This window comes from Hydrosulfovibrio ferrireducens, from assembly GCF_046883345.1.
Taxonomy (GTDB): domain Bacteria; phylum Desulfobacterota; class Desulfobulbia; order Desulfobulbales; family Desulfurivibrionaceae; genus Thiovibrio; species Thiovibrio ferrireducens.
The window spans coordinates 1-108,240 of the sequence record NZ_JALKCW010000015.1; the positions used below are offsets into that span (position 1 = coordinate 1).

76 protein-coding genes and 1 pseudogene are annotated in these 108,240 nt (G+C 58.3%); 45 read left to right on the forward strand and 32 right to left on the reverse strand.

The features are described from left to right. The 3 genes and pseudogenes from MWR57_RS07185 to MWR57_RS07195 form a co-directional block, all read right to left on the reverse strand. Positions 1–116 (reverse strand): annotated as a pseudogene (locus MWR57_RS07185) (IS5/IS1182 family transposase); the annotation flags it as partial. A gap of 371 nt (positions 117–487) precedes the next feature. Then, complete coding sequence (locus MWR57_RS07190; RefSeq protein WP_423124122.1) at positions 488–1,399, reverse strand: restriction endonuclease; 912 nt, start codon at positions 1,397–1,399, stop codon at positions 488–490. Positions 1,400–1,467: 68 nt separating this feature from the next. Then, the gene (locus tag MWR57_RS07195) at positions 1,468–1,812 is read right to left on the reverse strand and encodes a helix-turn-helix transcriptional regulator (protein WP_423124123.1); all 345 of its coding nucleotides are present in this window, start codon (positions 1,810–1,812) and stop codon (positions 1,468–1,470) included. A 598-nt stretch (positions 1,813–2,410) separates the two neighbouring features. Between MWR57_RS07195 and uvrC the strand changes: the two genes are divergently transcribed. From uvrC to MWR57_RS07280, 17 genes are all read left to right on the forward strand, one after another. Continuing rightward, entirely contained in the window at positions 2,411–4,234 is a 1,824-nt protein-coding gene (uvrC, locus tag MWR57_RS07200) for an excinuclease ABC subunit UvrC (RefSeq protein WP_423124124.1), read from the forward strand. Between the two features lie 340 nt (positions 4,235–4,574). Then, on the forward strand, positions 4,575–5,408 hold the full coding sequence (gene nifU / locus MWR57_RS07205) for a Fe-S cluster assembly protein NifU (protein WP_423124125.1): 834 nt from the start codon (positions 4,575–4,577) through the stop codon (positions 5,406–5,408). Further along, a complete protein-coding gene (nifS, locus tag MWR57_RS07210; protein WP_423124126.1) occupies positions 5,408–6,622 on the forward strand; it encodes a cysteine desulfurase NifS in 1,215 nt (404 codons plus the stop codon). Before nifU ends, nifS begins: the two co-directional genes overlap by 1 nt. 24 nt (positions 6,623–6,646) lie before the next feature. After that, entirely contained in the window at positions 6,647–7,603 is a 957-nt protein-coding gene (locus MWR57_RS07215) for an FAD-dependent thymidylate synthase (RefSeq protein WP_423124127.1), read from the forward strand. Positions 7,604–7,694: 91 nt separating this feature from the next. Further along, a complete protein-coding gene (locus MWR57_RS07220) occupies positions 7,695–9,458 on the forward strand; it encodes a formate--tetrahydrofolate ligase (protein ID WP_423124128.1) in 1,764 nt (587 codons plus the stop codon). Between the two features lie 256 nt (positions 9,459–9,714). After that, on the forward strand, positions 9,715–11,928 hold the full coding sequence (gene pilB, locus MWR57_RS07225; protein WP_423124129.1) for a type IV-A pilus assembly ATPase PilB: 2,214 nt from the start codon (positions 9,715–9,717) through the stop codon (positions 11,926–11,928). Positions 11,929–12,220: 292 nt separating this feature from the next. After that, on the forward strand, positions 12,221–13,108 hold the full coding sequence (folD, locus tag MWR57_RS07230) for a bifunctional methylenetetrahydrofolate dehydrogenase/methenyltetrahydrofolate cyclohydrolase FolD (protein ID WP_423124130.1): 888 nt from the start codon (positions 12,221–12,223) through the stop codon (positions 13,106–13,108). 178 nt (positions 13,109–13,286) lie between these two features. Continuing rightward, complete coding sequence (gene cooS / locus MWR57_RS07235; RefSeq protein ID WP_423124131.1) at positions 13,287–15,281, forward strand: anaerobic carbon-monoxide dehydrogenase catalytic subunit; 1,995 nt, start codon at positions 13,287–13,289, stop codon at positions 15,279–15,281. Between the two features lie 62 nt (positions 15,282–15,343). Beyond that, positions 15,344–17,986 carry an acetyl-CoA decarbonylase/synthase complex subunit delta gene (locus MWR57_RS07240; protein ID WP_423124132.1) on the forward strand — a complete coding sequence of 881 codons (2,643 nt, stop codon included), beginning with the start codon at positions 15,344–15,346 and terminating at the stop codon, positions 17,984–17,986. A 70-nt stretch (positions 17,987–18,056) separates the two neighbouring features. Further along, the gene (gene acsB, locus MWR57_RS07245; RefSeq protein WP_423124133.1) at positions 18,057–20,261 is read left to right on the forward strand and encodes an acetyl-CoA decarbonylase/synthase complex subunit alpha/beta; all 2,205 of its coding nucleotides are present in this window, start codon (positions 18,057–18,059) and stop codon (positions 20,259–20,261) included. A 130-nt stretch (positions 20,262–20,391) separates the two neighbouring features. Then, positions 20,392–21,747, forward strand: a complete 1,356-nt coding sequence (gene acsC, locus MWR57_RS07250; protein ID WP_423124134.1) for an acetyl-CoA decarbonylase/synthase complex subunit gamma — start codon at positions 20,392–20,394, stop codon at positions 21,745–21,747. A 100-nt stretch (positions 21,748–21,847) separates the two neighbouring features. Further along, entirely contained in the window at positions 21,848–25,963 is a 4,116-nt protein-coding gene (gene fdhF, locus MWR57_RS07255; RefSeq protein ID WP_423124135.1) for a formate dehydrogenase subunit alpha, read from the forward strand. Between the two features lie 216 nt (positions 25,964–26,179). Next, positions 26,180–29,230 carry an FAD-dependent oxidoreductase gene (locus tag MWR57_RS07260; protein ID WP_423124136.1) on the forward strand — a complete coding sequence of 1,017 codons (3,051 nt, stop codon included), beginning with the start codon at positions 26,180–26,182 and terminating at the stop codon, positions 29,228–29,230. Between the two features lie 10 nt (positions 29,231–29,240). Continuing rightward, positions 29,241–29,876, forward strand: a complete 636-nt coding sequence (locus MWR57_RS14450; RefSeq protein ID WP_479723953.1) for a hydrogenase iron-sulfur subunit — start codon at positions 29,241–29,243, stop codon at positions 29,874–29,876. 328 nt (positions 29,877–30,204) lie between these two features. Next, complete coding sequence (locus tag MWR57_RS07270; RefSeq protein ID WP_423124137.1) at positions 30,205–30,474, forward strand: hypothetical protein; 270 nt, start codon at positions 30,205–30,207, stop codon at positions 30,472–30,474. 10 nt (positions 30,475–30,484) lie between these two features. Continuing rightward, a complete protein-coding gene (locus MWR57_RS07275) occupies positions 30,485–39,694 on the forward strand; it encodes a glycoside hydrolase family 94 protein (protein WP_423124138.1) in 9,210 nt (3,069 codons plus the stop codon). Positions 39,695–39,731: 37 nt separating this feature from the next. Further along, positions 39,732–40,181 (forward strand): hypothetical protein, encoded by a 450-nt coding sequence (locus tag MWR57_RS07280; RefSeq protein WP_423124139.1) that lies wholly within the window; start codon positions 39,732–39,734, stop codon positions 40,179–40,181. A gap of 86 nt (positions 40,182–40,267) precedes the next feature. Here the strand turns inward: MWR57_RS07280 and MWR57_RS07285 are convergent, their stop codons facing one another. The 15 genes from MWR57_RS07285 to serC form a co-directional block, all read right to left on the reverse strand. Next, positions 40,268–40,948, reverse strand: coding sequence for a TetR/AcrR family transcriptional regulator (locus tag MWR57_RS07285; protein ID WP_423124140.1), 681 nt, complete (start codon positions 40,946–40,948; stop codon positions 40,268–40,270). Between the two features lie 54 nt (positions 40,949–41,002). Next, the gene (locus MWR57_RS07290; protein WP_423124141.1) at positions 41,003–42,361 is read right to left on the reverse strand and encodes a B12-binding domain-containing radical SAM protein; all 1,359 of its coding nucleotides are present in this window, start codon (positions 42,359–42,361) and stop codon (positions 41,003–41,005) included. 117 nt (positions 42,362–42,478) lie between these two features. Beyond that, on the reverse strand, positions 42,479–43,324 hold the full coding sequence (locus MWR57_RS07295; RefSeq protein WP_423124142.1) for an FAD/NAD(P)-binding protein: 846 nt from the start codon (positions 43,322–43,324) through the stop codon (positions 42,479–42,481). Positions 43,325–43,350: 26 nt separating this feature from the next. Then, on the reverse strand, positions 43,351–44,409 hold the full coding sequence (locus tag MWR57_RS07300) for a 4Fe-4S dicluster domain-containing protein (protein ID WP_423124143.1): 1,059 nt from the start codon (positions 44,407–44,409) through the stop codon (positions 43,351–43,353). A gap of 356 nt (positions 44,410–44,765) precedes the next feature. Next, the gene (gene fdhF, locus MWR57_RS07305; protein ID WP_423124144.1) at positions 44,766–46,805 is read right to left on the reverse strand and encodes a formate dehydrogenase subunit alpha; all 2,040 of its coding nucleotides are present in this window, start codon (positions 46,803–46,805) and stop codon (positions 44,766–44,768) included. A 123-nt stretch (positions 46,806–46,928) separates the two neighbouring features. After that, a complete protein-coding gene (locus MWR57_RS07310; protein WP_423124145.1) occupies positions 46,929–47,441 on the reverse strand; it encodes an MgtC/SapB family protein in 513 nt (170 codons plus the stop codon). 73 nt (positions 47,442–47,514) lie between these two features. Beyond that, positions 47,515–47,862, reverse strand: coding sequence for a hypothetical protein (locus tag MWR57_RS07315; RefSeq protein ID WP_423124146.1), 348 nt, complete (start codon positions 47,860–47,862; stop codon positions 47,515–47,517). A gap of 74 nt (positions 47,863–47,936) precedes the next feature. Next, complete coding sequence (locus tag MWR57_RS07320) at positions 47,937–48,374, reverse strand: hypothetical protein (RefSeq protein ID WP_423124147.1); 438 nt, start codon at positions 48,372–48,374, stop codon at positions 47,937–47,939. Between the two features lie 25 nt (positions 48,375–48,399). Beyond that, a complete protein-coding gene (locus MWR57_RS07325) occupies positions 48,400–49,287 on the reverse strand; it encodes an SAM-dependent methyltransferase (RefSeq protein WP_423124148.1) in 888 nt (295 codons plus the stop codon). A 166-nt stretch (positions 49,288–49,453) separates the two neighbouring features. Continuing rightward, complete coding sequence (locus MWR57_RS07330) at positions 49,454–51,007, reverse strand: transposase (RefSeq protein WP_423124149.1); 1,554 nt, start codon at positions 51,005–51,007, stop codon at positions 49,454–49,456. Positions 51,008–51,177: 170 nt separating this feature from the next. After that, on the reverse strand, positions 51,178–51,801 hold the full coding sequence (locus tag MWR57_RS07335; RefSeq protein WP_423124150.1) for a hypothetical protein: 624 nt from the start codon (positions 51,799–51,801) through the stop codon (positions 51,178–51,180). Between the two features lie 265 nt (positions 51,802–52,066). Next, positions 52,067–52,678, reverse strand: coding sequence for a hypothetical protein (locus MWR57_RS07340; RefSeq protein ID WP_423124151.1), 612 nt, complete (start codon positions 52,676–52,678; stop codon positions 52,067–52,069). 492 nt (positions 52,679–53,170) lie between these two features. Further along, a complete protein-coding gene (gene rlmN, locus MWR57_RS07345; protein WP_423124152.1) occupies positions 53,171–54,217 on the reverse strand; it encodes a dual-specificity RNA methyltransferase RlmN in 1,047 nt (348 codons plus the stop codon). Next, a complete protein-coding gene (locus tag MWR57_RS07350) occupies positions 54,217–55,089 on the reverse strand; it encodes a radical SAM protein (protein ID WP_423124153.1) in 873 nt (290 codons plus the stop codon). Before MWR57_RS07350 ends, rlmN begins: the two co-directional genes overlap by 1 nt. A gap of 366 nt (positions 55,090–55,455) precedes the next feature. Continuing rightward, entirely contained in the window at positions 55,456–56,538 is a 1,083-nt protein-coding gene (gene serC / locus MWR57_RS07355; protein WP_423124154.1) for a 3-phosphoserine/phosphohydroxythreonine transaminase, read from the reverse strand. Between the two features lie 310 nt (positions 56,539–56,848). On the opposite strand from serC, the gene miaA reads away from it, so the two are divergent. From miaA to MWR57_RS07410, 11 genes are all read left to right on the forward strand, one after another. Further along, the gene (gene miaA / locus MWR57_RS07360; protein WP_423124155.1) at positions 56,849–57,823 is read left to right on the forward strand and encodes a tRNA (adenosine(37)-N6)-dimethylallyltransferase MiaA; all 975 of its coding nucleotides are present in this window, start codon (positions 56,849–56,851) and stop codon (positions 57,821–57,823) included. A gap of 117 nt (positions 57,824–57,940) precedes the next feature. After that, the gene (pgsA, locus tag MWR57_RS07365; RefSeq protein WP_423124156.1) at positions 57,941–58,501 is read left to right on the forward strand and encodes a CDP-diacylglycerol--glycerol-3-phosphate 3-phosphatidyltransferase; all 561 of its coding nucleotides are present in this window, start codon (positions 57,941–57,943) and stop codon (positions 58,499–58,501) included. A 183-nt stretch (positions 58,502–58,684) separates the two neighbouring features. Beyond that, positions 58,685–60,424, forward strand: a complete 1,740-nt coding sequence (gene recJ / locus MWR57_RS07370; protein ID WP_423124157.1) for a single-stranded-DNA-specific exonuclease RecJ — start codon at positions 58,685–58,687, stop codon at positions 60,422–60,424. A 278-nt stretch (positions 60,425–60,702) separates the two neighbouring features. Beyond that, the gene (gene purB / locus MWR57_RS07375) at positions 60,703–62,148 is read left to right on the forward strand and encodes an adenylosuccinate lyase (protein WP_423124158.1); all 1,446 of its coding nucleotides are present in this window, start codon (positions 60,703–60,705) and stop codon (positions 62,146–62,148) included. A gap of 8 nt (positions 62,149–62,156) precedes the next feature. Then, on the forward strand, positions 62,157–62,372 hold the full coding sequence (locus MWR57_RS07380; RefSeq protein ID WP_423124159.1) for a DUF4911 domain-containing protein: 216 nt from the start codon (positions 62,157–62,159) through the stop codon (positions 62,370–62,372). Between the two features lie 182 nt (positions 62,373–62,554). Continuing rightward, a complete protein-coding gene (gene miaB / locus MWR57_RS07385; RefSeq protein WP_423124160.1) occupies positions 62,555–63,883 on the forward strand; it encodes a tRNA (N6-isopentenyl adenosine(37)-C2)-methylthiotransferase MiaB in 1,329 nt (442 codons plus the stop codon). Between the two features lie 201 nt (positions 63,884–64,084). Then, entirely contained in the window at positions 64,085–64,627 is a 543-nt protein-coding gene (locus MWR57_RS07390; RefSeq protein ID WP_423124161.1) for an REP-associated tyrosine transposase, read from the forward strand. Between the two features lie 92 nt (positions 64,628–64,719). Next, on the forward strand, positions 64,720–65,370 hold the full coding sequence (locus tag MWR57_RS07395) for a histidinol phosphate phosphatase domain-containing protein (protein ID WP_423124162.1): 651 nt from the start codon (positions 64,720–64,722) through the stop codon (positions 65,368–65,370). A gap of 43 nt (positions 65,371–65,413) precedes the next feature. After that, on the forward strand, positions 65,414–66,157 hold the full coding sequence (locus MWR57_RS07400) for a cysteine peptidase family C39 domain-containing protein (RefSeq protein WP_423124163.1): 744 nt from the start codon (positions 65,414–65,416) through the stop codon (positions 66,155–66,157). Next, positions 66,154–67,635: a RimK family protein gene (locus tag MWR57_RS07405; RefSeq protein ID WP_423124164.1), complete on the forward strand. Its 1,482-nt coding sequence runs from the start codon at positions 66,154–66,156 to the stop codon at positions 67,633–67,635. The genes MWR57_RS07400 and MWR57_RS07405 overlap by 4 nt, the downstream gene beginning before the upstream one ends. Next, positions 67,632–68,867 (forward strand): carboxylate-amine ligase, encoded by a 1,236-nt coding sequence (locus MWR57_RS07410; RefSeq protein ID WP_423124165.1) that lies wholly within the window; start codon positions 67,632–67,634, stop codon positions 68,865–68,867. The genes MWR57_RS07405 and MWR57_RS07410 overlap by 4 nt, the downstream gene beginning before the upstream one ends. Before the next feature lie 119 nt (positions 68,868–68,986). Here MWR57_RS07410 and MWR57_RS07415 read toward each other — a convergent pair whose 3' ends face one another. The 3 genes from MWR57_RS07415 to MWR57_RS07425 are packed head-to-tail and all read right to left on the reverse strand — an operon-like array spanning position 68,987 to position 72,386. Further along, positions 68,987–69,487 carry a ComEA family DNA-binding protein gene (locus MWR57_RS07415; RefSeq protein WP_423124166.1) on the reverse strand — a complete coding sequence of 167 codons (501 nt, stop codon included), beginning with the start codon at positions 69,485–69,487 and terminating at the stop codon, positions 68,987–68,989. Next, entirely contained in the window at positions 69,468–71,060 is a 1,593-nt protein-coding gene (cimA, locus tag MWR57_RS07420) for a citramalate synthase (protein ID WP_423124167.1), read from the reverse strand. The genes MWR57_RS07415 and cimA overlap by 20 nt, the downstream gene beginning before the upstream one ends. A gap of 9 nt (positions 71,061–71,069) precedes the next feature. Continuing rightward, entirely contained in the window at positions 71,070–72,386 is a 1,317-nt protein-coding gene (locus tag MWR57_RS07425) for an aspartate kinase (RefSeq protein ID WP_423124168.1), read from the reverse strand. A gap of 306 nt (positions 72,387–72,692) precedes the next feature. On the opposite strand from MWR57_RS07425, the gene MWR57_RS07430 reads away from it, so the two are divergent. Both MWR57_RS07430 and MWR57_RS07435 read left to right on the forward strand, forming a co-directional pair. Continuing rightward, positions 72,693–74,117, forward strand: a complete 1,425-nt coding sequence (locus MWR57_RS07430) for a M23 family metallopeptidase (RefSeq protein ID WP_423124169.1) — start codon at positions 72,693–72,695, stop codon at positions 74,115–74,117. Between the two features lie 71 nt (positions 74,118–74,188). Continuing rightward, on the forward strand, positions 74,189–74,656 hold the full coding sequence (locus tag MWR57_RS07435) for a tRNA (cytidine(34)-2'-O)-methyltransferase (RefSeq protein WP_423124170.1): 468 nt from the start codon (positions 74,189–74,191) through the stop codon (positions 74,654–74,656). Positions 74,657–74,776: 120 nt separating this feature from the next. On the opposite strand, the gene gptM is transcribed toward MWR57_RS07435, so the two are convergent. Next, positions 74,777–76,084, reverse strand: coding sequence for a geopeptide radical SAM maturase (gene gptM / locus MWR57_RS07440; RefSeq protein WP_423124171.1), 1,308 nt, complete (start codon positions 76,082–76,084; stop codon positions 74,777–74,779). 221 nt (positions 76,085–76,305) lie between these two features. Further along, positions 76,306–78,258 carry a TonB-dependent receptor plug domain-containing protein gene (locus tag MWR57_RS07445; protein ID WP_423124172.1) on the reverse strand — a complete coding sequence of 651 codons (1,953 nt, stop codon included), beginning with the start codon at positions 78,256–78,258 and terminating at the stop codon, positions 76,306–76,308. 226 nt (positions 78,259–78,484) lie between these two features. Between MWR57_RS07445 and MWR57_RS07450 the strand changes: the two genes are divergently transcribed. Genes MWR57_RS07450 through MWR57_RS07465 form a run of 4 tightly spaced genes read left to right on the forward strand, consistent with a single transcriptional unit; the run spans position 78,485 to position 82,222 of the window. Continuing rightward, on the forward strand, positions 78,485–79,381 hold the full coding sequence (locus tag MWR57_RS07450) for an ABC transporter substrate-binding protein (RefSeq protein WP_423124173.1): 897 nt from the start codon (positions 78,485–78,487) through the stop codon (positions 79,379–79,381). After that, the gene (locus MWR57_RS07455; protein ID WP_423124174.1) at positions 79,378–81,102 is read left to right on the forward strand and encodes a sensor histidine kinase; all 1,725 of its coding nucleotides are present in this window, start codon (positions 79,378–79,380) and stop codon (positions 81,100–81,102) included. The genes MWR57_RS07450 and MWR57_RS07455 overlap by 4 nt, the downstream gene beginning before the upstream one ends. Further along, positions 81,099–81,563, forward strand: coding sequence for a response regulator (locus MWR57_RS07460; RefSeq protein ID WP_423124175.1), 465 nt, complete (start codon positions 81,099–81,101; stop codon positions 81,561–81,563). The genes MWR57_RS07455 and MWR57_RS07460 overlap by 4 nt, the downstream gene beginning before the upstream one ends. Beyond that, the gene (locus MWR57_RS07465) at positions 81,560–82,222 is read left to right on the forward strand and encodes a response regulator (RefSeq protein ID WP_423124176.1); all 663 of its coding nucleotides are present in this window, start codon (positions 81,560–81,562) and stop codon (positions 82,220–82,222) included. Before MWR57_RS07460 ends, MWR57_RS07465 begins: the two co-directional genes overlap by 4 nt. Positions 82,223–82,224: 2 nt before the next feature. On the opposite strand, the gene lpxB is transcribed toward MWR57_RS07465, so the two are convergent. Both lpxB and MWR57_RS07475 read right to left on the reverse strand, forming a co-directional pair. Continuing rightward, on the reverse strand, positions 82,225–83,385 hold the full coding sequence (gene lpxB / locus MWR57_RS07470; protein WP_423124177.1) for a lipid-A-disaccharide synthase: 1,161 nt from the start codon (positions 83,383–83,385) through the stop codon (positions 82,225–82,227). A gap of 13 nt (positions 83,386–83,398) precedes the next feature. Then, positions 83,399–84,367 (reverse strand): Gfo/Idh/MocA family protein, encoded by a 969-nt coding sequence (locus tag MWR57_RS07475; protein WP_423124178.1) that lies wholly within the window; start codon positions 84,365–84,367, stop codon positions 83,399–83,401. Positions 84,368–84,628: 261 nt separating this feature from the next. Between MWR57_RS07475 and MWR57_RS07480 the strand changes: the two genes are divergently transcribed. Continuing rightward, positions 84,629–88,360, forward strand: coding sequence for an AsmA-like C-terminal domain-containing protein (locus MWR57_RS07480; protein WP_423124179.1), 3,732 nt, complete (start codon positions 84,629–84,631; stop codon positions 88,358–88,360). A 21-nt stretch (positions 88,361–88,381) separates the two neighbouring features. Then, on the forward strand, positions 88,382–88,723 hold the full coding sequence (locus MWR57_RS07485) for an ArsR/SmtB family transcription factor (protein ID WP_423124180.1): 342 nt from the start codon (positions 88,382–88,384) through the stop codon (positions 88,721–88,723). Positions 88,724–88,744: 21 nt separating this feature from the next. On the opposite strand, the gene MWR57_RS07490 is transcribed toward MWR57_RS07485, so the two are convergent. From MWR57_RS07490 to MWR57_RS07505, 4 genes are all read right to left on the reverse strand, one after another. Then, a complete protein-coding gene (locus tag MWR57_RS07490; RefSeq protein ID WP_423124181.1) occupies positions 88,745–89,182 on the reverse strand; it encodes a PilZ domain-containing protein in 438 nt (145 codons plus the stop codon). Between the two features lie 137 nt (positions 89,183–89,319). Further along, the gene (locus MWR57_RS07495) at positions 89,320–89,943 is read right to left on the reverse strand and encodes a tetratricopeptide repeat protein (protein ID WP_423124182.1); all 624 of its coding nucleotides are present in this window, start codon (positions 89,941–89,943) and stop codon (positions 89,320–89,322) included. Between the two features lie 147 nt (positions 89,944–90,090). After that, complete coding sequence (locus MWR57_RS07500) at positions 90,091–93,591, reverse strand: AAA family ATPase (protein WP_423124183.1); 3,501 nt, start codon at positions 93,589–93,591, stop codon at positions 90,091–90,093. Then, positions 93,588–94,844, reverse strand: coding sequence for a metallophosphoesterase family protein (locus tag MWR57_RS07505; protein WP_423124184.1), 1,257 nt, complete (start codon positions 94,842–94,844; stop codon positions 93,588–93,590). Before MWR57_RS07505 ends, MWR57_RS07500 begins: the two co-directional genes overlap by 4 nt. 387 nt (positions 94,845–95,231) lie before the next feature. On the opposite strand from MWR57_RS07505, the gene nadC reads away from it, so the two are divergent. After that, complete coding sequence (nadC, locus tag MWR57_RS07510; RefSeq protein ID WP_423124185.1) at positions 95,232–96,065, forward strand: carboxylating nicotinate-nucleotide diphosphorylase; 834 nt, start codon at positions 95,232–95,234, stop codon at positions 96,063–96,065. Between the two features lie 4 nt (positions 96,066–96,069). Here the strand turns inward: nadC and MWR57_RS07515 are convergent, their stop codons facing one another. Together MWR57_RS07515 and MWR57_RS07520 are read right to left on the reverse strand one after the other, a co-directional pair. Further along, positions 96,070–98,694 carry a hybrid sensor histidine kinase/response regulator gene (locus MWR57_RS07515; RefSeq protein ID WP_423124186.1) on the reverse strand — a complete coding sequence of 875 codons (2,625 nt, stop codon included), beginning with the start codon at positions 98,692–98,694 and terminating at the stop codon, positions 96,070–96,072. Next, positions 98,694–99,500 carry a phosphate/phosphite/phosphonate ABC transporter substrate-binding protein gene (locus MWR57_RS07520; protein ID WP_423124187.1) on the reverse strand — a complete coding sequence of 269 codons (807 nt, stop codon included), beginning with the start codon at positions 99,498–99,500 and terminating at the stop codon, positions 98,694–98,696. Before MWR57_RS07520 ends, MWR57_RS07515 begins: the two co-directional genes overlap by 1 nt. On the opposite strand from MWR57_RS07520, the gene MWR57_RS07525 reads away from it, so the two are divergent. The 6 genes from MWR57_RS07525 to cobA all read left to right on the forward strand — a co-directional run bounded on the left by MWR57_RS07525 (position 99,499) and on the right by cobA (position 104,539). Continuing rightward, positions 99,499–99,861, forward strand: a complete 363-nt coding sequence (locus MWR57_RS07525; protein WP_423124188.1) for a hypothetical protein — start codon at positions 99,499–99,501, stop codon at positions 99,859–99,861. The genes MWR57_RS07520 and MWR57_RS07525 overlap by 2 nt on opposite strands. After that, complete coding sequence (locus tag MWR57_RS07530; RefSeq protein WP_423124189.1) at positions 99,834–100,418, forward strand: D-sedoheptulose-7-phosphate isomerase; 585 nt, start codon at positions 99,834–99,836, stop codon at positions 100,416–100,418. The genes MWR57_RS07525 and MWR57_RS07530 overlap by 28 nt, the downstream gene beginning before the upstream one ends. Positions 100,419–100,434: 16 nt before the next feature. Beyond that, entirely contained in the window at positions 100,435–101,403 is a 969-nt protein-coding gene (locus MWR57_RS07535; RefSeq protein WP_423124190.1) for a GSU2086 family protein, read from the forward strand. Positions 101,404–101,600: 197 nt separating this feature from the next. After that, positions 101,601–101,816: an FmdB family zinc ribbon protein gene (locus tag MWR57_RS07540; RefSeq protein WP_423124191.1), complete on the forward strand. Its 216-nt coding sequence runs from the start codon at positions 101,601–101,603 to the stop codon at positions 101,814–101,816. A gap of 53 nt (positions 101,817–101,869) precedes the next feature. After that, the gene (gene hemC, locus MWR57_RS07545) at positions 101,870–102,808 is read left to right on the forward strand and encodes a hydroxymethylbilane synthase (protein WP_479723954.1); all 939 of its coding nucleotides are present in this window, start codon (positions 101,870–101,872) and stop codon (positions 102,806–102,808) included. Between the two features lie 183 nt (positions 102,809–102,991). After that, positions 102,992–104,539, forward strand: coding sequence for a uroporphyrinogen-III C-methyltransferase (cobA, locus tag MWR57_RS07550; protein WP_423124193.1), 1,548 nt, complete (start codon positions 102,992–102,994; stop codon positions 104,537–104,539). A gap of 175 nt (positions 104,540–104,714) precedes the next feature. On the opposite strand, the gene MWR57_RS07555 is transcribed toward cobA, so the two are convergent. Continuing rightward, positions 104,715–105,209 (reverse strand): rubrerythrin family protein, encoded by a 495-nt coding sequence (locus MWR57_RS07555; protein WP_423124194.1) that lies wholly within the window; start codon positions 105,207–105,209, stop codon positions 104,715–104,717. Between the two features lie 208 nt (positions 105,210–105,417). Here MWR57_RS07555 and MWR57_RS07560 point away from each other — a divergent pair, with 208 nt between their 5' ends. Further along, the gene (locus MWR57_RS07560; protein WP_423124195.1) at positions 105,418–106,761 is read left to right on the forward strand and encodes a TrpB-like pyridoxal phosphate-dependent enzyme; all 1,344 of its coding nucleotides are present in this window, start codon (positions 105,418–105,420) and stop codon (positions 106,759–106,761) included. Positions 106,762–106,820: 59 nt separating this feature from the next. Beyond that, positions 106,821–108,026 carry a D-alanyl-D-alanine carboxypeptidase/D-alanyl-D-alanine-endopeptidase gene (locus tag MWR57_RS07565; protein WP_423124196.1) on the forward strand — a complete coding sequence of 402 codons (1,206 nt, stop codon included), beginning with the start codon at positions 106,821–106,823 and terminating at the stop codon, positions 108,024–108,026. Positions 108,027–108,240 lie beyond the last annotated feature (214 nt).

The window sequence follows — 108,240 nt, forward strand, 5'->3', positions numbered from 1 at the left end:
TTGAGTGCCTTGTCGGCCATCTTGCGGATAGGACGCAAGGGATGATCTTGAGGAACTCTGGCTTCCGGGGATACATAGCTGAACAACATCTGTTGGTGGGTGTCGGTTCCGCGCATGTTTTCCTCAATGTTTATGAGTTATTCTAACTGGTTACAGAATACATTGAGCGGATTAAAAAGTCTCGATATTTGATGAGTTTTTCAACAGCCTGCTAATTATCTATCATGCAGCCACTCTCGTCTTGATCTCGTCCAGGGTGGGCTTGAGGTCCTGCTGGATGAGGTCAAGATCATAGGTGTGCTGGAGGTTCAACCAGATATGCGGACCTGTGCCAAACCATTTCCCGAGCCTCAGTGCGGTCTCGGCGGCGAATATTCGGGGTCAGACCACGTTTGCAAATACTTCTTTTCTGTATTGTTCTCATCGCTGGATTATTGCTTGTCCGAATAAACGTGGTCTGTCCCTGATTTCTCGCTGATTTCTCGTTCTATTCCTCTAGAAAGAAATCCGAATCTATTTTCTTTATTTCATAGATGTCCAGAGCAGAAACGCCCAAATTGTAGTCGATCATCAAATCAACCAATCGACCGCCATCGATGAGCACCACTTTGGGGTCGATGGTGGAAACATACTGCTCGGCATCCTTGGTGAATGTGCCGGTGGTGATGAACACACCTTTCTTGGCCCGTTGACCGTGCAAGGCGCCGACAAATTTCTGGATCTCCGGGCGCCCGACAGAACCTTGACACCGTTTGGCCTGAATATAGATCACGTCAAGACCAAGCTTGTCCTCCTTGATAATGCCGTCGATCCCTTCATCCCCGCACCGGCCCAAGGCCTGCCCTGCATCTTTGATGGAACCACCATAGCCCATCCTGACCAGAAGCTTAACAACCAAGTTCTCAAAAAATTCCGGTGAATTCATTTTGATCTGCGCAAGAAGTTCATCCGCCAGACTGCCGCGCAATTCCTGATAGGCCTTTTCAAAAATTTCCTCCGGAGTGGCTGTTCTTTCTTCTTCACGCGAGGTATCGGCTTGTTCCCCTTGTTTATTGCCCGCCTGATGGAATGATGCAAACTCAGGAAACTGTTTCAGTTCTTTAACCCGCAGGCTTTGGGGCTTACCGGCCAACACTTCTTTTCCTCTATCAGAGATACGAAAAATCCCACGCTTCGGGCTTTCGAGAAGCAATGCTTTGGAAAGATATGCCTTAGCCCATGCTACTCGGTTTTTGAAGGTAGTCTGCTTGCCGCTGGGGAGCATCTCCCTTAGGTCGTCATCGGCCAGTTGGAAATGCTTTGCCATGGCGTCATATGCTTCATTTGAACTATGAATTTTTTCATCCCCGGCAAACTGTAGCAATGGCAGGAAAAAGGCTTGGAAGTCAGGAATGGGCATTTTTATTGCTCGCTGTCTGAAGGATTGGAATTCCGGGGAACTTATCTCCCGAAAAGATTGGGGAAATTTCAAAGAAAGGCGCGATAGTCGCAGCCAAGGGCACGGGCCATCTTCCTGGCGTTTTCCTTGCCGATGGTTCGCTTGCCGTTCTCCATTTCGGAAATATGCCGCCTTGGTATCCCTGCCAGTTTGGCAAGCTGCTCCTGGCTGAGGCTGTTTCGGTGGCGAAGACCTTTGAGATAGACCCCGCCAGGATTGCTATCAAGCTCCGGGTTGAGCATGGAAGCGGGGATGCTTTCCGCTTCTTCCGTTACGCCCGTTTCACGGGCCAGTTCGCGCAGGCGCTTGATTGCCGCCGGTGGCCCGACAAAGCGGACGCTTTCAGTATGGTGCTTTTTCGTGCGTACCAACATAAATGAACTCCACGAGTCGAATTTCGCCGTCTTTTTCTTACCAGACCGCAACATAAGTAGGGTGGCCCTTTTTCAGGTGACAGTGGTGGACCCCATCCCCCAATCTGGAATAGTTGGGCCAGTCGCCGCGCACTGGTCCGGATCGGCGGATGTCCAAGGTCAGCGCGTCCAGAATCGCTTGGATTCGCACCGGCAGCCGACTTCGCTGCTTTACCGCTTTTCGATTATAGACAACTGTCCATTGCATGTTAGTGTACTCTTTTTTAGTACATCGTCAAGGGGCGACAGGTGATTTTTGCAGGTTTTTTGGGGGGTATGGGCTTGGCATACTGCTATTCCCGAGATTATTAGGGTCTTGGCCGATAACGGCTGGAGCAAGACAAGTGATTTTGGCATCTTTCCCCCAGCATGGAGCATGCAAAAGGTGTAAAGAGATAGCCCGCGTTTGTCAAAGTATTTTTTATGTTAGGCCATACAGGAGCAGGGGGGATACAGAGGAAACGGCCCGTCTTGTTTGACAAAATCGCCTGCGAAGTGTAGTCATATCGCAAAGTCCTTGGCCTATCCGCCACAAGAACAACGCCGGATGACGGTGATCATGCCCCCATTTGATTTCAAAGAATTTCTCCCAACCGTCCCCTTGCAGCCCGGCGTCTATCTGATGAAGAGCCGGGCGGATGAGGTGCTCTATGTTGGCAAGGCCAGGGAGCTGCGCAAGCGGCTCTCTTCCTACGCTCGCATTGATCAGGCACAGCACGGCAAAACCGCGATGCTGCTCTCCCAGGTGCGCGTAATCGAGACCATTGTCACCAATACGGAAAAGGACGCCCTGATCCTGGAATCCGCGCTGATCAAGCAGTACCGGCCCAAGTACAATGTTATTCTCCGCGACGACAAGAGTTACCCGCTGCTCAAGGTGACGGTGCAGGAACAATGGCCCAGGCTGGTGATGACCCGGCGGCGCGTTAAGGACGGAGCCCGCTATTTCGGCCCCTTTTCCTCTCCCTCGGCCATGTGGGAGACTATCCGCTACCTCAATTCGCTCTTCCCCCTGCGCCGCTGCAAGGAAAAAAGCCTCAAGCCCAAGTCCCGGCCCTGCCTCAATCACCAGATGGGCCGCTGCCTTGCCCCCTGTGCGGACAAGGTCAGTGGTGAGGAATACCTGGAGCTGGTCAATAATATCCTGCTGGTGTTGGAGGGAAAGAATCAGCAACTGGTCAAGGAGCTGTCCCGGAAGATGGCGCAGGCTGCGGCGGAATTGCGCTTTGAGGAGGCGGCTCAGTTGCGGGACCGGATCAATTCCCTGAACAAGACCCTGGAAAAGCAGCAGGTGGTGGCAACCCACACCAGGGATCAGGATGTGCTGGGCTTTGCCCGCCAGGAGGCTTCCGTGGCCGTGGCCCTGCTTTTTATCCGTAAGGGGGTGATCACCGGCCAGCAGGCTTTTTTTCTCGCCGAACCGGTGGGCACGGACCCCGAGGTGCTGAACGAGGTGCTCTCCCGGTTTTATGGCGAGGAGGGGCGCTACCTTCCCCAGGAGATTCTGCTGCCCTTTGCCGGCACCGATGATCCTTTGCTGGCGGAATGGCTGAGCGAACAGCGGGGCGGCTCGGTGACCATTGCCTGCCCGCAGCGGGGGGACAGGGTGCGCTTGCTGGAGATGGCCGAGGCAAATGCCCGGCAGGTCTTGGTTGCGAGGAAAACACGGCAGACCTCCTGGCAGGCCCTGGCCGGGGGGCTGCAAAAGGGTCTCGGCCTGGCGAGGCTGCCGGAGCGGATTGAGTGTCTGGATATCTCCAATCTGGGTGGCAAGCAGGCAGTGGGTTCTCTGGTTTGTTTTGTCGGGGGCGAGATGGCCAAGAATCGCTATCGCCATTATGGAATCCATACCGTGGAGGGACCGGACGATTACGCCATGATGGCCGAGGTGTTGGCCCGGCGTTTTGCCAAGGGGCTGGCGGAAGGGGATATGCCCGATCTTCTCCTGGTGGACGGCGGCAAGGGCCAGCTCGGCGTGGCCATGCAGGCCTTGGCCGATCTCGGCATTCCAGGCACGGTCGAGCTGGCCGGCATTGCTAAGGAAAAGGCAGAGGAGGGGGAGAAACTGTACCGGCCAGGGCGGAAAAACCCGATCATTCTGGACCGCCATTCCCCGGTGCTCCTCTATCTCATGCGGATCAGGGACGAGGCGCACCGGTACGGCATAACCATCCACCGGAGATTGCGGGGCAAAGAGAGCCTGACCTCAGCCTTGGAACAGATCCCCAGGGTGGGCAAGGCGCGGAAGGAATTGCTGCTGCGGGAAATCGGCAGCATGCATCGGTTGGCCCAAGCAAGCGAGGCGGAACTTGGGGCGGTGGCTGGCATTGGCCCGGCCCTGGCTGCTCAGATCTGGGCGCATCTGCATGGTGGGAAAAAATAAGGGGAAAGGTGCAAGGAGAAAGGCGCAAGGCGGAAGCCCAAGGATTATTGTTGCTTTTTGACCCCTGAAAAACTAAATTGCTGAGTTCTGTAATGGATCAGCATTTTTCGGTTGAAAAATTGCAGAATGCAAAAAAGTCCCCTCTCCCCCTGCGGGAGAGGGCTAGGGTGAGGGGGAAGGTGCAGGCTGTGAGGCTGTTGGCAAGTTCACCCACCCCCCAGCCCCCTCCCGTCGAGGGAGGGGAGTTTAAAGAACGATGAACTGGAATGGCGTGTGCGGGCGGGATGTTCGGCTGCCGCACGATCCGCCTCTTTTGCTTTGATTGCCGGGAGAAAATACTATGTGGGAATATACGGATAAGGTTCGGGATCATTTCATGAATCCCCGGAATGTGGGCGAGATCGAGAATGCGGACGGGATCGGCGAGGTCGGCTCCCTTGCCTGCGGCGATGCCCTGACCCTCTATTTTAAGCTGGACGAGACCGGCAAGATCGCCGACGCCAAGTTCAAGACCTTTGGCTGCGCCAGCGCCATTGCCTCTTCCTCTGCGCTTACCGAGATGATCAAGGGGATTCCCCTTGAGGAGGCGGAGAAGATTACCAACCAGGACATTGCCGAGTATTTGGGCGGCCTGCCCAAGGAGAAGATGCACTGTTCGGTCATGGGCCGCGAGGCTCTGGAAGCCGCCATTGCCTACTATCGCGGCATTCCCCTGCCCATGGCGGAAGGGGAGGTGGTCTGCGAATGCTTCGGGGTCACCGACCTTGAGGTGAAGCGGGCCATCGAGGAAAACAAGCTCCAGACCGTGGAGGAAATCACCAACTTCACCAAGGCGGGCGGCGGCTGCGGCAAATGCATCCCCCGCCTGGAAGAGATCCTGCGGGAGGTTCGGCATGAGGCGAAGCCGCTGATTCTTGACCAGCGGCCAGGGAGGCTTACCACCCTCCAGAAGATCAAGCGGATCGAAGAGGTGCTCGAACGCGAGGTCCGTCCCGCCCTGCGCAAGGATGGCGGCGATATCGAGTTGATCGACGTGGATGGGGATTTCGTCATCGTCTCCCTGCGCGGGGCCTGCGGCACCTGCAAGAAATCGCAGACCACCCTCAAGGAATACGTGGAAAAGAAATTGCGCGAACAGGTGCTGGACACCCTGATCGTCGAGGAGGGGAAATAATGAACACGGTGTATATGGACAACAACGCCACCACCCGGGTTGCTCCGGAGGTGGTCGAGGTCATGCTCCCCTATTATTCCGACCTGTACGGCAATCCTTCCAGCATGCACACCTTTGGCGGCCAGGTGGGCAGGGCGGTTGAAGAGGCCCGGGGCAGGATCGCCTCGCTGCTTGGCGCCCGTCCCGATGAGTTGATCTTTACCAGTTGCGGCACTGAAAGTGACTCCACCGCCATTCTCTCCGCCCTGCAATCCTTCCCGGAAAAGCGGCACATCGTCACCACCCGGGTCGAGCATCCGGCCGTGAAAAATCTCTGCGAGAGCCTGGATAAACTCACCGGCCACAAGCACCGGATCACCCAGTTGCCGGTGAACAGCGACGGCACTTTGGATCTGGCGCTCTACGAAGAGAGCCTCAGCGACGAAACCGCCATTGTCAGCGCCATGTGGGCCAACAACGAGACCGGGGTCATCTTTCCCATCAAGGAAATGGCTGAGATCGCCAAGAGCCGAGGCATCCTGTTTCACACCGACGCGGTGCAGGCGGTGGGGAAAATTCCCATAAACCTGTCACAAGTACCGATTGATTTCCTTTCGCTTTCCGGGCATAAACTACATGCCCCCAAGGGAATCGGCGTTCTCTATGTCCGCAAGGGCACGCCTTTTGTCCCCTTTATCATCGGCGGGCACCAGGAGCACGGCCGCCGGGGCGGCACGGAAAACGTCGCCTCCATCGTCGGTCTGGGCAAGGCGTGCGACATGGCGGCCAAGCAGATGCAGGATGAAAATACCCGGGTGAAGGCGCTGCGGGACAAACTGGAGGATGGGCTGCTGGCCAGTATCCCCCATGCCCTGCTCAATGGGCACAAGACCTTGCGTTTGCCCAATACGACCAATATCAGCTTTGAGTATGTGGAAGGCGAGGCGATTTTGCTCCATCTCGATCGCTTCGGGATCTGTGCTTCCTCCGGGTCCGCCTGCACCTCCGGGTCGCTGGAGCCTTCGCATGTGATGCGGGCCATGGGCGTGCCCTTTACCGCGGCGCACGGCTCGATCCGTTTGAGCCTCAGCGTGTACAACACCGAGGCCGAGGTGGATTTTGTCTTGGAGAAATTGCCCCCGGTCATTGCCCAGCTCCGCGAGATGTCGCCGTTTTGGAAAAGCGAACATAAGGGCAAGATCGGCTCCAGTCAGTGCAAATGCAGTTGTTCCTAATAGAAACGTGATAAGGATAACACCATGAAGGTTATACCGGCTTCGTTTCAGATACTTGAGGAACTGGACCGCCAGTCCCTGGCTGTGCGCATCGAGGCGTGCGGGCGTTTGTGCTACAAATCCGAGGACAAGATCACCGAGGATTCGGCTGAACCTTTTATAAAGGGAATTGTCAAGCATGGCCATAATTCGGTCATGGAGATGGCGGCTCTGACTCTGCGGGTTGAGGTTGACAGCGAATCCCTGGTTGCCCAGTTTTTGAGCGTGATCCCGAAATACATTCAGTTTGATCGGCTGGAAAAAAAGGTGCTGCTCATCTCCGGGACCATCCGCGCTTTCCGCGAGCTGGCCCGCGATCACGGCAAGATCAAGTTGATCAAGGGGATGGCCGGGTATCTTGCCGAAATGTATCCGCTCTTCTTTTTTGACCTGGCCCCGAAACGCGGCTGGCTCCCCCAAGACGGGGTGGTAGTCACCGGGCTTTCGCTTACCGAGGTTGATGGGCTGTCCGCGGATCTTTTGGCCAAGCACCGCCATGTGGCGGTACGGATCATCACCAACCGGGCCGTGACCCATGAGATTGTCCGGCACCGGCCCTGTTCCTATTTGCAGGAAAGCCAGCGCTATTGCCGCTATGCCGATGACAAGTTCGGCAACGAGGTCACCTTTATAGCCCCGATGTTTTTCAGCGAGGGGAGCAAGGAATACAAGCTCTGGGAAAAGGCCATGCTGGACACGGAGAAGATCTATCTCAAGCTCCTGGCCACCTCGTCGCCCCAGGCCGCCCGCACTGTGCTGCCCAACTCCTGCAAGACCGAGATCATCGTCTTTGCCAATCTGCTGGAGTGGCTGCATATCTTCAGGCTGCGGACCCCCAAGAATGCCGAGCCGTCCATGCGCGAGGTGATGATCCCCCTTGCCAAGGCTTTTCAGGAGCGATTCCCGGCTGTTTTCGCGGATGCCTCCTTTGCCACGGAATAGAAAATCCGGGGTGCACGGCTGAAGTCTGCGCCCCATGTTTTTGTTGATACAGAAGAAATCGAGAACAACTTACTTCAAGAAGGAGAAAGAGATGGCTTTTGATGCTGTGAACATGGCGGATTGGCAGATTTCCGAGGCTGCCGAAAAGAACATGCCCACCCCTGAGGAGTGGCGAGACAAATTAGGGCTCGAGAAAGACGAAATTCTCCCCATGGGCAGGTTGGCAAAGCTCGATTTTCTTAAAATTATCAATCGCCTCAAAAACAAGCCGGACGGCAAGTACATCGAGGTAACGGCGATTACCCCGACGCCCCTGGGTGAAGGCAAATCCACCACCTCCTGCGGCTTGATGGAAGGGTTGGGCAAGCGTGGCAAGAATGTCGGCGGCGCCCTGCGCCAGCCTTCCGGCGGCCCGACCATGAACGTCAAGGGGACCGCGGCAGGTGGCGGCAACTCCCTCTTGATCCCGATGACCGAGTTCTCTCTGGGCCTCACCGGCGACATCAACGACATCATGAACGCCCACAACCTGGGCATGGTGGCCATGACCGCCCGCATGCAGCATGAGCGCAACTACAACGATGAGCAGTTGGCCAGGTTGACCGGCATGCGGCGGCTGGATATCGACCCCACCCGGGTGGAATTCGGCTGGATCATCGACTTCTGCGCCCAGGCGCTCAGAAACATCGTCATCGGCCTCGGCGGCCGGACGGACGGCTACACCATGCAGTCCAAATTCGGCATCGCCGTGGGCTCGGAACTCATGGCCATCCTCTCCATCGCCACCGACCTGGCGGATTTGAAGGAACGGATCAACAACATCACCGTGGCCTTTGACAAGAGCGGCAAGCCGGTAACTTGCCGCGACCTGGAAGTGGGCAATGCCATGGCCGCGTTCATGCGCAACACCATCAACCCGACCCTGATGTGCACTGCTGAGTACAACCCCTGCCTGGTCCACGCTGGACCGTTTGCCAACATCGCCGTCGGCCAGTCTTCCATCATTGCCGACCGGGTTGCCCTGAAACTCTTTGATTACAACATCACCGAGTCCGGCTTTGCCGCTGATATCGGCTTTGAGAAATTCTGGAACGTGAAATGCCGTTACTCCGGCCTCAAGCCGCATGTTTCGGTCCTCACCGCCACGATCCGCGCCCTGAAGATGCACGGCGGCGGCCCCAAGGTTGTTCCGGGCAAGCCCCTTGATGACGCCTATACCAAGGAGAACGTCGGGCTGGTCGAAAAGGGCTGCGAGAACATGGTCCACCTGATCAATGTCATCCGCAAGGCCGGCATCAACCCGGTGGTCTGCATCAACCGCTTCTATTCCGACACCGACGAAGAGTGCAGGGTTGTGCGTCGGATCGCCGAGGCAGCCGGGGCCCGTTGCGCCGAATCCAAGCATTGGGAGCTGGGCGGCGACGGAGCGCTTGAGTTCGCCGATGCGGTCATCGACGCCTGCAACGAAGAGAACGACTTCAAGTTTCTCTACCCGCTGGAGATGAAGCTGCGCGACCGGGTTGAGATGATCACCAAGGAAGTATACGGCGGCGACGGGGTTGATTGGTCTCCCGAGGCTTTGACCAAGGCCAAGATGCTGGAGAGCGATCCCCAGTATGCCGACTATGCCACCATGATGGTCAAGAGCCACCTGAGCCTGAGCCATGATCCGACCCTCAAGGGCGTGCCCAAGGGATGGCGTCTGCCGGTTCGGGACATCCTGATCTATTCCGGCGCCAAGTTCCTCTGCCCATGCGCGGGAACGATCAGCCTGATGCCCGGCACCAGCTCGAATCCGGCCTTCCGCCGTATTGACGTCGATCCGGAATCAGGGAAGGTTTCAGGGTTGTTCTAGTAACCGTTTACACATCGTTTCATCCGACACCGGTCACAGGACGCACGTCTTTTGACCGGTGTTTTTTTTGCAATGTATGCAGAAAAAATGTAATTGCTTACAAATGGCCTTCATCTGACAAAGGCACCGTCTTGATCCCGTTACCCTTTTTTGTTTGTTCGGGACAGATATGCTTGTCAGTAGTAGCCAGGATATAGTATCTAAATATTAGGTGATTTTTTCCGTGTATAACACCATTCCAGGGTAGCTCGCATCCATGGCAGAAGCAGACAAATCAAATTTGCGTTCCACGGTAAAGGATCAATCCGGAGCCGGGAAGATCAAGATCGGCGAACTGCTGCGCAAGGCCGGGCAGATCAGCAGCTACCAGCTTGATGAAGCCCTGGCCGCCCAGAAAAAATCCGGCGGCCGGTTGAGCAGCATCCTGTTGCGCCTCGGTCATATTGAAGAATCCACCATCGTCAGTTTTCTGAGCCGGCTGCACAACTATCAGTCCGTTGTCATCAGCCGTGAGCCCCCCAAGCCGGAAGTCCTGAAGATTCTGCCCTACGAGATTGCCAAGAAATATCTGGCTTTTCCCCTGCGGCAGATCGGCAAATCCCTCCAGGTCGCCATGGCCGAGCCCACGGATACCGGGGCGGTGGAAAGTTTGCAGGCGGCGGTCAAAATGCCGCTGACCGTCTGTGTCTCCACCGAAAAGGACATCGTTGACGCCTACAAGGCCTATTACAAAATCAGCGACGAGGAGCATCAGTCTTTCTTTACTTCGGTGGGCGCCGAAGACAAGGACGAGGAGCCGGTCACCCAGATCGACGACTTCGGCACCCTGGCCTCCGAGGCGGCCGACGGCATGGAGATTGCCTCGCTGGAAGACGAGACGGGCGGCGATCAATATTCCGCCTCGGACGCCCCCATTATTAAGCTGGTCAACGGCATCCTGCTCAAAGCGGTCAACGACGGCGTGAGCGATATCCACATCGAGCCCTACGAGAAAACGCTCCAGGTGCGCTACCGCATGGACGGCTCCCTGTACAAGTCCATGAACCTGCCTCTGTCGATCAAGAACGCCCTGAATTCCCGGATAAAGATCATGTCTCAGCTCGATATCACCGAGCGGCGGGTGCCCCAGGACGGTCGGATTCGGATTAAACTGGGACGCAACCGGGCTGTTGACTTCCGGGTTTCCTCGCTGCCCACCCTGTTTGGCGAGTCCATCGTTCTGCGTATTCTCGACAAGGGCAGCCTCAATGTCGATCTCACCAAGCTCGGCTTTGAGAAGGAAACCTTTGCCACCCTCCAGCGCTGTATCGAGCGGCCCCAGGGCCTGCTGCTCGTTACCGGCCCCACGGGTAGCGGCAAGACCGTAACCCTCTATTCGGTGCTCAATTCGCTCAACAGCGAGGACACCAAGATCCTCACCGCCGAGGATCCCGTGGAATTCAATTTCAAGGGGATCAACCAGGTCAACGTCAAAAAAGAAGTGGGCATGACCTTCCCCGCGGCGCTCAAGGCCTTTCTCCGGCAGGACCCAGACATCATCATGGTCGGCGAGATCCGGGACATGGAAACCGCCGAGATTGCCATCAAGGCGGCCATGACCGGCCATCTTGTTTTCAGTACCCTCCACACCAATGACTGTCCCGCCACCATCGGCCGTCTGGTCGATATCGGCATTCCTCCCTTCATGCTGGCCTCCGCGGTCACCATGGTTCTTTCCCAGCGGCTGGCGAGAAAGCTCTGCGTCCATTGCAAGGAGGAGGTGCCCAAGCCGCCCAAGGAAGAGCTTATTGCCTTGGGGTTCAAAGAGAAGGATTTTGAAAAGGATTTTGTCATCTATGGCCCCAAGGGATGTGCGAAATGCAACGGCGGCGGCTATAAGGGCAGGGTCGGTCTTTTTGAGCTGATGGAGATCACCGATGAGGTGGCCAAGGCGATCAGCGCCGAGGTGCCCGAGGATCAGCTTCGCAAGATCGCCGTGCAGGAAGGAATGACCCCCCTGCGCCGGGCCGGGGTGAAAAAGGTCATCGAAGGGGCCACCAGCATCGAAGAGATCCTGCGGCGCACCGTCATCACCGAAGAGAGTCTGCCCGCCTATCTGGTGCATCCGGATATCGAGGAGTACGATGACGGGGATTTCATCATCCGGCAGAACAACAACGACATCGATTTCTTTAAACTGGTCACCGGCGCGGTATCCGTAATAAAGGATGGCAAAAAGATCGCCGAGATCACCGAGCCGGGTGAGTATTTCGGCGAGATGAGCGCCATTTCCGGGGAGCCCCGGTCCGCCTCCATCACCTCCAAGGGACGCTCCAAGATAAAGCGTTTTCCCGGCGATAAGCTCCATGAGGTTATTCAAAAATATCCGGAGGTGGCCAACCATCTTTTTAAGACCGTTGTCAACCGCTTGAGCCAGGCGAACAATATCATTGTCAAACTGGCCAGCGATCGGGCAAAAAAGCCGGAATGATAGGGCGATAACTTCCTGTATCGCCTTTCCCCCTGCAATTATTCCTTTCCCCTCGCTTTTTTCTTCTATTTTCCGCCGGAAAATGTATAGTACAGGGCTTTTTACAAGTATATCTACCTATTGAAATATCGTGTCAAGTTGGGTAGTTTTGTCAGCTCTGATCGCTATTTTTGCCTTGCCCGCGCCGTCCTTTTTTGATGGTGTTTGTCCGGGAGGCGGGGCAGCGGGTCTTTTCCGGCGCTATACGCATTAAAAATGATATCCATAACTTTTTGATATAAGGAGATAATGAATGAGTGCCAAGATTATCAGCGGGACCGAAGTTGCCAAAGCCATTCGCGAAGAGTTGAAGATCGAGGTCGCCGAGCTTAAGGAAAAGCATGCGATTGTTCCCGGTCTTGTGACGATCCTGGTGGGGGAAGACCCGGCCTCTCAGTCTTACGTGAGCGCCAAAAACAAAACCGCCCACGCCCTTGGCATTCATTCCGAGCAGGTAACCCTGCCCGCCGACACCAGCGAGCAGGATCTGCTGGCCACGGTGGAAAAATACAACAAAGACAAGAACATCCACGGCATCCTTGTGCAGTTGCCCCTGCCCAAGCATATCAACGAAACCAATGTGCTGTATGCCATTGATCCGGCCAAGGACGTGGATGGCTTCCATCCGGTGAACGTGGGCAAGATGGTGCTGGGCGAGGAGTGTTTTCTGCCCTGTACGCCCCATGGCATCCTTGAGCTGCTGACCCGCAGCGGCGTTGAGACCAGCGGCGCCGAGGTGGTGGTCATCGGCCGCAGCAACATCGTCGGCAAACCCATCGCCAACCTGATGCTTCAGAAGCGCAAGGCAGGCAACGCCACGATCACCCTCTGCCACACCCGCACCAAGGACATGGCCGCCCATTGCAAGCGGGCCGACATCATCATCGCCGCGGTCGGCGTGCCCAAGATGGTGACCGCTGACATGGTGAAGGACGGGGTGGTGGTAATCGATGTCGGCGTCAACCGGATCGGCAAAACCGCGGACGGCAAGGCCATTCTCGCCGGCGATGTGGATTTTGATGCGGTAAAGGAAAAAGCCTCGTATATTACCCCTGTTCCGGGCGGGGTCGGACCCATGACCATCACCATGCTGATGAAGAATACCGTACAGGCGGCCAGGCAGATTGCAGGCGTAAAATAAACTACAACATCCAACGGTAACTGTTCAGCAGTGCCGCAGATGCGCGTGTCAATCGTCGGCAGCAGTGCCGACCAAGAGGTCTGCGAAGTGTGCTGGTGCACATGAGCAGGCCGATGACAAAGCAGATGTGGTGCTGCTGAACAGTTACATAGCGAACCCAAGATGCTGAGGACACACGATGGCGATCAAACGAAATGGATGTGAAGGATGCGCGGACATCACCTGCGTTTCCACGCAACAGATTCTCTCCCAGGATATAGCCAAGAACGTCAAGACCGGCTATGACCGCGTCAAAGCGCGGGGGATGTCGGCCTGCCTTTTCGGCTCCGGCGGAACCTGTTGCCGCAACTGCAATATGGGCCCGTGCCAGATCATCGACGGCGTGGAAGACATGCTCGGCATCTGCGGCGCCAATGCCGATACCGTGGCGGCCAGGAATTTCGCCCGTACCGTGGCGGCCGGTTCCGCAACGCACACCGACCATGCCCGGGAGATGGTGAAAGGCTTCATCGAGGCGGCCAAGGGTGAAGGTTTGCACCAGATCAAGGATGTGGCCAAGCTGAAAAATCTGGCCGAGATCTTCGGTATCGTCACCGAAGGGCGCGAGGTAAAGGATATCGCCATTGAGCTTGGCGAGAAGGCCCTGGCCGAATTCGGCAAGCAGGATGACGCGCCGCTTTCCATGTTGAAACGGGCCACGCCGAAACGGCAGGCCCTCTGGCAGAAGCTCGGCATCGCACCCCGCGGCATCGACCGCGAGGTGGTGGAGATGATGCACCGCACCCACATGGGCGTTGACCAGGAATACGAAAACATCATGCTCCAGGCCTCCCGCACCGCCTTGTCCGACGGTTGGGGCGCTTCCATGCTTTCCACCGAGTTGACCGACATCATGTTCGGCACCCCGGTGCCCCGCCGCGCCATCGTTGATCTTGGCGTATTGAAGACCGATCAGGTCAACATCACCGTGCACGGGCATGAGCCCTTGCTGGCCGAGGCTTTGTGCATCGCGGCCCAGGATCCGGAGATGCTGGAGCTGGCCAAGAAGCAGGGGGCCAAGGGCATCAACCTCGCAGGCGTCTGCTGCTCCGGCAACGAAATCCTCATGCGCCGCGGGATTCCGGTGGCCGGAGGTTTTGTTCAGCAGGAGATGGTCATCGCCACCGGCGCCGTGGAGGCGATGGTGGTCGATGTCCAGTGTGTCATGCAATCCGTGGCTGAGGTGGCCAAGAGTTTTCATACCGACATCATCACCACCAACTACCGGGCCAAGATGACCGGCGGAATTCACATCCAGTTCGAGGAGCATGAGGCCCTCGATTCCGCCAAGAAGATCCTGACCCACGCCATCAAGAACTTCAAGAAGCGCGGCAAGTGCTTCATCCCCCAGGAAACCAAGATGGACGTGGTGGTGGGTTTCAGCCATGAAACCATCAATACCATGTTGGGCGGCCGTTTCCGCGCCAGCTACCGGCCCTTGAACGACAACATCATCAATGGCCGCATCCGCGGGGTGGCCATCATTGTCGGCTGCGACAACTTCAAGCTGGCGGACGACACCCATGAAACCATCGTCAGGGAGTTGCTGAAAAACAACATCCTCGTCCTGGCCACGGGCTGCGCCGCAACCTCTCTGGGCAAGGCCGGGCTGCTCAATCCCGAGGCCGCTCGTTTCTGCGGCGACAGCCTGAAAGAGGTCTGCGAGACCGTGGGTATGCCGCCGGTATTGCATATGGGTTCTTGTGTCGATAACTCCCGGATCCTCATCGCCGCCACCGAGATGGTGCGACAGGGCGGTTTGGGCGATGATATCTCCGATTTGCCCGCCATCGGCACCGCTCCTCTGTGGATGAGCGAAAAGGCCGTGGCCATCGGTCAGTACTTCGTGGCCAGCGGCGCCCAGGTTGTCTTCCAGAATCTGCCTGTGACCGGGGCCAAGAATTTCAACAAGTATCTCACCGAAGGGCTGATGGGCCAGGTGGGGGCGCATTGGAATATCGCTTCGGAACCCTTGGAGATCGCCCGGATCATGATCGAAAAGATCGAGGCAAAGCGCGACGCCCTGGGCATCAACAAGAAGAAAGAGCGTGTCCTCTTCGACATGGATATGCGTCGTGATCTTGGCGGCGGCGGGTTGAAGGACGTTGGTTGCCACGGCCCGAGCGCGTCTTGATCTTTTTTTGATAGAGTGTGCTTTTTTTTAGAAGCAAGAATTAAGGATAAGGATCGTAACCGATGAAATCGGGAAGCCGTTTAGAACGGATTTTAACATCAGGAGAGTTCGCCGTAACCGGCGAGCTGGGGCCGCCCAAGAACGGCAATGCCGAACATGTTCGGGAAAAGGCCCGGCTGCTGAAGGGAAGTGTTGACGCCGTCAACATCACCGACTGCCAGACCGCCATTGTCCGCATGTCCAGCATCAGCGCCGGTCTGCTGACCCTGGCCGAAGGGGTTGAGCCGGTCATCCAGATGACCTGCCGCGACCGCAACCGGATCGGGATGCAGAGCGATATCCTCGGCGCCGCCGCCCTGGGGCTCAAGAACCTGCTCTGCCTAACGGGCGACCACCAGAAGTTCGGCAACCATCCCGGCTCCAAGGGCGTCTTTGATATGGACTCCATCCAGCTCTTGGGCATGGTCAAGACCATGCGGGATGAGAAGAAATTCCAGTGCGGCGAGGTGATCAAGTCGCACGAGCCCAAGCTGTTTCTCGGCGCGGCGGCAAACCCTTTTGCCGGGCCGTCCGAGCAGTTCCGGGCCGCGCGGCTGGCAAAAAAAGTCGCCAATGGCGCTGATTTTGTCCAGACCCAGATCATCTACAATGTGGAACGCTTTGCCAGATTTATGCAGGCGGTCCGTGATCTCGGCCTCCATAAAAAAGTCCACATCCTGGCCGGGGTTACCCCGCCCAAATCCGTGGGCATGGCCCGTTACATGAAGAGCTCCGTGCCGGGCATGGATGTCACCGATGAGGTGATCAAGCGGATGCAGGGGGCCAAGGACAAGGAAGACGAGGGCATCAACATCTGTGTTGATATCATCCGCCAGGTCCGGGAGATAGAAGGGGTGGCCGGGGTGCATATCATGGCCATCGAATGGGAAAGCGCCGTGCCGGAGATCGTCAGCCGGGCAGGGCTTGCCACCCGGCCGGTCTTTGTCGACGAGCCGGTTGCCCTTGCGGCGCCGGTTTCGGCCATCGAGGTTCGGACCACGGTGGCCGGGGGTGAGGAAGGTGATGCTGTCCTGGCGGCAGCCAAGGTTGAGGCAGAAAAAATTATCGCCGCGGCCAAGGCGGAAGCCGCCCAGTACCGTGCGTCAGCCACGGCCGGGACCAGCGGTGCCGGTACGGTTGATCAGGCAAGGATTGAAATAGAAGAAGCAGGAGAGGATGCGATGAACGAAAAAGAACGGCAGATGGCGCTTGACTCGGTACGTCTCGGTCTCGATGCGCTGAAAAAGGCCTACGGCTTGTCGGACGATCAATTTGATGCGCTGGTGAAATTTGCCGGGGCAGAGGCTATTCTCAAGCGCGAGCCGTTGCTCGCCGTTCCTGCTTCTCCGGCCCCAGCCCCAGTTGCGCAGGCAGCTCCGGCTGCACCTGCGCCGGTACCGGACGAGAGCGCGGCCAAGAAAGCTGCCGAGGCTGCGGCCGCGGATGAGGCCAAAAAAGCGGAAGCCGCCAAGAAGGCAGCCGCCGACAAGGCTGCGGCAGAGGCGAAGACAGCCGAAGCGGCGAAAAAGGCAGCCGAGGCTGCGGCCGCCGACGAGGCGAAAAAGGCGGAAGCCGCCAAGAAAGCCGCCGCTGACAAGGCTGCGGAAGCGGCCAAGAAACCCGCCGCGCCCGAGGCGAAGAAGGCTGCCCCGGCAGCTTCCGCTGCTGCGGTTGGCGCGGCGGAACTCGCCTGCGAAAAAACGCCCCTGAGCGAACGGGCTGCCAAGGTTCCCGAAGCCTCCTACAAGCAGGCATACACTGGCGCCATCCGCGAGACGGCTCTGGGCGAAGGGCCAAGCGGCATTAAGGTGGGCGGTTCAAACACCCTGTCGTTCCATCTCTTTGAAGGAACCATGGGCAACAGCCCCAAGATCGCCTTTGACGTGCTTGACGTGAAACCCGATGAATGGCCGGACTCCCTGGCCCGTCATTATCAGGACGTTTTGGACAATCCCGTGGCCTGGGCCCAGAAATGCGTCAAGGAATACGGCGCCGACGCCATCTGCATCTCCATGGTCAGCACCGACCCCAACGGCCTGAACCGGCCCGCGGGCGAAGCGGCAAAAGCCGCGGCCGAGGTGGTGAAAAGCATCGAGGTGCCGGTTATTGTCTGGGGTTGCGGCAACGGCGAAAAGGACACGGAAACCCTGCGGGAGATCACTTCACTGATCGGCGACAAGAAGGTGTGTCTGGCTCCGCTTTCCGACAGCAACTACCGGGCCATCGGCGCCACGGCCATGGCCTTCCAGTATCCCATGGTCGCTGCCTCGCCCATCGACGTGAACCTGGCCAAGCAGCTCAACATTCTCCTTGAGAACCTCGGGGTCTCCCTGGATTCCGTGTTGATCGACCCCTCCATCGGCGCGCTGGGCTACGGCATCGAGTACACCTACTCGGTCATGGAGCGGATTCGTCTTGCCGCCCTGACCCAGAAGGACGAGAAGCTGCAGGTGCCCTTTATCTGCAACCTGGGCCGTGAGGTCTGGAAGGCCAAGGAATGCCGGTTGCCCTCCGACGAGATGATCGGCGACCAGGAGACCCGGGGTATTCTCATGGAGGCCATCACCGCTTCCTGCATGCTGATGGCGGGCGGCGAATTGATGATCATGCGGCATCCGAGGGCGGTTGCTCTGACCAAGTCGCTGATCAATGGACTCATGGGATAAATATCTGAAATTGTGCATTTATCGACTGTAATGCTGAAAAGCCTCACAGGGTTAAAGAGGAGATTACAAAATGTCTAAGATCATCTATTCAGCCGCCATCCGCGGGGCTCACAAGATTGTTGATATGGCGGAAGCGAAGTTCGAGGAGGTCCTCAAGAAGTACGGGCCAGAGCAGGAGGTGCATTTCCCGAACACCGCCTATTTCCTGCCGATTATTTACAGTATGCTGGGCGCCAAGGTGCAGAATCTGGGCGACATGAAGGATATCTTCAAGGAATGCCGCACTCTGCTGCCCGAACAGGTGAGCGAGAACATCTGGCTGCCGTACCTTGCCCCGGCCCTTGATGCGGGCATGGCCACCTTTTTTGCCGAGGAGATGTACGAGGCCATCCGGTATCTTGAGACCCCGGATTTCTACACCAAGACCGAGGATCCGCTGGAGAACAATATCTGGCTGGGCGCTGCCGACGACGTTATCTTCCGCAAGCGCGGCGTTGAGTTTGTAGACGGCACCGCGCCCGGTTTTGCCGTGATCATGGGCACTCCGGACAACAACGAGATTGCCTCGAAGATCGCCCTTGAGCTCCAGGAGAAGAATCTTTATATCTTCATGCACGACCAGTCCAACGGCAAGAACATGGCCGAGCGCCTGATTGAAAACAAGGTGCAGGTCGGCTGGAACACCCGTCTGGTGCCCTTTGGCAAGAGCTACACCTCGGCGGTATTTGCCATCGGCTTTGCCTGCCGCGTGGCCATGGCCTTCGGCGGCATCAAGCCCGGCGACTACAAGGGCAACCTGATCTACAACAAGGACCGGACCTTTGCTTTTGTCATGGCCTTTGGCCCGGTTTCCGACGAGTGGTACGCCAACGCGGCCGGCGCCATCAACTGGGGCTTTCCCACCATCTCCGACTACGATATCCCCGAGATACTGCCCACCGGGATTTGTACCTACGAGCACGTGGTCAGCCAGGTGCCCCACGAGGAGATCGTCCAGAAGGCCATCGAGGTGCGGGGGCTGAAGGTCAACGTCACCAAGATCGATATCCCCTTGTCCTTCGGCCCGGCCTTTGAGGGCGAGCGTATCCGCAAGGACGATCTGTTCATGGAATGCGGCGGCGGCAGAACCTCGGGGGTTGAGGTTCTGGTTTCCAAGGATATGTCCGAGGTGGAGGACGGCAAGGTCACCGTCGAAGGGCCGGACATCAAGGATCTCCAGGTGGGCCAGAATGTGCCCCTCGGCATCCTGGTCGAGGTTGCCGGGCGCGGCATGCAGTCGGACTTCGAGCCCATCCTCGAGCGTCAGTTCCATCACCTGATCAACTACATCCAGGGCATCATGCACATGGGCCAGCGGAACATCATGTGGCTCCGGATCGGCAAGGCCGCGGTGGAAAAGGGCTTTTCCTTCTCCCACATCGGCAAGGTGCTGCACGGCAAACTGCATCAGGAGTTCGGCGCCATTGTCGATAAGATCCAGGTCAAGATCTACACCGAACTCGACAAGGTGGAAGAGGTTCAGGAGCTGGCCCGCAAGGTCTATGCCGAGCGCGATGAGCGTTTGGGCTCCATGACCGACGAGACCGAGGAGATCTTCTATTCCTGCACCCTGTGCCAATCCTTTGCTCCGAGCCATGTCTGCGTTATCACCCCGGAGCGGATCGGCATGTGCGGCGCCTACAACTGGCTGGACGGCAAGGCCTCCTACCAGATCAACCCCACCGGCCCCAACCAGCCGATCCAGAAAGGCGACTGCCTGGATGAGAAGCTCGGCCGCTTCAAGGGGATCAACGATTTCGTCGATCAGACCTCCCGCGGGGCTGTAACCGATCTTGCCTTGTACTCCCTGATGAACAGCCCGATGACCGCGTGCGGCTGTTTCGAAGCCATTGCCGCCATGCTGCCCCAGTGCAACGGGATCATGGTGGTCAACCGCGATTACAGCGGCATGACGCCTTCCGGGATGAAGTTTACTTCCTTGGCCGGCATGGCTGGCGGCGGTGCGCAGACCCCTGGTTTTATAGGGGTTTCCAAGCATTTCATGACCAGCCCCAAGCTCTTTGTCGCCGAGGGCGGCCTCAAGCGCATGGTCTGGCTGCCCAAGATGATGAAGGAAGAGATCAAGGACAAACTCATCGAGCGTTGCAAGGAAATCGGCATGCCGGAGTTTTACGACATGATCGCCACCGAGGAGAACGGCACCACGGAAGAGGAAATCCTCGCCTTCATGAAGAAGGTCGGTCATCCGGCTCTTGAGATGGAAGCGATTGTTTAAAAAAAGATAGGTTTAAGGAGAAAGGTGCAAGGTTAAAGGCGAAAGCGCAACATCATGTTCACGCTTCTATCTCCTCGACCTTGTGCCTTTAACCTTTAACCTTTAACCTATTTTCTGGAGGAACAGACAGATGGCTTTAACAGGTATTCAAATCCTCAAGATGCTTCCCAAGAAGAACTGCGGGGAGTGCGGCATCCCGACCTGTCTTGCTTTTGCCATGAAGGTGGCGGCCGGGCAGACGGAAATCGGCGAATGCCCGTATGTGAGCGATGAGGTCAAGGAGCAGATCGGCGAAGCATCCGCCCCTCCGATCCGGACTGTTAAAATCGGCGCAGGCGACAGCGCCTATGCCACCGGCGGCGAGACCTGCCTGTTCCGCCATGAAAAACGTTTCGAGAACCCCACCGGTATCGCGGTGCTGGTCACCACCGAGATGAACGAGGCCGATGTCGATGGCCGCATCGCTCGGTTCAAGAACCTCCGCTACGAGCGGGTAGGGGTTCTGCTCAAGGCCGACCTCATTGCCATCAAGGACACCAAGGGCGACAGTGCTGCCTTTACCGCCCTGACCAAGAAGGTGCTGGACACCGCCCTTGATGCCGGGATCATCCTGATGAGCGACAAGGGTGACAATCTCAAGGCTGCCGCTGCGGCCTGCGGGGAGCGCAAGCCTCTGCTCTACGCAGCCACCGCCGACAATGCCGAGGCCATGGCCGCTGTGGCCAAGGAGACCGGGTGCCCGCTGGTTGCCAAGGGCACAAACCTCGACGACACCGTGGCTGTTTCCGAAAAACTGCTGGCCGCGGGCCTCAAGGATCTCATGCTCGACTCCGGCGCCCGCACGATCCGCGCCGCCTTGGAAGACAGCGTGGTGGGGCGGCGTTCCGCCATCCGTGCCAAATTCAAGCCCCTGGGTTTCCCCACCATCACCTTCCCCTGCGAGATCTCCGCGGATCCGTTGATGGAGGCCATGGTCGCCTCGGTGCTCATCGCCAAATACGCCGGTATCGTGGTGCTTTCCGACCTGCAGGGCGATATCCTTTTTCCGCTCCTGCTGGAGAGGCTGAACATCTTCACCGATCCGCAGCGGCCCATGGTGGTGCAGGAAGATGTGTACAACATCAACGGCCCCACCGAGGATTCGCCGGTGCTGATCACCTGCAACTTCTCGCTCACCTACTTCATCGTTTCCGGCGAGATCGAGGGGAGCAAGGTGCCTTCCTGGCTGCTGATCAAGGACACGGAAGGGCTTTCGGTCCTCACCGCCTGGGCGGCCGGCAAGTTCGGCGCGGATATGATCGCGGCCTTCATGAAGAAATCCGGGATCGAGTCCAAGGTCAAGCATCGGGAGCTCATTATCCCCGGCTACCTTGCCTCCATGAAGGGCGAGCTTGAGGAAGAGCTGGCCGGTTGGACCATTACCATCGGCCCCCGTGAAGCCGGGCATCTGCCCGCCTTCCTCAAGGAATGGAAACCCGCGGCTTAAAAAATAGGCGCAAGGGGCAAGATTAAAGGACCAAGGATAAAATCTTGTGTCCGGCGCCTTAGCCTTTGGCCTTGAACCTTTAGCCTTGAACCTATCTTCTATGAATATCACAATCAACGGGTATGAAATTGTTGCCGAGGAAGGGATTTCCATCCTGGAAGCGGCAAAACGGGCGGATATCCATATCCCGACCCTCTGCCACGTGAACAAGGCGACCTCGGACATTCCGTGCGGGATCTGCGTGGTCAGCGTGGAAGGGGTGGAGGAGCCGGTGCGGTCCTGTGTAACACCGGTAAGCGAAGGGATGCGGATCACCACCGATTCCAAAGAGCTGCAGGCCAAGCGCAACGAGCGCATGACCCTCCTGATGGAGACCCATTTCGGCGACTGCAAGGCGCCCTGCAACCTCACCTGTCCCGGGCAAATCAACGTGCAGGGCTATATCGCCCATGTGGCTAAGGGCCAGTACGAAGAGGCCCTGCGTTTGGTCATGGAGCGCAACCCCTTTCCCTTTTCCGTGGGCAGGGTGTGCCCCAGGTTCTGCGAAACCCGCTGCCGCCGGATTCTCGTGGATGAGCCGGTGTCCATCAACCATCTCAAGCGTTTTGTCGCCGACTGGTGCATGGCGCATAAGATCGACCTGCGCATCCCCCGCGACCCTGCTACCGGCAAGAAGATCGCCGTTATCGGCGGCGGGCCTTCCGGCCTGACCGGTGCGTATTATCTGGCGCGCAAGGGCCACGATGTCACGGTGTTCGAATCCGCCCCCAAGCTCGGCGGCATGCTGCGCTACGGCATCCCCGACTACAAGATTCCCCAGGATGTGCTGGATTACGAGATCAGCACCATTCTGCGCATGGGGATCAATGTTCGCCTGAGCCAGAAATGGGGCGAAGATTTCACCCTGCAATCTCTCAAGGACCAAGGCTACGAGGCCATTCTCATCGCCACCGGCACCCCGGTGGACGAGCGTCTCGATGTTCCGGGCTGCGCCCTGCCCAAGGTGATCCCGGCCACGAAATTCCTGCGGGATATGTCCGAGGGTAAGGGAACCAACTATGGCCGCTCCGCCGTGGTGTTCGGCGGCAACAACGTGGCCATGGAGGTTGCCCGCTCTTTGCTGCGCAAGGAAGTCGGTCAGGTCACCATCATCTATCCCCGGGCCCAGACCGAGATGCCGGCCAACCAGCGCAATATCCGGGTGGCGGAAAAAGAGGGCGTGCAGTTTCTGCTCATGGCCGCGCCGGTGAATTTCAGCGATACCGACAACGGCATCAGCGTGCAGTTGATCCGGACCAAGCTCGGTGAGCCCGACGATAAAGGCATCCGCTACCCAGAGGCGATCCCCAATTCCACGGTGAATATCAAGGCCGACACCGTTATTGTCGCCCAGGGCTTGAGCGCCTGCCACGAGAGATTCGACGGCGGCGAACTGGAAGCCTCTCTGGAACTGACCCCGAAATACAACGTCAAGGCTAATCCCCGAACCTCGCTGACCAACCATCCCGGCATCTACGCGGCCGGCGATGTGACCAGCGGCCCGCGTTCGGTGATTCAGGCCGTGGTCGCGGCCCGGCGGGCAGCGGAGAACATCCACGCCCAGGTCATGGGCATCACCAAGACCGTGGCCGAGAGCCGCTTCAACTTCAGCCGGGGCAAGGGCTTCGACGATGTGGACCTCCGCAATTTCGAGGGGATCAACATCAAGCTGCGCGAGAAGATGCCCACCCGGCCGCCTCAGATCGCTACCCAGGATTTCAGCGAGATCAAACTCGGCTTTTCCGAACAGATGGCGATCACCGAGGCCAAGCGCTGCCTCTCCTGTGGCTGCCGCGCCTATGACCGTTGCGACCTGAAAAAACTGGCCACGGATTTTGGCCTTGATCCGACCCGGACCGGGATGGCGGTAAAACCGATCTACACGGAAAAAATCAGCCATCCCATGATTCTGGTGGACTTGAACAAGTGCATCTACTGCAAGCGCTGCCAGAACAGTTGCGAATACAATGCCCTGGAAATCAGTGCCGACGATGTCGATGACAAGGGACGGCCGGTTGGTTTGCGGTTCAGGTTCAAGGAGAACTGCGTCAACTGCGGCGCCTGCGTGGATAACTGCTCCACCGGCGCCCTGAACAAGAAAGACTCTCTGGTGCCGGTGATCAACGAAGAGATCCGCGAGGTTCGCTCCACCTGTCCTTACTGCGGGGCAGGCTGCCAGATCATCCTCAAGGTCAAGGGCAATACCCTGATGGAAGTCACCGCGGATCCTGACCTGGCGCCCAATTACGGGGCGCTCTGCGTCAAGGGCAGGTTCGCGCATAATTTTGTGCAGCACAAGGAGCGGCTGACCAAACCCCTGGTGCGCCGGGGCTCCCAACTGGTGGAGACGAGCTGGGAAGATGCCCTGAATATGGTGGCCAAGCGTTTCTTCGACCTCAAGGCCATGTACGGGCCGGATTCCATTTCCGGTTTCAGTTGCGCCCGGGCCAGCAACGAAGAAAACTATCTCATGCAAAAATTCATGCGGACAGCGATCGGAACGAATAATATCGATCACTGCGCCCGACTCTGACACGCTCCCACGGTGGCCAGTTTGGCCCTCACCTTCGGCAGCGGCGCAATGACCAACTCCATTGCGGATACAAAGAAAACCGATCTCTTCTTCATGGTCGGCAGCAACCCGGACACCAGCCATCCCACCATCGGGTTGCGCATCCATCAGGCCGTGGACCGCGGCGCTAAACTGGTGGTGGTGGATCCCCGCCGCACCAAGCTGGCCGAGCGGGCCGATCTCTGGCTGCGCATCGTACCTGGCACCGATGTCGCCTTTTTAAACGGGATGATGCAGGTCATTCTCGAGGAAAAGCTTTGGGACAAGAAATTTGTCGAGGAGCGCACCGAGGATTTTGACGAGCTTGTCCGGCTGGTCAAGAAATATACGCCGGAGATGGTGGAAAAGATCACCGGCATCAAGGAAGAGCAACTGCGTCAGGTCGCCCGGATGTATGCGGCCGAAGGCAGACACGCAACCTTCTGGGGCATGGGAATCACCCACTATGTCACCGGCACGGACCGGGTAAAGTCCATCGCCAATCTCGCCATGCTCTGCGGCAAGATCGGCAAGGAAGGCACCGGCTGCAATCCCCTCCGGGGCCAGAATAACGTGCAGGGCGCCTGCGACATGGGGGCGTTGTTCAATACCCTGCCTGGCTACGGCGGCCTGGAAAACGGCGACCTCTTTGACAGTTACGAAAAGCTCTGGGGCATCAAGCTGCCCAGGCGTCCGGGAAAACCCGCCACCGAGGTGTGGGAGAATGTCTTTAAGGGCGATATCCGCGGCCTCTATATCTTTGGCGAGGATCCGGCGGTGGCCGACGCCAATATCGCCCATGTCCAGGCAGCCCTGGAAAAGGTCGATTTCCTGGTGGTTCAGGACATCTTCCTGACCGACACCGCGAAGATGGCGGATGTGGTGTTGCCTGCGGCCTGCTACGCGGAAAAGGACGGCACCTTCACCTGCACGGAACGCAGGGTGCAACGAATTCGCAAGGCGGTTGAGCCGCCGGGCGAGGCCAAGCCGGACTGGCAGATCATCTCCATGCTTTCCCAGCGGATGGGCTATCCCATGCACTATAATTCCGCTTCCGATATCTTTGACGAGATCTGTCAGCTCTTGCCCCAGTACAAGGGGCTGTCCTACGCGCGGCTGGAAAAGGTCGGGTTGCAGTGGCCGGTGCCGGATCAGCATCATCCCGGCACCACGGTGCTCCACACCGAAAAGTTCACCCGCGGCAAGGGGTTGTTTATCCCCGAGGATTACATTCCCCCGGTGGAGCTGCCCGACGAGGAATATCCGCTGCTGTTCACCACCGGCCGCGATATTGCCCGCTACAACTTCAGCAGCATGACCGGCAAGACCACGGAGATCGACGAGGTCAGCCCGGAGTGCTTTGCCGAGGTGCATCCCGCGGATGCCGAGCGTCTGGGGCTCAAGGAGAAAAACTGGGTGCGGCTCACCTCGCGGCGCGGTTCCGTGGTGTTGCGGGCCATCATCACCGACCGGACCCAGGAGGGCACCATCTTCACCACCTACAACCATTTGCAGGCGCTGGTGAATATGCTGACCTTGGACGCCCTGGATCGTCTTTCCAGGACCCCGGAATACAAACTGTGCGCCATCAAGGTTGCAGTGTTGGGCGATGAATTGCCGGACTGATCTGTATTGGAGTGCGGTTTGGGCTCCTAAGCCGTCAGTTGAAAATAATTGTACTATTGGAAATGCCATGACCGGCATAAGGATCCGTAACGAAATGGTCTAGAAGCTAGGCCATTTCGAAACGGCTCCTAAATTTTTTAATTTGAGTGGAGTTACACGATGGGACAAGCAAAAGATAAAGCTGAGTTGAGCAGCTTGTCTGCTCAACCGAAACTTATGCCTTCTGGGGCTAAAAAATCAGGAACGGTCATGGTCGTCGGCGGCGGTATCGCCGGGGTTCAGGCGGCCCTTGATTTGACCGAGCTTGGCTACTATGTCTATCTGGTAGAAAAGTCCGCGGCCATTGGCGGCGCCATGGCGCAGTTGGATAAAACCTTTCCAACCAACGACTGTTCGCTCTGAATACTCGCACCTAAGCTGGTAGAGGCCGGTCGGTCTCCCAATATCGAAATTCTGAGCAATGCCGATTTCCTTTCCCTTAACGGAAAGCCGGGCAATTTTACCGCCAAGCTGCGGATGCGTCCGCGCTATATCGACGCGGACAAGTGCACGGCCTGCGGCCTGTGTACCAAGTACTGCCCCAGGCATCTGGTGGATCAGTACAACGAGGGCTTGGCCGTAACGCGGCCCATCCACATCGACTATGCCCAGGCCGTGCCCGCCACCTATTTCATCGATCCGGAGGCGTGCCTGTATCTCAAGCACGGCACCTGCCAGATCTGCGTCTGCACCTGCCAGAGCAAGGCCATTGACTTCAGCCAGAAGGCAGAGGAAAAGGAGATCCAGATCGGGGCGGTGATCATGGCCCCGGGCTTTGGCCGCATTCCCGATGCAACCCTGGCCAAGTACAGCTACGGCCAGCATCCGGATGTCATGACCAGCCTGGAGTTCGAGCGCCTGCTCTGCGCCTCCGGCCCCTTTGAGGGCGAGGTCAAGTGCCTCTCCGACCGCAGGCATCCCAAGAAAATCGCCTTTATCCAGTGCGTGGGTTCCCGGGACCTCGGCTGCAACAACGGCTACTGTTCCTCGGTCTGCTGCATGTATGCGATCAAGGAGGCCATGGTTGCCAAGGAGCATGACCCCGAGGTGGAAATCACCATCTACTACATGGACATGCGGACCCAGGGCAAGGGCTTTGACGCCGCCCAGAAGAAGGCGGAGTCCATGGGGATCAGGTTTGTCCGCGCCCGGGTGGCGGATGTGATGCCGTGGGAGAAGAATCTCAAGCTGACCTATTCCACCCTGGACGGGACGCACAGCTTCGAGCCCTTTGATATCGTGGTGCTCTCCGTGGGCCTCGACGCCCCGGCCGACGCCAAGAACCTTGGCGAGATCGCCGGTTTTGCCCTGAATAACTACGATTTCTGCAAGACCGAGACCTTTGCCCCCTTGCTCACCACCAGGCCCGGGGTCATGGTGGCCGGCGCCTTCCAGGGGCCCAAGGACATCCCGGAAAGTGTCACCCAGTCCAGCGCGGCCGCCGGGTTGGTGGCCGGGTTGATTGCCAAGGATCGCGGCAAGGCCTTGGTGCACAAGACCTATCCGAAAGAACAGAAGACCGGCAAGGATGAAGAGGTCCGTATCGGCGTCTTTGTCTGCCATTGCGGGATCAACATCGGCAGCGTCGTCGACGTGCCTGCGGTTGAGCAGTACACCGAAGGCATGGAAGGCGTGGTCTACCATGCCCAGAGCCTGTACAGTTGTTCGCAGGACGCCCAGGAGGTGCTCAAGGCAAAGATCAAGGAGCACAACCTCAACCGGGTGGTCATTGCCGCCTGTTCGCCAAGAACCCATGAGCCGCTCTTCCAGGAAACCCTGAAGGACGCGGGTCTCAACCGCTGTCTCTTCGAGATGGTCAATATCCGCGACCACTGCTCCTGGGTTCATGCCAACGAGCCTGCGGCCGCGACGCAAAAGTCCAAGGATCTGGTGCGCATGGGCATTGCCAAGGCCCGCCACATCCAGCCCCTGCCCGAGCAGACCGTGCCGGTTACCCCCAAGGCCCTGGTTTTGGGGGGCGGGGTGGCAGGATTGACCGCGGCCCTGACCTTAGCTGAGCAGGGCTTTCAGACCACGGTGGTGGAAAAGGAAGCGACCCTGGGCGGTCATCTCCAGCATCTCTCCTTCACCCTGCAGGGCGACACGGTGTCCACGGTTTTGGGCAATCTGACCGACACGGTGAAAAAGAACAAGAAGATCGAGGTGCTGACCAATACCGAATTGACCCAGGTCAACGGCTTTGTCGGCAACTTCAGCTCGGTGCTCACCACGACCAAGGGCAAGAAGGCTACGGAAACCACCCTTGATCATGGGGTAATCATCATCGCCACCGGCGGTCGCGAGCATCGGCCCGAGTTGGTACTGGGCAACCCGGTGAAATACTCCGACGCCATCGTTACCCAGCGCGAGCTGGAGCAGCGGCTGTCCGGCAAGGGCAAGAACCTGGCGCCCAAGTCGGTGGTCATGGTGCAGTGCGCGGGTTCCCGGGGTGATGATCTCAACTATTGCAGCAAGGTATGCTGCAACCATGCGGTGAAAAACGCCCTCAAGATCAAATCTCTTGACCCGGCCTCACAGGTGGTGGTGCTCTACCGCGACATGCGCACCTACGGCTTTGCCGAAGACGCCTACCGCGAGGCCAGGGAAAAAGGGGTGGTCTTCATCCCCTACACCATGGACAACAAGCCCAAATTCAAGGCCAGCGGCAAGAAGACCAGCGTCACCTTTTACGATCCGATCCTGCGCGACGAGGTCACCATGACTCCGGAGGTGCTGACCCTAAGCGTCGGCATCGTGGCCGAAGGGACCGAGGAGATCAGCAAGCTCCTCAAGGTGCCGGTGAACGAAGACAAGTTCTTCCTCGAAGCCCATGTAAAGCTGCGGCCGGTGGAATTGCCGGTGAGCGGGGTCTATGTCTGCGGCCTGGCCCATTCGCCCAAGCCGGTTGAGGAGATCATCGTCCAGGCGCAGGCGGCGGCGGCCAAGGCTTCCATCCCGCTCTGCAAGGGCTTTGTTTCGGTGGAGCCCACCATTTCCTGCGTGGACAAGGAAGCGTGCATCGGCTGCGGCCTGTGCGAATCGCTCTGCCCGTATCAGTCCATTCGGATCATCAAGGACGAAAACGGCAAGCGCAAGGCCGAGACCATCACCGCCTCCTGCAAGGGTTGCGGCATCTGCGCCTCGCATTGCCCGGTATTCGCCATCTCCATGGGCGGCTTCACCGACGAACAGATCAACGCGCAAATCACCGCCTTTGGTGCACAATAGAGGAGCAGTTATGAGTCAGAACGATTTCAACCCGAAGATCCTGGGGTTTCTCTGCAACTGGTGCTGCTATGCCGCAGCGGACAGTGCCGGGGTTTCCCGTTACCAGTATCCGCCGAACCTGCGGACCATCCGGGTGATGTGCACCGGACGTCTCGATCCGGCCTTTGTCCTGCGCGGTTTTGCCGAAGGCGCCGACGCCATCTTCTCGGGTGGCTGACAACTCGGTGAATGCCATTACCAGGTTGGTAATTACGACGCGATGGGTGTGAGTGCAGTGGTGAAAAAGGTTCTGGCCGAGGTCGGGATCAAGCCGGAGCGGTTTGGTCTGCAGTGGGCCTCAGCGGCGGAGGCGCCGCGCTTTGTCAAACTGATCACCGATTTTACCATGAAGACCAAGGCGCTCGGCCCCATAGGCCAGGCCGAAGGCTTGAGCCCCGAGGAGTTGAAGGTCCGGATCAACAAGGCCCTTGCCTTGGTCAGCGACCGCAAGCTGCGGATCGCCCTGGGCAACGCCACCAAGACCATCCGGAAAGAATCGATCTTTACCCAGGAAGGGATCACCGCCGTGATCGAAGACAAGCTGGGCAAGACCATCACCGCCGGGTTGGAAGGCGGTGGCCCGGAGGCTGCCGTAGCGAAGAAATAAACGGTGCACGCATTCTAGAAGAAGATGAGCCAACGGGAGGTGCGAACATCTGTTCGCCCCTCCCGTTTTTTAATAGTAGTAGAGCTTTTGCCAAGACTCCCGTATAGTCCATCCGTCGGATTACCGTCGCCTGACATATCAGGAATTTCCTGATATGTCATACAATTCCCTCCTTGAAACATTCACCCTCCATCGCAGGATTGTCTCAAATTTAAATTATTTCAGTATGATGGGAGTTAATCTCCTAGCACAACATTCCTGGCACAGATTCTGCTTTTCATTACAACAGCACACACTAAGCCGAAGGCCAAGCAGCCGGATCTTAACCGTGGTTGAGGCGCAGGCCTGCTTTCCCACTCTGGGGAGTTCGATCGACATCACCACCAAATGGGCATCATCAATGCCGGCTTGGTGGTCTCTGGGTATGCGGCAAAAACGCATTCCGCGTGCGAAATCGGCAACAGCACAGCTTTCCGGTATTATTTCTCAACCCAGTACGTTGGACAATCTTCCGGGACAGTCCGCACAATTTCTTGCTGAGCCTCCGGTCATAGCGAAATACTTCACTATGACCGGATTCTTGGACTACGTTGCGTAAAGGATACATAGTGGGCGTCGGCATTCTAATTGGTTATTTCGCAAAACATGATGATGCGCGCAAGGCCCTTGGGGAACTGGCGAGGCGGAACTTCCACCGCACCGCCTTGGTGCACAAGAGGACGAACGGAGAAGTTCACATAAGGGATACCTTTCTCTGGCGTCGTACCTACGGCGTGGCCCTGGCTGCCATTTTTTCCGGCGGGATCGCCGGAGTTGCTTTTTTCGTTCTGGCAGGGTTGGGCTTGCTTCCGCGCGGAGCCCTTTTTACGCTGACTCTGTTCATGGCAACGGCCACAATCGGCGCCATGGCAGCGCTATTATGGCTACGACGCTCCAGGTATGGGGTCGAGTCAGGGATCATACGTGACCACGCCCGTTGGCTTGTCTCCGGGGAATCGGTGCTGATTCTCCAAGCGCCTGTCGAATCTTTACAGCGCCCGGTGGTACTGCTGAGGGAAATCGGCGATATCCCTCCGACGCTGTTCGTCATGCATCGCAAGTGCGAGCGGCGGGCTGAAGCGCGGAGCATCAAGGTAAAGCTTTCCCCTGCCCAGGTTTTGGAGCATGCGCAACGCCATGCCAGGGAGCAGCAGGTGGACCTGAAGCCGCATCGCAGTTTTGAGCTGCTCAAGCGTCTCAAGCATTCCCGTCAATGGGTTCGGCAGGTCTGTACGGACCTTGCCGCGGCGAGCCGCTTGGAACAAAAAGCCACGCCGGCGGCCGATTGGATTCTTGATAACGAGTACATTCTGGAAGGAAATACCCGCGATGTATTACGGAACCTTCCCCGGCGTTTTTACCAGCAATTGCCCACCCTGGCCTCTGACCCTTTTCGCGGTTTGCCGTGCGTCTATGGTATGGCCAAGAACCTTGTTGCTCACACGGAGCTGCGTCTTGACCGGGAGAATATCCTGGCGTTTATCGAGGCCCACCAATCCGTGCGCACGCTGACCATTGGCGAGCTCTGGGCGACCCCGCAAATGCTGCGCATCGCGCTGATTGAGAGCATCCAGAACCTGGCCGTCACCGCCCTGACCAATCTGCGTGAGCGGCAGTTGGCGGACTTTTGGGCGAATCGATTGTTCGCCGCCAATCGCCGCGATGCCAGCCACCTCTTTGCAATTCTTGAGGAACTTGCTGCCTCGGAGGTGGTTCCCAGCCCGTATTTCGCGACGCAGTTGGTGGGGTTGCTGTACGACGAGGCTGCTGCCTTGGCGCCGGTCAAAAACTGGCTTGAGCGTACGCTGAAAACCTCGCTGCACGACCTCAATCTGCGTGAGCAGAACCGGCAGACCAGGGAGCAGTTGGCCAGCGGCAATGCCTTCACCAGTTTGCGCCAGCTTGCCCTGCTTGATTGGCGGGAGATCTTCGAGCAGCTCAGCCGGGTGGAGCAGGTGTTGCGCCGCGATCCGTCCGGAATCTATCTTGCAATGGATTTCGCAACCCGCGACCGTTGCCGCCGGGCGATCGAAGACCTTGCCCGCGCTGCCGGCCAGACTGAACAACAGGTTGCCGAGCGTGTCATCACGCTGGCAACCCAGGCAGGGCATGAAGCAACAGACGATGCACAACGCGGCTGCGTCACCACCTGGCTAATCGGCAAGGGGCGGGCTGAACTGGCCCAGTTGTTGGGTTGCCGTGAAAAGTTCCATTACCGCATGTTGGAATGGATCTATTGCCATCACCCCGCTCTTTACGCCTTCGGCATCGGCGGCTTCTCCGCGCTGTTTGTTTTTCTGATCGTTGTTTTTGGCTTGCTCCCCGGCTTCGGCCAGACTGGGCCATCGCTGCCCATCCGGGTTGGGCTGGTCCTGCTCCTGCTGATTCCGGTCAGCCAGTTGGCCATCGAGGTGGTCAATTACCTGATCACGCGATTTTTGCCGCCCCGGCCTTTGCCCAAGATGGATTTTGAGAAGTCTGGAATTCCGGATGCCTACCGCACCTTGGTGGTCGTGCCGATGATGCTGGTGAATGCGGAGACGATCCAAGACGAAGTGGAAAAGCTGGAGATTCGCTACCTGGCCAACAAGGAAGCAAATCTCTTCTTCAGCCTGTTCTCGGACTACACCGATTCCGCCACGTTTTCCCGTGAAGAGGACAACGGGCTGCTCGAAATCGCGCGAGCATGCCTGACAGAGCTCAATACACGCCATGGCGGCGAGCGTTTTTTCCTCTTCCATCGGGAACGCACCTGGAGCGAATCCGAGCAGAAATTCATCGGCTGGGAGCGCAAACGGGGCAAGCTTGAGGAACTGAATTGCCTGATCGACGGGACGCGGCCGGAAAATGCGCCTGCTTTGGTATATGTGGGCGACCCGGAGCAATTGGCGGATATCCGCTTCATCATTACCCTGGACAGCGACACCCAGTTGCCGCACGCCTCGGCCCGCAGACTGGTCGAGACCCTGGCGCACCCCCTCAATCAGCCCCGCTTCGATGCCGCAGGCAGGATCATGGACGGCTATACCATCATCCAGCCGCGGGTGAGCCCGACCTTACCGAGCACGAGCGCCTCGGTCTTCAGCCGGCTTTTCAGCGATGCAGTGGGGATCGACCCCTATACCCAGGCGATTTCCGATGTCTATCAGGACTTAAGCGGGGAAGGATCGTATCACGGCAAGGGGATCTACGATGTCCGCGCCTTCAGCCGGGTACTCTCCGGCCGCTTCCCTGAAGAGTGGGTGCTGAGCCATGACCTGCTCGAAGGGGCGTATGTCCGCGTTGGTCTGGCCAGCGATATTGAGCTTTTTGATGATTTTCCGCAAGGGTATCAGAGCTACAGCAGTCGGGCCCATCGCTGGATTCGTGGGGATTGGCAGATAGCGGGGTGGATTTTTTCGCATGTTCCCCAGGCTTCGGGCGGACAGGGACCGAACCCGCTTTCCCCCTTGAACCGTTGGAAGATCCTCGACAATTTGCGCCGGAGCCTCCTGCCGATCACGAGCCTGCTCCTGTTGACCGCCTCCTGGTGTATCTCCCCGAAGATCGGTGGAATCGCCACGCTGGTGGTCGGCATGCAACTGCTCTTTCACCCCTTGGCGCAGCCCTTCACCATGGCTACCACCCACAAGGGATTGATGTACTTCTCCCCGACCAAACTCTTGCACGACCTGCTGCGGGCCGTTATCGATGGGGCGCTGTTGCCGCACCAGGCAGCGGTGGCCCTGGATGCCATCGTCAAGGTCTGCTACCGCCGCCTGATCTCGCAACGCAACTTATTGGAGTGGACTGCCCAATCAACCCATTGGCGCGCCTCCCGTCACCAACCGCTCTTTCTCGCGCACCTGGCTCTGGGGAGCCTCTTCAGTATGATCGTGGGTGCGGCGATCTGGCTTGTCATGCCGGCCAGCCTGCCTGTTGCCGCGCCCTGGCTCGTGTTGTGGTTTTTCTCCCCGTTGTTCGGCTGGCTTCTCAATCTGCGCCCCATCGAACAGCGCCGGGAAAAACCGTTACCCGAGACGGACCGCCGTTTCCTCCGGCAGGTTGCCCGGCGGACTTGGCGCTATTTCTCATCCTATGTCAACGCCGAAACTTCCTGGTTGCCCCCGGATAACTACCAGGTTGCCCATCAGAACAGTCTGGCCATGCGAACCAGCCCGACCAACATCGGCCTCTGGCTGACCAGTGCTTTGGGAGCCCATGATTCCGGCTATTTGACCATGAACCAGGTCGTGGAAAAGCTTGCCAATACCATGGCAACCATTGGCCGTCTGGAGCGCCACCAAGGGCATCTTCTGAATTGGTACGATATCCAGACCCTGGTGCCGCTCGAACCCCGCTACGTCTCCACGGTGGACAGCGGCAATCTGTTGGGCGCCTTGTGGGCTTTGGGGCAGGGGCTTGACGAGTTGGTGCATGGTCCGCTTTTGGCTGGCAAGGCGTTTGCCGGTCTGGCCGATACCGGGGAAATTCTGAAGCAGGACGCAGCCTTGGAAGAAGATGCCGGTTTGTATCGGCAGACACTCGACCAACTTCTGGCTGAATGGAATGCTCCGCCCTTTGGCATCGTGGATCTCCTCCGTCTGCAACGGCGGACAGAGGTCAATGTCAGGGCGATGATCGTTGCCTCGGGGGCGGCGCCATGGGGTGCGGAACTGGAACAACAGGCCACGGCCTGGGCGCAAAACAGCGACCGCTATCTCACCTGGATCGAGATTCTCGCGGAAAAAACCGCGGAGGAGCTGGCCCCGCTGGGTTCGGTGGCTCTGCTCGCCATCCGGCATGATCTTGTACAGGCGCCCTCGCTGCACGATATTGCCCATGACCGGATCGGCTCGATCACGATTCTTCGCGTGATCCGCGAGGAATCTCTCCAGGCAAGCGCCCACCTCACCCCTTGGCTCGACCGGGTTATCAAGGCATTCGCTACCTCGCAGTGGCTGGCCGGGGAAACCCTGGGAATGGCGACCCGGCTCGGTGAGGATGTTCGTGCCTTGTCCGCGGCGCTGGACATGCGATTTCTCTATGACAGGGAAAGCAAGCTGTTTGCCATCGGATTTAATGTTTCCACCGACGTTTTGGACGTTTCCCGTTACGATCTTCTGGCCAGCGAGGCGCGGTTCGGGAGTTTCGTTGCCATTGCCCGGGGCGATATTCCCCTGGAACATTGGTTTTCCATGAGCCGACTGTATGGGGCCATTGGTCGGCAGCGGGTGCTGCTCAGTTGGACCGGAACCATGTTCGAATACCTGATGCCGCTCTTGTTCCAGTACACCTACGGCAACTCGCTTTTGGACAAGGCCGCCCGGGAAGCGGTGCAGGTCCAGATCACCTATGGCCGCAAGCGGCGCGTGCCTTGGGGTATTTCCGAATCCGCCTTCGGCAATATGGACCTCAACAAAACCTATCAGTACAAGGCGTTCGGCGTTCCGCTGCTCGGCTTGAAACGCGGCCTGGAGGAAGAGCTGGTCATCGCTCCCTATGCCACCTTGCTGGCCCTGAGTCTTGCGCCCATTGAAACCGTGCGGAATCTAAAGCAACTGGCCGGGTTGGGGCTGCTTGGTGATTATGGATATTACGAGGCCATGGATTTCAGCCGGCAAAAGCAGCGGGTGGGCAAGCGCGGGGTGATAATCAAGGCGTATATGGCCCATCATCAGGGCATGGCGTTTCTGGCCTTGACCAACTTTCTGCATGGCAACCCGTTCCCGCGCCGTTTTCACAGCGATCCACGGGTCCGTGCCTTTGAGGCGCTCCTTCAGGAACGCATCCCGACCCTGCCTACGCTGCACCTGACCTCGACGCGGGAGAATGAGCCCACCTTGCTGGGCGTAGACCAGATTGCTCCGGCGGAAAGCATCTATACCACGCCCCATACCGCCATTCCCCACAGCCTGCTGCTCAGCAACGGCCGCTATGGCGTGATGGTCACCAACAGCGGAGGCGGCTACAGTCAGTGGAGCGGCCAGGAACTCACCCGCTGGCGGTCGGATCGGACCTGTGATGCAATGGGAACCTTTTGTTTCCTGCATGAGCCCGATTCGGATCGGGTCTGGTCCAGCACCTATCACCCTGCCGATGGGAAGCTGGAAGGGTATTCGGTCAATTTTGCTCCCGACCGTGCCGTGTTCCGGCGTGACGATAACGGGCTGCATACCGAAACAGAGGTGATCGTCTCGCCGGAAGATGACGTGGAGATTCGCAGGATTACCCTGATTAACAGGACAACCCGCGTCCGCATTCTTAACCTTACCAGCTATGTTGAGCTCTCCATGGCCCCCCACCGGGCGGATCGCCAGCACCCTGCCTTTAACAAGCTGTTCATCCAGACCGAAGCGCTCCCCGAGCAACACGTTCTCCTTGCCTGCCGGCGGTCACGCAGCGAGAACGAACTGCCTCTGTTTGTGGCGCATCGTTTGACCTATGAGCCGGCAGGGGTTGACAGCCCGCTTGAAAAAGATTGGCAGTTTGAAACCGACCGGAAACGGTTCATCGGGCGTGGCCATCCCCTGGCCAAACCCATGGGGGCCACGCAAGAGCTTGGCAACAGCCAGGGATTTGTCCTTGACCCGAGCTTGAGCCTGCGGCGGAGCATCACCTTGCAGCCGGGCCAGCACACCCAGGTTTCTCTGGTGCTCGCCGCCGGTTCAAGCCGTGAAAAAGTTTTGCTGTTGATGGATAAATACTCTGAGCCTCAGGAGATCAACCGGGCCATGGATTTTGCCTGGGTCTCGACCCAGCAGCAGTTGCAGATGCTGCACATTCAACCGGATGAAGCGCGCCGCTTCCAGCAACTGGCAAGTCACCTGCTGTTTCCCAACCCTCTCTTGCGTGCGGCCGAAGAGCAACTCGCCGAGAATCGCAAGGGGCAAGCCGGATTGTGGCCCTACGGCATCTCGGGCGACCTGCCCATAGCCCTGGTTACTATTGGGGAGGCGCGGGATATCAATCTGGCCCGGCAGATGCTCCAGGCCTACACCTATTGGCGGATGCACGGCCTGTCCACCGATCTGGTGATCCTTAACGAGGAACCCGGCAGTTATGAGCGTCCGCTTCAGGAACGCTTGGAACGGTTGATTCAGGCCCATTCCCTGATGAACGGGACGGACCAGCCGGGCGCGATCTTCCTGCGCAATGCGGCGCTTATTCCCGAGGAAGATCTCAAGCTCCTCAAGTGCGTGGCCAGCGTCATGCTGGTGGCGGCCCGCGGCACGCTTCCCCAGCAATTGGCAGTGTCGACTGAAGTTCCCGAACGGCTGGAAATGCTGGCCTGGAAGCGAGCGGTCCGGGAGCCCTCGGCGCCGCTGCCCTTCATGGAGCTGCATTATTTCAACAGCCTGGGGGGCTTTACCCCGGACGGCCGTGAATACGCGATCTATCTCGGCCCCAACACCAACACCCCGGCCCCGTGGGTGAACATTATCGCCAATCCAACCTTCGGGACCATGGTCAGCGAAACCGGCTCCGGCTTCACCTGGTGCGGCAACAGCCAGCGCAATCGTCTGACCGGCTGGTCCAACGACCCGGTGCTGGACCCACCCTCGGAGGCCATGTACATCCGCGACGAGGAAAGCGGCGTATTCTGGTCGCCCACCGCCGCGCCGATCCGGGAAGCAACCGCCTACCGGGCCCGGCATGGGGCGGGGTATACGGTTTTCGAACATAACAGCAACGGGATCGAGCAGGAGCTGACCGTCTTTGTCCCCGTGGACGAGAGCGGGGGAATGCCGATCAAATTGCAACGGTTGCGGCTCACCAATGCTTCCTCCAGAAGGCGCAGACTTTCGCTGACCTACTATGTGGAATTAACCCTGGGCGAGAACCGCGAAACCTCCCAGATGCATGTGATGACCAACTGGGATGACGAAGCCCAGGCCGTGCTGGCGCAAAATCGCTACCACCCAGAGTACCCGGAGCGGGTCGCCTTCGTGGCCGTAACTCCCCAGGCCGACTCCTACGGCGGCGACCGCACCGCTTTCATCGGCCGCAACCGCACCTTGGCCAATCCGGCAGCCATGGAACTGGCCACGCTCTCACAACGGACCGGCGCGGGGCTGGACCCCTGCGCGGTGCTCCGGGTTGGACTGGAATTGTCGCCGGGCGAGCAGCGTGAGATCACCTGCATGCTCGGCCAAGCCGAGTCCCTGAACCACGCCCGGCAATTGATACTCCGTTTTCAGGAGGAGAATGCCTTGGAGGAGGCGCTCGAACAAACCCAGTCTTGGTGGGATGAACTGCTCGGCACCGTTGAAGTGCATACCCCGGAATTGGCCGCTGATCTGCTGATCAACCGCTGGCTGCAGTATCAGTCTTTAAGCTGCCGTCTCTGGGCACGTTCCGCTTTTTACCAGTCCGGCGGCGCTTTTGGTTTTCGCGATCAGTTGCAGGATGTCATGGCCTTTCTCTACGTTAAGCCGGAGCTTGCCCGCGCCCAGATCCTGTTGGCCGCCAGCCGGCAGTTCAAGGAAGGGGATGTCCAGCATTGGTGGCATGAACCTGCCGGGGCCGGAATCCGCTCGCGCATTTCCGACGATCTGCTCTGGCTTCCGTATGTGGTGGCGCAGTATGTCCGGACCACCGGCGATGCGGATATCCTCAAGGAGGAGGTCTCCTTTCTCAATGCGCCCACGCTGACCGACGATCAGTACGAGGTATTCTCCACCCCGGAGGTCACCTTGGAGCGCGCCACCCTCTTCGAACACTGCCGCCGTGCGGTCAGCCGCGGCCTGACCATCGGACCCCACGGCCTTCCCCTGATGGGAACCGGGGATTGGAACGACGGCATGAACCTGGTGGGCGCCGGGGGCAAGGGGGAGAGCGTCTGGCTTGCCTGGTTCCTCTGCGAGCTGCTGCAGGGGATGGTCGAAATGTCCAACCTGCTGCAAAAACCGGAACTGGGACGAACCTACCAAAAAGAGAGGCAGGATCTGATCCAGAGGGTGGAGCAGGCCGGCTGGGACGGGGAGTGGTATCTGCGGGGAACTTTCGACAATGGTTCCCTTCTTGGCTCCGCGGAAAACACGGAGGCGAGGATCGATTCCCTGCCCCAATCGTGGGCCTGGCTTTCCGGCGCTGCGGAGCCTGCGCGGGCCGAACAGGGGCTGGAATCGGCCTGGCAGCATCTTGTCCGCCAGGATGAAGGACTGGTGCTGCTTTTTACACCCCCCTTTGACAGATCCGAACCCTCGCCCGGGTATATACAGAGCTACCCCCCCGGAGTGCGGGAAAATGGCGGGCAGTATACGCACGCCGCCCTCTGGATGGCCATGGCCATGGCCCGCAAAGGAGATGGCGAGCGGGCGGTGCGGATGCTGCGCATGCTCAATCCCATTGAGCACGCCCGCGATGCGGAATCGGTCTGGCATTACGGGGTTGAGCCTTACGTGGTGGCGGCCGACGTCTACCGGCTTCCGGGAAGGATAGGGCAGGGGGGCTGGTCCTGGTATACCGGGGCGGCGGCGTGGATGTACCGGGCCTGGGTGGAAGAGGTTTTGGGCTTACAGGTGCGGGGCAAAGAGATGCGGGTGAATCCGGTTATACCCGCGACGTGGCCGGGTTTCAGCCTCCGCTACCGGCATGGGGAGACGATCTACGACATCCAGGTGGAAAATCCGCTTGGCTGTGAGTGCGGTGTCGCCTGGATGGAGATGGACGGCCAGCGCGTGCCCGGTGGCGTGATTTCCCTTGAACGGGAGCTGGTGAAACATCGGGTTGTGGTCAGGATGGGGGATGGGCAAAAGCCGAATGAAAATGCACAAGCACATCCGTTTATGGTATAAGTAATTTCATTAAAGCCTTAACAATAGGAGATTGAACATGAAACGTTTTTTGCTCGCAATAGCGGTGGCCGCGGCCGCCGTTACCACCCCTGCATTGGCTGCCGACGTCGGCGTCTCGGTCAGCATTGGCCAACCCGGTTTCTATGGCCATATTGATATCGGCGACTACCCGCAGCCACGGGTACTCTACCGTCAGCCGATAATCGTTGAACGGGTCCAGGTTGTCCGGCCCCCGGTCTATCTGCGCGTCCCGCCGGGACATGCCAAAAATTGGAAAAAGCACTGCCGCGAATACAATGCCTGCGGCGAGCGCGTCTTTTTTGTGCAAGACGACTGGTACGAACGCGAATATGTTCCGCGGTATCAGGAAAAACACCGTGACCGCAAGGATGGCCATCGTGACAATGACAGGGATGATGACCATGGGAAGCAAAAGAAAAACGGCAAGGGGCATGGCAAGGGCAATGATCATGACCGTGGCCGCTAAGGCAGCAACCAAGAAGTAAACGCTGTAAACAGTACGGAAGAAGAGATGGTAACGGGAGGTGCGATAGTTGTTCGCACCTCCTTTTTTTATGATGGCGGGCGGAGAAAACCGGGAAGGAAGGACGGCTTGTGCTTGGTTTCCGGCAAGGGTGTCCCTTCCCGTTGTGCCAGTTCTGCCAAGGCTTTCTTTGTGAGGTGCGGTCTGACCATGTTTCTAAGCAGGTCAATGCCCCGTCGGAGCGTCTCGTCATTGACCTCTTCTCCTCCCACCTCCAGGTAGTTGAGCCAGAAAAGGGCCACCAGCCAGATCTCTTCGCTAAAGAGGGCCATCTCCTTTTCGGGCATGGGCTTTAAGGTTCCGCTGGCAACGGAACAGTCGTTGGATTGCCGGACAACGGTGAGCATGGTGCGGTGGGTGTGGAGAAAACGCTCCTTGAGGAGCGGATCGTTCATGATCAGCGCGGTCAGCTCACGCTTGAAAAATCGATAGCGCCAGTTGTACGCCTGGATCATGGCAAAGGTCTGTTCCATGGTTTCCAGGGTGCCGGGCTGAAAGGTGTCCAGGACCAGTTGGTACTGTTCCAGGCCGTAGGCGTCCATCTGCTCGAAGATGGCGCGGATGATGTCTTCCTTGTTGCGGAAATGATAGTAGAGATTGCCGGGGCTGATGCCGACGGCCGCGGCAATATGGTTGGTGGTCACCCCTTTGGTGCCCTGCTCATTAAAGAGCTGGATGGCTGTCTCGATGATTTTGTCACGGGTTTTCATGGTGTGGCATGGTACCAGAAAGCGTTCGTGATGGCCATTGTAAAGCCTCCTGCTTCAATAATCCAAATGGGCCAGGCGAATCTTTTTGAGAACGGTGCCGAACAACCGTATCCGCTGGAGCATGCCTTGCAAACCGAAGCGGGCCAGGGTGGGGATTATCCTGTAAAACGGCACTGCCTTGGCCCAGAGGTTGGCCATCTCCTGATGAAACTCCGCCAGGGGCAGGGTGGTTGGGAGAAGGGCATGGACCATGTCGTAGAGTTCCGGTTTGTGGCTGCTGATCTCTTCATAGCGTTCGGCATACAGTTTGGTGCCGGGAAGCGGGGTCATTACGGTGAAGGTGGCGTACTTGTGCTTCAGGCGTCGCACATAGGCCAGCAAATCGCGAAAATCCTCACGGCTGTAGTCCGGATTGACCATGTACGAGGCGTACATCATGATCCCCAGGCCGTCAAGGATTGTCACGGCCTGTTCTTGCTGCGCCGTGGTTATTCCTTTGTTCATGGTTTTGAGCCGTTGGTCGGAGAAATCCTCCATGCCCACGAATACCTGGGCCAGGCCGATTTTTTTCCACTTGGCAAACAACTCCGGGTACTTGATGATGGTATCCACCCGTCCGTAGAGAAAGTAGTTCTTTCGTATTCCCGCTTCGTCAATCAGGTCGGCCAGCCGGTCCATGCGTTTGGCATCGCACATGGATTCGTCATCGCAGAAAAAAACATTCGGCTCGGCAATGGTCTTGAGTTCAGCCACCACTGCCTCCGGGTCGCGGCGCAGGTATTTGCCGCCGGTGATGGACCAGAGGGCGCAGAAGTTGCACCGGGCCGTGCAGCCCAGCGAGGTGCGCACCGAGGCCAGGGGTTTGAACCATTCGCTGAAATAATGCTTCCGGTGGCGGGCGGTCAGCGTCCGGTCGGGAAAAGGGAGGTCGTTCAGATCCGTGTAGGGCCGCGGCGTGCTGAACACCATGCCTTCGGAACACGGAACCGCGATCCCTGCGATCTCCGCGAGGCGTGTTCCAGCCTGCAAGGCCGCAGCGATCTCGCGCAGGGTAAACACCCCTTCGCCGATGACCACAAGATCAATATTAGGTTCGTTGAAATCTTCCGGCTGCACTGTGGCATGATGCCCTCCCACCACAACGAAGAGTTCCGGGAAAATGGCCTTGAGGCGGGTCGCAATGTCCTTGATGATGTTGACGTGGCTGGTGAAACCGGTAAGGCCCACCATCTCCGGTTGAAACCTGCGGCAAGCCCCCTCGATATCCGGTTCCAGCCTGGCATCAAGAAGTTCCACCGTGTGATTGTCCAGCGTGAGGCCGGCTCCGAGATATTCCAAGGCCAACGGTTCAAACAAGAAAAACTGATCAATAAGAGGGTTGTGGCTGGGAGGCTGGATGAGCAGTACTTTCATGGGGGTTCTCCTGACGTTAGAGTATTTGTTCTATGTTAGAATAAATACTCTAATGCGGCAAGAGAAATATTGGGCACGCAAAAGCGGTTGGCGCATTCAGGATAATGGCGTACGTTTTCAGCCATCCAGCTCCATAATTTTCAACTTCCGCAGTTCCGCCAGGCTGAAGACCGGGCCGTCCACGCAGGCCAGCTTGCCGTCCATGTGGCAGTGACGGCAGATGCCCACCCCGCATTTCATGTGGCGCTCCATGGTGGTGAGCACCTGATGGTCGCTAAAGCCCATGTTGGTCAGTTTGCCAAGCACCGCCCGAAACATCAGAGGCGGGCCGCAGATCAGGGCCGTGCTTTTGTCCAGCTTGAGGGCGAGATCATCCAATAAAGCAGTGACCAGCCCCACCGATCCGTCCCATCCGGGTTCGGCCGCATCCACGGTGAGGCGGCAATCCACCCCCTGATTGTGCCACTGGGCAAGATCGGGCTGAAAGGCGATGTCCGAGGGGGTGCGGCTGCCGTAAAGCACGGTGAGCGCGCCGAAACGGTCCGGCTGGTCAAGGCAGGAGTTGACCACCGCCCGCAAGGGCGCCAAGCCGATACCGCCTGCCACAAAAAGGAGATCCCTCCCTGCAAGCTGTTCCATGGGAAATGGCCGTCCGTAGGGGCCGCGCAACCCGATGGTGTCGCCGACCCGCAACCCGTGCATGGCTGTGGTGAGCTTTCCCGCCTTTCTGACGCTGAGGTGGATATTCCCCGGCCGGGTGGGGGTGGAGGAGATCGAGATGGGCGCCTCCCCGCAATGGGGCATGGAGACCAGCATGAACTGGCCGGGCTGGTAGCGGAAGGCGTCGTTGTACCGGCGGTCGCTGAAGGCCAGGACAAAGGTGGCGATCTGGGAGTTCTCGATCTCGATCTGTTCCACCCTGGCCTGCCTGGGCAGGTAGATATCGGCAATGGGCTGCGGCATGGCGTGGTTCCGGTTTGGGTTGATGGTTACAGGCTGCCCTGGCAGACGCGCTCCACAAAGCGGACGATGTCGGTGCCGCCGAAGCAGATGGACACGCAGCGGCCGCACCCCACGCAGCTTGGCCGGCCGTTGAGGCGCACGTCGTCGCGGAGCTTGTGGGTGAAACGCTGGCGGATGGCCGCGGTTTTGGCTTGCACCGGGTTGTGGTCACCGGCCATGGAGGTGAAGCCGGCAAAGGTGCAGGCGTCCCAGCTTCGCAACCGCTGGCCGCTGGCCGCATCGAGCGGCTGGTCGCTGATGGTGAAGCAGGTGCAGGTGGGGCAGAGGTAGGCGCAGCCGCCGCAATCCTGGCAGCGCAGGGACAATTCTTGCCAGATCTTCTCTTCCACCGTGTCCGCTTCCAGTTGCCGGATGGCCTGTTCCACATGCACTTGGCGGCTGAAGCGGCCGCGCGCTTCGAGAAAAGCCTGGTAATGGGCGGCGCGGTCTTTGTCTGCGGAGGGGGAGAAAAACCCCTGCCAGCGCTCGATCAGGGCCTGGCCAGGAGCCCGACCGGTTTCCACCAGGAAGCGGTCGCCCAGGTCGGTGAGCTGCAGGTCGCTGCCCATCTCCAGAAAAGGGCCGGAACCGGTGGCGTTGCAGAAGCAGTTCGGGGAAGGGGAGTTGCAGTTGACCCCGATCAGCACCGAGCCGTGGCGGCGGCGCAGGTAGAAGGGGTCGCGCTGGCGGCGGGAGAACACCACATCCATGTAGAGCACCGCGGAAAGGTCGCAGGGATGCACGCCAAAGTAGATGGTGGGCGGAATGGTTGCCTGAACCGGGTGGAAATCGTACCCTTCCGGAGTAACGGTATAGGTGGAGAGTTGCTCCTGCTGGGGCAGGAAGAATTGCTTGAGCGAGTTCTGCGGCGGTTCGCTCAGCTCGATCTCCGCCGCGTCCAGGTCGTCGATCACGGTGAACAGCACGTCGCCATGACGGTTGCGCACCGGCGCCACCAAGCGGTACTCCTTGGCCAGCTTGCGCAGGAACCCCTTGAGGTGGTCTTTTTTGAGAAGGTGGCTGTCGGTGGCGGCTGTGTGGACCATGGGTAATCCCTTTTCTCTTCTCTGTGTTACGGGGCTGATTTTTTGTTGGCATCGCAACAACAGCCCTTCGACAGGCTCAGGGCGAACGGACATTGTCTTAACGTCTCCTGATTAGCGCTAATCTTCCGTAAATTCCCTCGCCCTTGAGGGAGAGGGTTAGGGAGAGGGTGGAAAGCCACCGTTTACCCCCTCACCCCGGCCCTCTCCCCGACTGAAGCGGGGGAGAGGGAGATTTCGCATGGCTCTCCGTATGTACAAATTACGTCTGCGGGAGATTAGCGCTAATCAGATAATGTATTGGTATTCCGTTCGTGCTGAGCTTGTCGAAGCACCTGTTTGAAGCAAATTCTGAATTGTTACGAGTCCACCATTTTCTCCACCCGCACCGCGCACACCTTGTACTCCGGGCAGCGCGAGCCGGTGTCAAAGGCATCGTTGGTGAGCTGGTTGATGGGCGCCTCGTGGAAATGGAAGGTGGTGTAGACCATGCCGCAGGCCACCTGGCCGGTGATGGACGCGGCCAGGGTGATCTCGCCCCGCCGGGAGAGCAGCCGCACCGTTTCGCCCTGGCGCAGGCCAAGGGCCTTGGCATCCTCCGGGTTGATCTGGAGCACCGCGTGATCGCATTCCCGGCTCAGCCGTTCGCTTTTGCGGGTCATGGTGCCGGTGTGGTACTGGTGATACATGCGGCCGGTCATCAACAGCAAGGGATATTCCGGGTCGGGCAACTCTCCGGGCGGGGTGTGGCTGGCAGGCATGAAGTGGCCCCGTCCCCGGGTAAAGTAGTACTTGTGCAAAAAAGGAGTGCCCGGATGGTCGCGGTCCCAGCAGGGCCATTGCAACCCCCAGCCCCGCTCCAGCCGGTCGTGGTACATGCCGCCGTAGATGGGGGAGAGCAGGGCGATCTCCTCCATTACCTCCGCGCTTGTCTCATATTCCATTGGATAGCCCAAGCGGCCGGAGAGCGCCATGATGATCTCGCTGTCGGCCCGGCACTCGCCCGGCGGCGGCACTGCCTGGCGCACCATCTGCACCCTGCGTTCCGAGTTGGTGAAGCTGCCGGTTTTCTCGGCAAAGCAGGCGGCCGGGAAGACCACCTGGGCGAGTTGCGCCGTCTCGGTGAGGAAGATATCGCTCACCGCCAAGAAATCCAGGGTGCGCAGGGTTTCCTCCACCTTGGTCAGGGTGGGGTCGCTGAGCATGGGATTTTCGCCCATGATGAACATGCCCCGGATCGACCCTTGCGCGCCGCCGTGGGTCATCTCCACCAGGGTCAGGCCCGGGGCCTCGGGCAGGGAAGTTCCCCAGGCCCGCTCGAACTTCTCCCGGAAATCCTCGTTGGCCACCCCCTGATAGCTGGGCAGCATGTTGGGCAGCGCCCCCATGTCGCAGGCGCCCTGCACGTTGTTCTGGCCCCGGAGCGGATCGACCCCGGTGTCTTCCTTTTCGATGTGGCCCGCCAGCATGGCCAGGTTGGCGATGGACTGCACGTTCTCGGTGCCGCAGACGTGCTGGGTGACGCCCAGGCAGTAGCAGATCACCGCCTTGCGGGCTCGGCCATAGAGCTGGGCGGCCTGGCGGATCAGGGGCAGCTCCACGCCGGTGAGCGCGGCGGTTGCTTCAAGATCAAGGCGGTTGAGCATGTCGCGCAGGGCCAGGAAGTTCTCGGTGCGCATCTCGATGAACAGGTCGTCTGCCAGCCCCTCGTCCAAAAGCACCCGCATCATGGCATTGAGCAGGGGAATGTCGGTGCCCGGGCGCAGGGCAAGGTGGAGATGGGCACATTCTGCCAGCCGGGTGCGGCGCGGGTCGATGACGATCAGCCTTGCGCCCCGGTCCACCGCCGCCAGCATCCTCCGGGCCACCTGGGGGTGGGCCTCGGTGGTGTTGGAGCCGGAAACCAGGATCACCTCCGCGTTTTCGATCTCGTTGATGGAGTTGGTCATGGCCCCGCTGCCGAAGGTGGTGGCAAGACCTGCCACGGTGGGGGCGTGTCAGAGCCGGGCGCAGTGGTCCACGTTGTTGGTAGCAAGCGCGGTGCGGGCGAATTTTTGCAGCAGGTAGTTTTCTTCGTTGGTGCACTTGGCCGAGGCCAGCACGCCGATCCTCTTGCCGCCGTGCTGGTCGCGGATGCTTCCGAGCTGCCGGGCAGTGAAATCCAGGGCTTCTTCCCAAGTTGCCGGGGCGAGCACGCCGTTCTTGCGGATCAGCGGGGTGGTGAGCCGGTCGGGATGGTTGATTGATTCATGGATGTGCCAGCCCTTGACGCAGAGATTGTCCCGGGAAACCGGGTGATGCCGGCTGGGCTGGCTGCCGCAAACCAGGCCGTCTTCCACATGCAGGTAGAGACCGCAGCCGCAGCCGCAGTAAACACAGGTGGTCAGCACATCTTGCATTACCGTTTCTCCTGTTTGGTGCAGGCCGGAACACGGAGGCGTCCGGACAGCCTGCCCCAATTGTAGCAGAGAAATAGCCTTCGATCAAAAGGGATAATCGTTGAGAAGCGCTCGCAGGGGGAGTCAGCTCGGATCCCGCGGGGAGGGGGTGTCGTCATCGCGCCGCCGCCGAAAAGACAGATGCGGGGCATGCACGCCTTCGCGCAACAGAAGGAAGCTGGTTTCCAGCAGCTCGACCCCGGTGAGCACCCCCACCGTAAGCACGGCCAAAACCACGCCGCCATGCTCATGGCCCAGGCCGATGGCCGAGCCGATGGCCGCGAGCATCCAGATCACCGCCGCCGAGGTGACACCCTGCACCAATCCTTCCTTGGCCATGATCACCCCCGCGCCGAGAAAGCCGATGCCGGTGACTACCTGGCCCACAACCCTGCTGGGGTCGGCGCCCGCAATATCCGTGGTGAGCAGAGCGCCCAGGGCGACAAAAACCTCGGTGCCCAGGCAGATGAGGATGCTGGTGCGGATACCCGCCGGTTTGCCGCGCAACTGGCGCTCCAGGCCGATGATGCCGCCGCAGATAATGGCCACGACGATGCGCTGCCAGAAGATCGGGGTGTAGGGGTCGAACACTGGCATGGGCAGAGGCTCCGTTGGGACTGTTTCAGTGAGGTTTTCCCGCAGGGGAAAGTAGTATTATTCTTATGCCAATCTATTGCTGAAATCGCAAGGTGTCAATCAGGCTCATGCTCCTGCCCCCCCCGAATGCTGAAAAGCGGATCGTCAATGGCCTCGCTGCGGCAGACCGGGCATTTGCCCGGCGGCGTCTCATCCGGTCGCGTTTGGCAAAAACGAACCCGCAGGCCCGGCACTCAGCCGGGGTTATCGCAAGTACCGCGCCTGTGGCATGCAGGCTGCGGCGGATATGTTCGAGATGGGAGGAGACCTCTTTTTCCGGGAGGTGGACAGCGGTGGAGATATCCTTGGCCGAGACCGGCCCCTCGGTGAGAAGCGCGACAATGGCCTGACGGGTCGTCTCCTGGGCAGTGCGGGGAACCATTGGCTTTCGCGGTTTGTGCTTCATGGCGCCTCGCTGGAGGTTCCGTCGATGGGGAGCCTGGCTGGAGAAGAGATTTAGGGGGTGCCTCGCAAGTCTGCCATCAGAAAAGGCCGGGGCTCCGCATTGGCAGGCTCGCTGTTGAAATTTTCTTCCAGGCCGGTTTTCAAGGTGGCCAGGAGCGCCTTGGTCGCGTCAATGAATTCCGCATCGTGGTCACGCCTGTTGATGGTGGCATGCAGAACAATCTTCTCGGGGCAGGGGGGATAGCCGGTGGTCACGGTCCAGGCCAGGGCGTTGGGGCAATCCGGCACGGAAAAACGCACCCCGCCCATGACCTCTTCCTGCCGGAGGTGAAAACGGCCCCAGTGGCGGAAGTAAATGACCCTCCCTAACTCCTCCGCTGCATCCACATCATCAATCTCTTCGCAAAAGAAGGGCAGGGTGTCTATGGAGACCTTGTTTCTGATTTCTTCCTGGGTGGTCAGGATGTTGGCGTATTCGAAAAATTCCATGATTTATTCCTTCACGACAGCACTGTTAGAAATTTTTTGTGGTCACCCAGCCACCAAACAAATAGGTTTGGTAGAAACGCAAAGGGCTGGCGAATCCCGCTGCACTCAAGAGGGCAACTAGCTCGCTCTCTGGGATGAAGTCCACATCTCTTTCGATATGGGCGCGGTCTTGAGCCATCTCTTCGGCAGAAATGCCGTGAGATGCATAAGACAGCAGCCAGGTGTGCAACAACCTGGAAAAGTCAGGAGAGCTTTTGTCACCGAAAAGATCGGCGAGGACAAGCAAGCCGCCGGGTTTGAGACTTGCAGCAATTGAACGGAAGTAAGCGAGCTTCTCTTCTCGGCCCTTGATGAAGTGGGCTACGAAGACAGAGGATGCAGCATCAAACGGGGCCGGTGATTGATACTCCTGCAACCGACCGTTAAAGAATGTGACTCGGTTTGCCATCCCAGCTTCGGACGCCCTGTTTTGACAAGCGTTGAGCATATCGGGCGAGACATCAACAGCGACAAAGCGCCAAGATGGGAAGCATTTGCCGAGGGTGACTATTTCCGCTCCGGTGCCTGCGCCTGCCGAAAGAAAAGTAGAATCTTCCGGCAACCCTTGAAGCCAGGGCACAATCATTTGGTGTAAGGCGTCGTAGTTTGGACAAAACAGACGAATCCTGCGGTCGTATTTTGCCGCAAGGCTTTCGTCAAAGTGTGATGTTACATCGAATTGTTCAGATGGCTGTGTCATGTGATGCCTAAGGGTTTTAAATAACCGGCCCGCGCTGTTTAAAGGAAAAATGGAGGACAGAGCCCGGTTTTCTGGAAAAGAGTTGATGGAAGAAATCAAAATATCGGGCTCCGTCCCCCATTTTGCCCCATGTGTACAGATGGCCAACGAGTCTGTAGAAAAACTCGATTTCAAATGGTTCGCCGAATGAGGGCGGATTTATTTTTTCGCCGCTTCCGATCTGGCTTTCCGGTTTATCTGTTCTGTTTCCAGCTTCTTTCTTGGCTGCTCCTGCCCTCCGGCTCCATTACTTTGCCAGAATCCGCTTTGTTGTCAAACAGTTTCAGCTTTTCCCTGCTGATCACGTAAAAAGTGGCCCGTATCGCGCCACTTTTTTTAGGTTATGGACGATACAGAACAGATTCCACTGGATGTTCACCTTTCTCTTGCCCCGCAAGGTGAAACGATCCAGGCCCATGATGTGGCAGATATTGGCAAAAGGCGGCTCCGCGATGGCTACACGCATGCTGTACAGGGCACGGCCTGCGGTGGAGTCGATCTTTCGCTTCATCTTTTCTGTGAATGTTTCCTTTCCCTTGGCGGACCGGCCATGGAAATAAGCCACCTGCCTGATTTTCGTCCGCTCGGGATGCCGCAGGCATTGCGTGCGGAGCTTGCAGGGTACACAAGCCGATTCCGGCCCCTTGAATTTGGTAGCCAGAAAATTTCTGACCGCGACATTGTTGCCGCTGCGGTACAACCGTTTTCCTGCCGGGCAGAGACAGTAGCTCAGATCCTCGGGGAAAACAAAATCGGCGGTTGAAAACAAGCCGCTACTTCTTCCCGCGAGTTTCGTCCGCTCTTTCCGGTGGCGCTCCCTGTACCGGTCCGCACCCGCAAAACAGGGGTCGCGTTTGCGAAAAAGGTTGTCCGCCACGTAGGCGTCCACCTCCTCGTCAGACAGCATCTTCATGTTCTCTTCCGTGTGAAATCCGCTGTCCGCCGAGAGCTTGGTTTTCGTGAAAACATCCTCATCCTTGCCGATGGCCTGAAAGTTCTCCCTGGCTCCGTCCACCATGGGCTTCAGCAGATCATGCTCCTGGGCCTCGCCGAACGCCTCGGCATGCACGATGATCTGGTGCTTGCCGTCCACGGTGGTCACCCCGTCATAGCCCTGGATCACGCCATGGGAGGTCTTCATCTTGGCGGATTCGTTGTCCGTGATATTGCTCTTCTTCGGCTTGCCGGTTTTGCCCGGTTTGTCGTCGTTGTCTTTCAACCACTCCCTGATTTTGCTGGCCCGCTTGCGCAGGGTTTCCACATACTGCTCTTCCCTGGCAACGATATCCTTGTCCGTCTGCTTCCGGTCATGTTCCCGGTGGGTGGTGATGATGTGGGCTATGGCCTTCTCCAGCTTGGCTGCTTTTTTCTCGAAATCCGCCCTGGTGCCGCTCCATTCCTTACTGGCATTCGAAGGCATCTTGCAGCCGTCGATGGCGAACATCTCCTTACCGATCAACCCCAGATCGTCGCAGACCAGCAGCACATCCCGGAACAGATGGATGATCTCCTTGTCCATGGAGGAGATGAAATCGGCAATGGTGGTGAAATGGGGCCGGGTGTCTGCGGACAGGGCCATGAAGATCACGTTTTCCCGGCAGGCCTGCTCGATCTTCCGGCTGGAGACAATGCCCCGCGAGTAGGCGTAGAGCACGATCTTCAAAAGAATCCGGGGATCGTAGGCCGTGGCGCCGGTCTGGTCGTTGCCGAAGCGGGCGTCGAACAGGGAAAGGTCAAGCTCATGATTGATGAGGTGGTCCAGGGAGTATTCGAAGGTGCCGGGCAGAATCTGCTTGGCGAAGTGAACGGGGATGAACTTGCCCTGAGCGTACGAGTAAGGTTTGTAGCGGGCCATGATGCAATATCCTTGTGCTGTAGTTAAGCGGCTTTGTTCCGGGATATTGCAGTCATTGTACAGTGCTTAGACGCATAAATAAATTCGAAATTACAATGAGTTGAGTTTTTCTACAGGCTCAACGCTTGAGTTAAGCCGCGCCGCGAAGCGGCGTCGGCTTGGACGAATTGTTAGGCCCTAGCCAACGCACTACGAAATAGTTCCATGATGTCCTCATGAGGACTGGCCTCGATTTCTTCCTTCATGCTCAATACAAAGCGCATAAGCTCATCCGTGTCACTCGAAGAGGGCTTTACACCATAAGGCTCCCGCGGCTCGAAGACTTCAGCCGCATGCCTAAAGAACACCCGTAAAGCCTGCATTATGAGTTCGGGTGCCAAGGGGTGAATTCTTCCGTAACTCTCGTAGCCCTTGTTTGCCCCTTTTTCGCGCTCCGAATGATGGAACCCAATGTTGGAGCGAATGATGGACATAGGGGTGCGGATTTCCTCCCATTCCGCAATGGCGAGTGCAGCTGCCGCTTTTCCATCCTGCGGGAGGTGCGGCACGACGCTTTTGGATATCTCTGTGAAGTTGACCCCGCTTGGGTCAAAGAGGCTATAGATAAATGAGTAGTAGGTTATAAGCAGGGTGTGGGTCACCTGAAAGCGCACTACCTCATTGATGCATGTTTTGTCCGGGCCTACCGCAACTTCGTGGTTGTTAAACGCGTGGTACGCAGTAGAGACCTCGATTGCGCGACCGAAGCGATGGCGCAGCATTGCAAGATCTTCGGATTCGATTGGGACGTTCATCTAGGGCCTAACATATTTATTATCGAGCTAGCTCGAGTTGCAACTTTCCATCCATTATTTCGCTAAAAAAATGGCCAGAAAATGGCATTTTGGGGGCCATTAATTGCTTAAATGGCTAGATAGCACCCCCGGAGAGGGGTGTTATCTAGCTGGGTGGATATTTCTGGCTAAAAATAGTCGGGTGTTATCTGCCACCCTGATAATCTCGCGGACCACGGTTCAGCTAGTCCTCGGGAACAATGGCCGTGACGAATCCGTTCGCTTCTTACTGCTCCAGATTAGACACAATATCCGGAATAGCCTGCCTCATTACATCCTGCATGGTGCTGCGGAGCATGGTCTCTGCCAACCGGTCGCGGTCCTTGATGGAGAGGTCGCTGCCCTTTGCCTCGTAGTGCAGCTTGCGCACCGGTACGCCGTTCTTCAGCACCGTGAGGGAAACGCTGACAGTACAGACGGCGTCGAGCTGGGGTATCTTGGAGACTTGGTCAATATTCACCCTGGCCTCGGTGATTTCCACCACCTTGTTGGAGAGGGCTGGGGCTTGTTTCGCCGGGATCACCTGATAGCCGGTTTGGCCAAGCTCGCGCTGCAAGGCGCTCTGCACCAAGCCGGCAGGGGAAACGCCGCTCCACAGGGTATCGATCCGCACGCCATGGGAATCCTTGGTGTTGCCGATGGCCCAGGCCCCGGATGCCGTTGGCGGCTGCAGCTCGGGGTTGACCACATAGAGGTCGCCGCCCCCGAAGCGGGTGGTGGTTATGGGATCGTAGCGCAGAACAATCTGGCGGGTGTAGGTGGTGCAGCCTCCGAGGACAAGCAGGGCCATAAGGCCAAAGGCCAGCAGGTTGCGACGGCGGGTGGTGAAATGTTTCATGGGGTTCTCCTTGGATTGGATTCGTATTCGTTGTGCCGGGTTTGGTCCGGCAGTGCGTAATTTTATGTTAGATGCTCGTTTTGCTATTAATTCCCCCGCCCCTCGGAGTCTACGCTTACCTGCGGGAGGGGGGTTAGGGGGGCGGGGGTACTTGCCAGACCTGACGCTATCGGCAGCTTCACCCACCCCTTGGTCCCCTCCCGTCAGGTAAGCGCAGACTCCGAGGGAGGGGAGGAAAATTCAGGATGCGAAGGGGTTATTTGGGGAACTGGTGCAATCGGTGCTTCGACAGGCTCAGCACGAGCGGAAATTTAATACGTTATAAAGATATCTCCGTTCGCCCTGAGCCCTTCGACAAACTCAGGAGAGCCCTGTCGAAGGGGGGCTTTTGACACCGCCTTCGTTATCACTGCTTTCTTCATCGGAATGTTATGCCCAACGGGGTGGGGAAGTCAATGGGAAAAACCTGAAAGGGCAAGGAAGGGCAGGGGGCTATTCTTCCTCGTCGTCCGCCTCTGCGGCAAGCTGGCCGCAGGCAGCGGAGATATCCCCGCCTCTGGATTCGCGGATCAGAGCAGTGATGCCGGAGTTGCGCAGGGTTTGCTGGAACAGCTCCACCCGGTCTCTGGGCGGGCTTTGGTAGGGGAAGGTTTTGTTCTCGTTGTAGGGCAAGAGGTTGACCTTGCAACTCAATTTGTGCAGCTTTTTGATCAGCAGCTTGGCGTGGCGCACGGAATCGTTGAGATCCTTGATCATGATGTACTCGATCATGACTTTGCGGCGGCTGGGCAGGGGGTAGGCGCGGCAAGCGGCCAATAGATCGTCCACCGGGTAGGTCTTGTTGATGGGCATGAGCTGGGTGCGGGTTTCGTCGTCCGCTGCGTGCAGGGAGATGGCGAGATTGACCGTCACCGCCTCGCCCAATTCTTTGAGCTTGGGAATGATGCCGCAGGTGGAGACCGTGATCCTTCGGCTGGAAAAATCAAGGCCGGTCTGCTCCATGAGGATGTTGAGGGCGTCGATCAGGTTGTCGAAGTTGGCCAGGGGCTCGCCCATGCCCATGAAGACCAGGTTGTTGATCCGGTTTTTGCCCTGGGCTTGGACAATCTCGGTGATGGCCTGAACCTGGCCTACAATCTCGGCTCCGCTCAGGTTGCGGACAAAGCCCATGGTGCCTGTAAGGCAGAAGTTGCAGCCCATGGCGCAGCCCACCTGGGAGGAGACGCACAGGGTCAAGCGATCCCCCTCGGGGATGAGCACGGATTCGATGACCGCCCCGTCTGCCAAGCGAAAGCCGTACTTGACGCTGCCGTCCTGGGAGCGCTCCTCCATGGCCGGGGAGAGGCGGGTGATCGTGGCGATCTGGGCAAGCTTGGCGCGGACCTCCTTGGAGATGTCGGTCATCTGCGAAAATTCGCTGATCCCGGTGCGGTAGAGCCAGGCAAAGATCTGCTGGGCACGGAATGTCGGCCAACCCTGGGCCTTGACCCAATCGCGCATCTGGGCCAGGGTGAGGTTTTTCAGTTCGATTGTGTCCATTACAGGGCTCGCAGGTATTCGGGTTTGAGTCGGGTCTGCCCGGCCAGGGCTTGATCGATGGCCGCCAGCACCGGTTCTTTGTCCCGGGGCATCCTGGCGTTGATCGCCAGGTAATTGGAGGCGTGGTTGCTCTGGAGCTGGCCCTTTTTCAGGTCCAGATGCTCCACCATGGTGCGCAGCTCGGCCAGCAGGGAGTGTTGATCCGGCAGCTCGAATTTCCCCGCTTGTTCAAGCTGATAGAGCGGGGTGTTTTCCAGCAGCATCAGGGTGAGAATGCCGGTCTGGTTGGGCTCCATGGCCGAGAGCACCTGGCCGGTGGCCTTGGCATGTTCCTGGGAGAGTGCACCGCCTGCGATGCCGAGGAGAGCCGTGACCGAGAGGAAAAGATTGGCCGCCTTCACCCGCTGGCCCGCCTCGATCATCTGCGCGGCGTTGGCGCCCTTGTCGATGGCAACAAGGACCGGATCAAAGCCGCTTTCCAGCCCCATGTACACCCGGTGCAGACCGAGCCCTTTCAGTTCCAGGAGCTGATCCACGCTTTTGTTGCGGATGGCCCTGGCATTGCCGTAAAGACTGACCCGGTTCACCCAGGGCAGCTTGTGCTTGATCTTGGTGAGCAGCTCCACCAACCGAGATTGACTCAGGGCCAATACATCGCCATCGGCCAGGAAAACCCGGGATTGCCGGAGGCAATATTTGGCGGCAAAATCAAGATCCGCATCAACGATGGTCTGGTCCTTGATGCGGAAGCGCTCTTCCTTATAGGTGCCGCAGAAGGTGCACCGGTTGTGGGAGCAGCCCACCGTCACCTGGAGGATGATGCTGTCCGCCTCGCTGGGCGGGCGGATGATGTGGGCGCCTTCGTAATGCATAGGAATTATTAGCCATGTGTCAATTATCGGCAGCAGTGCCGATAAATCCACGAAACTCACGAAAAAGAGAGGGGCGATGTGTTGTGTATTCGCCGCTGATTGTACCGTTAACTTCGCAGGGTTCGGTTAGTTTTTTTGCATTAGACCTCCCCTCCCTTGACGGGAGGGGATTGAGGGGTGGGTGAAGTTGCAAGGGCATCGCACTCGGCATGTTCCCCCTCACCCTAGCCCTCTCCCGCAAGGGGAGAGGGGACTTTCTTGCACTCTGCGATTTTCCAGGCGGACAATGCTGACTTTGCTGACTTTTCGTGTCTTTCGTGGATTTATCGGCACTGCTGCCGATAATTGACACGTGGCAAAAAAATATCAGATGTTCTTTTTCTCGAATTCCTTCATGAAACCAACCAGCGCCTCGACCCCGGCCTTGGGGAAGGCGTTGTAGATCGACGCCCTGCAGCCGCCCACGGAGCGGTGCCCCTTGAGGCCGTCCAATCCCTTGGCCGTGGCCTCCTTGATGAACTGGGCCTCCAGCTCCGGGGTGGGCAGGTTGAAGGTGATGTTCATGTTGGAGCGCGAACCTGCTTTAGCGTGGCCGCGATAGAAATCAGTCGCGTCGATGGCGTTGTACAGGATAGCTGCCTTCTCCTGGTTGATCTTCTCCATGGCTGCGACGCCGCCCAGTTTCTTGAGCCATTTCAGGACCAAGCCCACCACGTAGATGGAAAAGCAGGGGGGGGTGTTGAACATGGAGCCGTTGTCCGCGTGGGTCTTGTACTTGAGCATGGTGGGCAGGGTTTCCGGCGCGCGGTCCAGCAGATCCTCGCGGATGATGACCACCGTTACCCCGGCAGGGCCCATGTTCTTCTGGGCTCCGGCATAGACGATACCGAAGGGGGTGATGTCGAACTCGCGGGAGAGGATGTCCGAGGACATGTCTGCAATCAGCATCTTCTCGCTCTTGGGCATGGTGGGGAACTGGGTGCCGTAGATGGTGTTGTTGGTCACGAAATAGAGGTATTCCGACGCCGGATCAACGGTATAGTCGCTATCCTTGGGCACGTGGTTGAAGGTGGATTCCTCGCTGGAATAGGCGACCTGCACCTTGCCGAACAGCTTGGCCTCCTTGATCGCCTTCTTGGCCCAGACCCCGGTGTTGAGGTAGGTGGCTGTCTTGCCCTCGGCCAGCAGGTTCATGGGGATCATGGCGAACTGCATGGAGGCGCCGCCCTGGAGGAACAACACCTTGTAGTTGGCCGGAATTTTCATCAACTCACGCAGGTTCGCCTCGCACTCGTCCACCACGGCGATGAAATCCTTGGAGCGGTGGCTCATCTCGATGAGGCCCATGCCTTTGTTGTTGAAGTTTACAATGTCCTTGGCGGCCTGGATGAGAACCTCCTCGGGGAGGGTGGACGGTCCGGCGCTGAAGTTGTAAATTCTCTCGGGCATGATCTTCTCCTTTGTTGGATATATTGGTATATAGATGTTTTGTTTCGTTGAAGGGGACGCAACAATTCGGAATTTGTTATAAAACAGGTGCTTCGACAGGCTCAGCACGAACGGAAGCTAATGCATTAAGATAATCCGTTCGCCCTGAGCCTGTCGAAGGGCCGTTGCTGGTTTGTTATGCGTTGATAATGCTGGTTTTTTCGGACCGGAGTTCCCTGCCGTCCGGTTGAATTGCAAACTTGTATTTGTACCGGAAACCAGCTCGAAGAACAATTCTTTTCTTTGCTCATATAAGGATACGTTGCCCCCCATGGATCGGCCTGCCATCGAAGCGCTGCTTACCGAACCCGTGCTCGTTCTCATCGGCCCCACGGCCGTGGGCAAGACTGCGCTCTCCCTCGCCCTGGCCGAGCGGTTTTCCTGCGAGATCGTGGGTCTGGATTCCATGCAGATCTACCGGCATATGGATATCGGCACTGCCAAGGCCACACCAGAGGAACGCGTCCGGGTGCCCCATCACCTCCTCGATGTGGTTGATCCCGATGAAGAATACCATGTGGCCCGCTATGTGGCGGACGCCGCCGAGGCGTGTCGTCAGATCATCGCCCGGGGCAATCGTCCCCTGTTGGTTGGCGGCACGGGTCTATATCTTAAGGGTTTACTTGAAGGGCTGTTTGAGATTCCTCCGGTGCCGGAGACGATACGGGCCTCCCTGAACCAGCGCTTGGCGGAAGAGGGCAGGGCACTGCTTTTTGCGGAACTCTCCCAGTGCGATCCGGAATCCGCCGAACGCATCCATCCCAACGACACCCATCGGCTGTTGCGGGCCCTGGAGATCTTCCAGGCCACCGGCCGCACCTGGAGCGAGCATCTCCGCGAGCAAAAGGTGCAGCCCGCCTTGAGCAATGTCTTGCAGCTTGGCTTGTTGTGCGAACGGACCGTGCTCTACGAGCGGATCAACCTGCGGGTGGAACAGATGATTGGAGAGGGGTTGCTGGGGGAGGTGGAAAAATTGCTGGCCATGGGGTATGATCCGGGCTTGAAAGCCATGCAATCCATCGGCTACCGGCACATGGTCCAGTTTCTCAAGGGGGAGTGGGACTGGGAAGAAACCCTTTTTCTGCTGGCCCGGGATACCCGGCGCTATGCCAAGCGGCAGATGACCTGGTTTGGCAACGGTCCCGATATCCATTGGTTCGCGCTCTCCGAGACGGAGGCGATTTTTAACTGTGTTGAGGGTTTTCTTATGCATTCGTTGTCTCCCCCTTTAGCAAAGGGGGACTGAGGGGGATTTAAAATCGCCGGAATTTAACGGTCCCGTTCGTAAAATCCCCCCTCGCCCCCCTTTGCTAAAGGGGGGAATAAAAAATACTGTCCGGAGTACAAGGAACGTGAGCATCCCATGAACATCCCCAATCTTCTCACCATCGGCAGGATTCTGCTGGTCCCCCTTTTGGTCATCTTTCTTCTGGACGGCAGGGAGATGGCAGCCTTCTGGGTTTTTGTAGTGGCCGGGGTTACCGATGCCCTGGACGGCTTCCTGGCCAGGGTGCTGAAACAGAAAACCGAATTCGGCGCGTTCATCGATCCCATTGCCGACAAGCTGCTGCTGATCACCTCGTACATAACCCTGGCTGTTCTGGGTATTTTGCCGAAATGGCTGGCTGTGGTCGTGGTGAGCAGGGATGTGATCATCTGCGGGGGCATCGGCATCCTCATGCTCTACAACCGCGACTTCAAGATCAAACCGTCCCTGGTCAGCAAGGTGACCACCTTCCTGCAACTGCTCACCGTGGTTTTTTATCTTGGCCACGACTTTTTGCAGCCCATTTTCCCCATGGGCATCTATCTGTTGTATCCCACCGCTGGTTTCACCATCCTCTCCGGGGTGCATTACATCGTCAGAGGCTTAGATATTCTTGGCGATCCAGAAGCCGCTACGCAACGCCAGGAAGACGAATAGTTTTCTTAAGAGATCCCCTTCGACAGGCTCAGGGCGAACGGTGGAGACTCTCTGGAAGAGAAAAATACCGTTCATGCTGAGCCTGTCGAAGCATTGTTTTTCAGGTGGTATTATATTTCATTTATTTTCAAGCCAATACGCACAAAACATAAAGTAAAACATGAGGAATATTCTTTGTCCAGAATGGAGAAAATCTGGGAGGTAGCGCCTGTTGACCACGCCCGGGTGGACCTTTTGGCAGCGGAACTTGGCCTGCCCAGACCGCTGGCCGCGATGCTTTTGAGCAGGGGGGTGGAAAACCGGGAACAGGCGGAACGGTTTTTTTCGCCTTCCCTGGCCGATCTGCCTTCGCCCTTTCTCATGAAGGGAATGACCGAGGCGGTGGATGGTGTTTTGCAGGCGCTGGCCCGGCAGGCACCGGTGATTGTCTATGGCGACTACGATGTTGACGGCACCACCGGGGCGGCCCTTCTTTTTCTGTTTCTTGAAAAGATCGGATTTTCAGAAAGATACGTATGCCAACCGCATCGATTACATGAGGGTTACGGGCTGCATCTTGAGGCGATCAGGCGCATTGTGCCCGCTGGGGTGTTGGAGCGGGCGCCCCTGGTAATTACCGTTGATTGCGGGATTTCCAGCCGGATGCAGGTCCGGCAGTTGCAGGAGTTGGGATGCAAGGTCATTGTCACGGACCATCATCAAGCGCCCGAGGAGCTGCCCCAGGCCGAGGCGGTGTTGAATCCATGGCAAAAAGGGTGCGGGTTTCCGGAAAAGCATCTGGCCGGGGTCGGGGTTGCTTTGTATCTGGCCATGGGGATCAGGAAAGCGCTGCATGAACAGGGGACCTATGGGGCTGGGGCGGAGATGCCCAACCTCAAGGGATTTCTTGACCTGGTAGCCGTTGGCACTGTTGCTGATATGGTCGAAATTACAGGTATAAACAGAATATTAGTTAAGGCTGGACTTGAGGTTTTGTCCGGCTCTGTGCGACCCGGGCTTGCGGAACTCTGTAAAGTGTCAGGCATTGGAGAATCCGGGGTGAGCTGCGAGGATATCGGCTATCGCTTGGGACCCCGTCTCAATGCGGCCGGGAGGATGGGGGATGCGGGACGGGCTCTGGAGTTGCTGGTGACGGAGGATATTGGGCGCGCCAGGGAGCTGGCCCAGGAACTGAACAGCGAAAACGAGCTGCGGAAATCCGTGCTTGAAGCCATGTGCCAGGAGGGAGAGGTCCAGGCCCAATCCGCTGTGCAGGCTGGGAAAAATGGCCTGATTATTGTTGGGGAGGGCTGGCACCCAGGGGTGATCGGAATCGGTGCGGCCAGGATGGTTGAGAAGTTCAACCGGCCCACGCTCTTTTTTACCTTGAAGGATGGTATGGCCAAGGGTTCCGGAAGATCGGTGCCAGGCGTGAACTTGCACGGGATACTTCAGGAAAAGCATGAGCTTTTTAGTGCTTTTGGCGGGCATGAAGCGGCCGTGGGGCTGACCCTGCCGGTGGAGAATCTCGCCAAGCTGGAAGCGCATTTTCAGGAACGGCTCAACGAGATCGTCACCGAGACAATGCTGGCGCCCAAGGTTGGCATTGCCTGGCATGACAAGGACGGCGGGATCTTTGACCCGGCATTCTTGCGGGGCTATGAAAGGATGGCGCCGTTTGGCATGGGCAATCCGGAGCCGGTTTTCAGCGCCCAGGGTATCCCGGAGAAACCCCGTGAGGTTGGCGTCAATCATCTGAAGTTCTCCGCACGATTCAACGGCGCGATTCTCAGCGGGATCGGTTTCGGGATGGCCGGAGATTTTCAGAGTCTTTTGGAAAGCGGTCAACCGTTAAACGTGGCCTTCAGACTTCGCCGTAACACCTACCGCGAGACAACCACCTGGCAGGTGGAAGCGGTGGATTTTAAGCAGATATCCGTTTGATTTTATTTATTTTTATTTAACTACACATAATATACATTATGCGACGTTGTGTATTAAGACGGAACTTGAGGCCGCTGCAGCCCCCCTTTCACGAGCAATTTTTTGTATTTCTTGGTAAAGAAATCTCGGGATAAATATAGCGGCGCATCCTTCGACAGGCTCAGGATGAACGGTAGTCATTTTTATAATTGATTAGCTTTTTTCCGTTCGTGGTGAGCCTGTCGAACCATAGAGTTTTTGCGCTCCGCGTTACTTTATAATTCTTAATGGAGATGGTCATGAATCGTGATATCTATCAGGAGCCTCTGGTCAGCCGCTACACCAGCCGCGAGATGCAGGAGCTTTTTTCCGAACGCACCAAGTTTGAAACCTGGCGCCGCTGCTGGATCGCCCTGGCCGAGGCCCAGCATGAGATGGGTCTTTCCGATATCGTTACCAGCGCGATGCTCGATGAACTGCGGGCCCATGCCACGGATATCGATTTTGAGGTGGCCTCGGCCAAGGAAAAGGAGATCCGCCATGATGTCATGGCCCATGTCTATGCCTATGGTCTCAAGTGCCCCACTGCCGAACCGATTATCCATCTCGGCGCAACTTCGCAATTTGTCGGGTGCAACACCGATTTGCTTCTCCAGAAAAAAGGTTTGCAGCTCATTAAGAAGGGCTTGGTGAATGTCATTGCCAACCTGGCGGCCTTTTCTCGCCAGCACAAGGGCTTGGCAACCCTGGGCTACACCCATTATCAGCCTGCCCAGCCCACCACGGTTGGCAAGCGTAACACCCTGTATATTCAGGATCTTCTCATGGATCTCGACTACCTTGAGCACCTGGAAGCGCAGATCAAGGCGCGGGGCGCTAAGGGTACGGTCGGCACCCAGGCCACCTTTATCGAACTCTTTAAGGGAGACCACGATAAGGTGCGCAAGATGGATGAGCTTGTCGCTGCAAAGCTTGGATTTACCGATGTTTTTGCGGTTACCGGCCAGACCTATACCCGTAAGCTCGACATGAAGACCATCGAGACCCTGGCCGGCATCGGCGCCACGGCCCACAAGTTTGCCGTGGACCTGCGCTTGCTCAGTAACCTCAAGGTCCAGGAAGAGCCCTTTGAAAAGAATCAGGTCGGCAGCTCGGCCATGGCCTACAAGCGCAACCCCATGCGTTCCGAAAGAATGACCGGCTTGGCGAGAAAGCTCATGGGCTTGGTAGGCAATTTCGGCGCAACCTACGCCAATCAATGGTTTGAGCGCACCCTGGACGATTCGGCCATCCGCCGCATGGATATTCCCCAGGCCTTTTTGCTCACCGACGCAATCCTGAAGTTGTTTCTCAATGTTTCCAGTGGAATGGTTGTTTATCCGAAACAAATTGCGCGCCATTTGGCTCAGGAGCTCCCCTTCATGGCCACGGAGAAGATTCTCATGGCCTGCGTGGAGAAAGGAAAGAGCCGTCAGGAGATGCACGAGGTGGTCAAGGTGCATTCCGTTGCCGCCGGCAAGGTGGTGAAGGAAGAAGGTCTGGCCAACGATCTGCTCACCCGGCTTGCCAATGATCCGGCTGTCCCCTTCAATGTGCAGGAGCTGCAAGAGCTGGTCGGAGACGGCAGCGAGTTTGTCGGCCGGGCCCCGCAGCAGACCGATGAATTCCTCGATGAGGTGGTTATGCCCCGGCTTGCCCAATATAAGGATATCCTGGGCGGGGTTGATTCCGCTTTGTCCGTGTGATGAATGCTATGGCACGTTCCCTGGCCAGTTGCCGTATTCGCATTGACCCGGAACAGATATATTTCCTGAAATTTATTCTCGAGGCCTATGATAATCTAACCATCATGTCCACCGTGGACCGGATCGAGGGGGTTATGGAGTTGAAGTATCCCCCGGAGTTGGAACAGGATGTGAAAGGGGTGCTGCAGAGTATGGCCCAGCGGCTTAAGCTGGAAGAGTTGTAACGGTTGATAGTCTCACAACAAAGGTCGTCACCCCGGCGAAGGCCGGGGTCCAGCTTTTTCGTCATGTCCGAATGCTTGAGTCGGACATCCACTCCTTGGATTCCCGCCTTCGCGGGAATGACGGAACGGAGCGGCTTTTGTTTCCTTACAAGTCCAATATTATCTAAGGTAAAACATTAAGCATGCCCCAGCTTCTTTACATAGAAACCTTTGGCTGCCAGATGAATGAGCGTGATTCCGAGATCATGGCCCAGCTTCTTGGCGAGCATTCCTATGTCCTGACCAACAAGCCCGAACAGGCCGATGTGGTGGTGGTCAACACCTGTAGTATCCGCGGCAAGGCCGCGCACAAGGCGTATAGCTGCTTTGGCCGCTACAAGAAGCTCAAGGAAAAGCATCACGACTTCATCCTGGCCGTGACCGGTTGCGTGGCCCAACAGGATGGCGCGGTCCTGCTGGAGCGGATGCCCTATATCGATATCGTCATGGGCCCGCAGGCCATCTACACCCTGCCCTCCCTGGTTGCCGCAGCCCGTCGCGAGAAAAAGCCCCAGGTGGCCACCGATCTTTCCGCCGATTTTGTCATCCCCCCTTTTCTCCCCAACCTGGCAGAGGGCCCTGCGCATAAACGGTTTATCACCATCATGCAGGGATGCGATAATTTCTGTACCTACTGCGTAGTACCCTACACCAGGGGCCGCGAGATCAGCCGGAGTTTTGGTGATATTCTGGCCGAGGCAACCCATCTTGTGAGCCAGGGGGTCAAGGAGATCACCCTCATCGGCCAGAACGTCAATTCCTACGGCAAAAAGGGGGATGCTGCGCAGCACAAAAGTTTTCCCGAACTATTGCGGGCGGTGGCCGGTATTGACGGCCTGAAAAGGCTCCGGTTCACCACCTCCCATCCCAAGGATCTTTCCGAGGATTTGATGCGCTGTTTTGCCGAAATTCCCGTGCTCTGCCCGCATTTTCACCTGCCGGTGCAGTCCGGCTCAAACAGTATCCTCAAGCAAATGAACCGCAAATACACCATCGAAGCATATCTCGACAAGGTGGCCAGGCTGCGGGAATACCGGCCGGACATCGCCCTGACCACCGATATCATCGTGGGTTTCCCTGGGGAAACGGACGAGGACTTTGCAGCCACCATGCAGGTGGTGGAGACGGTGCGATACCACGGCGCCTATTCCTTCAAGTACTCCGACCGGCCCAATGCCAAGGCCGCTGATTTTCCCGACAAGGTCGCGGAAGCGGTCAAGACCGAGCGGCTGGCCCGCTTGCAGGCGCGGCAGGAGGAGATTGCCCTGGAACTCAAGCAGGCGGTTATCGGGAAAACGGTGGAGGTCATGGTGGAAGGGGCAAGCAAGGCTCCGGCCAATCAATGGAGCGGCCGGACCGGTGGGAATCAGATTGTGAATTTTTCCTGCGAGGCCGAGCTGGTGCCTGGGCAGTTGCTCATGGTTGAGATTGAGAGTGCTTGCCAGAACTCCTTGCGGGGGAAAATGATTTAGGGCGCGAATGTCAGGAAATATTCTGGCAATGCTTGTGTTATGATGTAGATAATTTCAGCCTGTATTGCGGTAAGGAAAATGTCGGGTTTCGCTTTGCTCTACCCGACCTACCAGCTATGCCCCACATCCGAAACAAAACCAGTAGGTCGGGTAGAGCAAAGCGAAACCCGACACGTTAACGCTTAGCGCAGAAGGCAAATCATGCAATACCGGCGGTCAAGGGCAAAAGGCGCGGCTTTTTTCTTTACCGTCGTGACCCACGGACGGCGAAGATTTCTCTGTGATGAGACGAATATCAAGCTGATCAGAGAAGCTTTTCAACATGTTGTCACTCGCCACCCCTTTACCGTAGATGCTTTTGTGCTGTTGCCCGATCATCTCCATTGTATTTGGACCTTGCCGGAAAACGATTCCGATTTCTCGATGCGGTGGCGGCAGATAAAGAGTTATTTCAGCAGGAAATGCCGTGATAAATTCAAGGGTGGTCAAGCGGATGCCCTTCTTAGCACAGGCAAACAGGCCATCTGGCAGCACCGTTTTTGGGAACATCAAATCAGGGATGAAACTGACTTTGTCAGCCACGTTGAATATATTCATTACAACCCGGTGAAACATGGCTTGGCAACTTCGCCCAAAGCTTGGCCGCATTCCACTTTCCATCGTTTTGTGACGCAGGGTATTTATCCTGGCGATTGGGGCGAGGATAAAGCAATTGGTTTCGATACGAATATTGGAAATGAGTAAGGAAATGTCGGGTTTCGCTTTGCTCTACCCGACCTACTCTATTGCATCAGTTCGTGGCAAAAATAATCGTGGTTAAAAAATGGAGACCCCCCATGATCGACTTGCATACTCATTCCCTGTTCAGCGACGGTGAACTCGTCCCGGCCGAGCATTTGCGGAGGGTGGAAATCCTCGGCTATTCCGCCATTGCCATCACCGATCACGCCGACTCCTCCAACCTGGATTTCATCATCCCCCGCATCGTGCAGGCGGCGGCTGATTTGAATAAATACTCCACAACCCAACTCCTGCCCGGCATCGAACTGACCCATGTGCCGCCGGAGCAGTTTGCGGAACTCACCCGCCGGGCGCGGCAGCTTGGGGCAAAGATCGTGGTCGGCCACGGGGAAACCCCGGTGGAGCCGGTGCGGCCTGGCACCAACCGGGCCGCCCTTGAGGCTGGCGTGGATGTTTTGGCCCACCCCGGATTTATCACCTTGGCAGAGGCGCAGCTTGCCGCGGAAAAGGGTATCCTTATTGAGCTTTCCGGCCGCAGGGGGCACTCGCTTACCAACGGGCATGTGGCCAAGATGGCTCTGGCCGCAGGCGCGGGTCTGGCGGTGAACGCCGACGCCCATGGGCCCGGCGACTTTCTCACCGCGAAAATGGCGGAAACCGTGGCTCTGGGAGCGGGTCTTTCCCCGGAGGACTACCTCCGGCTTCGGGCAGACATGGCGGCGCTGGTTGCCAAGGTGGCAGGCTGATCCGCCGCCAAACATTTGCGACATCGACAGGAGGAGAACCACCGTGGAAACCTTCCTTGATGTGACCATCCTGCCGCAGCCCGACGACACCACCTGCGGCCCTACCTGTCTCCATGCCGTGTACCAATACTACGGCGACGACATCCCGCTGGCTCAAGTGATCGATGAGGTGAAACGCCTGGAAACCGGCGGCACCCTGGATGTCTTCCTTGCCTGCCACGCCCTGCGCCGGGGCTACAAGGCGCGGATCTACACTTACAACCTCCAGGTCTTCGACCCCAGTTGGTTTCTCCACGACCCGGACTATATCGAGGAGCGGCTCCTGGCCCAGATGGAGGCCAAGGACGATGCGAAGCTCCATCTTGCCACCCGGGGCTATCTCAACTTCCTCAACCTCGGCGGGGAGCTGCGTTTTGCCGACCTCACCCCTACCCTGCTCCGCAAATACCTGAAACGCTCCATTCCGGTGCTCACCGGCTTGAGCTCCACCTATCTTTACCGGAGCATGCGCGAGTACGGCGATCTCTGCGAGGATGACGATGTGCGCGGCCATCCCTCCGGCCATTTTGTTTTGCTCTGCGGCTACAACCGGCCCGACCGGCTGGTGGCCATCGCCGACCCGCACATGGGTAATCCCCTGGCCGTCGGCCAGAAATACGAGGTTTCCATCGACCGAGTCATCTGCTCCATCCTGCTGGGCATCGTCACCTATGACGCCAATCTCCTCATCATCGAGCCCCCAAGGAAAAAGGCCAATGGCCGGGCGAACCATACGGTGCAGGCATGAAGGTTCTCATTGTCGTCAACGACCCCAAGGATTGGCCCCTGGCGATCAGCGAGGTGGAGATTGTCCCGGCCCGCGCCTACCTCACCGATGCCGCCTATGCGGAAATGACCTCGGCCAGGGTGTTCAACCTCTGCAAATCCTACCGCTACCAGAGCACGGGTTATTATGTCTCGCTGCTGGCCGCGGCCAGGGGGCACAAACCCTTGCCGGATGTGGCCACCATCCAGGATTTCAAGACCCAGGCCATCATTCGCATCGCCTCCGACGACCTGGACCAGATCATCCAGCAGAGCCTGGGCCAGATAAAATCGCCGGAGTTCGTGGTGAGTATCTATTTCGGCCATAATGTTGCCAAGCGACACGAAAAGCTGGCCCAGCAGTTGTTCAAGATCTTCCAGGCCCCTTTCCTGCGCGCCAGCTTCAGCCACAATGAAAAAGACGGCAAATGGCAACTGGCCGGGATCACCCCCATCGCAGCCAGCGACATTCCGGAAGACCACCGCGATTTCGCCGTGGAGATGGCCCGTGAGTATTTCAAGGGACGGCATCGCATCTTTCACCGGCGGCGCACCGCCCGCTACGACCTGGCCATTCTCCACGACCCGGCCGAGGCGGAAGTGCCCTCCAACGCCAAGGGGTTGCAGCGGATGGTCAAGGCTGCGGAGGCTGTGGGTTTCGCCACGGAATTCATCCAAAAGGATGACTACGGCAGGCTTGCCGAGTTCGATGCCCTGTTTATCCGGGAAACAACCAACGTTTTACACCACACCTACCGTTTCGCGCGCAGGGGTGTGGCCGAGGGGCTGGTGGTGATCGATGACCCGGAATCGATCCTGCGCTGCACCAACAAGGTGTTTCTGGCCGAGATCCTCACCCGGCACCGGATTCCCATCCCCAAGACCCGCATCGTCCACCAGGGCAACTGGCAGCAATTCGCCGCGGAGCTGGGTTTTCCCTGCGTGCTCAAAAAACCGGACAGCTCTTTTTCCCAAGGGGTGGTCAAGGTGGAAAACGAGGCGGAGCTGGCCCGCGAACTTCCGGCCCTGCTGCAAAAATCAGAGCTGGTCATCGCCCAGGAGTTCATGCCCACCACCTTTGACTGGCGGGTTGGGGTCTTTGACGGGCAGCCGCTCTTTGCCTGCAAGTATTTCATGGCCAGCAAGCATTGGCAGATCATCAAACGCGATTCCGCCGGGCGCAAGCTCACCGACGGCGAGGCCGAAACCCTGCCGGTGGAGCATTGCCCGCCGGGGTTGATCAAGCTTGCGCTCAAGGCCTCGGCCCTCATCGGCGACGGCCTCTATGGGGTGGACATCAAACAGGTGGGCAACCGCTTCTATCTCGTAGAGATCAACGACAACCCCAATATCGACGCGGGCGTGGAAGACAGGGTGCTGAAAGACGAGCTCTACCTGCGCTTGATGCGGGTTTTCGCCCGCAGGGTGGACGAGCGCAAGGGCGGAGGGCTGTGGGCATGAGCCGGGATGGGTTGTTCGAGAAATTCGGCATCGAGCTGGAATACATGCTGGTCCGCGACGACTCCCTGGACGTGGCGCCCATTGCCGACCGGATTCTGGAACTGGCAACGGGCAGTATCACCAACGAGGTGGAACGGGGGATCATGGCTTGGTCCAACGAGCTGGCCCTGCATGTGATCGAGATCAAGAACAGCGAGCCGGTTTCCGATCTACCGATGCTGGTGGACAAGCTCCAGCACGAGGTTGAAGAACTCGGCCGGTTGGCGGCAAGCCAGGGGGCGATCCTTTTGCCCACGGCCATGCATCCCTGGATGGACCCGCATAGCGAAACCCTCCTCTGGCCCCACGGCAACCGGGATATCTATAATACCTACAACCGGATCTTCAACTGCCAAGGCCATGGCTGGTCCAACGTGCAATCCACCCATCTCAATCTGGGCTTTGCAACGGATGCGGGGTTTGGGTGCTTGCACGCGGCGATCCGGGTGCTGCTCCCCATCCTCCCGGCCATTGCCGCCAGCTCGCCCGCAGCGGACGGCGCGCTCACCGGCTGGCTGGACACCCGGCTGCACTATTACCGGAATAATCAGCAGCGGATTCCCTCCATCACCGGCAAGGTCATCCCGGAGGCGGTTTTCAGCGAGGCCGAGTACGAGCGGGAAATTTACCAGCGGCTGCGTCGGGACATCGCGCCCCATGATCCGGACGGGGTGCTGGAAGCGGAATGGCTCAACTCCCGGGGGGCCATTGCCCGGTTCGACCGCAACGCCATCGAGATCCGGGTGCTGGACATCCAGGAGTGCCCGCTGGCTGATGTGTCCCTGGCCGTGCTGATCTGCGCGGTGCTGAAGGGGTTATGCGCAGAGCGTTGGTCCGGGCTGGCAGAGCAGAAGGCGGCGGAAACAGGGGGGCTGGCGGAGATCTTTTCCGCCACGGTACAAAACGGCGAACAGGCAATGATCGATAACCAGGATTACCTTGCCCTGTTTGGCAGAGGGGGAAAGGCGGGCATGACTGCGGGGGAATTGTGGCAAGCGCTGGCTGCGGATTGTGCTTCCGAACTGGCCGGGGCCGGGCCTGGTATCCAGCAGAGCGTGGAGACCATCCTGGCGCAGGGGCCGCTGTCCCGGCGGATCATCCGGGCGCTTGGCGATACACCAGACCGGGAGCGGTTTAGGGAGGTGTATTGGGAGCTGGGGAAGTGTTTGGCTCAGGGGCGGTTGTTTTTGTAGGAGCAAATCATTGACGTGCTCGCAAAACACCCATCGACAGGCTCAGGGTGAACGGTAGTTTTTTGAATTTATTGTTTTCCGTTCGTGCTGAGCCCTGTCGAAGCACTGCTTTAAGAAGCCTAATCAACCACCAGATGGGCCTTGAGTATCTTCAGCTTGGCCGGGCCCACCCCCTTGACCGCGTCCAGTTCCTCAATGGCGTTGATCCTGCCCTGTTGGACGCGAAACTCGATGATTCTCCGGGCAAAGGCCGGACCGATTCCGGGAATGGTGGTCAGCAGCTCTTCGTCGGCCTGATTGATGGGGATGGGCTTGAAAAAAAGAGGGGCCAGTCTGGCCGGGGGAGGTTTGGGAGCTTTGGCTTCCTGTCCTGGCGCTGTTTCAACCTGGGGCTGTTCCTCCGCCGCCGGATAAGCGGCATCGGCCGGCACCCGGTAGAGGCCGGTGGCGACGGAACCATCGCACCAGGCAAGTTTTTGCGGGGCGGGAACTTCATGCCGAGAAAGGATCGGTAGCCAGCCCAGGCGTACTGCGGTAACGGTCAAGATGATCAGGGCGAAAAGGAGCAGCGCCAGCGGGCGCAGATCCTTTCTCCCGGGATTACTTTCTGTGCTGTTCATCCTTCATGAGCTTGTAGGTGATGCTGTCCACCAGGGCCTGCCAGCTTGCCTCGATGATGTCCGGAGAAACCCCCACCGTGCCCCAATGGCTGTCCTGGTCGCGGGATTCGATCAACACCCGCACCCTGGCCTCGGTGCCGTGTTCGCTGGCCAGCACCCGCACCTTGTAATCCTGCAGCTCCATCTCCTTGAGGTTGGGATAGAACCGGGTGAGCGCCTTCCTGAGCGACTTGTCCAGGGCGTTGACCGGGCCGTTGCCCAAGGCCGCGGTGTGCACCTCCTCGCCGCCCACGGCCAGCCGGATGGTGGCCTCTTCCTGGAGCACGCCGTCCGGGGTCTTCTGGCTCATCACCCGAAAGCCGTGCAAATCGAAATACTTTTTCGGGGTTCCCAGGGCGCGGCGCATGAGCAGCTCGAAGGAGGCCTCGGCCCCTTCGTACTGGAAGCCCTGATTCTCCAGGTCTTTCAATTCCTTGACGATGGCGCTGACCACCGGATCCTTGCTGTCCAGATCCAGGCCGAATTTTTTCGCCTTGACCAGCACGTTGCTTTTGCCGGAAAGATCCGAGATCAATACCCGCCGCACGTTGCCCACCTTTTCCGGCTCCAGGTGCTCGTAGGTCAGGGGGTTGCGCTGCACGGCGCTGACGTGGATGCCGCCCTTGTGGGCAAAAGCGGATTGGCCCACGTAGGGCTGGTACTTGTTGGGCGAGAGGTTGGCCAGCTCGGAAACAAAGCGGGAAACCTCGGTGAGCCGGTGCAGGTTGGCCGCGGCGGTAAAGTCGTAGCCCATTTTCAGGGCCAGGGCCGGCATGATCGAGGTGAGGTTGGCGTTGCCGCACCGCTCGCCAAAGCCGTTGGCCGTGCCCTGCACCTGGGTGGCGCCCATGGAGACGGCGATTAGGGAGTTGGCCACCGCGCACTCGGAATCGTTGTGGGCGTGGATGCCGAACTCTATTTTGGATTTTTTCGCCTTCAGGTGCGCCTTCACCGCCTCGATGATCCCGGCAAGCTCGGTGGGCAGGGTGCCGCCGTTGGTCTCGCAGAGGGCCAGGCAGTCGGCCCCACCGGCAATGGCCCGGTCCAGGGTGGCCAGGGCGTATTCCCGGTTGGCCTTGAAGCCGTCGAAAAAATGCTCGGCATCGTAAAACAGATGCTGCACATGGGGCCGCAGGTATTGCAGCGACTCCTCGATGATCAGCAGGTTGTCGTCAAGCCCGATGCGCAGGGCATCGCTGACGTGGATGTCCCAGGTCTTGCCGAAGATGGTGATCCCCGGGGTTTTCGCGGCCAGCAAGGCATTGAGGTTCCCGTCCTGCTCAGCCGGGTTGGCGAACATTCGGGTCGAGCCAAAGGCCGTAACCTTGGTGTGCTTGAGCTCGTACTTCTGGATCTCCTTGAAGTACTCCACATCCTTGGGATTGGAGCCCGGCCAGCCGCCCTCGACAAAATCGATCCCCAGCTCGTCGAACTTGAGGGTGATGCGCAGCTTGTCCTCAAGCGAGAGGTTGAAATTCTCGGCCTGGGTACCGTCCCGCAGGGTGGTGTCGTAGATGGCGACTTTTTTGGCCATTCTCAATCCTTATTTTTTCTTGCTTTTGGCTTTCGGCATTGCCGGTTTGGCCTTGGGTGCCGCCTTGGCCTTCGCCGGGGCAGCACTCTTGGCCGGCCGCTTCTTGGCCCCGCCCTTTTCCAACCCGAACGCGTCGTGCAACGCCCGCACCGCGAGCTCGGTGTATTTTTCCTCGATGACGCAGGAAACCTTGATCTCCGAGGTGGAGATCATCAGGATGTTGATCCCCTCGTCGGAGAGCACCTTGAACATGGTGGAGGCGATGCCCGCGTGGTTGCGCATGCCGACTCCGACGATGGAAACCTTGGCGATGTTCTCCGACCCGGTCACCCCTTCGGCGCCGATATCCGCCACAACCTTTTTCATGATCTGCATGGTTTTCTTGTAATCGGTGCGCGGCACGGTGAAGGTCATGTCGGTGAGCGCGCCTTCCCGGGTGTTCTGGATGATCATGTCAACCACGATTCCTTGGCTGGTGATCGGGTTGAAAACCCGGGATGCGGTGCCCGGTACGTCCGGCACCCTGGCGATGGTGATGCGTGCTTCGTTCTTGCTGCAGGTAACTCCGGATACCGGATTCGATTCCATTTCTTTATCCTCCTCTACCACCCATGTTCCTTCGGTTTCCGTGAAGGTGGAACGAACATGGACAGGAACTTTATATCGTTTGGCGAAACCGACCGAGCGGATGTCCAGCACCTTGGCGCCCAGACTGGCCAGTTCCAGCATTTCATCATAGGAGATGCGGTCGATCTTGCGGGCATTCTTGCAGATGTTGGGGTCGGTGGTGTACACCCCCTCCACATCGGTGTAGATCTCGCATTCGTCCGCCTTGAGCGCCGCAGCCAGGGCCACGGCCGTGGTGTCGGAGCCGCCCCTCCCCAGGGTGGTGAGGTCGCCGTCCTCGGTGACCCCCTGGAATCCCGCTACCACCACGATCTTGCCGTTTTTCAGATGGCGGTTGATCAGGGTGGTGTCGATTTTTTTGATCCTGGCCTTGGTGTGCATGGTGTCGGTGACAATCCGCACCTGATCGCCCAGGAGCGACACCGAGTCAAGCCCGGCCTCTTTCACCGCCATGGCGAACAAGGCGATGGTCACCTGTTCGCCGGTGGCCAGGAGCATGTCCATCTCCCGAGGGTCGGGAATGGCCTGCATCTGGTTGGCCAGATCGACGAAACGGTTGGTTTCGCCGGCCATGGCCGAGAGCACCACCACCATCCGGTGTCCCTTGCGGTGATACCCCATGACCCGTTCGGCCACCGCCTTGATTTTTTGCGGGTTCGCCACCGAGGTCCCGCCGAATTTCTGCACGATTAACGCCATTGGTGCCTGCTGCTCCTGATATGTAATGTTAAAAAAATCCGGCTCACCCGTGTTGGGGCCGGAAAAAAATTCGAAAACGCAGTGTGCACCACTTTTATTTTTTTTTCAACCGAACAAATTGTTTAACGCAGGATTTTCCCGTTGTGCTGGGGAAATCCTTGCTTTTGGGAAAAAAACCGGCAAAAGAAACTTGTAATACTTGCCCGATCTTGCTAAACAATAGGGGTTTATCCAATGTGATCCCGGCTAGGCGCATCCATATGACTGCGTGAGTGTCCCCACAATCCTATGGAATGGAGCATTACGATGGCAGAAAAAATAAACATATTCGCCCATGTTCGCAGCATCTGCAAGGCCTCCCTTTTCCGGATATGCCCGCCGTGTCTCGCCGCCCTTTCCCGGGCATTGGCCCGTTTCCACAGTAACACGCAAAGACAGTTGGTCCTCTTTTTAAACACCGCCCATTTCCTTACCATTGGTGTTTCCCTCGCGTTGGTGGTCGCCTTTTTTCTCTATGCCGTGGATGGGCGTCCCGTCAAGGGTGAAGATGCTTACGCTTCCGAAGAAAGCGAAGAGTTTCTGCCCAACGTCCGGGAGATTGTCGGCGAGATCCGCCCGGGCGATTCGTTGAGCTCATCCTTCCGCTCCAACGGGGTTGATGAGGAGGTGCGGGAATCGGTGATCTCCGCCTTTGACGGGGTGATGGATTTCAGGGAGATGAAGCCCAATGACCGCTACACCCTGACCCTTGATAACGACGGCAGCCTGGTCAAGTGTTTGTACGAATCAGGCCCGCTCGAGGTTCATGCCATCGAGCGCACGCCCCAAGGTTCCTTGGCGGCCAAGAAGCTTGACGTCTCGCTTGATTGCCGGACCGTGAAGTTGCAAGGCAGGATCGAATCCTCCCTTTTTGCCGCGTTGGCCGCCTTTAAGGAAGATGCCAAACTGGTTTATACCTTTGCCGACATCTTTGCCTCAAAGATCGATTTCAACACCGAAACCCGGTTTGGCGACACCTTTGAACTGGTCGTCGAGAAATATTACAAAAGCAACGAGTTTGTCGGCTACGGAAAGATTCTGGTGGCGCGTTATAACAGCAAGGAAGTCGGCCCGCTTGAAGGATTTTATTTTGACCAGGGCGGCAAGTCCGCGTATTTCGACCACCGGGGCTACGAACTGGGCGAATCGTTTATCCGCTCCCCCGTGCCCATGGCCAGGGTTTCTTCCGGTTTTTCCTATAACCGCCGCCATCCGGTGCTGGATATAGTCCGCCCCCACCTGGGCATTGATCTCGCCGCGCCCATGGGCACCCCGATCATGGCCACCTCCGACGGCAGGGTGAGGTTTGCCGGCTGGAAAGGCGGCTACGGCAAGCAGATCATCCTTGACCACGGCGGCGGCTACCAGACCTACTACGGGCATCTTTCCCGTTTCGCCAACAGTATCAAGGCCGGGGCCAAGGTGCGGCAGAAACAGATCATCGGCTATGTCGGTTCCACCGGCATCTCCACCGGCCCGCATCTCGATTACCGGATGGCGCAGAACGGCGTATTCTCCAACCCCTTCAATGTCAAATTTCGCCCGCGCTCCCAACTGTCGGGAACCCAGTTGGTTCTTTTCCGGCAGGACTTTCAGTCGCTCACCCAATTGGCCAGCAGCTTGGATGATCCCAAGGTCGTTGTGGTAAAAAATGTGGTGGTGACTCCGGACAACCCGATCTCCATGCTCTAATGTGCAATCCCGTTCGCCCTGAGCCCTGTCGAAGGGCGGCCCAATACGCCTGATGGCCGGATACGCCTTTCTTGCTTCCTCCCCCCTTTCATATCGTTTTGGTCCAGCCGGAGATTCCTCCCAACACCGGGAGCATCGCCCGGCTGTGCGGAGCCACGGACACCGTTCTGCACCTGGTCCGCCCCCTGGGCTTTTCCACCGACGACAAGCACCTGAAGCGGGCCGGTCTCGACTACTGGAAGTTTGTCGATATCCGCTACTGGGACAGCTTCGAGGAGTTTCTCGCAGCCCAGGACGAGCTGCGGTTGCACTTTTTCACCACCAAGGTAGAGCGAACGTATACCGAGGTAGCCTACCAGCCAGGCGATTATCTGGTATTCGGCCGCGAGACCAAAGGGCTGCCCGAGGAAACCATCTCCCTCTACCGGGACCGGTGCGCCACCATCCCCATGTCCAATCCCAACATCAGAAGCATCAACCTGGGCATGGCCGCGGCCGTGGTACTCTACGAGGCGATCAGGCAGCGGGATTTGCGGTAGGAACGACCTTGTTCACGAAGCGGGGCCGGGGAAGATGAATCCCCTCTCCCCTTGCGGGAGAGGGTCAGGGTGAGGGGGAACGTGCCGGATGTGATAGGGAGGGGAGCTTAACGCAAAATCCTACTTGGTAGGGTACCGGTACTTGAGATCCTGCATCAGCATCTTCTCCAGGGTCGCATCCAAAAAATCCTTCTGGCAATCCACCCCAGCCATGCTCCCCTCCCGCTGAAGGGCCATGTAGCGGCAGCCGCCGAAGCAGAGGGGCAGGTATTCGCATTCCCGGCACTGCTCCTTCCCTTGCCAGTGGTCCACGCAGTACTTCTCTTGCCAGCCCTGTGCCATGCCATGCCAGATATCGCCGCAGGCAAACTCCGGGTGGCCGATCAGAGTGACGCACTTGTAGATGGCGCCGTCGTGGTCCACGGTAAAGGCATCATCGATATCCACCATGCAGGTTGCGGGTTGCAGTTTAGGGAAGTTATAGCCCCGTTGCATGATCGCCTCCCGCAGCATGAGCGAGGTCGCATGCACCCAGGGCTCGTCGTTGGAGCAGCAGCCCCCGGTGAACTCCGGATTGGCAAAACGGTCGTTGACCTGCATCACCGGGAAAAATTGGACGCTGTCAAAGTCGGTGGTCGCAAAACCGGCCGCGGCCAGGGTGTCGAGCAGGGAGGGAAAGGCAGTGTGGCTTTCCAAGGTGTAATTGCCGCTCAGGGTGATGGCGCAGAGCCCCCGACAGGCCATGAGATTGGCGACGATGGCATCCCAGCTCCCCTGCCCGCCTTTGAATGGGCGAAAGCGGTCGTGGTTGTCGGCTGGGCCGTCGATGGTGATTTTGGCGTTTACAAGCCCCAGCGCCACGAGTTCTTTGACCACCACCGGGGTGAAGAGTGAGCCGTTGGTGACCAAGGTGAAATTGAATGTGCCGCCCAACGCCTCGATGGCTGGCTTGAGCTGGCTGGCCAGGGATATGATGCGGCTGATATAGAGCAACGGTTCGCCGCCGTAAAAGTCCAGGATGAGCCGTTTTTTTTGGTCGGCGGCAAAGCGGGCCAGGAGGTGAGCTATTAACTGGTCGGCAGTGGCGTCGCTCATGGCTACGCTGCCTTTGAGGCTGCCCTCGTAGCAATAAACGCAGGCGAAATTGCAGGCCATGCCCAGGATCACCGAGACCCGCAGATTGGGGTTCAGGCGGTTGACCGTGGGCAGGTAGTCATGCATCTCCTGCTGTTCCTTGGCCGGGTCAGCAACCACCATGCCCAGCCGGACAAGGGTATCCATGGTTTCCGGGGCAGCCTTGCCTGCCTGCACGGCGGCAAGGGTCTCGTCGCTCAGCAGGGTCAGGGCGCAGCTCTTGGTTGAAAAAAGAAGGCGAGCTTCTTTTTTTTCCGGCAGGGAAAAGATTTTTAGAAAGGGGGAAAGATGCATGGCAGAGACCAAGAAGGAGGCTTGCGCCTCCCTCTTGGTGAGGTTGTCCTACTTGGCAGGTGAGGACGTGGCTGCAGTCGAAGGCCTACCGATGCAACACCCTGCCATGGCAGCCACCTTGGCCACATCCACCCCCTGGTCCAGCACGATGATTTTTTCCTGCATGATACTCTCCTTATGGTGAAGGGTTGTTGGTTTCACCCTGCCGTATTGGCAGAATGCTAAAAGGTGAGCTTCATTCCGGCCAATACCCAGCGGTCCGGGCTCTGGTACCAGACACTGTTATCCTGGGCACCGTTGAAGAGATTGTACACCTTGCCGTACAGATCGCAGGAGACCCACTCTGAGCTGTACACGGTCCGGCCCAGACTGGCGTTCCAAACCATATTTTCTGTCTGCCCGTACTGTCCATCCCCTCCGGTATGCCTGGTATCCCACCAGATATATTGGCCAGCCAGCTCTCCCCGCCAGCCCTGCTGGTCCTGGTAGCGCACAATCAGGTTGGCGGCGGTGGAGGCAACATCCTCCCCATTATCCTCCGGTTTGATCAGAACGTAGGTGGTGTTCGCCACCAGGCTCAGGTTATGCCAGGGAGTAGTGGCCGCCTCGACCTCAAAACCCTGACGTTGGGTAACGCCGCCATTCCAATAGGTTCCGAATCCATCTACCCACCAAGTATCCTTGATACTGTGCAGAAAGGTGTTGAGCTTGAAGGAGAGAAAAGACAGACTCCGGTTCTCTACCCCCATCTGCCAGGAGGTGACGACCTCCGGTTTGAGGGCTGGATTACGGATGTCCCAGATCCCGCCCCCGCTGAGATAGGAAAGAATGGGGTGCTGGAAGCCCCGTGCAGCAATGGCCCGCAGCAGGGTATCCTCGCGGAGCTTCAAGGTGGCGCCCAGGCTGGGACTTAGCATGCTTTTGCTGATACTGTGGTGGTCGTAACGAAGACCCGGGGTGAGGGTCAGCCTGCCAAAGGTCATGGTGTCGTTGAGATACACCCCCCAGGTTTCTTCATAGCCGGGTTTGGAATTGTCCTGGGCCGGCACCCACCAGTTGGTTTGGGCCCACGGGCCGTAGTCGGTTATGGTGGACATTTCGCTGCGGTTCATTTCGCCGCCCAGAGAGACCTGCTGCCAGTCGTCCTGCCAGCTCAGATGGATGTTCATCCCCTTGCTTTTCTCTTGCCATCTGGCCTTATAGAACAAGTCATCCGGCGTCCCGGTGAGTGTGGTGGGCAGGATGATCCGGTTATCAATAAAGGTCCGCTCGTACTGGCGGGCGCCGAGGTTGAGGTGCAGGGAGTCGGTGAGCGGGGTGTCGTAGTTGGCGGTAAAAAAATGATTCCGGTCACGGATGTCCTGGTTATAATCAGGAGACCACGCGGAACCGAGGGTGATATCCGTGGTGCGGTAATGCGGGTCAAGGGCGCTGCCGGTGAGGGTGAGCGTGGAGCTGCGCGGCAAGTCGACACCGAGCTTGCCGTAAACGCGACCGCTGTCGTAATAACGGTCGTTCATCAAGCCGTTTGAATCCTGTTGGCCGGCATAGAGATAGTAGCCGATCCTGCCTGCCTTGCCAGTCAGGTCCGCTTCGTATTGGGCAACCTGACGTTCGCCAAAGGAACCGCTGACGGTGGCAATGGGCTTGGCGGCACTGCCGGTCTTCTTGGTGAGGATGTTGATCACCCCGCCCTGGGAAGAGCCCCAGGCTGAGGAAGCCGGGCCTTTGATGATTTCGATCCGCTCGATGATGCGCAGGGGAAGATGATTCACATCGGCAGCCCCTGACATGGCCGAATTGAGGCGCACGCCGTCGATGAGCACCAAAACATGCTCCTCATTGCTGCCCTGGATATACACAAAGCTGTTTCCGTTGAAATCCGGCGGAGTAGCGGAGACAAAGACGCCGGGCAGTCGGCTCAGCACTTCCCCCAGACTCTGGGCGTGCATCTCCTCGATCTCCTGGGCCGTGATGATGGAGACGTTTTCCGCCACCTGACGCATGGGTTTGGGCGCGCGGGTGGCGACCTCAACCAACTGGGAGTCGTCGAAGTACATGGACATGGGGGCTTCGACCGTTTCGGCACCGTTGCTCGGGGTTGGCAGCAGGGCGAGGAGAAAAAATGCGGTTCCGGCGGAGGTGCGATTACAGAAAAAATACGGATATGGCATGCGGGTCTCCCAGGTAATACATATAACATTACGCATAATCCTGAATGGTTATGCTCTCTGGCCTGTCCCCCCCGGGTTGCAGGTGGTCTTCCCGCTTGCGGGGAGACCTGATCTCAAGCTTGCGCAATGGCGCGCAAGGTTCTAGGATTACAGAATGTTGGGTAACCTCATACGTGGTGTGCCTTTGAAGAAGTGTCTTCCCCTCATATTCCTGTTGCTTCTTGTCATGTCTGCTCCGGCCTGGGCGCTGGACTGCGTCCTGCTCCAGTCTTCGCCGCTCAGGCCTTACGAAGAAGCTCGCCAGGGCTTTGAAAAGAGCTGGCTCGCCCAGCATTCGGCCACGGGGCCGAAAAGCATTAGCGGCAATACCGTAACACAGGTCTTGCTTTCCGAGCAACAGACAACCGGTGGTTTTGCCCTGAAAAAACAGTTGCAGAGTGCCCGGCTGGTGGTGGCCATCGGCGATCAGGCCCTGGAGTTTGTCCGTGATCTGCGGGAGGTGCCGGTAATCTACCTGCTGGCGCCCTCGGCCGCATCGCTGCCCAAAAACTTCATCGGCATCGAGATGCGCATCCAGCCTTCCCGCCAGCTTGCCGCGATCAACAAGACGCTGCCCAAGGTCCGATCCATCGGCATTCTCTACAACCCCGGCCAGTCCGGCCAGTGGATGCAGGAGGCGCTGCTCTCGCCGGTGGGTTCGGTGCAGACCCTGCTCTTCAAAAAGTTCGACAGCCAGACCAGCCTGCCCGGGGCGCTCCAGGAGATGGCCGGCGCGGTCGACGCCTACTGGCTGCTGCCGGATCCCCTGCTTACCGCGCCTCAGGTCTTGGGCAGCCTGCTGGAATTCTCCATGAAACACCGCATTCCCATCATCAGCTTTTCGGAGAAGTACCTGGCGCAGGGCGCCGCCGTGGCAGTGACCTTCGACACCGTTGACATGGGCGCCCAGGCCGCCGAGCTTGGGGCCAGGATTGCCCGAGACGGCCTGGGCGGAGACATCCCGGCTCTCACCCCGCCTCGCAAGGTCAGAGTGGTGGCCAACCCCACGGTGCTTGAACGGCTGGGTGTTCCTTCTGTCTCCAAAGGTATCGACGCCACCTACACCCCGGAGGGTGGGCGATGAATTTCCCGGACCTGCACTGGCTAAAGAAAAAAATTCGGTTCCCCCGAGGCTATCGCCTGAAGCTGGTCCTTACCTTTCTGGGGGTCTTGATTCTTTGCGGCGCCGGCCTGATTGTGCTCTTCGGCCAGATTCAGAGGCAAACCCTGCTGGACGAGACATACAACAAGGGGAGCTTCGTTTCCACGATCCTGGCCCGCAACCTGGAAACCCCGCTTTTTTTCATGAACACCGAGCAGATCAGCGCTAACGTGGAGGCCATCTTTGGCGCAACCGATCTGGTGGCCGTTTTTATCTACGACAAGAAGGGCGAGCGGATTTTTTCCCATTTTGCGCCCCAGGCGGAAGGAGCCGCGCCCCTGGTTGAGGAAATGGGCGGTCTTGGCCAAATCATGGTGGAACATTTAGCCGCCGGTGGAGATGACACCAACCCCCGCTGGCGCCAGGAGCACTATTTCGTGTTCTGTAAGCGGATCAGCATTGCCGGTTACTCTCGCGATCAGACCTCCCTCTATTTCGACACCGGCAAGGTAGAACCCCGCCAAGTCACCGACCTTGGCGGGGTTCAGATCGTCTTCAGCCAGGCCCAATACACACGGGGTATGGAACGGATCATCCGGCATGTCTTGCTGCTCTTTCTCTTCTTTCTGCCCATCTCTCTGTTTACCGCCGTGATGCTGGCGCGGGACGTGGTCAGGCCGTTGCGCGCCCTGGTTGAAACCTTGAGCATTCGGCTGGGGAAAGAAAAAGAAGAAAAGGAAGAAGAAACAATAACAACAACCGATGAACTGAGCCAGCTCGATAGCCGCATGAAGCAACTGGTCACCCGGCTCGAGCAATCCTTTGATACCATCGCCCGGATGAACGAGGGGCTTGAGGAAAAGGTCGCCGCCCGCACCGCCGAACTCACCAGGGCCATGCACGAGCTCAAAGAGGCCCAGGCCTTGCTGGTGCAGTCGGAAAAGATGGGCGCCGTGGGGCAGTTGGTCGCGGGGGTGGCCCACGAGGTCAACAATACCACCAATTTCATTACCGGCGCCCTGCCGCCCCTGGGAAAACGGTTGGGCGAGCTGCGCCGGATTTTGGATGGGTACGCGGAGCAGTGTTGCCCGGATGCGGGCCGGGTGACCGAGTTGATGGCGAGCATCGACCTGCTCATGGGTAATGTCCGGGAAGGGGCGCGGCGCACCAGCAAGATCGTCACCGATCTTAAGAATTTCTCCCGGCCGGACAACGACCTCGCCCGCCCGATAAACATCAATCATTGCCTGGAAACCACCCTTTCCCTGGCCCTTCCCGAGTACAAACACAAGCTGGAGGTGGCCAGGGATTTTGCGGAGGATCTGCCGCCGGTGCAGGGTTCCCAAGGGCAGCTCTGCCAGGTATTCATGAACCTGATCATCAATGCGATTCATGCCCAGCCGGACAAGGGCTTCTTGTTGGTTCGCACCTTCAGCGCGGAAGACGGCGTGCATGTGGTGTTTGCGGACAAAGGGATGGGCATTCCCCAGGACATTCAAAAAAGGATATTCGAGCCGTTTTTCACCACCAAGGAGGTCGGCAAGGGCACTGGCCTGGGGCTGAGCGTCTCCTTTGGCATTATCAGCAGGCACCGGGGCAAAATTCTGGTGCGCAGCGAACCCGGCCAGGGAGCGGAGTTCGAGGTGATCCTCCCAACAGGGCAAGAACCGATCATGGCACAACACGAGGAGCAGGAACGATGAGCGCGAAAAAAGGGCGGGTGCTGTATGTGGACGACGAGGAAATCAATCTGGTGAATTTCCGGGAGACCCTGTGTGACGAGTTTGAGATCTTCACCGCCGGGTCCGGCAAAGAGGCGCTGGCCCTTCTTGAGCGGGAGGGGGAGATGGCCCTGGTGGTCTCCGATCAGCGGATGCCGGGGATGAGCGGCATCGAGCTGTTGTCCGAGGTCCGGGCAACGTATCCGGACACCATCCGGATGATCATCAGCGCCTACACCGAGATCCATGAGCTGATCGAGGCCATCAACAAGGCGGAGGTGTACCGGTATTTCGTCAAGCCTTGGAAGGAAGACCAATTGCGGCTCACCATCGGCAACGCAGTGGGCACCTATGCCCTGGGCCAGGAGATCAAACAGTTTGTGGAACAGGGACGAAAGCAAATGGCGGAGCGCATGCGGAGCTTGGAGGGAGAGAAAGGATGAACCGGCCCCGCTTGCTGTTCATCGACGACGAGGAGATCAACCGGAGTAACTTCCTGGAGACCTTTGGGGATGAGTATGAAATCCTGCTGGCCGGTTCCGGGGAGGAGGCCTTGGAGATCATGGCCCGGGAAAGCAACCTCGCCTTGATCCTTTCCGACCAGCGGATGCCGGGGATTTCCGGGGCCGAAGTGCTGGCCCGGGCCCGCGAGCTGGCGCCCAAGGCGGAACGGATTATGATCACCGGCTATTCCGAACCCGACGACATCATGGCCGCCATCAACCAGGGGCAGGTGTACCGGTACATCCTCAAGCCCTGGACCAGCGGAGAGTTGCGTATCGCCATTATCCATGCGGTGGAGCGGCATCAGCTCAAAGAAGAAAACCTGGCCCTGCTCTTAGCCCTGGAGAAAAAGAACTTCGAACTGGAAGAGCTGGTGCGGGCCCGGACCATGGAGCTAAAAAATCTCCAGAGCCTGCTGCCCATCTGCTCCTATTGCCGGAAGATCCGGGACGATAAAAACGCCTGGCACGAGTTGGAGACCTATCTGCACCAGCATACCGACATCATCTTTACCCACGGCATCTGCCCGCACTGCTACGAGAAGGCAATAGCGGAAAACAGTCAGCCGATCCGCGAGTTAAAACCGAAGAAGGAGTGAGTTCAGCTCGCGGACCGCGCCAGGTTCAAGGCCAGCCGTGCGCTTCTCTCCGAGGCCCCTGGACCTCCCAGCCGTTCCCGGACCTCGGCTAAACCCGCCAGCATGCGTGTGCGCTCCGCCTGATTTTCGATAAGGCGCATGGTGGCCTGGGCGATTTTTTCGGGCACCGCCTCATCCTGCAGCAATTCCGGCACCACCTCCCGGCCGGCCACCAGGTTGACCAGAGAGGCGTATTGCACCTTGATCAAGCGCCGTCCCAGAAAATAGGTGAGCGGGGAAACCCGGTAGGAAATAACCATGGGCACATTCAGGATGGCCAATTCCAGGGAAACCGTGCCCGAGGCCGCCATCACCGCGCTGCAGGCACCCATGAGGTCGTAGCGGTTTTCCCGCACCACCCGTACCTCGACCCCCGCCTCCGCCAAGCCGTTGGCCAGAAGATCCTCCTCGCTCAAGGTAGGGGCCAGGGGCAGGACAAAGACCGGTTTGGGCCTCATCTGTTCCTGCATCCGTTTTGCCGCCGCCAAAAAAACCGGGAGCATCCCGGCTATCTCCCGTTTCCGGCTGCCGGGCAAAATGCCGATCACCGTGCTTTCCGGGGCAATGCCAAGGGAGTGCAGAAAATCCTCCCGGCTCCGGGTCGGCTGCACCGCATCCATCAGGGGGTGGCCGACAAAATCGACGTTCATCCCGAATTTCCGGTAAAATTCCTGCTCAAAAGGGAGGATCACCCCCATGCGATCCACCAGTTTCTTGATGGTTTTCACCCTGCCGGAGCGCCAGGCCCAGACCTGCGGGCTGATGTAGTAGAATACCGGGATGCCGAGCCGCTTGGCTTTTTTGGCCAGGATCAGGTTGAAGTCGGGGTAGTCGATGAGGATCAACAGGTCGGGAGGCTGCTCCCGCAGCCGTTTTTCAAGGGCGCGCATGGCCTCGCGGATGAAACGGAAATGGCTGATGACCTCGACAATGCCCACCACGGCCAGCCGGGAGGCGTCGTACAGAATCTCCACGCCCTGACGCGTCAGTTCCGGGCCGCCGATGCCGCAGATCTGCGCCCCGGGAGCCTGCTCCTTGAGGGCGGCGATGAGCCTGGCCCCGTGCATGTCGCCGGAGGCTTCGCCGGCAACGATCATGATCCGGGGCGAGTTTAGAGCCGGCATGTTTTTGTTTGTCTCAGACATCGAAGAGCTGGGGATGGGCGGCGACATGTCCCTTGATCTTGGCCATGATCTCCTGGGCCACGGCCAGGGCCAACCGCCCTTCCCTGCCCGAGACCATCGGCTGGGTCCGGTTGCGGACATTCTTGACAAAATCGGCGAGCTCCATCTCCAGGGCATCCTGGTGCAGATAGCAGGATGAGATAATCTCCTCCTGGGGCATGGAGTTTGCGTCCAGTTCCTTGCCGGGCTTGATCACGGTGATCTCCTTCTTGCCGTAATCAACCGCCAGAAATGAATGGGGCTGGAACACGCGGAGACGGCGGATATTTTCCCGCGAAACGCGGCTCACCGTGAGATTGGCGGTGCAGCCGTTCTCGAAGATCAGCCGGACATTGGCGATGTCTGTGGTCTGGGTGAACACCGGCATGCCCACCGGGTGCATGGAGGCGATGGGCGATTTAACCAAGCTTAAGACAATGTCGATGTCGTGGATCATCAGGTCGAGGACCACGTCAACATCAAGGCCCCGGGGCTTGAAGACATGGATCCGATGCGACTCGATGAAAAGGGGCTGGGTGAGATGTTCGGCCATGGCCAGGATAGCCGGGTTGTACCGCTCGATATGGCCCACCTGGAGGATGCGTTCCCTCTCCTCGGCCAGGGCGATGAGTTCGTCCGCCTCGGCCAGGGTTGTGGTCATGGGCTTTTCCAGCATCACATCCTTTCCGGCGAGAAGGCATCTTCTTGCCACCTCGTGGTGCAGGCTGGTGGGCACCACGACGCTCACCGCCTCGACCTGATCGAGCAGCGCCTGATAATCACCGAAGACGGTGGTGTTGCATGCCTTGGCAACCTCGGCTGCATAGGCAGGATTGACATCCGCCACCCCCACCAGCTCCACCTCCGGGTTTGCCATGTATTTTTGGGCGTGAAACTTGCCGAGATACCCTACCCCGATAACCCCGATGCGTGTCTGTGCCATATGGTATGCCTGTTTGTTAGCTTGAATTTCCTGAGAAATTACGCCATTGCGCGAAAACTGGCAAGGTAAAAGGCTCAAGGGGAAAGGGCAAAAAAACAGGCTTTCCTCCTTGCGCCTTTGCCCTTGGACCTTTCACCTTTTATTGTATTATGCTACTATCCCATTGATGTATTGGCGAACTGCCAGGCCCAGGTTTCCGTTCCAGTTCGTATCTCTTCCAGCCATATGCCGGCCGTCAATCGGCCCAGCCATCGATATTATATGAATCTGTCACGAATTGCCACCTTGCGCCTTAGAACCAGAATAATCCTTGCCTGTGCTGTTTTTTTGCTGGCAGTGGGCATCGGTTCCAGCCTGCTGCTTCCGCGGCTCATTGATCTTGACGCGCTCAAGGCGCGAATGAGCGCCCAGGTAAACGCCAGGCTGGAGGGCACCCTGGACACCGACCGGCTGGAATGGGCATGGCTCCCGCTCCCCCATCTGAACCTGTACAACACCCGTTTTGCCAGCGCTGATTCCTCCTTGGCCGCGCCCATGGCGAAGGTGTATCCGGATTGGTGGTCCTTGTTCCGTGGCCAGGTCCGGATCGGCAAGGTTCTGCTGGTGGACCCGGAACTCCATATCAAGAAGTTTCCCGCCTCGCTGTCCGAACCCCCTGATCCCGCACTTGCCGGGTTGAATGTGGTGATCCGCAACGGGACATTGCACGTTGCCGCCAACAGCCAGTGGCCTGCGCTGCAAAGCAGGGATTTTTCCTTGCGATCGCTGAACGGCAGAATCGCTGTAACCCTTGCCGCCATTGATCTCGATCTTTCCGGCAAACCCGCGGCTGACGAAGATCTTTCCCTCTCCGGCAAGTATCTGCGCAAGGATGCCTCCTACCGGTTTCAATTTTCCTGCCGTAATTTCAATCTCAATAGGATCTTCCTCTCTTTTGCCCAAGGAGCCCTGGCGCCTGGCGATTCTCCGCTCAATCTCAGCGGTAGCGTTGAAGGCCGCGGGCTTGGAAAAATCACCGGCAGGATCACGGGGGATTCCTCCTGCCTGCTTGCCTTGCCAAAGGATAAAAAGATCCTGCTGAGCTGCGGGGTTGTCGATGTGGCCTTTGCCAAGGATGGAGACGATCTGCTCTTGACGCTCAATGAGTTTGAAATGCAGGAGCCTGGGGTAAAAATCGCCGGCACGGTCCGGCGTTCCGGCGGAGCCGAGACAAGCGCGGCGCCGGTGTGGCAGGTCGATCTCAAGGGGGAGGAGCTTGATCTGACCCGCATTCGCGCCGCTGTTCTCTCCATGTGGGGGGAGAACGAAATTGTCGAAGAGTTGGGGCAAATAGTGCAGAGCGGCACGGTCGGCAAGGCCAGTTACAGCTTCAAGGGTACCGCGGCTGATCTTGAATATGTCCGCAACATGCATGTCATTGCCGAAGACATCGACGCCTCGGTCAAGGTTCCGGAAGTCGATCTGCTGCTGACCAACGTCAAGGGGAAATTGCGGATCGAAAAGGGGTTGCTCATCGTGGATGGAGAGGAAGCCGAGATGGGCAAGAGCCGTGGCCGCAATGGCCATCTGGTTCTTGGTCTTCCGAATGATGATTTCACCTTCAAGCTCGATGTTGATCTTGAGGCGGATCTGGCCGAACTTCCCGCGGTTTTGGCGCGTCTGGTCGACCACCCTCCCTTTCAGGCTGAATTGGCCCAGTTCAGCGGCGTATCGGGCCGGGCGACCGGCCGTCTTCACCTGGGCGATGACCTGAGGGATTTCAAGGTTGCCGTCGAGGTTGCCTCCATGCAGGGCAAGGGCCGTTACGCGCCGATGGCGTGGGAATTTGCCGTGGACGCAGGGGAGATGACCATTGCCCCTCCCCTGGTGCAATGGCGAAACGTCCGAGGCGAGTACGGCCCCCATGCGGTGAAGAAAACAACCGGGCAGGTGCGGTGGCCGGACGACGTTTTTCTCGACATAACCCAGCTTGACGGGGTGCTGGTCGCCAAGGAACTGGAAAAGGAAGACCTTTCCTATTTCAAGGAGATCAGCGAAACGCTGCGAAAAAACCTCACCCGGGTCGATGGCCGGATAGAACTGCGGAACACGGCAATTTCAGGAAAGGCCTCGGAACCGAAGCTGTGGAAAGCGGACGCGGACGTCATGGTGAAAAATCTTGTCGCGGAAACGCCGCATCTCCCGGTACCGATCCGGATACAGCAGGGCAAGGGACATTTTTCAAACACTGCAATCACGGTTTCCGAGGCCACGGGCTCCCTTTTCGGCGATTCGTTCACCCTGGGCGCTTCCCTGACCCACCAGGCTTTCGCCGCCTTGCGCGGGAATATTTCCTTGCAAGGCAAGGTCGGGCAGGAGTTCGGGCAATGGCTCAAGGAGCAGCAGTTCCTTTCCCCCGCCCTTTTCCCGCGCCTCCCCCTTCGGATGGAGACCTTGCAGATCGACCTGCTGGAAGGAAAAACCTTGGCCAAGGGTGTGCTCCGGCCGGAGGGTTCGATCTTGCGTCCGGCCAAGGCTGATTTTTCGGTGGAATTCACCAAGGACGATCCCCTGAAAATGTCCGCCCGCGTATCGAGCGGCAAGGAAGAGGCCACGATCTCCCTGGATTTTCTCGATAACACCAGGGAAACCTTTCTTTTTTCCTGGAAGGGCGAATTGTCCAAGAAAACCGTCGATCAGTTGCTGGAGAAGGAAAACCTGCTAAGGGGCCGGATTACCGGGAATTTTCAGCTTTACCTGCCCCAAGACCCCAACAAGGTGGCTTTTACCGGGGAAATCGAGGCCACGGATCTGCGCTGGTACCTTGACGGGAGGGATGACAGTTTTATCGATATCCAGGAGCTTCGCCTTGCTGGGGTTGGCAAGGATCTCAAGGTGAGACGCTTGGTCTGTGCCTTGAACGAAAGGGAATCCGTGGTGGTCAACGGTATGGTCTCGCGTGGTGGCAGCGGACTTGCCTTGAAGCTCGATCTCGCCTCGCCCGCGCTTTCCCGCCAAACCTTGTTGGATCTAAAAGATACCCTGACGCGGATCAAGGACCGCGGCACGCCCGCCTCTTCTTCCGAGAAACCGCACCAGGAGGCGTCGCCGTGGAATATTACCGGCACCGTGGTTTTTGATGTGGATGAATTCACTTTCGACCGCAAAACCGGGGAGAGTGCTTCCGCCACCCTGGTCTGGCAGGAACTCAGGGGAGAAATACGGATTCATCCCCAGTGGCGGCTGTCCGCGCTCATAAATAATGGCCGTCTCTGCTGCCTGGACACCACCGGCGAATGGTTTTCCACCCCCGAGCTTGGGCAAAATCACTTTTCCGTGATCAGCGCCTGCCCCACCCCGCCTCGGTTTGAAACCGTCCTGCCGTGCCTTGGCTACCCGCAAGACCTCATTGAAGGGGAATTCTCCCTCAATGGCCGCCTGGAAGGAGTGTTGGACAACTGGAAGGAGGGGCATCTGCAGATAGACTCCCACCAGGGGCGGATTCTCCGCATGAAGCTTCTGGCAAAAATCTTCAGTGTGGTCAATATCACGGATCTTTTCAGCGTGGACCAGGGCGAAGGCGGACCCGAGATGTCTTCCCGGGGGTTTCCCTACTCGGATCTCCTCTTGAAAGCGTATGTCAAGGGAAACGAGCTGATCATCGACGAGGCGGTGGTGCGGGGCGAAGGGCTGAATCTTTTTGCCCGGGGCAAGATGAATCTCAGTACCTTTGAATTGGACATCGTGGTTATGATTTCTCCGTTTAAAAGTCTTGACGCCATTGTCAGCAGAGTGCCTCTGGTGGGTAGGATCATCGGCGGGGAAACCGCCACCCTGGTCACCTTTCCGGTCGGAGTCACCGGCAAGGCAAGCGACCCCCAGGTTACCCTGCTGCCGCCAAGCGCTGTGGGAGAGGGATTGTTGAATATCGTCAAGCGGACATTGCTGCTGCCGTTCCATATCCTTTCCCCGGTTTTACCAGAGGCGACACCCGAACCTGATAAAAAGCCGTAGCCGTAAACAATAGGGATATTCATGAAAGAATTTGTCCGCCTCATGAAGGCGCTGTCCGACCAGAATCGGGTCAAGATCATCACGATGCTGGGGGTGCGTGAGCTGTGCGTCTGTGAGTTGACCGCGCTTCTTGGCGTGGCCCAGCCCACGGTGTCCAAGCATCTTCGCATCCTTGAGGATGCCGGTCTGGTTTCTTTCCGCAAGGAGGGGAACTGGATTATTTACCGGCTGAACGACGAGTGTCCGGAACAGGGCCGGACCATGCTCAACCTGGTCGATCAGTGGCTGGATAAGGCGCCCGAGATAGCGGGGTTGCGACGGAGATTGCCGGAGGTGCGGCATTTGCGGAAGATAATAGCGTAGAGCTTTGTTTTCCGCCGTGCCTTAGGCAAGGCGGAAAAGCCGTTTAAGCCAGCCGCCCGCCACAGGGGGTTGGTCGGCAAGAAAGGCATGCAATTTGGCAATGTTCGGGTCTTCCGGGGGGACAAGAAATTCCAGCCCGAGCTCAAAATGCTTGCTCGGGCTGGAAAAAACATGGTCGAACCAGACGGGATGGGCGGGAAGAACAAGACGCTCTCCCCCGTGTTTGTCAATCACCTCAAGTTGGATGACCTTGTCCTGATCGTCGTTGCAGGCATAAAAAAGATGGTAGCGGCCGGTGCGGATGTGGGGCACGGACAAACGGGCTCCGTAGAACGAGATGTCTAACAAGGTTCCCGGCAGAGGATCGGCGAGAATCAGTCTGTTTTTCGTGTCGCGCAGAATAAGCGTGACCGCCATGCTGACGCTGAACCGTCTTGCCCGTCGCTGTTCTTGCCCCATACTTTTTCGCCCCGGGGAATATCCTGCCCCCATGCCGTGCAATGCCGCTCGCTCCTCCCCAGCAATACCATTATAAGATATTCCTGTAACACGTTGATGTCAAAGAAAATTTTCCCGGTTCCCAGGGAAAAAGCCCGTTAATTCATTTTTTTGTCCTGTATTTCCTTGAGAATTTCGCTGACCAACTGACCGTTGGGCGCCGTGGCCATGGGGTTGAGGCTGATCAGTTCCTGCCAGGCGCCAATGGCGCCGGACTGATCCTTGAGATCGTAAAGCAGAACGACGCCCTTGTTGAATCGGGCGGTTTCATGCTTGGCATTCACCTGGATGGCCCGGTCAAAGGACGCGATGGCCTGTTGCGGATTGCCCGCCCTCCGGTACATGACCCCGAGGTCGGTGAGCACATCGGCATTATTAGGGGCCAGGGCCAAGGACTTGCTGTAAGCGTTGATCGCCTTGTCCGCCTGGTCGGAGTCAAAATAGAGATGGCCGAGGCTGGTCCAGGCCTCGATGTTTTGAGGATTTTTTTGCACCTCAAGCTCGAGCTGCAACAGGTGCTGGGTTTGTTCGGCCGTGAGCTTTGCGGCCTGCGCTTCCGGCTGTCCGGTGGCAACCTTGGCCGCTCCTCCGCTTGCCGGGCTCTTGTAGATGCTGAAGACGATCCCGGAGAGAAAGCCGATGATCAGGCAGCAGAGGCCGATAACAAGCACGATTTCCGTTTTGTAGCCACCTGCTGGAGATTGTTCGGGTTGTGATGCCATGGCGTGAAGCCTCCTTCCTTGATTTGGGTTGAGTAGTGCGCTCGGGTCAAACCGTTACATACATATGAACAACAATTGTTACGCCCTGCCACGCTTCTGTGACACGCGCGGGAGGATAAATGTTCCGGGGGAAATGCACGAATCGGGTCATCTGCCCAGCTCATGCACCAAAAGGGTGCATCCGGTCGCAAGCTGGAGGGCCTCGTCAACGATACGGCGATGATGGGTAAAGAGGATGACCTGGGTTTTTTCGGCCAGTTCCCCGAGGATTTTCAGGGCGGCCCTGGACCGGGCATCGTCGGCGTTCACCAGGATGTCGTCCAGGATCAGGGGCATGGGCTCATGGCTGGCAAGACGCCATTCCAAAGAGGCCAACCGCAGGGCGAGATAAAGCTGGTCCCTGGTGCCGGAGCTCATCCGTTCCACCAAAACCCTGGTGCCGTTTGACCGTGTTCCCACCAGCACCGGCTGGCCCTCGTCATCCTCATCGGCACGCAATCCGGCAAAAGAACCCAGGGTAAGTTCGCTGAAATACCGGGAGGTGATGGCCAGCACCGGGGTCTGATTTTCGCTGCGAAACCGCTCGATCTCGCTGTTCAGGACGTACCCCGCCACCTTGAGCTGGACATAGCGCTCCGACAGCCGTCGTATTTTGGCGAGCAGCCTGGCGCCCTCTTCCGCAGCCTCGGCGGCCCTGGCATTGCCGTCCATCTGCCGGAGCTGGTTTTTCTTTTCGCCGATGAGCACGGAGAGGTGCTTGCCTTCCGGGGCCAGTTCCTGCTCGATTTTTTGGCTCAGTTGGGCGATTTCTTCGGGGAGTGCATCCGGGTCGATCCGTGCGGCCTGGTCTTCCAGTTCGGCAAGGGAAAGGCCGCCCGCGCCCTCGATCAGGTTGTGTTCAGTTTGGGCGAGATGGTCTAACAGACTGCGGTATTGGGCCGAGCGTTTCTCCGCCGCCTCCAATTCTTCCGGCAAAACCTTTCCGGCCAGGCGGCAGAGTTCCGCGAGCTGATGCCTGGCCAAAAGCATTTCTTCCGCCAAACGAAGTTTCTCTTCCGTGGCCGCTTGTGTTTCCTGGGCATACCGGGCGTGGAGGGTTCGGTCGTTTCTCGCCTGATTGAGCAGGGCCTTGAGCTGCGCCACGATCTGCCCGGCCGGCTGTCCCATGAGCCCTGGCGCGATGTCTCGCGCCAGGGCCAGAGCCGCCTCCTCGAATCGCCCGGCGTCGCGGTCGATCCCCTCAATCCGTTTGCGGAGTTCGTCAGCCTCTTTCAGTCTGGCAAAACAGTTGTGCAGATTTTCCAGCACATCCCCGGCCTCGGCAGGGTGGATCTGCCGGTTGCCGCCAAGGCTGCCGACCACCTCCTGCCACTCCTGCCGCCAGAGTCCAAGCTCTTCCGTGAAGCGGGTTTTTTCATTTTCCGCCTGGAGGTGTTCCCCTTCCAGGGCCGCTTTCTTTTCAAGGAGCCTCTGCCGCTTGTCTTCAATGGCCGTGAGCCGTTCCAGTCCATCCTCAACCTGGAGCAGGAGCGGCTCAAGTTCCTTGCCCTGGGGCGAGGGGCGTTCTCCAAGTCCGGCAAGTTCCCGGAGCAAGGTCGCGTTGATTTTCTCCCGCTCCGAGCTTTTTCTTTCCAGTTCGACTTCCCTTGCCTGCAATTCCTCCGCGCTGAGCCGGAGAGCGGCGGCCCCGCCCAGCCAGGCCAGCATCTCCGCCGGAGAAAGGGGGGTGATTGCGCAGGGCTGCCACAGGCTGCGCCACTCCGTATCCATGGCCGTAAAAGCCAGGCTGAGCTGGGCCGCGTTGTTCTCCAGTTCGGCCAGCGCCCCTTCGAGGTTCTGCTGCTCTGCCTGCAAGGCCGCGAAGGCCTGGACCCGGTCTGCCTCGTGCCGGAGACGATCCGCCACCGTATCTGCCAGGGCCACCTTTTTTTCATAGGCCTCGGGCAGGGGCAGGTCCTGCCCAAAGGCAACATCTTCTCCGGCAAGGTCTTCGCCCTTGAGCCACTGGCGGCGCAGCAGCTCCCACCCCTTGTCGCGCTGGGTCCGGATCAGGACAAGCTCTTTCTCCGTGGGCGCATTTTCGGAAATTTCCCGTTGCCGGATGTCTGCCTGCACCTCTGCCAGCCTTTTGCGCAACCGTTCCCCTTCCTGCTGGCTCTCCCGTTGCCGCGCCGTCTGCTCAGTATGGGCGGCCTCGTATTTTCGCACCGTTTCCGGCAGGGGAAGCGGCAGGGCAAGAAACTCCGCAAGACTGCCGGACCAGAGGGGCAGCCGTTCCAGTCCCTGAAGGCAGGTGCGTCTTTTTTCTTCTATAATCCTGGCCTTGTCCGTCAGGTCCGCATCGAGTCCCCCGGATTTTCTGGCCATCCGCAAGGCCTGGCTCAGGCCCGCCGTGTTTTTGGCTAACGGCAATCCGGCCAGCTCCCTGTCGATCTTCCCCAGTTCCCCGCCAATCTCCAGCAGCCGTTTTTCGCTCTGGCTCAGGCCCTGCTGCAAGCCTTCGTGTTTGGCAGCCAGATGTCCGATAATCTTTCTTCTGCCGGAAACAGCCCGGAGGGTCTCCACCTGCTCCAAAGAGATATCCTGCCGCACCAGCCTGAGAAAATCGGCTGCCTCCCCCTTGTTGCTGATCCGCATGCCTTCAAGACGTGGCCGGTCTTCCCGGCCCTTTTTGTATTCCCCCAAACGCTGGTGCAGCTCCTCGATGGCATCCTCCGCCTCAAGTACCGGCTGACGGGCGGAAACAGCCGCCATTTTTCCCTGCATCTCCGTGAGCTTGGCCGCAACAACGGTTTCCTTGTGGGCCAGGGTGTGGAGCGTTCTGTCGATCTCCTGGCGCCGAACGGAAAAATCATTGGGCAGTTCCACGACCTCGCCCAACTCGGCAAGTTGCTGCCGAAGCGCATTGCGCCGGACAAGCTGGGGCAGCAATTGGTGGATGCGTTCCAGTTGCCGCCTACGCCGCTCTTTTTGCCCATGCTCCTCTTCGATATTCTTGAGGGCAACCTGCGCCGCCTGCAACTCATTGTTCAATTCGTGCCACTCCCGGCTGGAAAGCGAGGCCTCCCGCACGATTTTCTGGGTCTCCTTGTAGGCGGCCAGGGCCTCGTTGATCTCCCGCCTTGTGCCGCGGGCCGTGAACAACGCCTCGGCCTCGTTCTCCAGCCCGGCAAGCACCCCGCGCAGGGAAGAAACCCCGGCCCCGGCGGAAAAAAGGGCCTGGCCCACCTCGCCCTTCTGGGCCAGGATATCCTCTCCGCCCCGGATGAGATCCTCATGGCTTAAGCCGTACAGCGCTTCGAACACCGACTTTTCGGCGATGGGCAAAAATCCGGCCAACGCTTCCGGGGCAAGCGGATTGCCGTGTAGGTCAAGGATATCGCCTTTCCGCTTTTTGCGCCGGTAAAAGGCAAGCTCCCGGCTGTCCGCCGCCTGCAGGCAGCCGCCCACCAGCAACTGATCGTTGGCATGAAGGAAATTATCGGGGGTTTGGTGGTCAAAACCGAAGAGCCAGGCCTTGAGCGCCCGGAGGGTGCTGCTCTTCCCGGCCTCGTTGGGACCGTAGACAATGTGCAGGCCAGGGCCAAGCTCCAGGGTGCGGTCGGTGAAGGGGCCAAAGGCCTTGAGTTCGAGTCGGGCAATCCTCACCGGCGTCCCCCCTGCCCCAGCAGTCTGGCGATGAGCATTTCCTTGATCTCTTCGCGCAGATCGCTTGCCTCGGAAATTGATGCGGGAACAAGGCCGCCCTCGTGCAGGAGCTCCGGGGGCAGTTTTTTCTGCAGCTCCCCGATCCCAGGCACCAGTTCCATGAGCGCTGCCGGTTCAAAATCCAGACCCTCAATGGCCTGGATCAGTTCCGCCATGGGTGTTTCCTCGCCGAGGTCCACCGCAAGCGCCACGGGCCGCTGGGTGGCAAACACCACTTTTTCCAGCCACATCTCGCCGAGCCCTGCGGCAAGCCCGCGAAATTCTTCGGTCAGGAGAGCGGAATCACGGTGGAGTTCGGCATGGAGTTCACTTTTCCCAACCAGTTGCAACCGGATTGCCAGGGGTCTTCCCTCGGCTTCGGCCTGTTCCGTTTCCATCCCCTGCCGGACCGCATCAATGGCCAAATCCATTGTGGTGCAGTCCGTGAGATCAACCCGGCACAGGGACCAACGCAGGACATCCAGGTCGCGGTGCTCGACCGTAGCGATGCGCCCCTCCTCCACCCGCACCAGGGTGGCCCCTTTGGCTCCGGGCTCATGGATATGCCTGCCCTGGATATTGCCGGGGAAAACGATCCAGGGGGAGCGGCTCACCTCCTCGCGGAGGTGGACATGACCAAGGGCCCAGTAGTCATAGCCTTTGGCCATAAGATCGTCGAGGGAGCACGGGGCATAGGGCTCATGCCCCTGTCTGCCGGTGAGGGAGGTGTGGAGCAGGCCGATGTTCAGGTGATGCGGGAGACCTTGGGGATATGTGCGGGCAATATTCTCGGCCAGAACTCTTTTGTCATAGCCCTGGCCATGCACCGCAACCCCCAACTCTTCGAGGAGCAAGGTTTCCGGCTGCTTCGTGGAAAAAAGATGGACATTGTCCGGCAAACGCAGGGATTTGGTGATCTGGCTTGCCGCGTCATGGTTGCCCGAGGCCAGGAAGACCCGGATATTCTCCTTGCGCAGCATGCCCATACGATTGACAAAGAAAAGACCGGTGTTGTAATCCTTCCACTCGCCATCGTAGAGATCGCCGGACAACAGAACAAAGGCGACCCGTTCCGCAATGGCCAGGTCGATCAGGTTGTCGAACGCCCTTCTCGTTGCCTGACGGATTTGGCCAACCGGTGCATCGGCGTAAGTTTCCAGGCCGCGCAAGGGGCTGTCGAGGTGGATATCCGCAGCGTGGAGAAAGGTGAACATGGCTTATTTCACCAAGAGGTCGTAGCCGGCCAGGGCTGCAAACCCGGCCAGTCCGCCGCCAAGGACTGGCAGAAAAATATTGAGCACGGAAAACTCCTGCATCCAACCTCCCGAAGTCATTGGCTTTACTCAAACAGAATCTCTCTGTACCACAGGGATGGACAATATGCCAGCAAACAGTGGAGGTCTCGCAACACCATCAGGAAGTCCCAGGTCCGCGACACCACTCAATAAGTTATAAAGCAATACCCGTTGTAATCGCGTTTTCTTGCGATTTCAACACACGGTGAATCTCCCCGGACAGCCCCTTTCTTCTTGACACGGGGCACGCCGGACAGCTATCAAGAGGTTTTCGCACCGCGAAAACAGGGCACTCCGGGAGAGCATATGGATACGCAGGCGGCACGGCAAATACAGCAGTTTCTTGAAGAGGATATCGGCCTGGGCGACATCACCACCGATTCCGTGTTTGGCCCCATGCAGGAGGGCACGGCCGTATTTGTCGCCAAGGAGGAATTCGTGGTGGCCGGCCTTGATGCAATCGCCCCCCTTGTTTTCACCACGCGCAATTCGCGAATTGCCTGTACGTCCATGAAAAAAGACGGCGAAACGGCACATGCGGGGGAGCGCATCTTTTCCGCGCAGGGTCCGGTGCGGGATCTGCTCAGCGCCGAACGGCTGGCCCTCAATCTGGTGCAGAGGCTGAGCGGCATCGCCACCCTCACCGCCGCTTTTGTCCATGCGGTGGAGGGGCTGCCGGTGAGAATCATCGACACCCGCAAAACCACCCCCGGTCTTCGGGCCTATGAAAAATACGCGGTCCGGGCCGGGGGGGGACACAACCACCGCTTCAGTTTGGCCGACGGCATTCTGCTCAAGGACAACCATATCGCGGCAACAGGTTCGATCACCCAAGCGGTGCGCATCCTGCGGGACAAGGCGCCCCATACCCTGAAGATCGAGGTTGAAACCGAAAACCTTGCCCAGGTCGAAGAATGCCTTGCCTGCGGGGTGGAGATCATCATGCTCGACAACATGGCCCCTGCCCTGATGCGCCAAGCCGTGGGCCTGATAGGTGGCCGCGCTCTGGTTGAGGCCTCCGGCGGGGTGAATCTCGCCAATGTCCGCGAGATTGCCGAAACCGGGGTTGACCTCATCTCGGTGGGCGCTCTCACCCATTCCGCCAGGGCCATGGATATCAGCATGCGGTTGAGCGTGTAAGCGGTTACGCGTCGATCACCTTCTTGATGGCAGCGGCCAAGCTGCTAATGGTGTAGGGCTTTTGCAGGAAATCCTTTACCCCGAGGCGAAGGATCTCCTCCACCCGGTTGTCCTTGCGAAATCCCGAGGCAAGAAGCACCTTTACCGCGGGATTGATTTTTTGCATCTCGATAAAAGCCTCCCTGCCGGACATGATCGGCATGGCCATGTCCAGAAGCACCGCCTGTATCTCTGCCTGATGCTGCCGGTAGATCTCCACCCCCTCCTGGCCGTTGCTTGCGGTGAGCACCGAATAGCCCACGGCCAGCAAAACATCCTCCGCCATGCTCCGGACGAGTTCATCGTCATCCACCACCAGAATCAACCCTGCTCCCCGAGTAATATCAAGGCTCTGCCCGCCTGCGAGCGAGTCTTCCGAGCGGACCAGGGAGGGGAGATAGACGTTGAAGGTGGAGCCAAGCCCCGGCTCCGAATAGACATCGATAAAGCCCAGTTGCTGGCGGACGATATTGTAGACCATGGCCAGGCCAAGGCCGGTGCCTTTGCCCGGCTCCTTGGTGGTAAAAAAGGGATCGAAGATCTTGGCCGCTGTCTTGGTATCCATGCCCACTCCGGTGTCGCTCACCGAAATACGCCAATACGCATTCGCGATTGCCTCGGGGTGTTTTTTCTGAAACACCGGATCCACCGTGATCTTGTCAATGGCCACGGAGAGAGTGCCGCCCCATTGGGTATCTTCGCGCATGATGGTCATGGCGTGCACCGCATTGATGCAGAGGTTCAGCAGAACCTGCTCCATCTCGGTGGTGTCCGCAAGCACATAGGCCGGTTCCGCGGCAGGATGCTCCACCACCTTCACCGACTTGTCAAAGGTGTTCTCTCCAATCTTGCACACATGCTTGAGGGAGAGGTTCAGGTCCACGGCCACCAGATCGGCCTGCTGCTTGCGAGACAGGGTGAGCAATTGCCGGACCATGTCCACGGCCCGCTGCCCCGCTGTTTCCATGCGCTCAAGATATTCATTCAACTCGGTTGGGGAAAGGGCTTGGTGGTATTTGATCTTGTACTGGAGCAGGGAGAGATTGCCCAGAATGGAGGCAAGAACATTATTGAAATCATGGGCCAGGCCGCCGGCAAGGGTGCCGATGGATTCCATCTTCTGAGCCTGCCGCAATTGCTGTTCCTTGCGTTCAAGCTCGGTAATGTCATCAAGACGAATGGCCACGCCGGCGGTGCCGTTGGCGATCAGGGGAAAAAAGGTCAAATTGTAGAGATGTTCCGGGTTCTGGCTTACCTGTTCGCGGGGGAGGGTCACCGTGTTCAGGTTTCGACCGGCTTCGTCGACTTGCTGGGTATATTTGCAAAAAAATGGGGCAATATCATAGATCTTTCTGCCGATCGCTTCCTGGGAGGAGATGCCGGTAAGCTTGCAAGCCGCGGTGTTCCATTGGGTAACGGTGCAATCGACGTCCAGGGTGACCAGCATGGAGGGCATGGACTCGATGATATTGTTGAGGTAGTTGCGCATCCGGGCAATCTCCCGCTCCGCGGCCTTTTGCGCGGTGATGTCGCGGATCAATCCCTCGTATTTGTTCACCTTCCCGCCAAAACCCCGGACCGCATGGCAGGTCAAGGCGGCGATGATGGGTGTGCTGTTGTTGGCGATTAAAATGAGTTCGTAGTCCTTGACAAACCCCTGGGAGCCCATCAGCTCCTTGAATGTGGCGAATGATCCCTCGTTTTCGAAGATGTTGGCAAAGAGGTTTCTGCCGAGCATTTCCTCAAGTGAGTCAGCGCCAAGGATGGAGATAAACGCGGGGTTTACATCAAGAAGCGCCCCTTTTTCGTCGGCCACGAAAATTCCTTCCATGGCCCGCTCGAACAGATGCCTGAATTTTTTCTCGGAGTTTTGCAGCGCCAGCTCCCGGGAGGCTATGGTGCTGGCCATGACATGCAGGGTCTGGGAAAAACGCTCCAACTCCAGCACCCCTCTGGGCATGGGGATCTCCACATTGAAATCGCCTTGAGTGATGCTGTCGGTTGCCTGCATGAATCGCTGGACCGGTCCGCTCAGGCGTTGGGCCAGAAGCGAGCCGATTACAACGGAGAGGATCCAAAAGCCAAGGCCGGTAATCGCCGCGTTTTTCTGAATCTCATGCAGGTGCGCAAGGATCGGCTTCATGGACAGGGAAACCCTGGTGACGCCAAAAACCATGCCGCCGATGGCGATGGGCGCGGCAACCACCAACTGATCATGGACTGGATCGATCTTGACCCGTATCTCATTATCCGTAATCGCAAGATCTTCCTCCATCATGGTGCCGAGCAACCGCACCTCGGAGGCAGCCAGGATGTTTCCCTGGCTGTTGGCGATCTGGATGGATTCGATGTCCACAAGGGTGGAAGATTCCCGGACGTATTCCTGGAGAGGCGCATAATTTTCCGTGATCAGGTGATCAATCACGGCAAAGGCGGTGGTGCGGGCGATGGCCGTGCCATGGGCGGAAAGGTTGCTGATGGCATATTTTTTAAAAATATTGGAATACAGGATGACGAGTGAGGCTGTCAGCAGCAGGGTGATGGCAGTGCAATAGACAATAAGGTGGGTGCGCAAGCGGAAGGAAGTCATCAATGATGCGTGTAGAATTCGTGGTTTTTGATGACGTCGTAGAACGGGTCGTAATCATCCTTGGTTGCGGCGACGATCTGCTTGACCTGCAGGCTCTTCAGAATTGCCAGGTCCTCCGGCTTGTCCGGCGAAAGAGAGGTCAGGACCTCACGGATGGCGGTGGCGGTCCGCTGGTCCATGCCGCTCTTGACCACAAAGGGAAACTGGGGGACCGCAACGGACCGGGACACGATCCTGAACTGATCCTTGATCGGAGCGAAATCCTTCATCTCCAGGGTGTCGAGCCGGATAACCCCGCCATCGTATTTCTTGTTGAGCACCCCGTAGATGATGGTGTCGAGCTTACCGACAAACTGGATATCCAGATCCTTTTTCGAGTCGATCCTTTTTTCGTCAAGCTGGGCCTTGAAAAACATGTAGCCGGCATAGGAATGTTCGCCAATGGCGGCGATCTTCTTCCCCTTGCACTGCTCGATGGTTTTGATCTTGCTGTCCTGCCGGACGATTACCCCGCCCCAGAAGGAGGGAACTCCTTTGGCGATCGCGGTGTATCCGGCCGGCAGCATCTTGTAGTAGACGGCAATGGAGGGCAGGGCCAGATCGTATTCCCCTGCCAGGCTTTTTTTCAAAAACGCCTCTGAATCCGTGGCGGAGACGAGCACCACTTTTTTCCCGAGCCGTTTTTCAATCCTGGCGGCAAGGGGGCTGAAAACCTCGATCACGCTCTTGGGTGATTTGTAGGGAAACACGGCAAAACGGATGGGTTCGCTTGTTTCCTGGGCCAGGCAAGAGAGGGGCAAGGCCATGCCCCATGCCGCCACACAAAGAAAAACCCAGAATGCAGGTCTGATCGATATTCTGCGCATGCTGTTTCTCCCTGAGGTGGTTGTTTCGCTCCGCTGTACTCGGCCGCTGGATAATGATAGACGGTTCCATGCGCTGCTGTCAATTGACGGTTTGCGGTTTTTTGCAGGCAAGAAAGAGGCCGGAGAGAAATCAGCCCAGTTCCGACCTTGCCATCTTGCCCTGCTTGTATTGACAAAAAAACGGAGCTGGACTATTTTGCCACAATTTAGGAGCCGTCACCAAGGAATCATCGGTGTTCCCCTGCTGTTTTTGACTCTTGCCAAAGGATCCCCATGGACCAGCTTATCGAAGAAAGCCTGAAGCATTCCATTGCCGCCAAGCAAGCGCTGGTGGCCACCCAGATGGGCGGTATCAAGCAGTTGGCCCAGTGGATGATCGACACCATCAAGCGCGGCAACAAGCTGATGATCTTCGGCAACGGGGGCAGCGCCGCCGATGCCCAGCACATGGCGGCCGAATTCGTCAACCGTTTCATGATCGATCGCCCTCCCCTGGCCGCCATCGCCCTGACCACGGACAGCTCCATCCTTACCAGCATCGGCAACGATTTTTCCTTCGATGAAATCTTCAGCAAGCAGATCCTGGCCCTGGGCAAGGAAGGCGACCTGGCCCTGGGCATTTCAACGAGCGGCAATTCGCCCAATGTCATCAAGGCGGTGGAAGCGGCCAAAACCCTGGGCATGCAAACTGCGGTGCTCACCGGCAAGGACGGCGGCAGGCTGATCAGCCTGGCCGATCTGACCATCAACGTGCCCTCGCCCGTAACCCCGGCCATCCAGGAGGCGCATCTCTGGGTGGAGCATCTGCTCTGTCAGATCGTGGACGAGGCGTTGTACGGACGCGGCGTTTCCGCGTAACTCCCTGGATAATCCCATGAAAACATACCAGCCCCTGGACTTTTCCGGCCTCAACACCTATTCGATCCACGGCCGCTACAGCAAGGTCACGGTGGAGAATTTCGCCAAGCCGCTTGCCCCCGGCTCCACGCTCAAGGAATTCATCGCCTCCCTGCCCGAGCAGTTGCTGGGGCTGGATTTTCCCGAGCTGGTCGGCCGGCTGGCCGCAAGCCACGACAATGACCGCCCCATCGTGGTCGGCATGGGCGCCCATGTGATCAAGGTGGGGCTCAACCCCATCCTCATCGATCTCATGGAGCGGGGCATCATCAGCGCCATTGCCTTAAACGGCGCGGGCATCGTCCATGACACCGAGATCGCCATGGTGGGCCGCACCTCGGAAGAGGTGGGCGACGTGCTGGGCAGCGGCGCCTTTGGCGCGGCCAAGGAAACCGGCGAGGTGGTCAATGCCGGGATCAACCTTGGCGCGAAAAAAGGACAGGGCTTGGGCGAGGCACTGGGCGAGTATCTGCTGGCCCAAAATTTCCCGTACAACACCATGAGCCTGCTGGCCACGGCCAAACGGCTGGGGATTCCGCTCACCGTGCATGTGGCCATGGGCACGGACATCGTCCATATCCACCCCACGGCCAACGGCGCGGCCATCGGCCAGACCAGCCATCAGGATTTCCGGCTCTTCTGCGGCCTGGTGGCCGAGCTGGAAGGCGGGGCCTACCTCAATTTCGGCTCCGCCGTGCTCCTGCCCGAAGTTTTCTTAAAGGCCCTCACCGTGGCCCGCAACCTGGGCCATGTGGTGAACAACTTCACCACGGCCAACTTCGATTTCATCCGCCATTACCGCACCATGACCAACGTGGTGAACCGGCCGACCATGGGCGGCGGCAAGGGGTACAACATCATCGGCCACCACGAGCTTTTGATCCCGCTGCTGGCCGCCACCCTGCTCGACCGGCTCCATGAGAAAGATGGGTTTGCAGCAATTTAGACTTCGCTTCAAACAGGTGCTTCGACAGGCTCAGCACGAACGGAATATTAATGCGTTAAGACATCCGTTCGCCCTGAGCCTGTCGAAGGGCCGTTGTTTTGATTGCGCAAAAGGTACCTACCCACAAAAAAATAAGCCTGGCGGATGACTTATCTTGCGCAATTTGCGGAAAAAAGCTAAAGAACGAGGTCATCTCCATGCCATTGCATGATTATCTTTGCCGCGGTTGCGGGCATGTCTTCGAGGCTCTGGTCATGGGCACGGAGCAGCCGGTTTGTCCGCAATGCGGCGGAAAAGAGCTGACCAAGCAGATGTCCACCTTTGCCTGCCGCACCACCAGAGGCGGCGCGGGCAGTTCGGGCACCGCCAAGTGTTCCGGCTGCTCGGGCGGAAACTGCGGCACCTGTCATTAATGATGCGGCAAGGCAACAATGCCGTTATCCGGAGAGTCAATACAAAGGAACAGTTGATGCAGAAACTAATCAGAATCGGTACCCGGGCAAGCCTGTTGGCCCTGGCTCAATCCACCTGGATCAAGGGTTTGATCGAGGCCCAATACCCGGAAACCACGGTGGAACTGGTGAAGATCATCACCAAGGGCGACAAGATTCTTGACGTGCCGCTGGCCAAGGTGGGCGGCAAAGGGTTGTTCGTCAAGGAGATCGAAGAGGCGCTGCTCAATAACGAGGTGGACATCGCGGTCCACAGCATGAAGGACGTGCCCGCCGAACTGCCCGAGGGGCTGCACATCGGCATCATCACCAAGCGGGAAAACCCGCTGGACGCCTTTATCTCGAACATCTGCGCCACCTGCCGCGAACTACCCCAGGGTGCCAAGGTGGGCACCAGCAGCCTGCGGCGCAAATCCCAACTGGCCAATATCCGGCCCGATCTGGTCATCGAAGATCTGCGGGGCAATCTGGACACCAGGCTGCGCAAACTCGACGAGGGGAAGTACGATGCCATCATCCTGGCTGCCGCCGGGTTGAACCGCTTGTCGCTCAGCGGCCGGGCCAAATCTTTCTTTACGGAAGCAGAGATGCTGCCTGCCGTGGCCCAGGGCGCGGTGGGCATAGAGTTGCGGACCAGCGATGCGGCGCTGCTGGCCGGACTGCTGTTCATGGATCATCAGGAAACCTCCCTGGCGGTCCGGGCGGAACGCGGTTTCCTCCACCGCCTCCAGGGCGGCTGCCAGGTGCCTATTGCCGGTTTTGCCCGGCTGGCGGAGAATACGCTGCACATGACCGGCCTGGTCGCTTCCGTAACCGGAGATAAAATGGTCCGCCTTGCATTATCCGCCGACACCAGCGATCCTGAAGGGTTGGGGGTGCGGCTCGCCGAAAAACTGCTGGCCGAAGGCGGCAAGGATATCCTTTCCGAGGTGTACGGTCACGAAATGCACTGATAGCCTCGTAAAAGCTGCCCTTCGACAGGGCTCTCCTGAGCTTGACGAAGGGCTCAGGGCGAACGGACATTGTCTTAGATATATATTAATATTCCGTTCGTGCTGAGCCTGTCGAAGCATTCCTGTTTAAAATAAATTTCGAGTTTACCGGCCTGGCCGGTTTTTTGTTAACGAGAAAAAATCATGACAGCACACAGCAACAACACACCAACACGTTCCAAAGGCAAGGTATACCTCATCGGCGCAGGCCCCGGCGACCCCACGCTGATTACGGTGAAGGGGTTGGAGCTTCTCAAACGAGCCGAGGTTCTGGTGTACGATTACCTTGCCACCCCCAAGCTGCTCAAGTTTGTGCCCAAGGACGCCGAGCTGATCTACGCCGGCAAGAAGGGGGGGGAATGCCACGCCCATACCCAGGAAGAGATCAACCAGATGCTGGTGGATCATGCCGCCGCCGGAAAAATCGTGGTGCGGCTCAAGGGCGGCGACCCCTTTATCTTTGGCCGGGGCGGGGAAGAGATTGAGGAACTGGCCAAACACGGCATTGCCTTTGAGGTGGTGCCCGGCGTCACCTCGGCAACCGCCGCGGCCACCTATGCGGGCGTGCCCATCACCCACCGGGAATACACCGCTTCGGTGGCCTTTATCACCGGCCACGAAGATCCCACCAAGGAGACCTCCAATATCGCCTGGGACAAAATTTCCACCGGCATTGGCACCCTGGTTTTCTACATGGGGATCAAGAACCTCCCCTTTATCACCGAGAATCTAATCAAGCACGGCCGCTCCCCGGAAACCCCGGTGGTCGTAGTGCGCTGGGCCTCCACCCCGATTCAGCAATCTGTGGTGGGGACGCTTGCCACCATCGCCGAAGTGGTCAAGAAGGAAAAAATCAAGCCCCCTGCCCTCATCGTGGTGGGCGAGGTGGTCAAGCTGCGCGACACCATCAACTGGTTCGAGAAAAGGCCGCTGTTCGGCAAGCGCATCCTGGTGACCCGGACCCGCGAACAGGCCAGCGAGCTGGTCCGGCTTTTGGAGGATCAGGGCGCGGATTGCGTGGAAGGGGCCACCATTGCCTTGGCGCCGCCGGACAGTTGGGAGCCTTTGGATACGGAGTTGAACCGGCTGGGCGACTACCAGTGGCTGGTGTTTACCAGCATCAACGCCATCCGTTTCTTTTTCACCCGGCTTTTTGAACGGGGCTTGGACTGCCGCGCCCTGGCCGGGCCCAAGATCGCCGTGGTCGGCACAGCCACCGCGGAAATCCTGAAGGAATACGGCCTTGCCGCCGATCTGGTGCCCGAAGAATTCACCGGCGAGGGGTTGGCTGCCAGCATGGTGGCGCAGGGGGTGAAGGGCTGCAAGGTTCTGCTCCCCAGAGCCAAGAAGGCCCGGGAGGTGCTGCCGGAGATCTTGCAGGAAAACGGGGCCGAGGTTGCCATTGTGCCGGTGTATCAGAATGTCCGGCCCAAGGATTACGATCTGGTGCGCCAGGAACTGGCCGAAGGCGGGATCGACATGGTCACCTTTACCAGCTCCTCCACGGTGACCAACTTTTTGGAAATGCTGGGCCCGGAGCGTGATACGCTGCTGGCCGGGGTCAAGGTGGCGACCATCGGGCCGATCACCGCCAGAACCGCGGAAAAAGCCGGGCTGGCCATCGATGTGCAGCCAAAGACCTACACCATCCCGGCCCTGGTGGAAAGCATCCTTGATTTTTACGGAAAATAATGGGGCTTTTTTTTGCAAAAGTTCAATAAATTCCCTCTCCCCTCGGAGTCTGCGCTTACCTGCGGGAGAGGGTTAGGGAGAGGGGAGAATAACTATTAAATCGGCAGGTTGCAACTTCACCCTCCCCCTGCCCCCCTCCCGTCAAGGGAGGGGGAAGTCAATATCAAACTAACCGTCAGTCGATCTTGTCAAAGGCCTTCTTATTGGCCCCGCACACCGGGCATGTATCCGGAGCCTCGCCCTCGCAGGTGTAGCCGCACATCGAACAGACATGCATGTCCGTTGCCTCCTGATTGGCCAGGCTGTCCAAGGCTTTCTGGTACAGGGCGGCGTGGATTTTCTCCACCTCATTGGCATAGCTGAAGCTGCGTTCCGCCGATTTGTGCCCTTCCTCCTTGGCCGCGGCGATCATAGCCGGATACATCTCCTGAAACTCATGGGTCTCGCCGCCGATGGCCTCTTTGAGGTTGGTTGCGGTGTCGCCGATACCCTTGAGGGCGCGGAGATGGGCGTGGGCGTGGATGGTTTCCGCATGGGCCGCGGCGCGAAACAACCTGGCCGTCTGCTTGAATCCCTCTTTGTCCGCCTTGTCGGCAAAGGCCAGATACTTGCGATTTGCCTGTGATTCCCCGGCGAAAGCATCCCAAAGATTCTTTTCGGTTTTGGTCATACGGTTTCTCCTTGTGCGAAATGATATGTTTGCGGCGGCCTGACAAAAAAGACCCGCATCATGAAAAAACAATGGGAGATCAGGACAAAAAAGGCTTTTAAAAAAGACTATTCATGGGTAAATAGGTTCAATTTCTCAGAAAAAGACAGGCCCGGCTTGAGAGTTGCCCTATTTCCAAATAGTATCCGTCAAAATCAAGGAAAACACCATGAAAAAAAGAATCCTTCTTCCCGACGAAGAACGCGTCACCCAGTGGTACAACGTTATGGCCGACATGCCCGGCGGCATGCATCCTCCCTTGAATCCCGCCACCAAACAGCCGCTGACTCCGGACCTGATGGCGCCCATCTTCCCCATGGGGCTGCTGGAGCAGGAGATGAGCGACAAGCGCTGGATCGACATCCCCGAAGAGATCCAGGACATCTGGTCCATCTGGCGGCCCTCCCCCCTGGTGCGCGCCAATTTCCTGGAAGAAAAGCTGGGCACCAAGGCGAAGATCTATTTCAAGTACGAAGGGGTCTCCCCTTCCGGCAGCCACAAGACCAACAGCGCCGTGGTGCAGGCCTATTACAACAAGCGGGAAGGCGTCAAGCGGTTGGCCACCGAAACCGGAGCCGGTCAGTGGGGCAGCGCCCTGGCCTTTGCCACCCATAAGTTCGGCCTGGAGTGCAAGGTCTACATGGTGCGGGTTTCCTACGACCAGAAACCGTACCGCAAATCGATGATGCACACCTACGGCGCGGAGATCGTGCCCAGCCCCAGCCCGGACACCCCCACCGGCCGGGCCATCCTTGCCAAGGATCCCAACACCCCCGGCTCTTTGGGCATCGCCATCAGCGAGGCCTTGGAAGACGCGGTTTCCCGCGAGGACACCAAGTACGCCCTGGGCTCGGTCTTGAACCATGTCTGCCTGCACCAGACCATAATCGGCCTGGAGGCCAAGAAGCAGTTGGCCATGATCGGCGAGAGCCCGGATGTGGTGATCGGCTGCTGCGGCGGCGGCTCCAACTTCGCCGGCCTGGCCGCGCCCTTTCTGCCCGACAAGCTGGAAGGCAAGGACATCCGCTTGATCGGGGTGGAGCCCGCCTCCTGCCCCTCGCTCACCAAGGGCATCTATGCCTATGATTTCGGGGATGTTTCCGAGCGCACCCCGCTCTTGTACATGTACACCCTGGGCCATGATTTCATGCCGCCGGGCATCCATGCCGGAGGCTTGCGCTACCACGGCATGTCCCCCATTGTCAGCGCCATGCTCCGGGAAAATCTGATGGAGGCCATGGCCCTGCATCAGGTGGAATGCTTTGAGGCCGGGGTGCTTTTCGCCCAGACCGAGGGGATTATCCCGGCGCCCGAGTCCTGCCACGCGATCCGGGCGGCGATCATCGAGGCCACCAAGGACCCGAAGGAACCCAAGACCATCCTGTTCAATCTTTCCGGCCACGGCCACCTCGATCTTTCCAGCTACGACAAGTTTTTTGCCGGAGAATTGCACAACTTCGAGTATCCGGCCGAGGCAGTGGCAGAAGCGAAGAAGCATCTGCCGAAGATTTGAGCCTGACATTGCCCATGGCAATCCTGCGCGCCGCATCCCTGCTCCGGAAACCGAGGGGAATGCGGCGCGTTTTTTTTCTCGGCCTTGGCTTGTCTCTCGCCCTGCCCGCTTCGCTTTGGGCCGGGGCAGGGCAGTCCCTGGAAACTCTGGTGGAAAACGGCGGGATTCTCGTCACCAGAAACGGGGCTATTGTTTACGAACAGCACGCAGACCGCCAATTCATCCCGGCCAGCGTGCTGAAAATCGGCACGGCCCTGGCCGGTATCCGGATCCTTGGCAAGGAGTATCGCTTTACCACCCGGTTTTACGTGAATGGCGACCGTGATCTATACATCCGCGGCTTGGCTGATCCCCTGCTGGTTTCCGAGGAAGTAGCCAAGATTGTCGCCACCCTCCGCAGCCGCGGCCTTTCCACAATCCGCAACATCGTTGTCGATGACAGCGGCTGCCGGCTTGAAAACGGAACCGATGGCGCCACCAACACCCTCAATCCCTACGATGCCCAAAACAGTTGCCTGGCGGTGAACTTCAACACCATCAACCTCGTTAAAGGCGCGGACAACAGCGTGCGTTCCGCTGAAGAGCAGACCCCTACCCTGCCGCTGATGCGGGAACTGGCGCAAGGGCTGCCGCCCGGCACCCACCGGATCAACGCCACGGCTACCGGAAACCAGAGCCTGCGCTATGTGGGGGAGTTGTTCGGTGCCATATGCAAGAAACAAGGGATGACAATGCGCGGCAAGATCATCCCCGGCCCGGTGCCGGAGGGGCTCAAGCTATTCTACGAGCATGGTTCGAGCAAGAGTCTGGACGAGGTGCTGACCGGTCTGCTCAAATATTCCAACAACTTCATCGCCAACCAGCTTTTCCTGGCCATGGGCGCAAAACAATACGGCTGGCCCGCCACCTGGGACAAGGGTCAGCGGGCCGTGACCGCTTTTTACCGCAATGAGCTTGGGCTTTCGGAAAAGGACATCGTGGTCCGCGAAGGCTCCGGCCTCTCCCGGCAAAACCGGGTAACGCCCAGGGCAATGCTCGCCATCCTGGAGGCGTTTAAGCCCCATTCCGGGCTGCTCCCTTTTGAGAACAACTGCCTGCGCAAATCCGGCACTATGACCGGGGTGTATGGGTATGCGGGATATTTTGCCGGAGAGCGAGGGTTGGACAGTTTTGTTCTCATGCTCAACCAGCCGAAGAATACCAGGGATCAGGTACTGGAGCTGCTCGGCGCCATGCATGGGGCAAAGGGGAAACGGAAGAATTGAAAGGAAGGTCCCTTTTGGGATGGCTGATTTCGAAAAAGAGAATTAAGTATGGTGTCACCTTAATTCCCTAAAAAGGAGGGTGTAAAAAGGATTGTGTAAATGGCCATTCCGGGGGTAGAAAAGTTCGCCCCCAACCAAGGAGAGAGATATGGCCATTTCCAAAGAAGTGCTTGACCAACTGATTGCCGATTACAAAAAGCCGGAAGACCTGATC

Coding starts and splice junctions, on each gene's coding strand:
- MWR57_RS07190 (WP_423124122.1), bottom strand. CDS start 1,399: ATGCCCATTCCTGACTTCCAAGCCTTTTTCCTGCCATTGCTACAGTTT.
- MWR57_RS07195 (WP_423124123.1), bottom strand. CDS start 1,812: ATGTTGGTACGCACGAAAAAGCACCATACTGAAAGCGTCCGCTTTGTC.
- uvrC (WP_423124124.1), top strand. CDS start 2,411: ATGCCCCCATTTGATTTCAAAGAATTTCTCCCAACCGTCCCCTTGCAG.
- nifU (WP_423124125.1), top strand. CDS start 4,575: ATGTGGGAATATACGGATAAGGTTCGGGATCATTTCATGAATCCCCGG.
- nifS (WP_423124126.1), top strand. CDS start 5,408: ATGAACACGGTGTATATGGACAACAACGCCACCACCCGGGTTGCTCCG.
- MWR57_RS07215 (WP_423124127.1), top strand. CDS start 6,647: ATGAAGGTTATACCGGCTTCGTTTCAGATACTTGAGGAACTGGACCGC.
- MWR57_RS07220 (WP_423124128.1), top strand. CDS start 7,695: ATGGCTTTTGATGCTGTGAACATGGCGGATTGGCAGATTTCCGAGGCT.
- pilB (WP_423124129.1), top strand. CDS start 9,715: ATGGCAGAAGCAGACAAATCAAATTTGCGTTCCACGGTAAAGGATCAA.
- folD (WP_423124130.1), top strand. CDS start 12,221: ATGAGTGCCAAGATTATCAGCGGGACCGAAGTTGCCAAAGCCATTCGC.
- cooS (WP_423124131.1), top strand. CDS start 13,287: ATGGCGATCAAACGAAATGGATGTGAAGGATGCGCGGACATCACCTGC.
- MWR57_RS07240 (WP_423124132.1), top strand. CDS start 15,344: ATGAAATCGGGAAGCCGTTTAGAACGGATTTTAACATCAGGAGAGTTC.
- acsB (WP_423124133.1), top strand. CDS start 18,057: ATGTCTAAGATCATCTATTCAGCCGCCATCCGCGGGGCTCACAAGATT.
- acsC (WP_423124134.1), top strand. CDS start 20,392: ATGGCTTTAACAGGTATTCAAATCCTCAAGATGCTTCCCAAGAAGAAC.
- MWR57_RS07280 (WP_423124139.1), top strand. CDS start 39,732: ATGAAACGTTTTTTGCTCGCAATAGCGGTGGCCGCGGCCGCCGTTACC.
- MWR57_RS07285 (WP_423124140.1), bottom strand. CDS start 40,948: ATGAAAACCCGTGACAAAATCATCGAGACAGCCATCCAGCTCTTTAAT.
- MWR57_RS07290 (WP_423124141.1), bottom strand. CDS start 42,361: ATGAAAGTACTGCTCATCCAGCCTCCCAGCCACAACCCTCTTATTGAT.
- MWR57_RS07295 (WP_423124142.1), bottom strand. CDS start 43,324: ATGCCGCAGCCCATTGCCGATATCTACCTGCCCAGGCAGGCCAGGGTG.
- MWR57_RS07300 (WP_423124143.1), bottom strand. CDS start 44,409: ATGGTCCACACAGCCGCCACCGACAGCCACCTTCTCAAAAAAGACCAC.
- MWR57_RS07310 (WP_423124145.1), bottom strand. CDS start 47,441: ATGCCAGTGTTCGACCCCTACACCCCGATCTTCTGGCAGCGCATCGTC.
- MWR57_RS07315 (WP_423124146.1), bottom strand. CDS start 47,862: ATGGTTCCCCGCACTGCCCAGGAGACGACCCGTCAGGCCATTGTCGCG.
- MWR57_RS07320 (WP_423124147.1), bottom strand. CDS start 48,374: ATGGAATTTTTCGAATACGCCAACATCCTGACCACCCAGGAAGAAATC.
- MWR57_RS07330 (WP_423124149.1), bottom strand. CDS start 51,007: ATGGCCCGCTACAAACCTTACTCGTACGCTCAGGGCAAGTTCATCCCC.
- MWR57_RS07335 (WP_423124150.1), bottom strand. CDS start 51,801: ATGAACGTCCCAATCGAATCCGAAGATCTTGCAATGCTGCGCCATCGC.
- MWR57_RS07340 (WP_423124151.1), bottom strand. CDS start 52,678: ATGAAACATTTCACCACCCGCCGTCGCAACCTGCTGGCCTTTGGCCTT.
- rlmN (WP_423124152.1), bottom strand. CDS start 54,217: ATGGACACAATCGAACTGAAAAACCTCACCCTGGCCCAGATGCGCGAT.
- MWR57_RS07350 (WP_423124153.1), bottom strand. CDS start 55,089: ATGCATTACGAAGGCGCCCACATCATCCGCCCGCCCAGCGAGGCGGAC.
- serC (WP_423124154.1), bottom strand. CDS start 56,538: ATGCCCGAGAGAATTTACAACTTCAGCGCCGGACCGTCCACCCTCCCC.
- miaA (WP_423124155.1), top strand. CDS start 56,849: ATGGATCGGCCTGCCATCGAAGCGCTGCTTACCGAACCCGTGCTCGTT.
- pgsA (WP_423124156.1), top strand. CDS start 57,941: ATGAACATCCCCAATCTTCTCACCATCGGCAGGATTCTGCTGGTCCCC.
- recJ (WP_423124157.1), top strand. CDS start 58,685: ATGGAGAAAATCTGGGAGGTAGCGCCTGTTGACCACGCCCGGGTGGAC.
- purB (WP_423124158.1), top strand. CDS start 60,703: ATGAATCGTGATATCTATCAGGAGCCTCTGGTCAGCCGCTACACCAGC.
- MWR57_RS07380 (WP_423124159.1), top strand. CDS start 62,157: ATGGCACGTTCCCTGGCCAGTTGCCGTATTCGCATTGACCCGGAACAG.
- miaB (WP_423124160.1), top strand. CDS start 62,555: ATGCCCCAGCTTCTTTACATAGAAACCTTTGGCTGCCAGATGAATGAG.
- MWR57_RS07390 (WP_423124161.1), top strand. CDS start 64,085: ATGCAATACCGGCGGTCAAGGGCAAAAGGCGCGGCTTTTTTCTTTACC.
- MWR57_RS07395 (WP_423124162.1), top strand. CDS start 64,720: ATGATCGACTTGCATACTCATTCCCTGTTCAGCGACGGTGAACTCGTC.
- MWR57_RS07405 (WP_423124164.1), top strand. CDS start 66,154: ATGAAGGTTCTCATTGTCGTCAACGACCCCAAGGATTGGCCCCTGGCG.
- MWR57_RS07410 (WP_423124165.1), top strand. CDS start 67,632: ATGAGCCGGGATGGGTTGTTCGAGAAATTCGGCATCGAGCTGGAATAC.
- MWR57_RS07415 (WP_423124166.1), bottom strand. CDS start 69,487: ATGAACAGCACAGAAAGTAATCCCGGGAGAAAGGATCTGCGCCCGCTG.
- cimA (WP_423124167.1), bottom strand. CDS start 71,060: ATGGCCAAAAAAGTCGCCATCTACGACACCACCCTGCGGGACGGTACC.
- MWR57_RS07425 (WP_423124168.1), bottom strand. CDS start 72,386: ATGGCGTTAATCGTGCAGAAATTCGGCGGGACCTCGGTGGCGAACCCG.
- MWR57_RS07430 (WP_423124169.1), top strand. CDS start 72,693: ATGGCAGAAAAAATAAACATATTCGCCCATGTTCGCAGCATCTGCAAG.
- gptM (WP_423124171.1), bottom strand. CDS start 76,084: ATGCATCTTTCCCCCTTTCTAAAAATCTTTTCCCTGCCGGAAAAAAAA.
- MWR57_RS07445 (WP_423124172.1), bottom strand. CDS start 78,258: ATGCCATATCCGTATTTTTTCTGTAATCGCACCTCCGCCGGAACCGCA.
- MWR57_RS07450 (WP_423124173.1), top strand. CDS start 78,485: ATGTCTGCTCCGGCCTGGGCGCTGGACTGCGTCCTGCTCCAGTCTTCG.
- MWR57_RS07455 (WP_423124174.1), top strand. CDS start 79,378: ATGAATTTCCCGGACCTGCACTGGCTAAAGAAAAAAATTCGGTTCCCC.
- MWR57_RS07460 (WP_423124175.1), top strand. CDS start 81,099: ATGAGCGCGAAAAAAGGGCGGGTGCTGTATGTGGACGACGAGGAAATC.
- MWR57_RS07465 (WP_423124176.1), top strand. CDS start 81,560: ATGAACCGGCCCCGCTTGCTGTTCATCGACGACGAGGAGATCAACCGG.
- lpxB (WP_423124177.1), bottom strand. CDS start 83,385: ATGCCGGCTCTAAACTCGCCCCGGATCATGATCGTTGCCGGCGAAGCC.
- MWR57_RS07475 (WP_423124178.1), bottom strand. CDS start 84,367: ATGGCACAGACACGCATCGGGGTTATCGGGGTAGGGTATCTCGGCAAG.
- MWR57_RS07480 (WP_423124179.1), top strand. CDS start 84,629: ATGAATCTGTCACGAATTGCCACCTTGCGCCTTAGAACCAGAATAATC.
- MWR57_RS07485 (WP_423124180.1), top strand. CDS start 88,382: ATGAAAGAATTTGTCCGCCTCATGAAGGCGCTGTCCGACCAGAATCGG.
- MWR57_RS07490 (WP_423124181.1), bottom strand. CDS start 89,182: ATGGGGCAAGAACAGCGACGGGCAAGACGGTTCAGCGTCAGCATGGCG.
- MWR57_RS07495 (WP_423124182.1), bottom strand. CDS start 89,943: ATGGCATCACAACCCGAACAATCTCCAGCAGGTGGCTACAAAACGGAA.
- MWR57_RS07505 (WP_423124184.1), bottom strand. CDS start 94,844: ATGTTCACCTTTCTCCACGCTGCGGATATCCACCTCGACAGCCCCTTG.
- nadC (WP_423124185.1), top strand. CDS start 95,232: ATGGATACGCAGGCGGCACGGCAAATACAGCAGTTTCTTGAAGAGGAT.
- MWR57_RS07515 (WP_423124186.1), bottom strand. CDS start 98,694: ATGACTTCCTTCCGCTTGCGCACCCACCTTATTGTCTATTGCACTGCC.
- MWR57_RS07525 (WP_423124188.1), top strand. CDS start 99,499: ATGCCCCATGCCGCCACACAAAGAAAAACCCAGAATGCAGGTCTGATC.
- MWR57_RS07520 (WP_423124187.1), bottom strand. CDS start 99,500: ATGGCCTTGCCCCTCTCTTGCCTGGCCCAGGAAACAAGCGAACCCATC.
- MWR57_RS07530 (WP_423124189.1), top strand. CDS start 99,834: ATGGACCAGCTTATCGAAGAAAGCCTGAAGCATTCCATTGCCGCCAAG.
- MWR57_RS07535 (WP_423124190.1), top strand. CDS start 100,435: ATGAAAACATACCAGCCCCTGGACTTTTCCGGCCTCAACACCTATTCG.
- MWR57_RS07540 (WP_423124191.1), top strand. CDS start 101,601: ATGCCATTGCATGATTATCTTTGCCGCGGTTGCGGGCATGTCTTCGAG.
- cobA (WP_423124193.1), top strand. CDS start 102,992: ATGACAGCACACAGCAACAACACACCAACACGTTCCAAAGGCAAGGTA.
- MWR57_RS07555 (WP_423124194.1), bottom strand. CDS start 105,209: ATGACCAAAACCGAAAAGAATCTTTGGGATGCTTTCGCCGGGGAATCA.
- MWR57_RS07560 (WP_423124195.1), top strand. CDS start 105,418: ATGAAAAAAAGAATCCTTCTTCCCGACGAAGAACGCGTCACCCAGTGG.
- MWR57_RS07565 (WP_423124196.1), top strand. CDS start 106,821: ATGCGGCGCGTTTTTTTTCTCGGCCTTGGCTTGTCTCTCGCCCTGCCC.